Source organism: Marinobacter sp. (assembly GCF_048259445.1).
Taxonomy (GTDB): Bacteria; Pseudomonadota; Gammaproteobacteria; order Pseudomonadales; family Oleiphilaceae; genus Marinobacter.
In genome coordinates, this window is the sequence record NZ_JBLXHQ010000012.1 from 1 (window position 1) to 115,343 (window position 115,343).

At 54.3% G+C, this 115,343-nt stretch carries 80 protein-coding genes and 1 pseudogene (1 of these 81 running past the window's edge); 24 read left to right on the forward strand and 57 right to left on the reverse strand.

Annotated features, from left to right (window positions below; all coding sequences use genetic code 11):
- The 8 genes and pseudogenes from ACN0RL_RS10260 to ACN0RL_RS10295 form a co-directional block, all read right to left on the reverse strand.
- Positions 1 to 130 (reverse strand): annotated as a pseudogene (locus ACN0RL_RS10260) (chromosome partitioning protein ParB); the annotation flags it as partial.
- Positions 131 to 204: 74 nt separating this feature from the next.
- Positions 205 to 999 (reverse strand): ParA family protein, encoded by a 795-nt coding sequence (locus ACN0RL_RS10265; RefSeq protein ID WP_417516365.1) that lies wholly within the window; start codon positions 997 to 999, stop codon positions 205 to 207.
- A gap of 27 nt (positions 1,000 to 1,026) precedes the next feature.
- On the reverse strand, positions 1,027 to 1,665 hold the full coding sequence (gene rsmG / locus ACN0RL_RS10270; RefSeq protein WP_417516367.1) for a 16S rRNA (guanine(527)-N(7))-methyltransferase RsmG: 639 nt from the start codon (positions 1,663 to 1,665) through the stop codon (positions 1,027 to 1,029).
- An 8-nt stretch (positions 1,666 to 1,673) separates the two neighbouring features.
- Positions 1,674 to 3,560 (reverse strand): tRNA uridine-5-carboxymethylaminomethyl(34) synthesis enzyme MnmG, encoded by a 1,887-nt coding sequence (gene mnmG, locus ACN0RL_RS10275; RefSeq protein ID WP_417516369.1) that lies wholly within the window; start codon positions 3,558 to 3,560, stop codon positions 1,674 to 1,676.
- A gap of 339 nt (positions 3,561 to 3,899) precedes the next feature.
- Entirely contained in the window at positions 3,900 to 5,198 is a 1,299-nt protein-coding gene (locus tag ACN0RL_RS10280; RefSeq protein WP_417516371.1) for an MFS transporter, read from the reverse strand.
- Positions 5,199 to 5,236: 38 nt separating this feature from the next.
- The gene (locus ACN0RL_RS10285; RefSeq protein WP_417516373.1) at positions 5,237 to 8,350 is read right to left on the reverse strand and encodes an efflux RND transporter permease subunit; all 3,114 of its coding nucleotides are present in this window, start codon (positions 8,348 to 8,350) and stop codon (positions 5,237 to 5,239) included.
- A 2-nt stretch (positions 8,351 to 8,352) separates the two neighbouring features.
- Complete coding sequence (locus ACN0RL_RS10290; protein ID WP_417516375.1) at positions 8,353 to 9,447, reverse strand: efflux RND transporter periplasmic adaptor subunit; 1,095 nt, start codon at positions 9,445 to 9,447, stop codon at positions 8,353 to 8,355.
- A gap of 39 nt (positions 9,448 to 9,486) precedes the next feature.
- Positions 9,487 to 10,071: a DUF3833 domain-containing protein gene (locus tag ACN0RL_RS10295; protein ID WP_417516377.1), complete on the reverse strand. Its 585-nt coding sequence runs from the start codon at positions 10,069 to 10,071 to the stop codon at positions 9,487 to 9,489.
- 240 nt (positions 10,072 to 10,311) lie between these two features.
- Between ACN0RL_RS10295 and ACN0RL_RS10300 the strand changes: the two genes are divergently transcribed.
- Positions 10,312 to 12,132 carry an acyl-CoA dehydrogenase C-terminal domain-containing protein gene (locus ACN0RL_RS10300; protein WP_417516379.1) on the forward strand — a complete coding sequence of 607 codons (1,821 nt, stop codon included), beginning with the start codon at positions 10,312 to 10,314 and terminating at the stop codon, positions 12,130 to 12,132.
- Between the two features lie 70 nt (positions 12,133 to 12,202).
- Here ACN0RL_RS10300 and ACN0RL_RS10305 read toward each other — a convergent pair whose 3' ends face one another.
- The 9 genes from ACN0RL_RS10305 to clrA all read right to left on the reverse strand — a co-directional run bounded on the left by ACN0RL_RS10305 (position 12,203) and on the right by clrA (position 24,983).
- Complete coding sequence (locus ACN0RL_RS10305; RefSeq protein WP_417516381.1) at positions 12,203 to 12,949, reverse strand: substrate-binding periplasmic protein; 747 nt, start codon at positions 12,947 to 12,949, stop codon at positions 12,203 to 12,205.
- A gap of 242 nt (positions 12,950 to 13,191) precedes the next feature.
- Positions 13,192 to 14,247, reverse strand: coding sequence for a cytochrome-c peroxidase (locus tag ACN0RL_RS10310; RefSeq protein ID WP_417516383.1), 1,056 nt, complete (start codon positions 14,245 to 14,247; stop codon positions 13,192 to 13,194).
- A 153-nt stretch (positions 14,248 to 14,400) separates the two neighbouring features.
- Complete coding sequence (locus tag ACN0RL_RS10315; RefSeq protein WP_417516385.1) at positions 14,401 to 16,509, reverse strand: TonB-dependent receptor domain-containing protein; 2,109 nt, start codon at positions 16,507 to 16,509, stop codon at positions 14,401 to 14,403.
- A gap of 89 nt (positions 16,510 to 16,598) precedes the next feature.
- Positions 16,599 to 18,470 (reverse strand): WD40/YVTN/BNR-like repeat-containing protein, encoded by a 1,872-nt coding sequence (locus tag ACN0RL_RS10320; RefSeq protein ID WP_417516387.1) that lies wholly within the window; start codon positions 18,468 to 18,470, stop codon positions 16,599 to 16,601.
- 25 nt (positions 18,471 to 18,495) lie between these two features.
- Positions 18,496 to 19,587 (reverse strand): P-loop NTPase, encoded by a 1,092-nt coding sequence (locus tag ACN0RL_RS10325; protein WP_417516389.1) that lies wholly within the window; start codon positions 19,585 to 19,587, stop codon positions 18,496 to 18,498.
- A 10-nt stretch (positions 19,588 to 19,597) separates the two neighbouring features.
- The gene (locus ACN0RL_RS10330; protein ID WP_417516391.1) at positions 19,598 to 20,428 is read right to left on the reverse strand and encodes an ethylbenzene dehydrogenase-related protein; all 831 of its coding nucleotides are present in this window, start codon (positions 20,426 to 20,428) and stop codon (positions 19,598 to 19,600) included.
- Positions 20,429 to 20,458: 30 nt separating this feature from the next.
- Positions 20,459 to 21,202, reverse strand: coding sequence for a molecular chaperone TorD family protein (locus ACN0RL_RS10335; protein ID WP_417516393.1), 744 nt, complete (start codon positions 21,200 to 21,202; stop codon positions 20,459 to 20,461).
- 16 nt (positions 21,203 to 21,218) lie between these two features.
- Positions 21,219 to 22,199 (reverse strand): chlorate reductase subunit beta, encoded by a 981-nt coding sequence (gene clrB / locus ACN0RL_RS10340; RefSeq protein ID WP_417516395.1) that lies wholly within the window; start codon positions 22,197 to 22,199, stop codon positions 21,219 to 21,221.
- 12 nt (positions 22,200 to 22,211) lie between these two features.
- Positions 22,212 to 24,983 carry a chlorate reductase subunit alpha gene (gene clrA / locus ACN0RL_RS10345; RefSeq protein WP_417516397.1) on the reverse strand — a complete coding sequence of 924 codons (2,772 nt, stop codon included), beginning with the start codon at positions 24,981 to 24,983 and terminating at the stop codon, positions 22,212 to 22,214.
- Positions 24,984 to 25,346: 363 nt separating this feature from the next.
- On the opposite strand from clrA, the gene ACN0RL_RS10350 reads away from it, so the two are divergent.
- Complete coding sequence (locus ACN0RL_RS10350; RefSeq protein ID WP_417516399.1) at positions 25,347 to 25,664, forward strand: c-type cytochrome; 318 nt, start codon at positions 25,347 to 25,349, stop codon at positions 25,662 to 25,664.
- Between the two features lie 117 nt (positions 25,665 to 25,781).
- Here ACN0RL_RS10350 and ACN0RL_RS10355 read toward each other — a convergent pair whose 3' ends face one another.
- The gene (locus tag ACN0RL_RS10355; protein ID WP_417516401.1) at positions 25,782 to 25,985 is read right to left on the reverse strand and encodes a DUF2892 domain-containing protein; all 204 of its coding nucleotides are present in this window, start codon (positions 25,983 to 25,985) and stop codon (positions 25,782 to 25,784) included.
- Positions 25,986 to 26,042: 57 nt separating this feature from the next.
- Positions 26,043 to 26,720, reverse strand: a complete 678-nt coding sequence (locus ACN0RL_RS10360; protein WP_417516403.1) for a DUF2959 domain-containing protein — start codon at positions 26,718 to 26,720, stop codon at positions 26,043 to 26,045.
- A 78-nt stretch (positions 26,721 to 26,798) separates the two neighbouring features.
- On the opposite strand from ACN0RL_RS10360, the gene ACN0RL_RS10365 reads away from it, so the two are divergent.
- Positions 26,799 to 27,257, forward strand: a complete 459-nt coding sequence (locus tag ACN0RL_RS10365) for a YchJ family protein (RefSeq protein ID WP_417516405.1) — start codon at positions 26,799 to 26,801, stop codon at positions 27,255 to 27,257.
- Positions 27,258 to 27,290: 33 nt separating this feature from the next.
- On the opposite strand, the gene ACN0RL_RS10370 is transcribed toward ACN0RL_RS10365, so the two are convergent.
- The 7 genes from ACN0RL_RS10370 to rpmH form a co-directional block, all read right to left on the reverse strand.
- Positions 27,291 to 28,379 carry an NAD(P)-dependent alcohol dehydrogenase gene (locus tag ACN0RL_RS10370; protein ID WP_417516407.1) on the reverse strand — a complete coding sequence of 363 codons (1,089 nt, stop codon included), beginning with the start codon at positions 28,377 to 28,379 and terminating at the stop codon, positions 27,291 to 27,293.
- 77 nt (positions 28,380 to 28,456) lie between these two features.
- Complete coding sequence (locus tag ACN0RL_RS10375) at positions 28,457 to 29,923, reverse strand: aldehyde dehydrogenase family protein (protein WP_417516409.1); 1,467 nt, start codon at positions 29,921 to 29,923, stop codon at positions 28,457 to 28,459.
- A gap of 99 nt (positions 29,924 to 30,022) precedes the next feature.
- Positions 30,023 to 31,411, reverse strand: a complete 1,389-nt coding sequence (gene mnmE / locus ACN0RL_RS10380) for a tRNA uridine-5-carboxymethylaminomethyl(34) synthesis GTPase MnmE (RefSeq protein ID WP_417516411.1) — start codon at positions 31,409 to 31,411, stop codon at positions 30,023 to 30,025.
- 93 nt (positions 31,412 to 31,504) lie between these two features.
- The gene (gene yidC, locus ACN0RL_RS10385) at positions 31,505 to 33,232 is read right to left on the reverse strand and encodes a membrane protein insertase YidC (protein WP_417516413.1); all 1,728 of its coding nucleotides are present in this window, start codon (positions 33,230 to 33,232) and stop codon (positions 31,505 to 31,507) included.
- 4 nt (positions 33,233 to 33,236) lie between these two features.
- Positions 33,237 to 33,530 (reverse strand): membrane protein insertion efficiency factor YidD, encoded by a 294-nt coding sequence (gene yidD / locus ACN0RL_RS10390; RefSeq protein ID WP_417516415.1) that lies wholly within the window; start codon positions 33,528 to 33,530, stop codon positions 33,237 to 33,239.
- Positions 33,530 to 33,937: a ribonuclease P protein component gene (gene rnpA / locus ACN0RL_RS10395; protein WP_417516417.1), complete on the reverse strand. Its 408-nt coding sequence runs from the start codon at positions 33,935 to 33,937 to the stop codon at positions 33,530 to 33,532. Before rnpA ends, yidD begins: the two co-directional genes overlap by 1 nt.
- 15 nt (positions 33,938 to 33,952) lie before the next feature.
- The gene (gene rpmH, locus ACN0RL_RS10400; protein ID WP_008172542.1) at positions 33,953 to 34,087 is read right to left on the reverse strand and encodes a 50S ribosomal protein L34; all 135 of its coding nucleotides are present in this window, start codon (positions 34,085 to 34,087) and stop codon (positions 33,953 to 33,955) included.
- A gap of 676 nt (positions 34,088 to 34,763) precedes the next feature.
- On the opposite strand from rpmH, the gene dnaA reads away from it, so the two are divergent.
- From dnaA to gyrB, 5 genes are all read left to right on the forward strand, one after another.
- The gene (gene dnaA / locus ACN0RL_RS10405; protein WP_417516419.1) at positions 34,764 to 36,230 is read left to right on the forward strand and encodes a chromosomal replication initiator protein DnaA; all 1,467 of its coding nucleotides are present in this window, start codon (positions 34,764 to 34,766) and stop codon (positions 36,228 to 36,230) included.
- Positions 36,231 to 36,270: 40 nt separating this feature from the next.
- A complete protein-coding gene (dnaN, locus tag ACN0RL_RS10410; protein WP_417516421.1) occupies positions 36,271 to 37,374 on the forward strand; it encodes a DNA polymerase III subunit beta in 1,104 nt (367 codons plus the stop codon).
- Positions 37,375 to 37,384: 10 nt separating this feature from the next.
- Positions 37,385 to 38,656 (forward strand): ABC1 kinase family protein, encoded by a 1,272-nt coding sequence (locus ACN0RL_RS10415; protein WP_417516423.1) that lies wholly within the window; start codon positions 37,385 to 37,387, stop codon positions 38,654 to 38,656.
- 120 nt (positions 38,657 to 38,776) lie between these two features.
- Complete coding sequence (recF, locus tag ACN0RL_RS10420) at positions 38,777 to 39,910, forward strand: DNA replication/repair protein RecF (protein WP_417516425.1); 1,134 nt, start codon at positions 38,777 to 38,779, stop codon at positions 39,908 to 39,910.
- A 79-nt stretch (positions 39,911 to 39,989) separates the two neighbouring features.
- Positions 39,990 to 42,404 carry a DNA topoisomerase (ATP-hydrolyzing) subunit B gene (gene gyrB / locus ACN0RL_RS10425; protein ID WP_417516427.1) on the forward strand — a complete coding sequence of 805 codons (2,415 nt, stop codon included), beginning with the start codon at positions 39,990 to 39,992 and terminating at the stop codon, positions 42,402 to 42,404.
- 116 nt (positions 42,405 to 42,520) lie between these two features.
- On the opposite strand, the gene ACN0RL_RS10430 is transcribed toward gyrB, so the two are convergent.
- The 3 genes from ACN0RL_RS10430 to ACN0RL_RS10440 all read right to left on the reverse strand — a co-directional run bounded on the left by ACN0RL_RS10430 (position 42,521) and on the right by ACN0RL_RS10440 (position 46,456).
- A complete protein-coding gene (locus tag ACN0RL_RS10430) occupies positions 42,521 to 43,255 on the reverse strand; it encodes a VC0807 family protein (protein WP_417516429.1) in 735 nt (244 codons plus the stop codon).
- Positions 43,256 to 43,354: 99 nt separating this feature from the next.
- Entirely contained in the window at positions 43,355 to 44,632 is a 1,278-nt protein-coding gene (gene gabT / locus ACN0RL_RS10435; protein ID WP_417516431.1) for a 4-aminobutyrate--2-oxoglutarate transaminase, read from the reverse strand.
- A gap of 90 nt (positions 44,633 to 44,722) precedes the next feature.
- Complete coding sequence (locus ACN0RL_RS10440) at positions 44,723 to 46,456, reverse strand: ABC transporter transmembrane domain-containing protein (RefSeq protein WP_417516528.1); 1,734 nt, start codon at positions 46,454 to 46,456, stop codon at positions 44,723 to 44,725.
- A gap of 273 nt (positions 46,457 to 46,729) precedes the next feature.
- Between ACN0RL_RS10440 and ACN0RL_RS10445 the strand changes: the two genes are divergently transcribed.
- Together ACN0RL_RS10445 and ACN0RL_RS10450 are read left to right on the forward strand one after the other, a co-directional pair.
- Positions 46,730 to 48,535: an ABCB family ABC transporter ATP-binding protein/permease gene (locus ACN0RL_RS10445; RefSeq protein ID WP_417516433.1), complete on the forward strand. Its 1,806-nt coding sequence runs from the start codon at positions 46,730 to 46,732 to the stop codon at positions 48,533 to 48,535.
- Between the two features lie 81 nt (positions 48,536 to 48,616).
- The gene (locus ACN0RL_RS10450; RefSeq protein WP_417516435.1) at positions 48,617 to 49,831 is read left to right on the forward strand and encodes a phage tail sheath family protein; all 1,215 of its coding nucleotides are present in this window, start codon (positions 48,617 to 48,619) and stop codon (positions 49,829 to 49,831) included.
- On the opposite strand, the gene recD is transcribed toward ACN0RL_RS10450, so the two are convergent.
- The 3 genes from recD to recC are packed head-to-tail and all read right to left on the reverse strand — an operon-like array spanning position 49,734 to position 59,415.
- A complete protein-coding gene (gene recD / locus ACN0RL_RS10455; protein ID WP_417516437.1) occupies positions 49,734 to 52,070 on the reverse strand; it encodes an exodeoxyribonuclease V subunit alpha in 2,337 nt (778 codons plus the stop codon). The genes ACN0RL_RS10450 and recD overlap by 98 nt on opposite strands.
- Positions 52,067 to 55,795: an exodeoxyribonuclease V subunit beta gene (gene recB, locus ACN0RL_RS10460; RefSeq protein ID WP_417516439.1), complete on the reverse strand. Its 3,729-nt coding sequence runs from the start codon at positions 55,793 to 55,795 to the stop codon at positions 52,067 to 52,069. Before recB ends, recD begins: the two co-directional genes overlap by 4 nt.
- The gene (gene recC / locus ACN0RL_RS10465) at positions 55,792 to 59,415 is read right to left on the reverse strand and encodes an exodeoxyribonuclease V subunit gamma (protein ID WP_417516441.1); all 3,624 of its coding nucleotides are present in this window, start codon (positions 59,413 to 59,415) and stop codon (positions 55,792 to 55,794) included. The genes recB and recC overlap by 4 nt, the downstream gene beginning before the upstream one ends.
- A 161-nt stretch (positions 59,416 to 59,576) precedes the next feature.
- Between recC and ACN0RL_RS10470 the strand changes: the two genes are divergently transcribed.
- The gene (locus ACN0RL_RS10470; protein ID WP_417516443.1) at positions 59,577 to 60,023 is read left to right on the forward strand and encodes a DUF4864 domain-containing protein; all 447 of its coding nucleotides are present in this window, start codon (positions 59,577 to 59,579) and stop codon (positions 60,021 to 60,023) included.
- An 18-nt stretch (positions 60,024 to 60,041) separates the two neighbouring features.
- Here ACN0RL_RS10470 and folM read toward each other — a convergent pair whose 3' ends face one another.
- Positions 60,042 to 60,749, reverse strand: coding sequence for a dihydromonapterin reductase (gene folM / locus ACN0RL_RS10475; RefSeq protein WP_417516445.1), 708 nt, complete (start codon positions 60,747 to 60,749; stop codon positions 60,042 to 60,044).
- 145 nt (positions 60,750 to 60,894) lie between these two features.
- Here folM and ACN0RL_RS10480 point away from each other — a divergent pair, with 145 nt between their 5' ends.
- The 4 genes from ACN0RL_RS10480 (at position 60,895) to ACN0RL_RS10495 (ending at position 65,839) form a co-directional block, all read left to right on the forward strand.
- Positions 60,895 to 61,143 (forward strand): helix-turn-helix domain-containing protein, encoded by a 249-nt coding sequence (locus ACN0RL_RS10480; RefSeq protein ID WP_417516447.1) that lies wholly within the window; start codon positions 60,895 to 60,897, stop codon positions 61,141 to 61,143.
- Between the two features lie 94 nt (positions 61,144 to 61,237).
- Positions 61,238 to 61,921, forward strand: coding sequence for a HipA domain-containing protein (locus ACN0RL_RS10485; protein ID WP_417516530.1), 684 nt, complete (start codon positions 61,238 to 61,240; stop codon positions 61,919 to 61,921).
- A complete protein-coding gene (locus tag ACN0RL_RS10490; protein ID WP_417516532.1) occupies positions 61,875 to 63,578 on the forward strand; it encodes a VRR-NUC domain-containing protein in 1,704 nt (567 codons plus the stop codon). The genes ACN0RL_RS10485 and ACN0RL_RS10490 overlap by 47 nt, the downstream gene beginning before the upstream one ends.
- On the forward strand, positions 63,575 to 65,839 hold the full coding sequence (locus ACN0RL_RS10495) for a helicase C-terminal domain-containing protein (RefSeq protein WP_417516449.1): 2,265 nt from the start codon (positions 63,575 to 63,577) through the stop codon (positions 65,837 to 65,839). The genes ACN0RL_RS10490 and ACN0RL_RS10495 overlap by 4 nt, the downstream gene beginning before the upstream one ends.
- A gap of 28 nt (positions 65,840 to 65,867) precedes the next feature.
- On the opposite strand, the gene ACN0RL_RS10500 is transcribed toward ACN0RL_RS10495, so the two are convergent.
- From ACN0RL_RS10500 to ACN0RL_RS10510, 3 genes are all read right to left on the reverse strand, one after another.
- The gene (locus ACN0RL_RS10500) at positions 65,868 to 66,239 is read right to left on the reverse strand and encodes a VOC family protein (RefSeq protein ID WP_417516451.1); all 372 of its coding nucleotides are present in this window, start codon (positions 66,237 to 66,239) and stop codon (positions 65,868 to 65,870) included.
- Positions 66,240 to 66,295: 56 nt separating this feature from the next.
- Positions 66,296 to 68,656, reverse strand: coding sequence for an EAL domain-containing protein (locus ACN0RL_RS10505; RefSeq protein WP_417516453.1), 2,361 nt, complete (start codon positions 68,654 to 68,656; stop codon positions 66,296 to 66,298).
- Positions 68,657 to 68,881: 225 nt separating this feature from the next.
- Positions 68,882 to 70,144 (reverse strand): FAD-dependent oxidoreductase, encoded by a 1,263-nt coding sequence (locus tag ACN0RL_RS10510; protein WP_417516455.1) that lies wholly within the window; start codon positions 70,142 to 70,144, stop codon positions 68,882 to 68,884.
- 120 nt (positions 70,145 to 70,264) lie between these two features.
- On the opposite strand from ACN0RL_RS10510, the gene ACN0RL_RS10515 reads away from it, so the two are divergent.
- On the forward strand, positions 70,265 to 70,834 hold the full coding sequence (locus ACN0RL_RS10515; RefSeq protein ID WP_417516457.1) for a hypothetical protein: 570 nt from the start codon (positions 70,265 to 70,267) through the stop codon (positions 70,832 to 70,834).
- A gap of 85 nt (positions 70,835 to 70,919) precedes the next feature.
- Here ACN0RL_RS10515 and ACN0RL_RS10520 read toward each other — a convergent pair whose 3' ends face one another.
- From ACN0RL_RS10520 to ACN0RL_RS10530, 3 genes are read right to left on the reverse strand one after another with little or no spacing between them, the layout of a single operon-like run.
- Positions 70,920 to 71,531, reverse strand: coding sequence for a cytochrome b/b6 domain-containing protein (locus tag ACN0RL_RS10520; protein ID WP_417516459.1), 612 nt, complete (start codon positions 71,529 to 71,531; stop codon positions 70,920 to 70,922).
- Positions 71,528 to 73,138: a tetrathionate reductase family octaheme c-type cytochrome gene (locus ACN0RL_RS10525; protein WP_417516461.1), complete on the reverse strand. Its 1,611-nt coding sequence runs from the start codon at positions 73,136 to 73,138 to the stop codon at positions 71,528 to 71,530. Before ACN0RL_RS10525 ends, ACN0RL_RS10520 begins: the two co-directional genes overlap by 4 nt.
- A gap of 59 nt (positions 73,139 to 73,197) precedes the next feature.
- Complete coding sequence (locus tag ACN0RL_RS10530; protein ID WP_417516463.1) at positions 73,198 to 73,743, reverse strand: rhodanese-like domain-containing protein; 546 nt, start codon at positions 73,741 to 73,743, stop codon at positions 73,198 to 73,200.
- Between the two features lie 301 nt (positions 73,744 to 74,044).
- On the opposite strand from ACN0RL_RS10530, the gene ACN0RL_RS10535 reads away from it, so the two are divergent.
- The 4 genes from ACN0RL_RS10535 to ACN0RL_RS10550 all read left to right on the forward strand — a co-directional run bounded on the left by ACN0RL_RS10535 (position 74,045) and on the right by ACN0RL_RS10550 (position 80,468).
- Positions 74,045 to 75,478, forward strand: a complete 1,434-nt coding sequence (locus ACN0RL_RS10535) for a phospholipase D family protein (protein WP_417516465.1) — start codon at positions 74,045 to 74,047, stop codon at positions 75,476 to 75,478.
- Positions 75,479 to 75,614: 136 nt separating this feature from the next.
- Positions 75,615 to 76,586 carry an HlyD family secretion protein gene (locus tag ACN0RL_RS10540; RefSeq protein ID WP_417516467.1) on the forward strand — a complete coding sequence of 324 codons (972 nt, stop codon included), beginning with the start codon at positions 75,615 to 75,617 and terminating at the stop codon, positions 76,584 to 76,586.
- Positions 76,579 to 79,347, forward strand: a complete 2,769-nt coding sequence (gene rbbA, locus ACN0RL_RS10545; protein ID WP_417516469.1) for a ribosome-associated ATPase/putative transporter RbbA — start codon at positions 76,579 to 76,581, stop codon at positions 79,345 to 79,347. The genes ACN0RL_RS10540 and rbbA overlap by 8 nt, the downstream gene beginning before the upstream one ends.
- Before the next feature lie 2 nt (positions 79,348 to 79,349).
- Positions 79,350 to 80,468 (forward strand): ABC transporter permease, encoded by a 1,119-nt coding sequence (locus tag ACN0RL_RS10550; protein ID WP_417516534.1) that lies wholly within the window; start codon positions 79,350 to 79,352, stop codon positions 80,466 to 80,468.
- Here ACN0RL_RS10550 and ACN0RL_RS10555 read toward each other — a convergent pair.
- The 6 genes from ACN0RL_RS10555 to hsdR all read right to left on the reverse strand — a co-directional run bounded on the left by ACN0RL_RS10555 (position 80,465) and on the right by hsdR (position 89,479).
- The gene (locus ACN0RL_RS10555; RefSeq protein WP_417516471.1) at positions 80,465 to 80,812 is read right to left on the reverse strand and encodes a RidA family protein; all 348 of its coding nucleotides are present in this window, start codon (positions 80,810 to 80,812) and stop codon (positions 80,465 to 80,467) included. The two genes, ACN0RL_RS10550 and ACN0RL_RS10555, sit on opposite strands and share 4 nt — an antisense overlap.
- A gap of 114 nt (positions 80,813 to 80,926) precedes the next feature.
- The gene (locus tag ACN0RL_RS10560; protein ID WP_417516473.1) at positions 80,927 to 82,312 is read right to left on the reverse strand and encodes a restriction endonuclease subunit S; all 1,386 of its coding nucleotides are present in this window, start codon (positions 82,310 to 82,312) and stop codon (positions 80,927 to 80,929) included.
- Positions 82,309 to 83,970 (reverse strand): N-6 DNA methylase, encoded by a 1,662-nt coding sequence (locus tag ACN0RL_RS10565; RefSeq protein ID WP_417516475.1) that lies wholly within the window; start codon positions 83,968 to 83,970, stop codon positions 82,309 to 82,311. Before ACN0RL_RS10565 ends, ACN0RL_RS10560 begins: the two co-directional genes overlap by 4 nt.
- A gap of 191 nt (positions 83,971 to 84,161) precedes the next feature.
- A complete protein-coding gene (locus ACN0RL_RS10570) occupies positions 84,162 to 84,698 on the reverse strand; it encodes a hypothetical protein (protein WP_417516477.1) in 537 nt (178 codons plus the stop codon).
- Positions 84,699 to 84,704: 6 nt separating this feature from the next.
- Positions 84,705 to 85,889, reverse strand: a complete 1,185-nt coding sequence (locus ACN0RL_RS10575) for an AAA family ATPase (RefSeq protein ID WP_417516479.1) — start codon at positions 85,887 to 85,889, stop codon at positions 84,705 to 84,707.
- A 65-nt stretch (positions 85,890 to 85,954) separates the two neighbouring features.
- On the reverse strand, positions 85,955 to 89,479 hold the full coding sequence (gene hsdR, locus ACN0RL_RS10580; protein ID WP_417516481.1) for a type I restriction-modification system endonuclease: 3,525 nt from the start codon (positions 89,477 to 89,479) through the stop codon (positions 85,955 to 85,957).
- A 382-nt stretch (positions 89,480 to 89,861) separates the two neighbouring features.
- On the opposite strand from hsdR, the gene ACN0RL_RS10585 reads away from it, so the two are divergent.
- The 3 genes from ACN0RL_RS10585 to ACN0RL_RS10595 all read left to right on the forward strand — a co-directional run bounded on the left by ACN0RL_RS10585 (position 89,862) and on the right by ACN0RL_RS10595 (position 91,920).
- The gene (locus ACN0RL_RS10585; RefSeq protein ID WP_417516483.1) at positions 89,862 to 91,295 is read left to right on the forward strand and encodes a tyrosine-type recombinase/integrase; all 1,434 of its coding nucleotides are present in this window, start codon (positions 89,862 to 89,864) and stop codon (positions 91,293 to 91,295) included.
- 142 nt (positions 91,296 to 91,437) lie between these two features.
- Positions 91,438 to 91,689, forward strand: a complete 252-nt coding sequence (locus tag ACN0RL_RS10590; protein WP_417516485.1) for a hypothetical protein — start codon at positions 91,438 to 91,440, stop codon at positions 91,687 to 91,689.
- 81 nt (positions 91,690 to 91,770) lie between these two features.
- Complete coding sequence (locus ACN0RL_RS10595; protein ID WP_417516487.1) at positions 91,771 to 91,920, forward strand: hypothetical protein; 150 nt, start codon at positions 91,771 to 91,773, stop codon at positions 91,918 to 91,920.
- Positions 91,921 to 92,002: 82 nt separating this feature from the next.
- Here ACN0RL_RS10595 and ACN0RL_RS10600 read toward each other — a convergent pair whose 3' ends face one another.
- The 4 genes from ACN0RL_RS10600 to ACN0RL_RS10615 form a co-directional block, all read right to left on the reverse strand.
- On the reverse strand, positions 92,003 to 92,887 hold the full coding sequence (locus ACN0RL_RS10600) for a hypothetical protein (protein WP_417516489.1): 885 nt from the start codon (positions 92,885 to 92,887) through the stop codon (positions 92,003 to 92,005).
- Positions 92,888 to 93,053: 166 nt separating this feature from the next.
- Positions 93,054 to 93,794, reverse strand: coding sequence for an IS21-like element helper ATPase IstB (gene istB / locus ACN0RL_RS10605; protein ID WP_417516491.1), 741 nt, complete (start codon positions 93,792 to 93,794; stop codon positions 93,054 to 93,056).
- 11 nt (positions 93,795 to 93,805) lie between these two features.
- The gene (gene istA / locus ACN0RL_RS10610) at positions 93,806 to 95,347 is read right to left on the reverse strand and encodes an IS21 family transposase (RefSeq protein ID WP_417516493.1); all 1,542 of its coding nucleotides are present in this window, start codon (positions 95,345 to 95,347) and stop codon (positions 93,806 to 93,808) included.
- Between the two features lie 687 nt (positions 95,348 to 96,034).
- Positions 96,035 to 97,063 carry an integrase domain-containing protein gene (locus tag ACN0RL_RS10615; protein WP_417516495.1) on the reverse strand — a complete coding sequence of 343 codons (1,029 nt, stop codon included), beginning with the start codon at positions 97,061 to 97,063 and terminating at the stop codon, positions 96,035 to 96,037.
- A gap of 142 nt (positions 97,064 to 97,205) precedes the next feature.
- On the opposite strand from ACN0RL_RS10615, the gene ACN0RL_RS10620 reads away from it, so the two are divergent.
- Positions 97,206 to 97,382 (forward strand): hypothetical protein, encoded by a 177-nt coding sequence (locus ACN0RL_RS10620; RefSeq protein ID WP_417516497.1) that lies wholly within the window; start codon positions 97,206 to 97,208, stop codon positions 97,380 to 97,382.
- Positions 97,383 to 97,826: 444 nt separating this feature from the next.
- On the opposite strand, the gene brxL is transcribed toward ACN0RL_RS10620, so the two are convergent.
- The 8 genes from brxL to ACN0RL_RS10660 form a co-directional block, all read right to left on the reverse strand.
- The gene (brxL, locus tag ACN0RL_RS10625) at positions 97,827 to 99,869 is read right to left on the reverse strand and encodes a protease Lon-related BREX system protein BrxL (RefSeq protein ID WP_417516499.1); all 2,043 of its coding nucleotides are present in this window, start codon (positions 99,867 to 99,869) and stop codon (positions 97,827 to 97,829) included.
- Positions 99,869 to 102,214, reverse strand: coding sequence for a BREX-1 system phosphatase PglZ type B (pglZ, locus tag ACN0RL_RS10630; RefSeq protein WP_417516501.1), 2,346 nt, complete (start codon positions 102,212 to 102,214; stop codon positions 99,869 to 99,871). The genes brxL and pglZ overlap by 1 nt, the downstream gene beginning before the upstream one ends.
- Positions 102,207 to 103,457 carry an RNA-binding domain-containing protein gene (locus tag ACN0RL_RS10635; RefSeq protein ID WP_417516503.1) on the reverse strand — a complete coding sequence of 417 codons (1,251 nt, stop codon included), beginning with the start codon at positions 103,455 to 103,457 and terminating at the stop codon, positions 102,207 to 102,209. The genes pglZ and ACN0RL_RS10635 overlap by 8 nt, the downstream gene beginning before the upstream one ends.
- A gap of 6 nt (positions 103,458 to 103,463) precedes the next feature.
- Complete coding sequence (locus ACN0RL_RS10640) at positions 103,464 to 106,124, reverse strand: TrlF family AAA-like ATPase (protein WP_417516505.1); 2,661 nt, start codon at positions 106,122 to 106,124, stop codon at positions 103,464 to 103,466.
- Positions 106,121 to 109,552, reverse strand: a complete 3,432-nt coding sequence (locus tag ACN0RL_RS10645; protein WP_417516508.1) for an Eco57I restriction-modification methylase domain-containing protein — start codon at positions 109,550 to 109,552, stop codon at positions 106,121 to 106,123. Before ACN0RL_RS10645 ends, ACN0RL_RS10640 begins: the two co-directional genes overlap by 4 nt.
- Positions 109,553 to 109,662: 110 nt before the next feature.
- A complete protein-coding gene (locus tag ACN0RL_RS10650) occupies positions 109,663 to 111,372 on the reverse strand; it encodes an ATP-binding protein (RefSeq protein WP_417516510.1) in 1,710 nt (569 codons plus the stop codon).
- A gap of 29 nt (positions 111,373 to 111,401) precedes the next feature.
- Positions 111,402 to 114,839, reverse strand: a complete 3,438-nt coding sequence (gene brxC / locus ACN0RL_RS10655; protein ID WP_417516512.1) for a BREX system P-loop protein BrxC — start codon at positions 114,837 to 114,839, stop codon at positions 111,402 to 111,404.
- 14 nt (positions 114,840 to 114,853) lie between these two features.
- Positions 114,854 to 115,343 carry the 3' portion of a BREX protein BrxB domain-containing protein gene (locus ACN0RL_RS10660; protein ID WP_417516514.1) on the reverse strand. 59 nt of this gene lie beyond the right edge of the window, so the window shows 490 of its 549 coding nt (coding positions 60-549); the start codon falls outside the window, past its right edge; its stop codon occupies positions 114,854 to 114,856.

Sequence of the window (115,343 nt, forward strand, 5' to 3'; positions counted from 1 at the left end):
GGATCAGATCGATGGGAACCTGTCGCAACTCACCGTCGTGGTCTTTCAGTTCCTGATCCAGGTTAACCCTGGATCCGGCCAGCAGGGCTCCCAGCCCGCGCTCGCCCAATCCTCGTTTCTTCGCCGCCATGGTGTCAGTCATTCTTCCCGTTGATAGTCGTTGTGCATCTTTTAAGCATCTTTTAAAAGAGACAGGCCGCCATGTTACACCGCAACCTCGGCAGATGTCTTTTCTGCCCTGTGGCGGCGCACCATTTCTCCGGCCAGGGCCAGGTAAGCAATAGCACCCTTTGATGTCTTATCGTATTTCAGGGCCGGCATGCCGTAACTGGGCGCTTCAGCCAGACGCACGTTGCGGGGGATGACAGCGCGATAGACCTTATCCCCGAAATACTCGGTAAGCTGGCCGGACACATCCAGAGTAAGACTGTTTCGCGGGTCATACATGGTTCTGAGAATGCCTTCAATTTCCAGATCCGGATTGACCGTTTCCTTGATCTGCTCCACGGTATTCATCAGTGCCGCCAGGCCTTCCAGTGCATAGTACTCACACTGCATGGGGATAAGCACCGAGTCGGCCGCAGAAAGCGCATTCACGGTTAACAGGCTGAGTGAAGGCGGGCAGTCAATCAGAACGTAGTCGTAATTATCCCGGACGCTGTTAATGGCCAGCCTCAGCCGGTGCTCACGGCCAATTTCGTTCATCAGCGCCACTTCCGCCGCTGTCAGGTCGCCGTTCGAGGGCATGATATCGAAGCCGGAAGCTTCCGCATGGACGATGACTTCGGCCGCGGTCGCTCGTTTGGTGAGCAGGTCGTACCCTGATAGTTCGAGCCCGCTTTTATCCACACCACTGCCCATGGTGGCGTTGCCCTGGGGATCCATATCCACCAGCAGAACCCGACGCTTGGTGGCGGCCAGTGAGGCGGCAAGATTGACGCAAGTGGTGGTTTTGCCAACACCACCCTTCTGATTGGTCACTGCAATCACGCGCGCCATCTCTCGCCTCCTCATTATTGAATACAGTTACTGCTCTGCTCGGGTCACGACCAGCAGGTGTCTCTCACCGCCGGCGCCGGGAACTTCAAGGGAATGGCTGGATGATACCCGCCAGCCGGCAGGAAGGGCAGCTACCTCATCATCCGGATACTGGCCTTTCATGGCAAGGAAACTGCCATCATGTGCCAGCAGATCGCCACACCAGTCCACCAGGTTATCCAGCGCGGTAAACGCACGACTACTTATCCGGCTGAACGGTTGTTCTGGCTTGCAGTCTTCGGCCCTGCCATGGATTACATCCACGTTTTTCAGGCCCAGCTCCAGTACACACTGATTCAGAAAACGGGTTTTCTTGCCATTGCTGTCCAGCAGGGTGAAGCGCGTTTCCGGCATCACAATAGCCAGAGGGATACCCGGTAAGCCTCCGCCGGCGCCGACGTCGAGCAAATGCTCCGTGGTTACCCAAGGCAGAATGCTGAGGCTGTCGAGCAACTGTCGGGAGACCATCTCCCCCTCGTTGCGCACAGCCGTGAGGTTGTAAGCCTTGTTCCACTTGTTGAGCAAAGCCAGAAATGCGAGCAACCGGCATTGCTGCTCGTCGCTGAAGGGAAGCTGCATGTCCGCCAGCCCCTCCCGGAGCTGACGTTGCCAGAGTGTTTGGGTCATGGCGGTGTTCAGGCGCTCTGCTTACGCAGAAGCTCACGCTTTTTCAGATTCACCAGAATCTGCGAGATCGCGGCGGGTGTAACACCCTGAATTCGGGAAGCCTGAGCCACCGTTTCCGGGCGAACCTCTTTCAGCTTCTGTTTTATCTCATTGGACAGGCCGCCGATCACATCGTAATCCAGGTCTATGGGCAGCACGGTGTTCTCGTTCCGACGCAGGCGCTCAATTTCTTCCGTCTGGCGTGAAATGTAACCTTCGTACTTGATCTCGATTTCCACTTGCTCCGCCACAACAGGGTCATCCGCCTGAGCAGCACCAATCTCCGCAATATGGCTGTAAACCACCTCCGGGCGACGGAGCAGCTCTGCCAGAGTGTGATCCCGGGTCATCGGCTGCTTGAGAAAGCCATTGGCGCGCTCGCCCGCCTCGGTTGCAGGATGAACACGGGTGGTCTCCAGGCGTTTTCGCTCGGTTGCTATGGCCTCAAACTTGTCATTGAATTTCTGCCAGCGCTCATCGTCGACCAGGCCGAGTTTGCGGCCGGTTTCGGTCAATCGAAGATCGGCGTTGTCTTCGCGCAGAATCAGACGGTACTCGGCCCGGCTGGTAAACATGCGGTAAGGCTCGCTGGTGCCCATGGTGATCAGATCGTCCACCAGCACACCAAGATAAGCCTCGTCCCGGCGTGGATACCATTCACTCTTATCCTGTGAGCGCAGTGCCGCGTTAATGCCCGCGAGCAAGCCCTGGGCTCCGGCTTCTTCATAACCGGTAGTGCCATTGATCTGGCCGGCAAAGTACAGGCCCTGGATGAATTTGGTTTCCAGGGTGTGGCGCAGGTCCTGCGGGTTCAGGTAATCGTATTCGATGGCGTAGCCCGGCCGTGTGATATGGGCATTTTCAAAGCCCGGAATCGTACGGACTGCCGCAAGCTGGATATCAAACGGCAGGCTGGTAGAAATGCCATTGGGGTAGAGCTCATGGGTAGTCAGGCCTTCGGGCTCCACAAAAATCTGGTGCGAATCCTTGTCGGAAAAGCGGTTCACCTTGTCTTCTATTGACGGGCAGTAGCGCGGCCCCACACCTTCGATATTACCGCCGAACATGGGCGAACGATCAAAGCCACTGCGGATAATATCGTGGGTCTGCTCAGTGGTGCGGGTTACGTAACAGCATACCTGCTCTGGGTGCTGATCCCGGCTGCCAATAAAAGACATCACCGGCGTGGGACTGTCACCCCACTGCTCCTGCATCACGGAAAAATCGACACTGCGGGCATCAATGCGCGGCGGTGTACCGGTTTTCAGCCGGCCCACGTTAAAGGGCAGCTCCCGTAAACGCTGAGCCAGTGCATTGGCAGGCGCATCGCCGGCGCGACCACCGGCGTGGTGCTGCATACCAATGTGGATAACGCCACCCAGGAAGGTGCCGGTTGTCAGTACCACAGTTTTGGCATTGAACCGGATGCCGGTCTGGGAAACAACGCCGGTAACCTGATCGTTTTCAACAATCAGATCGTCTGCAGCCTGCTGGAACAACGTCAGGTTGGGCTGGTTTTCCAGAGTGTGGCGGATCGCTGCCTTGTAAAGAACCCGGTCCGCCTGGGCACGGGTGGCCCGCACTGCAGGACCTTTACGGCTATTGAGCACACGAAACTGGATACCGGCTTTATCGGTCGCCTGCGCCATGGCTCCACCAAGTGCGTCAATTTCCTTTACCAGATGGCTTTTGCCAATGCCCCCGATAGCAGGGTTGCAGGACATCTGGCCCAGAGTTTCGATGTTGTGAGTCAGCAGCAGGGTTTGCGAGCCCATGCGCGCCGCCGCGAGCGCGGCTTCGGTACCAGCATGGCCGCCACCAATGACAATTACATCGAAACGCGTTGGAAAATCCACAGTTCACCTCGGAATTCGGGGGATAAAAACAGGGCGGCGAGTATAACGTTTCACCCGTGAAAATGCAGTCTGGATGTGCAAATTTTAACCAGAAGTGCCTGCAGATAAAAGCTGCAAGGGAAGATGCCACCGTGAAACCTCCTCCTCCGTACAGATTTTTTCCGTGTGAAAATCGAATTTACCGGGTTTTCATGGGCTTGGCCGGCTCTTCTCATAAAAACTATTAATAAAGTTATCCACATGAAAAGGCACTTATCAGACCGACTCCATTGACCATTAACCACATGATTTAATTATCTTTTAAAAAAACTATTCAAAGCTTATACGCAGCTTATCCAACTAATTATCCACAGTTTTTGAGCCTGTTCCGGCCCTCAGACGCCACACGGCTATTAACACAAGCCCGTTGGCCAGAGACAGCAGCAGCAAGAACCCCGGAATGCTCACGCCAAGAGCCCCGAGTACAAGAATTCCCGCAAGTGCACTCACCACCATGAAAAGTGCATTGATAACATTCAGAGCCGCAATAATTCGCGCCCGTTTCTGTTGTGGGGTTTCATGCTGGATAAAAGCATAGAGGGGCACAATGAACAGACCGCCGCATACTCCGATGCCAGCCAGATCGATCAATACCCGGATGTAAACCGGATCTGTCACCAGCGTCCACCAGGTGGACGGCTCCGGGTTTGCAGGCACCGCAAAGAACAGATCCGCTCCCAGCAGAGTCAGACCTAGAGCCCCCCAAGGCACTGGCGCCAGAGTAATACGATGCCGGGTCAGGCGTTCACACATCATCGAGCCGATAGAGATGCCCACAATAAACATGGATAGCAGCAATGTGACCACGGTCTCATCGCCCTGAAGATTGCTGCGCGCAAAATTGGGAAACTGGGTGAGGTAGGCAGCGCCAAGAAACCAGAACCAGGAAATGGCAAGGATCGCCCAAAAAACCGGTTTGCGCTCGGCCGCTACGCCCATCAAGCGCCAGGTTTCCAGAACCGGCCGGAAGCGCACCGTCAACCCGGTGCTATCAGCGCCGGTTTCTGGCACCTGCCGGGCCGCCAGATAACCAAGAACAGACATCACAAGCACGCCTGTCGCCGTGAGTTTTGCTGATGCCTCCAGGCCCATCAACAAACCGGCCGCAATGGTGCCCAGCAAAATGGCCACAAAAGTGCCCATGCTGACCAGGCCATTGCCTCCCACCAGCTCATCATCGCCAAGAACCTGGGGCAAAATGGCGTACTTTACCGGCCCGAAGAAGGTGGACTGGGTGCCCATCAAAAATAGCAGCAGCAGTAGTCCCTCGTACCAGCCAAACCAGAGCGCCAAAGCCGCGATAGCCATAATGCCTATCTCTGCCAGCTTTACCTTGCGGATGATCGCTGCTTTCTCATAGCGGTCGGCCATCTGCCCGGCAATACCGGAGAACAGGAAAAACGGCAGGATAAACAGGAAGGCCGCCAGATTGACCACCGTGTTCACAGAGAGCCCGAGCAAGCCGGTAGTCTGATAGGTAATCAATAGCAGCAGAGCATTTTTATAGAGATTGTCGTTGAACGCACCGGAAAACTGGGTGAGATAAAACGGGAGAAAGCGCCGCTGCCCCAGTAAACGGAACTGACTGTGTGTGGCCATGGAAACATCCGGGTTGCTGGGTTGCGCCAGACCTTGCACTAATCCGGCGAGATGGCCTGAGGCAGAGCTGCCTGGCGTTCCAGTTCATGTTCAATCGCGCTGGCCGATTTGGCAAATCCGGCAAGCAGATTGTATAGCACCGGAATGATAAACAACGTAAGCGTCGTCGCAAAAATCAACCCGCCCAGAATCACCATACCAATCGCCGCCCTGCTTTCGGCACCCGCACCCGTTGCAATAACCAGAGGCACCGCACCGAAAACCGTGGATATGGTGGTCATCAGTACCGGCCGGAAACGCAAGGACGCGCCTTCCAGAATTGCGTCTTTTACCTCATAGCCTTTATCACGGAGCTGGTTGGCAAACTCCACGATCAATATGCCATTTTTAGACATCAGCCCCAGCAACATAATGATTCCTATCTGGCTGTAGATGTTGAGGCTGATACCGCTCCACCAGAGCGCCAGCAGTGCGCCGGTCACAGCCAGTGGCACCGGAAGCATGATGATAAGAGGGTGAATCCAGCTTTCAAACTGGGCCGCCAGCACCAGGAACACAATAATGAAGGCAAGCCCGAAAGTGACATAAATCGCAGCGGAAGAATCCTGGAATTCCCGGGACAACCCCCGGTAACTCACCCGTGCTTCCGGTGGCAGGTTATCCACAGACAGCTTGTTCAGGTAGGTCAGCGCCGAGCCAAGGTCATAACCATCCGCCAGAGAGGCACTGATGATCACTGCCGGCAGCCGATCAATACGCCGTAAGTCCGGATTTGCGCCTACTTCCTCAACGGATACAAGTGCCTGCAGGGGTATAAGCGCACCGCCTTCTCTCGGCCGCAGAAAAATTTGCCCCAGATCTGCGGGGGTGGCACGGTCAGCATCGGCCGCCTGCACAATCACATCGTATTCGCGGCCACGATCCAGATAGGTCGTCACCTGCCGTGAAGCAAGCATGGTTTGCAGGGTCAGACCCACGTCCTCGACGGTTATATCCAGGTCTGCGGCCCGCTCACGGTCGATTGTCAGTCGCAGTTCCGGACGGGTCAGTTCAAAGTCGGTTTCAAGGTTCAGCAAATCCGGATTGTCTTTCGCCCGCTCCACGATTTCCTCGCTCCAGGCCTGAACCGATTCGTAGTCCGGACCGGCAATGACAAACTCCACCGGCTGGCTGAACCCTCGCTGGCCCAGCCCCGGAGGGTTCACGGCTACGATCCGGATACCGGTAACCTCACTCAGCTTATCCCGCATCTCGCTGGTGATTTGCTGTTGCTTGATGTCCCGCTCTTCCCAGGGCACAAGGCCCATGATCATGAAGGCATTATCTTCTTCATCACGAAAACCGACGATCGAGAGCAAACGACTGGCTACGCCAGACTCGATGTAGGGCAACAGCTTTTCTTCTGCCTTGCGGACAAAATGATCCGTGAACTCGACGGTCGAACCCCGTGGAGCACTGGCAGGCATGATGATAACGCCGCGATCTTCAGTCGGCGCCAGTTCCTGGGGCAGTTTCGGATAAATCATAACCGCAACAATCAGCCCCACGATGCCCAGACCAATCAGTAAGCCGGGCTGATTCAGGGAGAAGCGCAACAGTCGCTCGTACCCCCGGGTCAGGCCATTCAGAACTTTTTCGCTCGCCGCCCATAAGCGATGCCCCTCAACTGTTTCCGGGCTGTGTTTCAGCCATTTTGAGCACAGCATGGGCGCGAGGGTGAGCGCAACCAGGCTGGACATAACCACGGCAGCTGCAAGGGTGAAGCCGAATTCCGCAAACAGGCGACCAATATTGCCCCCCATGAACGAAATGGGCACAAATACCGCCACCAGCGTCAGAGTCGTGGCAATAACGGCAAACGCTACTTGCTTGGCACCGCGATAGGAAGCCAGCAGCGGCGGCTCACCCGCGTCTATGCGGCGCTGGATGTTTTCCAGCATCACAATCGCATCGTCCACCACCAGGCCTATAGCCAGGATTACCGCCAACAGTGTCAGCACGTTGATGGAAAAACCCAGAAAGCCCAGACCGATAAAAGCACCGATGACGGCAACCGGAATAGTCACCGCCGGAATCAGCGTAGCCCGCCAGGACCTGAGGAAAAGGAAGATCACCAGAATCACCAGGGAGACAGCAATCGCGAGTGTAATGACCACTTCCTTGATGGAGGCACGAATAAAAATAGATTCGTCATAACTCTCAGCGATTGTTATTTCAGGCGGCAGGGTTTCCCGAATCTTTTTCAATTCCGCCTTGACCGCGTCAGACACAGCGACCGTATTGGCTTTGGACTGGCGAATAACTCCCATACCGATCGCTGTCTGGCCATTGGCACGAAGGCGACCAACGTCGGATTCCACTCCCATATAAACGTTTGCAACCTCGCCCAGACGCAGCAAATCGTTATTGTTTCTACGGATGACCAGTTCGCGGAATTCTTCCACAGTAGATAATCGGCCTTCGGCCCGAACGGTGAAGTTACGGGTGGACGAGTCGACCGAGCCTGCCGGCAACTCCACGTTGTTAGCGCGCAGTGCTCTTTCCACTTCCGCCACGGTGATGTTTCTGGCCGCCAACCTTTCTCTGTCCAGCCACACCCGAATGGCATACCGTCGTTCACCGCCGATGCGCACGTCTGCAACGCCATCCAGAACGGACAGACGGTCAGCCAGAGCGCGATCTGCAAAGTCACTTAACTCAGCACTGTCCCAGAGATCACTGCGTAGTGTTACCCACATCATCGGACGAGCATCAGAATCCGCCTTACGCACAACCGACGCGTCCGCCTCGTCGGGGAGCTGGTCAGCAACCCGCGAAACGGCATCACGAACGTCGTTGGCGGCGATATCCACATCCCGGGATGTGGAAAATTCTATACTGGTTCGTGATTCGCCCTGCTCAGTGGAAGATTCAATTGACCGGATACCTTCAATGCCGCTGATGGCACCTTCGATCACCTGAGTGATCTGTGTATCCACAACTTCTGCGGCAGCACCCGTATAGTTGGTGGAAATGGACACCACCGGAGGATCTATATCCGGGTACTCACGAACTGGCAGGCCAAGCAGGGCCGCCAGACCAAACACAACAATCAGAAGGCTGAGAACCGTTGCAAAAACGGGGCGTTTTATGGAGACATCAGAAAGGATCACAGTCAGGAATCCACTGACTTGGCGAAGCGGTTATCCGGTATGGCATTATCCTCATCCACCACCCGAATCCGGTTGCCGCTGCTCAGGCGATCCTGCCCGGTAACGATCACTTTATCCTCGAGGCTCAAACCCTCAGCCACTTCCACACGGCCGGGCGTTCTCGAACCGAGAACGACGGAGATACGCCGTGCAATGCCATCCTCGGCCACAAACACATATTTCTCGTCACCGCGCAGCATCACCGCCTGCTCAGGAATCAGAAGTGCCTGCCGCTCTCTCAGGGTCAGAGTTGCGGAGATGAACTGTCCGGGGCGCAGTTTGCCCTCGGGATTGTCAAGCAAAGCCCTTACAGGAAGCGTCCGGCTGAGCTCATTGATGCGGGAGCCCAGCTCGGTGAGTTCTCCGGAAAAACGGGTATCCAGAAAAGCGGGTGAGCTGCCAAATACCTGCTGGCCCAGACCAACCTGCCCCACGAACCGTTCCGGGACGGCAAAGTTGAGCTCCATCCTGTCTGTGTTATCGAGCGTCGTGACAGCCGTGCCGGCCGTAACGTAAGCCCCGATGCTGATATCGCTAAGCCCGACAACGCCCGCGAACGGCGCTTCGATACGATGGTTTTCCAGGCGCACCTTGACCGCCTGAAGCTGAGCTTCCGAAACGTCAACTGCGGTGCGAAGCTCATCCACCAGAGACTGGGAAATACTGTTATTGGAACGAAGACTGTTGGCACGTTCAAACTTTCGGCGGGCATCGGCCAGCTGGGCCTCAATAACCTTCAGATCCGCTCTCGCCTGGCGATCATCAAGCCGCAGAAGTACATCGCCCTGCTCCACCCGCCGGCCCGTTACCAGATTGAGCGATATCACGCGCCCACTGACTTCTGTGGTCAACTCAACCGCGTTCAGGGCCTTGAGGTTACCAACTGCCTTGACCACATCGCGCACCGTATCCAGCTCGGGTGAACGTGTGTTGACCACGCTGGCCGGCCGTTCGCTATCGCTTTGTGCCATCGCCTCGCTATCAAGCGACCGGTAAGTAAAGGCCGCACCTGCTGCGACTGCAACCAGTACCAGTCCGATCAGCCATTGCTTCAGCATAGAATTTCCAGTGTCCATCACATTTGGTACAGGTATTCGTTACAGTTTCTGAATAACCAGAACGATCTCTCCGACATCAATACCCCATTTACTCATGGTTGTCTGATTAATCAGAGTGTCGGGTGTCACCAGGAACATCCAGTCATCCATGCGCACATCCAGGGTTCCATCTCCGTAGGCAACCCGAAGCACATAATTCATGTGAATAGCATTGCCACTCCAGCGCATGGTGCCCGGCTCAACCACATCCCCCGCCTCCGCATGGTAACTGTCGGCGGCGTCTGATGGTGTCAACGTCCAGACCCGGGTTTGTACTTCACCGTCATCAAAGCGGAACACCTCATCCAGCGTACCCACTCCGGCATCGTCCCAGGATGCCGCAATATCCGCATCAAAGGTGCGGATCACTTCTCCGGAAATGTCCTTGACTACACCTCGAGCTGAAAGTTCACCCGTAAAGAACTGCTCCGGGATCAGCTTGGGGCCGCGCTCTGAATAATCAGTCAGCGCGGGCCCGGAGCAGCCACTCAACAATGCTAAAACCGCTATCAGCAAGAGTATAGAGCGCCGGCCGGCTTTGGGAATCACCAGACAGGGGTTTTGCATGTTTTTTACACTGAACATAGGGGTACTCCATCAGAAAGCATCATCAAGTTTCACGCGTAAACGCTGGTATCTGAATACGCCTGAAGCGTGCACTTCGATCAACGGGTGGCTCCGGCACACGGCCCTGACTGTCTTTTCTGACATGGATATAAGCGCTTTTCGTCAATGGAACCGGGCACAGAATACCGTAAAACAACGGACAACTTTGCGGTGAATAATTCCGCACGCGGGTTTCCGAATAAGTACAGAGGATTGATTATGCCGACATACAAGGCACCCTTGCGAGACATGAAGTTTTTACTCAACGATGTGTTTGATTACCCAAAGCACTATGCCTCGCTGGCCAGCGGGGAAAACGCAACGCCGGATATCGTAGATGCCATCCTTACCGAATGCGGCCGTTTCTGCGAAGAGCAGCTGAGCCCGCTCTACCAGTCCGGTGATGAAGAAGGCTGCTCGCTGAAAGACGGAGTGGTAACCACGCCGAAAGGCTATAAAGAAGCTTACGACCAATATGTGACGGGCGGCTGGCAGGGGCTTTCTGCGCCGGAAGAGTATGGCGGGCAGGGCCTGCCCGCTTCCATGGGCCTGCTGAAGCAGGAAATGATGGGCACGGCGAACTGGTCATTTTCCATGTACCCGGGCCTGTCCATCGGTGCCATGAACACCATCTTTTTACACGGTTCCAACGAACAGAAAGACACGTATCTGCGACCCATGACGGAAGGCCGTTGGGCCGGCACCATGTGCCTGACCGAGCCGCAGTGCGGCACCGACCTGGGCCAGATAAAAACCAAAGCTGAACCACAGGCTGACGGCAGCTACAAATTAACGGGCACCAAGATCTTTATCTCCTCCGGTGACCACGATCTTACCGAAAACATTATCCACATTGTTCTGGCCCGCCTGCCAGATGCACCAAAAGGCACCCGGGGCATCAGCCTGTTTATTGTTCCGAAGTTCATGCCCGGCGAAGGCGGTAGCGCAGGTGAACGCAACACAGTGGTGTGTGGCAGCCTGGAGAAGAAAATGGGCATCAAGGCTTCCGCCACCTGCGTTATGAACTTTGACGGCGCAACGGGTTTCTTGATTGGGCCTGAGAACGAAGGCCTCGAGTGCATGTTCACCTTTATGAACACGGCTCGTATCGGCACCGCCATTCAGGGTGTCGGGCCAGCGGAGCTTTCCTACCAGTGGGCTCTGGCATACGCCAAAGAGCGCCGTTCCATGCGCGCCCTTTCCGGCAAGAAGGAGCCGGATCAGGTGGCCGACAGCCTGATTCACCACGCCGATGTACGCCGCATGCTGCTGACCCAGAAAGCCATCTCAGAGGGTGGCCGCGCCATGCTATATGACGCCGCCCGCCTGGCTGACCATATGGTTGAAGGCCACGCAGCCGGAGATGATAAAAAAGCAGCCAGATACGATGACAAACTGGGTTTCCTGACGCCGATTCTGAAAGGGTTCCTTACTGAACTGGGAAATGAAGCCGCGAACCTTGGCATGCAGGTTTTTGGTGGCCACGGTTATATCCGTGAACACGGTATGGAACAGATAGCACGCGATACCCGGATAGCCACACTTTATGAAGGCACCACCGGTATCCAGGCGCTGGATCTGCTGGGCCGCAAGGTACTGCTGACCACCAAAGGTGGGGCGGTTCGTGACTTCACCGCCCGGGTTGCCAACTTTGCCCGTAAGCACCTGACCGACAGCCGTTTACGGCCGTTTGCACTGGATCTGCTCAAACTTACCGCACAGTGGAACCTGCTTACCGTGCGGATCATGCTTGCAGCCCGCAAGGATCGCGACATGGTCAGCTCCGCTTCTTACGATTTCCTGATGTACAGCGGCTACGTAACCATGGCTTACATATGGGCACGGCAGGCTGCTGTAGCGGCAGATCGTCTGGATAACGGGGGCGATGAGTCAGAGGCTTTCTACAAGGCCAAACTGGCCACCGCAGAATTTTATTACGAACGATTGCTTCCCAGGGCTCAGGCCCACGCCAGCAGTATGCTGAGCCCCAGCAAAAACCTGATGCAGCTGAGTGCGGAAGATATGGCCTTCACCGGATAAGGTACCCGGTGACTTTATATCCCGGGTAGCAGCGCCGTTACCCGGGATTTTTTAGCCTCAAACCGAACGATTACAGGCCGTATTTGGTGCCAATGGCGTCATAGGTGCCATTTTTTCTGGTGGCTTCGAGGGCTTTGTTGAGGTCTTCAATGACTTCGTCGGGGGTATCCGGGCTCATCGCCAGGTAGAGATCTACATCGTTGAACGAATACACCGGAACCAGTCCTTCAATATCCTGCTGGGATGCAAGGTATGGCCCGCCGAGACGTTCAGCAATCCACAAATCAATCTGGCCCAGCGCCAGGCGCTTCGGGTTGAGATCATCACTGTCGATCACGGACATCTTATAACCACGCTTCAGAAGGTATTCGCTCCTGACATCATTGCGATAACCACCAATGGTTTTGCCTTTCGCATCCTCCAGCTTTTCCATGGTAAAGGTGCTTCCCGGGGGTGCGAAAATGGTCCACAGATTCTGCGCCAGCGGGCCTACCCACTTGAACAGCGGAGCCCGCTCTTCAGTATAGGTAGTGCAAAAGATACCGTGATTGGCTTTGGACAGTGCGCGGTTATAGCCGTAGTTCCAGTTACGCAGCTTTATCCGGTAATCGTAGCCGGATTGATCCAGAACCGCTTTTGCTCTTTCGGTACAAATACCATCAATCTTGTCTGCACTGTGCTCAAACGCGCGACCGTTTGTGCTCATGTTGTAAGGCGGAAAATTCTCGGTGTACATGTACAGCCTTTCAGCCGCGAAAGCCTGCGATGTACTGAAAAGTGTCAGCGTTGCCAGAATGAAGAATGAAACTAACGGCATGGAAAAGTCTCCTTTAAAAGACGTTCCGGGGATAAAGCGCTTGAAGAAACTAAAAAAGTGTTAAATCGAAGTGTAGCGCAAGGTCAATGCAGTTATGCGTTTAAAGGTGTGTCGATATGTAAAACCGGAAACTGGAGGGGTGTGGCGGCTGAGCGCTGGCCTCTGACCCTGCATCCCGGGTGTGTCTGCCCGGGATACAGCGCTACAGATTGCAGATTAAGCTTTCACATGGCCTGTGCGTATTATTCAGGTAAAACCATCGATACCGGCCTTGGGGTATCGTCTGTGCTGGGTGGCAATTCCGGGTACCGGACTTCCGGGATTTTGCCTGTCAGCGTTTTCAAAAACGCGGTGATAGACTTCACTTCGCCATCTGTCAGCTCAGTACCCAACTGCGATGTACTCATAACCGCTACAGCTTCTTCCAGGCTCCAGACTACACCAGAGTGGAAATAAGGAGCCGTCAGCTCAATGTTACGTAAGGGTGCAGCCCGGAATACGTACTCATCGGTGGCGGTAGAAGTCACCTCAAAGCGGCCCTTGTCACCCACCGGCAGAACCTCTGCGCCAGGCTTCATTACCAAGCCAAATGGGTAATAGCCCTGACCACCCAGGTTGGTACCGGCATGGCAGGCCACACAGCCCTTGTCCATAAACAGCGCCAGGCCTTCTTTTTCCTGCTCATTCAGAGCCGCCGTATCACCACGCAGAAACTTGTCAAAATCAGCATCCGGCGTAATCAGTGTCGCTTCAAACGCCTCAATCGCGATCGCCATGTTGTCGAAAGTGACCGGGTCTTTCTGGCCCGGGAATGCATTGCCAAACTTTTCAACATAAAGCGGCATACTCTTCAGAGTCGCAACTACACGCTCCGGAGTGCTGCTCATTTCAACGCCCGCCTGAACCGGGCCCTTAGCCTGTTCGGCCAGGTCGGCAGCACGGCCATCCCAGAACTGGGCAGCGTTAAACACTGCGTTGAACACCGTTGGCGAGTTGCGCGGGCCTTTTTGCCAGCCGTGGCCAATAGAGACGGGAAGGTAATCGTGCCCGCCCATACCTACGTTGTGGCAGGTGTTGCAACTGATCAGATGGCTTGAGGACAAGCGCGGCTCAAAAAACAGCATCTTGCCAAGATCCAGTTTTGCTTCCGTGAGCTCATTACCGTCAATAACCGGTGGGTATTGCGGTACCGCCGAAAACATGGTCCCCGCCCGTTCCTGCAGGTCTGTAGCCATGACTGCTCCCGCAGAAATGCCCAAGCTTACAGCGATAGCCATCTTCAATGCTTGGTGTTTCATTTTTCTCTCCCTGTTCACTTCTGTCATTTACAGAACCTCTGAAATCAACCTAACAGAATGTCCATGTTTGTAAATAAACAGGGAGCTACCGGCATGATTACCGGTAGCAAAATTGACGACCGTCAAATTCCTGAATTCACCATCATAAAGGGATTAAAACGAGTAGGTTGCAGAAAGCCACAAACGCCGCCCTTCTTCCGAATTTGCGTACAGGTTTCCATACTCGGCGCCATTGTCGTACGAGCGGTACTCAACAAAGTCCTCATCCATCAGATTGTAGATGGTGGCACTGAACCCCAGGTTCTCTGAAGCCTGGTACTGGCCACCAAGGCTAACCAGAGTGACGGATTTGAAGTTTCCGAGATCGTCATAGGATGCGGCACCCCGAATACGGTCCCGCGCACGGTAGCGCTCGCTTTCGTATTGGGCTTTGACAAAGGCTGACCAGCGTGCAGAAGGAACCCAGCGCAGCGAGACGTTGGCCATGTGCTCAGGCGTATCAGTAAGAGGCTCACCTTCGTTCGGCCCGGTTTTCTGTTCGCTGTCGGTATAAGTGTAGTTCGCCGCCAGGCGCCAATCCTGAGCGAAGGGTACTGAACCATGCAACTCCACCCCCTGGGTGACCGCTTCATCAATATTCACATCCTGGCCGAATACGTCCGCCAGTGGCCAGTTGCCCCGATCAACACAACCCGGGCGGTTAGGATCCTGAGCATAGCTGCAGTTCAGCAGGTCTGGCCCTTCGGCAATCTTGTCTGTGAATTCGTTGTAAAAGACCGTTGCTCCCACGCTATAACCGGCGGGCTTTTCGTAGATCACTGCAAGCTCAGTGGAGGTTGATTTCTCGGGTTGCAGATCCGGATTGCCGAACAAGGGGATCGTACCCTGCCCCGTAAAACCGATAACACCGGGGGCGAGCTGCTCAAGCCCCGGCGTTTTATAGCCGCGACTCACACCGCCCTTGAAGGTCAGCTCCGGCGTGGAGTTCCACACAAGATAGGCCCGAGGGCTGAACTGGCCGCCGAAGGAGTCGTGATTGTCATATCGTCCACCAAGCGTAAGCGCAAGATCGTCAGCAAGGAACCACTCGTCTTCAACAAACAGCGCCTGAGTTGTTTGCTTGAACTCTTCCACGGCAACACCATCGGTCATCCGCGCATCAAACCACTGGCCACCCACAGTCACCACATGATTGGCGAGGGGCATAACCAGTTTGCTGTCGATCACACGGTTCTCGGTTTTCAGCTCCCGGTCAGATCCCGGCACTTTGCCGGGAACACCTTCCGGAATGACCCGGCCGGTGGTTTCGGTAAGGTTCCTCATGATACTGGTTTCGAGGTTACCAATTGAAAACCGGCCGTTGTGGCCAACAGCGAACTGATCACGATCAAATTCCTGCTCCGGGCCGTAACCACTCACTCCCAGAGTACCCAATTGGCCCTCAGAGTTATCGTAGTCCTGCCTGCTGCTTTCAATATCCAGCCATAAATCGTTCGACTCATTGGGCGTGACCGTAACGCGCCCACCAACGGTGTACTGTTCAGACTCCACCGGGCTGGGACCGCGGGTGCTTACTTCAATTGGATCGCCGTTCAGGTCGAGAAACTCCAGTTCGGACTCATCCCGTTCAAACCAGCGACCACGCAGCTGCAGACCGATCAGGTTATCCACCAGCGGGCCGCTAGTATAGGCGCTGTAGGCCCGGCTGTTACCAAAATCACTATCCTGATTGAGAGTAGTTTCTGCAGTGAGGGAGGATGCCCATTCAGGGCTGACTTTGCGGGTGATAATGTTGATAACACCGCCCATGGCATCGGATCCGTAAAGGGTCGACATGGGGCCGCGTACAACTTCAATGCGTTCAATAGCGGATGGCGGTGGCATGAAGCTGGTGGCGGTTTCGCCAAAACCATTTGGGGTTACGCTGCCAGCGGTGTTCTGCCGGCGACCGTCAATAAGAATCAGTGTGTATTCAGCCGGCATACCGCGCATACGTATATCAAAGCCGCCAGTTTTCCCCGCAGAGCCACCAACATCCACACCTTCCACATCATCCAGAATTTCCGTGAGACTGAACGCTTGTTTATTGCGGATCTCTTCACCGGAGATAACTGTGATACTGGCTGGCGCAGCAGTCTGGCTTTGCTCAAAACCAGAGGCGGTTACGACCAACTCACCCAGCTCCGTGGGCTGCGCCTGCGCAGACGAGTTGAACACTATCGCGCTGCAGGCCGCGCCCACCAATGTCCGGTAAAACAACATATCATCCTTCCTTTTTGATCGATGTCAGAAAGGTGCGAATGATATTACTTATCGTTTACAAATAGCAATACGTCTCGTTTATGGTGGAGTCAGGATTCCTTTGTGTTCCGTCGGCGCAACACCGTTCCTCTGTCACCCACGGCGTAAACCGCTCCACTACGGGTGGCGTAAACCGCGCGCAAGCCGGCATCACTGCCGCTGGGCTCAGTTACCCACTGGTCGCCATCAAGGCGCAGTACACAACCCCTGGTTCCCACAGCGAAGGCGCCGGCAGCATCGGAACCCGATATGGAAAGCAGATCTTCCCGCAGACGGGTGGCCATCTGCTGCCAGCGATGGCCATTGAAGTGGGCCAATGTGCCCGACAAGCCTACCGCGTATATATTGTTCAGACTCTCGCCCCAGATACCGTAAAGAAAGTTTTCGGTACCCACGTTGAAATCGCTCCATTCTTTGCCGTTGTATCTCAGCACCAGCCCGAAGTCGCCGGGCGCCAGCATGTGTTCGTCATCCATGGCCCAAAGGCTGTAAAGCGCCGACTGGGTTCCGCTGGGCATACGCTGCCAACGCAGGCCGTCAAAGTGCAGCACCAGACCCTCATCGCCCACCGCGTAAAGGGATTCAGGGCTACTGCCCCACATGGCAAGAATGGTGAGGTCCAGATTCAGATCGTAATGCCGCGCCCATTGCTGGCCATCAAAGCGGTAAATGCGCCCGAGTTGGCCTGCCGCAAACAGTCCGGCGCCGGTATCCCACAGGCAGTGCACCGACAGGTCACTGGGCGCCGGTAACAGTTCCCAACTTTCACCTTGCAGGCGCATCACCGTGCCGGATTCACCACAGGCATAGCAGGTCCCATCGGGGCCTTCGGTAAATCCCCAAAGCTGACCTTTGGTCGGCACAGCCATGGCTTCCCAGGGGCTGGCGGCAGCGGCCATAGGCAGCGGCGCCAGTGCCTGAGTGAAATCTTCTGCAGCCGTCATAATGGTGCCGAAATCGCCTACTGCCAGAGCTTCGCCAGTGGGTAGAACAATAATATCCATAAGGTCATGGCGGCTATTGCTCTCCAGCTTATCCAGCCGCAGATCCTTGAAATAGTACAAATGGCCCTGATCGCCAACAATCAGTACGCCATCTTTATAAGGCTTGAGAGCCCTCAGGCGTGGCATCGGATCGTCAAATTTGAGCGCCTGGAACTGGCCGTTCTGGTAGCGCACCAGTTCGCCCCGAAAGCCGCCCTGATCAACGAAGTACCGGCCACCACCCAACAGCAAAGAGCCATCCTCCATCACCAATAAGGAATGAAACCCGGAACCCAGCGGGCAATCCAGTTTTGTCCACAATCCTTCGCTGTCTCGTTGAAGCACCGTGCCTTCGCCGCCGGCGGCGTATACCGTGTTATCGGGCGCGCAGGCTACTGCCCGCAGGTTGACCTGGGTCGGGCTTTGTTCGCGCTGCCAGTTGGTGCCATCAAAGTACAAAATCATGCCGTCGTCACCGACCGCCCAGGCCTCGCCCTGGTCGTTACCATCAATAGCGAACAACGGCGTATTTTCTTCGCAGGCGGCAAAACGCCCGCCTTTATCGTCAATCACCCCACCCCGAAGCAATTGCCATTGCGCACCATCATAGTGCAGGAGCGCACCCATCCAGCCGACGGCAAAGAGGTTATCGGCAGCGGGCCCCCAGATACCGTGCAGTGGCAGGCGCGTTGGCATCGTCATAGGCTGCCACTGCGGCCCGCCAGCATCGCCGCTACCGGTATAACGCAGCACCATGCCTTCGTCACCTACAACAAACAGCTCGCCGTTTCCGGTCCAGCCCGACCACAATACATCACCGTCACCAGCTCCTACTTCCGGAACCCGGTGCCAGGGTGCACGGCCTGGCGCAGAGGCAGAATCCGTACCCAGCAGCTGGCGAAAAAAACGACGGCGGTCAGGCGCACGAGTGTCAGACATGGCAATAGTCTCGGATAAGAGTGTGTCAGGAAGGGTCGTTACTGTTACCCAGCAAAGATTCCAGCTGTTGACGCAGAGCCTCTCGTTGCTCTGGCGGGACGGCTCCCAGCGCCTGCTCAAGTTCGTCGCTCTGCAGTCCGGCCTGTGTGAGCCCGTGCAATGAATGAGTTGCTGCTTCAGCAAAACCAGCCCGGGCGTGGGCCACACAGGCAGCGACAGCAGAAGCAAAGGCTTGCGCCTCCGGTCCCTCTGGTTCAGACAGTACAACAGGAACACCGGTATCAGAACCACTGGACAGCGCCAACGATAACGGGATTTGCGCTACAGACTCCACTTCGGCTGCGGCCAGAGCTTCTGCCAGATGCGAGCGGGGAAATACATGGAAATGACCGCTGCAGTGGGGGCAGGTTACGCCCGCCATATTTTCCACCACGCCAATCAACGGCATGCCACGCTCCTGGCAAAAACGCACAGCTTTAAGGCTATCCATCAACGCCACTTCCTGCGGTGTGGTGGCCAGCAGTGCTGCCACGTCGTGGCCTTCGAGCATGTCCGCCAGGGTGATCAACTCGTTACCGGTTCCTGGCGGCATATCAATCACCAGAAAATCCAGCGGGCCCCAATCAAATGAACCGATCAGGTGATGCATGAAGTCGTGTTTGTAGGCATCACGCCAGACGATGGGCGTGTCGTCGCGCTCCATCATGAACGCCAAAGAGCCTACTTTTACCGGATGTTCGAGGCCAAAGAACTCAAAGTCTTTCGGTGGGAGGCCGTGTTTGCCCAAGCGCACCCTTTCGCCTACAAAACCAAAAAAGCGGCTCTGATTCGGGCCATGGATGTCGGCATCTGCCACGCCTACCCGATAACCCTGGGCCGCCAGTCCCGCCGCTACGTTGGCCGATACGGTGCTTTTACCCACCCCGCCCTTGTTGGCCATTACCATGATGATCTGGCCAATCTGTGCCAACCGCGATTCAATCAGGCGTTTTTCGTGCTGACCCTTGTCCAGCTTGCACGTTTCTTCGTGCGGACAAAACTGGCAGGCATGGCCCAGGCCACAGTCCTCTGGCACCAGAGCCAACGGATCACGGGGTGGGAAATGGGAAACCGACATAGCCGAGTCCTTACTTCGCTGCATCACTGTCCAGACTTGTGTCCAACAGGATCCAGGTGTGGGTTACACGTTTGTTGCCATCGCGTTCGTTATCACTACCCTGCCACACGGCAAAGCCCATGGGCACGGTTTCGCGATCAAGATTCACGTCGAACTCGCCGTCGGATTCAAACGGCCGCGACATCACAACGTGCCATTCCCTGTCGACAGGAACCTCATCGGTAAAATAATGGCTGGCACCTGTCACGTTCTGTTGCGGCAAACTGGTCGTGCTGCCATAACCGCCAGCCGCCAGGTTTTCGATCTGGTTTTTCCCGGCGCGCCAGTACCAGATGTTTACCGGATCGTCGTGGCCAGAACCCATCATGTATGACGTATCTGTGTCGTTCAGGGCAAACTGCACCGCCACGCCGTCACTGTATTCGTCTACCGTGGTTTTGTGATCTTCGCTGGCATCCTTCCAGCGCAAACGAATGTAGAAGCGTTCATCCGAACGGGCTACCTGAAAATACAGATGCTTGGTACGTGTGGAGCCTTCTTCAAAACGCAAGCCAACGGACTGGTGCACCGGTGGTGCCGGCAGCAGAGCCGTGCGGTATTCAGGTACGCGATCCCAGATCAGGTCGTCCGGGTCATCCTGAGTACGCAGATAGATGTCACCGGGGATACGCGACACCTTCACAGTGTCCCAGGGCTTCACCTCGGTCACATTCGGGTTTCTGTCGCTGTGATCGGCCAGCGCGGTGGCACTTGCCAGCATGCAAGCCGCCAGTGTAAGCGTTCCGGTTAGCCGGCCAATACGGTTTACCAGAAGGCCTTTTTTTGTGTTTTGCGATGTCATGGCATGGTTCCTCATGCTAATCGATTGGATTCAGTCCCACATGGGCTGGCTGGCGAGTTCGGGTCCGGCTTTTTTTGCACCTTCTTCAGGGCTCGGCCCTACCTGGCTTTCCAGCGCCAGTTGTTGCGTATGGGTCCAGTCCGGAAGCACCTGCACCAGATGGGCCAGATGGGCATCCAGACCGTGCTGATTCTCTTGGGCATATCCCGCGCGAACGGCCTGTAACAAGGGCCTCAGGTAACGCACCAAAAAATCCCTTTGGGCGCGCCGGTAGGGCGATGCGTCGCGGTTGTGTTGCAGAGCCTGAGCCTCCAGATGACACAACAGCGCACAGAATTCCAACATCGCTAACAGATGATCAGGCTGATCCTTGTGGCCTTCATCTTCTACCGCTGCGGTCAGGCCAAAGTGGGTATAGAACGCCTGCACATTCAGCATGTAGGCGCCAGGTGTCAGGCCACCAATAAGGCTGCCGTAGGCACTTGCAACCAGCGGCACCCTGGGTTTACCCAGCTTTCCGTGAATGAAAGTTGCCATATAGCCCACTTGCAGATCTTCAGAGCTGGAGCTTGCTGCCAGAGCCGGCCAAGGCTCACCACCCAGTGTTTGCCAGGCGTCGTTGAGCGCCGCTTGCAGGCGCCCATCGGCCAGAGCCTCCCAGGTTTCTTCCAGTGGATAACCCAGGGCTACAGCTGCAAGGCGATAAATTGCCCCGCGGGCTTCGGCACGCTCAAGTTCATGCTGCCGGACAGCGAGCGCTGTTAATTGCGTCATTGCGAGCCTCCCGGCTTCAGCTCAACTTGAACATTTCGGAATGTTTGTAGCCGATCAGAATGTCCATCAGTTCACTGCCTTTGCCATCAGCCTTAGCCTGACGGGCCGCAGCCAAAGTATCGAGAGCCTCGCCCGTGCGGGGGCCAAACAGGCTTTCAAGGTAAGACAGCGGTATTCGGGACTCGTCCAGCTGTTCACCGTTTTCGCCAAATTTTGGCGGTGACATGGGCGGCACATAGAACACGTTGGGCTGAGTACCCCACTCTGCATGCAGCGGCAGCGCTACTTTATATTTCTCTACCAGCTGGTGAATCGGTCCGTCTTCATCATCGCGGTAGCCTATCCAGCGAATACGCCCCACACATTGCTGGGCGCAGGCGGTGGGCAGGCCTTTTTCAATACGCGGGTAGCAGAAAATGCACTTCTCGGATTTGGAAATCTGCTCGTTGAAGTAGATTTTCTTGTACGGGCAGGCGTTTACGCAGTAACGGTAGCCACGGCAGCGTTCCTGATCCACCAGCACGATGCCGTCTTCCTGGCGCTTGTAAATCGCATTACGGGTACAGGCAGCCAGACACGCCGGGTTGGCGCAGTGGTTGCACAAGCGTGGCAGGTAAAAGTAGTAGCTGTTGGGGTAGTCGCCCTCGCCTTCGTCTTCGTCCCAGTTGGCGCCCCAGGTGGGCTTCACATTAGGACGCAGCCAGGGGTCGGTACCGGTCATCAGCGCTTCTTCGTAGTTGTACTCCCAGGGTACGCCATAGTCTTCCTGGCTCGGCTGACGCCCAAGGCGCAAAGCTCCGTCGGCATCAAAACCACCGCCCATGTTCTCGTAATCTCGCGGATAACCTTTGCCAGGCTGGGATTCCACGTTGTTCCAGTACATGAACTCACGGCCGTTTCGGTTGGTCCACATGAGTTTGCAGGCTGCAGTGCAGGTCTGGCAGCCGATGCATTTATTCAAATCCATGACCATGCTGAGTTGGCGTTTAACAGTCATGATAATCTCCTCTTAAACGGCTCGTGGGTCGGTGATGTCTTCAGGCTTTGCCAGCTCTATGTCGTAGCAGCTTTCATGTATGTGCTGGTTGGCGTTCCATCCGCAATACACGAACTTCAGATGGCCCCAACCGCCCGCCAATTCCAGCGGCTGCAGGAAGATCGCATTGGACACGTTCATGTTTCTGCGGTGAATGTACTGATGCGGCTCCCAGCCGTGTTCCATCATGATCGAGTTCACCGGAATGCTCGGATAGAACTTGGCCTGGGCGAAAAAGTCGCCGTTGGCGTTGAACAACCGAACCGTATCTCCGTCTTTAATACCGCGCTGCTCGGCCAGCTGCGGATTGATGTAGATGTTTGGCTCACCCCGCTGCAAACGCAGCAGATACTTGTTGCTGCGCCAGTTGGAGTGGATACCCCAGCGCGCGTGCGGTGAGTAGAACTCCAGGGGGTAGTTGGAGGCTTTCGGCCCTGCGTGCAGGCGCGCCGTGGGCACCACCGACTTGAGCTTCTCGAACCATGGGTGGTCACAATAAAACGTAATGCGACCGGTCAGGGTGTCGTAAGGCTTCTTGCCATCGGTTTGCGCGGTAAACGGGTCGTAGCCTCTGTCAGGCTCTAAAGGCTGGTTCAGGCCGGCGTGCTCGTTCATCACAATGAAGCCTTTTTCAGCGGCTTCTTCGATGGTGACACCGCCGAACTCGGGGGAATCTTCAATGATGTGTTTAAGCACATCGTAATCGGTGTTCAATGTACCCTGGCGGGTAAAGTCGTCGTGAATGGTGTGTAGGTCACGGGTTACGTCGCCATCCTGAATCGGGCCAATACCGCGGGCAATCGCACGTTCCTGGATTTTCCTGGTCAGCAACGCCATGATTTCCCAATCCGGCTTGGATTCACCTACCGGCTCTACCGAACGGGTAAAAATATTGGCGAAGCGGTGGTAACCCTGAGTACGGATATCCCAGGCTTCGTAATGGCTGGCGGCCGGCAGTACGTAGTCAGCCCACTCAGCGGTGGAGTCCATGCGCACGTTGATGTTCACATACAGCTCTTCAGCCTGGCGCAAGTGCTCTTCGCGATACTTCTTGCTCATCTTGTTGCGGCGGAAGGTGTTGTCTGCGATGGAAATCATGCCTTTGATTTCGCCGTAGTACGGCATCCAGCCTTTTTCCATGGACTCGTTCATCATCTCTTCCATCTCATCGAGATCGAAGCCGACGCGCTCTTTCAATTTCTTGTTGTCGAAGTGCTTGCGAGCGCCTTCCATCATGCCGCCGCGCAGGAACTCACCCAAACCACCGGCTTCCAGGCGGGCTGACTTCTTGCCTTCAAAGCCTGCCAGTTCCCACCAGCGCGGGTGATTCCACACAACCCAGGAGGTGTCCAGACCACCGGTACGGCCGCCGTGGCCGGTCAGCGCCAGCGTCAGCGCATAACCCCAGCCGGTGTACAGGCAGTTGGAGTAGCTGGAGGTAACATAACCCAACATGATGATGGCTTTTTTGGCCTTCGCCAGGTGGCGCGCTTCCTGACGCACGATGTCCGGATGAATACCGGTTTTTTCCTGGGTATTTTCCGGCGTGTATTTGGCCGCTTCTTTTTTCACATGCTCGAACGACGTGGTTACTTTAATACCGTTAACTTCGAAGGTGCCTTCCAGGGCCGGGTCAACGTCGCCCAAGGCCAGGGTCTTGTCGTCATCGCCCATCGAGCCTTTAACGCGTACCGCCTGATTGGTGTTCAAGTCCCAGTGATAGAACACTTCAATCGAGCCGCCCTCCACCAGGTCCGCTTCACGCAACAGTTTGGCGTTGTCGGCACGTACCAGCATAGGCAGATCGGTCTGCTCTTTCATGAACGCCGGCTTGTACAGTTTTTCCTCAATGATCACGTTAACCAGCGACATCGCCAGGAACGGGTCGGAACCCTGTTCGATGGGCACCCACAAGTCGGTGTGGATAGCGCTGGGGTTGTAGTCTGGTGAGGTGCTGACAATGCGTGCACCGTTGTACTTGGCTTCCCAGATATAATGGGCGTCCGGAATACGGGTAGCGTTCGGGTTGATCATGCCCAACATGATGTAATCGGCGTCGAACCAGGCGTCGGAAGAGAAGCTTTCCAGCGGGTTGCCGTACGCCAGATGAGCGCCGGTCATCAAGTCGCCAACTACGGTAAAGCCGTCAAGCTGAATGCCGCCAACCAGGGCCGCAAAACGTGCAGGGCCCGAATGGCGAACCATGGTCTGGTTACCGGAACCCTGGTGAGTTTTCAGCTTGCCGGGGCCGTGTTTGACAAAAATATCGATGATCTTGTCGGCTACTTCTTCAGTAGCCTGATCCCAGGAGATGCGCTGCCATTTGCCTTCGCCACGCTCGCCAGCACGTTTGAGCGGGTAACGCAGGCGGTCAGCTTCGTACATGGACGTGGAATGAATCGCGCCTTTCTGACAACCACGGGGGTTTGCGTCGGGAATATTCGTATGAATCTGGGGGTATTTGGCAATCTGTTCCTCGCGGATGACGATGCCGTCTTTAACATACACATCCCACGCGCAGTTACCCATGCAGTTAATGCAGTGCGCAGCGTGGCCTACGCTATCCCAGGTCCACTCATTTCGGTACAGGTCTTCCCAGTCACGGTAGGGATATTCTGTGGCCAGGGTGTCTTCGATCGGCTGCAGCCGGTTCAGTGCCCAAACATTGCCACTGAGCATCACCCCGGTGCCAGTTGCGCCCAGACCTTTGAGGAAATCGCGGCGCTTCATCTTCCACATTCCCATGACTTTCTCCTCATCAACAATCGCCTTTTGTCGCCGGTTGAAGCCGGCAAAGGCTGACATATGACCTTTTAGCCACACTCGAAATTAACGAGTTGTCCGATGGGAATAATTATCATATAAAAGCAAATATTATAATTTAACGTAAACGTTTTCTGCACCGGTCAACGCTTATAAAATTAGCATAGATTAAAAATTTTCAGCTGTCGTAAAATACCTATTGCCACGGGTTGCTGGCTAAATCTTGATGCACGTCAAGCTTCGCCCCTGACACATTTATTTCTTACTTGTAAAGAAGCACAATCCCGGCGCTTACTTTTATACTGTCAAAGGTTCTGAACGATCAGTCAGGTATGGGAGATGAAAATGAAAACCATAAATAAAAAACTAATATTGATTGCGGTTATTACCGGCGGTTTTGCACTGCCCGTTATGGCAGCTGATGCGGCGGCCGGCGCGGAAAAAATCGCGACCTGTGTCGCCTGCCACGGCGCCGATGGCCAATCCAGTGCCCCGATCTACCCCAATCTTGCCGGCCAATCAGCAGGGTATCTTGAATCGGCGCTTAAAGCCTATCGCGCTGGCGAGCGGCAAGGCGGCATGTCAGCGGTTATGACACCACAGGCCACAAAGCTGACAGACGAAGATATTGCAGATTTGTCTGCCTATTACAGTGCGCAATAAAAAACTTTTATTATCATAATATGAATTAAACGGCTATTAATGATGATTTATAAATACATGTTATATCCGGAAACTTTTGTTTTATCAGGAATCAAGATTTTTATTTACAAAATCTGTTCAGTTGAAAGCTGTTCCGGATTGTTTTCCCAAAGCTTTCAGGATTTTCGCCAAAGGGCAAAACCCGGTAAAAGCGGCCTGAAACAGGTTTGCACCTACAAATACGGTAAACCACAGCCAGTTAACGGAATGCAGTTGCGACAAGACAACACTGAGAACAATAAACGCTCCCGCAATGGCAAACACGAGACGCTCAATAGACATGGTAATCACCTATGAAAAGTTCAGGCAACAGGCCACAAGCCGAGGCTATTGCCAGAGTTAAACGGATCCTTCACGGAACCGCTGTATAAACGCCTCGGATTCTGCGATGGATACTTCCATATCGTGAACCAGGCTATCCACATCCTGACGAATCTGTCCTAACTCCTCTTCCAGAGAACCGATCGCCTGGGCATTGAGATTGTGTTTCAGGAAAAGCACCTGATCTTCAAATGCCTCCAGCACCGGATCCATGCGTTTTTCCACCTGATGCATGCGAGCAATCAGGCTGTTGTATAGCTCACGGGTTTCATCGAGCCTGCGCTTACTGGTTTTGCGTAGTGACGCACTTTCGTAGAGATCCAGTTCATCTTCCCACTCATCAAACAACGCGCCAGACACATCTTCAACCGCCTCGATGCGGTCCCGTACCTTGTTTGCAGACTTCAGGCTCTTATCGTAAGCATCACTGATAACGTCATATTTTTCCTGCAGCCCGGTTTCAGGCGTATCCACTACGCTCTGAAACCGCTCCAGCGACGAGCGGAAGGTTTCGCGGGCATCGCTTTGCGAATCCCGGGCATCCCCGACCCTGTCCACCAGAATGTCGCGCTTTTCAACGCCGAGCTTTTCCATGGTGCTGTAATACATCGAGCTGCAACCACTGAACACCAGCAACAGGCAGAACAGAGCACTTAGCCGGCTAACAGAAGAACCTGAGCAGGGTTGTTTTAACATGGTTTGAATCAATCCTTTTGTGTCTGAGTGCGGTTGTTATACTGCAGGCTTAAATCCCTGACGCACACACTACAGATAATGCCTGAGCAAACTACTATCCCATACTGCCCCTGCGGCAGCCAGACCTCTTACACAGACTGCTGCCAGCGCTATCACCATGGGGCCATAGCTGACACGCCCGAAACATTGATGCGCTCGCGCTTTACCGCATTTTTTCTGAAACTCGAAGACTACCTGCGCGCAAGCTGGCACGCCAGCACACGGCCGGCAGAGCTTGATCTGGATAATACTCCGGACTGGGCATCGCTGCGTATTCTGGAAAGCGGCCAGAACGGCGACAATGGCAATGTACACTTTCAAGCCATTTACCGGCTCAATCCGGGCTGGGGCTACCTGCAGGAACACTCGAAATTTTTACGGGAAAACGGGCGCTGGTATTACCTGGAAGGCCAGCCTCACGAAGGCGTCCTGAAGCCTGGACGCAATGAACCCTGCCCCTGTGGAAGCGGTAAGAAATTCAAAACCTGTTGTCTTTGAGGAGGCGAGAATTCGCCTCCTCATGGGTAATGGTCAACCCACTTTCAAAACCGGCTTGATAGTAACGCCGCTTGCTGAGTCTTCAAACGCCTGATTAATCTGATCAAACTCATAGAACTTGACCAGTTTATCAAACGGAAACTTGCCCGCTTTGTAGTACGCGATCAGCTGCGGAATAAACACCCGGGGGATGGAATCGCCCTCGATGACGCCGATCATGCTTTTACCTTCGGCCATCAGGTCGTTGTGGATATCAAGATTCACCTCAGGCGTAATGCCAACAATTGCAACGGTACCCAGTGGCCGCAAAGCATTCAGCGATTGTTTCACAACCTGAGGAACTCCCGTGGTTTCCACAGCATAATGGCTGCCACCGCCGGTGAGTTTATTGATTTCAGCCACAACATCTACATCTTTGCCATTGAAAGTGTGGGTCGCGCCGAGTTCTTTGGCCAAAGCAAGACGACTATCATGCACATCCAAAGCAATGATGTGCAGACAACCGGTAATCCTGGCAGCCATAATCGCACTCAGCCCCACAGCGCCTGCACCATAGACCACAATACTTGAACCAAATTCCGGCTTAAGGCGATTCAGCACAGTTCCAGCGCCTGTCTGGATGCCGCACCCCAAAGGCCCCAGCAGCGCCAGATCGACATCCGGATCAACTTTTACTGCATTCCTGGACTTGGCAATGGCATAGGTTGCAAATGACGACTGACCAAAAAAGGTCGCCAGTGACTGATTATCCTGGGCTAATCGTCGACTGCCATCGTCCATGGCACCGCCAAAGTTAAGATCGTTAAAGGTATCGCAAACGGTTGGGTGGCCGGTCAGGCAGTGTCCACAGTTGCCACAGTGAGCAAAGGACAGCACCACATGATCGCCGGCTTGCAGATCGGATACGCCTGCACCTACTTCATCTACAACGCCAGCCCCCTCATGGCCAAGCACGATCGGGAAAGGCGCTATCCCGAGATCCCGCGCAACAACGTCGGTATGGCAAACGCCTGCTGCCACAATCCGCACGCGTATTTCGTCAAATTCAGGCTTTGCCAATTGAACAGTTTCCAGCGTGAACGATTCACCCTGGCTATGGGTTACTGCGGCTTTTATGTCCATCAATATGACCTCTTCAATCCATTAAACCGGACATTTCTTTAAAGACTCCGGATCCTGTCAATTCACGAGCTTGATGATCAGAACGGATACTGTCTCGGAGTTTTTTGCACACTCACCCACTGCACGGACGAAAACTCTTCAATGGCCCAGTCGCCATTAAAACGCCCCAGCCCCGAATTTTTCTCGCCGCCAAAGGGCATGTGCGCTTCATCGTTCACCGGCATATCGTTCACATGAGCCATGCCTGCTCTTATTTTGCGGGCAAATTCCAGACCTCTGTAAAGATCGCCCGAAAACACGGCACTGGAGAGGCCAAACTCTGTGCCATTTGCCAGTTCCAGTGCGTGCTGTTCGTCCCGCGCTTTCTGGATGCCAACAATCGGCCCGAAAATTTCATCACTACTGATCTGCATATCAGCCGTTACGTCACCAAAAATGTGTGGTGGCACCAGCTGCCCTTCAATGTTGCCTTCAAGTAGCACTTTTGCACCCTGCTCTTTGACTTTGACAATTTTCTGTTGCAAGCCTTCAAGCTGGGACTTATTGATGATGGGACCGATGGCTGTTTCCATCGCAGAGGGATCGCCGACGTTCAGCTTGCTGACATGTGCGACAAATCCTTCTACAAAGCGGTCGTAAACCTTCGTATCGACAATAATTCGGTTGATTGCCATGCAAATCTGGCCCTGATGTAGAAACTTGCCAAATACCGCAGCTTTCACAGCCTGTTCGACGTCTGCATCATCAAGCACCACAAAGGGGCTGTTACCCCCCAGTTCCAGGGCGACCTTTTTCAGATAGCGACCACCGGTCGCAATTTTTCCGATGTTCTTTCCGACCGGCGTTGATCCGGTAAAAGAAATCAGGGAGGGTATGGAATGAGCGACGAAATCATCACCGATGGCCGATCCCGGGCCAATCACCACACTCAGCAAACCCGCTGGCAGACCCGCTTCTTCAAAGATACGGCCCAGTAGTAGACCTCCCGTTATCGGCGTATCGCTCGCGGGTTTAATCACCACCGCATTACCCAGGGCAAGAGCAGGTGCGACAGAACGTTGCGAGAGATGCAAAGGAAAGTTCCAGGGGCTGATAACGCCCACAACACCTAAAGGCCGGCGATAGACAAAGTTCTCTTTTCCCGGAATATCGCTGTCCATGGTGGCACCCTGAGCCCTGGCAGGCATACTTGCCGCTTCCAGAGTGATCCCCCGGGCACTGCCCCATTCGATGTTGGCTTTTAACCGTGTGCTGCCAGACTCACGAATCAACCAGTCGATGATTTCTTCTTTGCGCTCATCGAAGATTGACACTGCGCGAAGTAATAACGCTGAACGCTCCGCTGGTGGTGTTTCTGCCCAGGCGAGCTGAGCTTCTGCTGCTTTACGGTAAGTGGAATCCAGGTCGGCGGAGGTTGCTGATTGAATCGAGAGTAGAGTCTCGCCGGAGTAAGGATTTATGACGGGGCGAGAATGGTCACCGCTGCCTTCTCGCCATTCCCCTGCCAAAAGCTGTAAATGAAGATCCTGGTAGCACTCAGACATAAGCTCGACCTCGCTGTGTGTTCCGAATAAGTGAGATACCAGTGTATCTATTTTTCGAAACCCTGCGACCTGGCTAGTGGTATCTACTGCGGATGTTTCTCATTTACCAATACAGAAGGAACCAAATATCTTCCCTAAAAGCTCATCCGGTGTGATCTGCCCGGTGATCTCTCCCAGTGCATCCTGGGCAGCCCGCAAATCTTCAGCCAGCAATTCACCTGCACCATAACCTTCCAGCTGAGCCTGACCTTGCACAAGGAAATCCTGTGCCCGCTGCAGCGCATCCAGATGCCGGCGACGGGCCAGAAAACCACCCTCGGTGGTACTGGCAAAGCCCATGCATTGCTTCAGGTGATCACGCAGAACATCCAGACCATCCGTGGATTTTGCCGCAAGGCGTATTACCGGTGTCTGGTCTGTGGAAAACTCTGTGAGACCCACTGCTTCTCCGCTCAGGTCGACCTTGTTGCGAATCACCGTAACCGGTGCAGAGGCAGGTAGCTGGTCAATGAAATCCGGCCAGATTTCGTGGGGTGTGGTTTTATCCGTGGTTGTTGCATCCACCATAAGCAGGATACGGTCGGCCTGGCGAATTTCGTCCCAGGCGCGGGCAATACCAATCTGTTCCACTTCGTCCGGGCTATCGCGAAGGCCCGCGGTATCAATGATATGCAGCGGCATACCATCTATGTGGATATGCTCACGCAGGACATCCCGGGTAGTGCCTTCGATGGCGGTCACTATCGCTGCTTCGCGACCGGCCAGCGCGTTTAGCAGGCTGGATTTCCCCGCATTGGGGCGACCGGCAATCACTACTTTCATGCCATCCCGCAGAATTGTGCCCTGCTGAGCTTCCGCCAGAATACCCTGAAGCTGTTCCAGCAATGACTGCAGATCGGTCGCAACCTTGCCATCTGCCAGAAAATCGATTTCCTCTTCCGGAAAGTCGATGGCGGCTTCAACATAAATTCGCAAGTGAGTGACAGCGTCTACGAGGGTTTCAATACGCCGGGAAAACACCCCCTGCATTGACCGCACGGCGCAGCGGGCGGCCTGTTCAGAACTGCTTTCAATCAGGTCGGCAATGGCTTCGGCCTGAGCCAGATCCAGCTTGTCGTTAAGAAACGCCCGTTCCGAGAATTCGCCAGGACGAGCAAGTCTGGCGCCAAGTCGGCAGACTTCCCGCAACAGCAAATCCAGGATGATGGTGCCGCCATGGCCTTGAAGCTCAAAAACGTCTTCGCCGGTGAAAGAGTGAGGGTTGGGGAAAAACAGCCCGATGCCTTCATCAATCAGCGTTTTATCCTGATCCAGAAAAGCGCCGTAATGGGCGTGTCTGGGTTTCGGCGTATACCCCAGCAGAGTTGTGGCAATACTTTTTGCCAACGGGCCGGATACCCGAACAATGCCAACACCTGCCTGGCCAGGAGCTGTCGCTATGGCGGCAATGGTGTCGGGTGTATGGGTCGTTCCGGGGATCTGGTTCATGAATTGCACCTCTTGCACCGCCGTTTTTCGCGTTCCTGAAACAGTAAAGGCCCCTTTACGGAGCCTTTACTGGACAATCAATCGGCCACTGGGTCAGTGCTTCTTGGTGGCCATTTCTGCTTCGATCTTGCGGGTAATGTACCACTGCTGACTGATCGACAAAATGTTGTTCACGAGCCAGTAAAGTACCAGACCGGCAGGGAACCAAAGGAAGAAGATCGTGAATACAACAGGCATCAGCTTCATGATCTTGGCCTGCATCGGATCTGGCGGAGTCGGGTTGAGACTCATCTGCAACATCATGCTGGCACCCATAAGGATGGGCAGAATGAAGTAAGGGTCCATAACCGACAGATCGTGGATCCAGAGCATGAAGGGCGCATGGCGCAACTGCACGCTCTCGAACAGTACCCAGTACAGGGAAATGAACACGGGCATCTGCACCAGGATAGGCAGACAGCCACCCAGAGGATTGATTTTTTCCTTCTTGTACAGCGCCATCATTTCCTGGGACATACGCTGGCGATCATCGCCGTACAACTCTTTGAGCCGGGTAAGCTGAGGTGCAACAGCTCGCATGCGTCCCATGGAGCGATAGCTGGTGGCAGACAGTTTGAAAAATACCGCTTTCACAAGAACTGTCAGCAAAATAATGGATACGCCCCAGTTACCGACAAGGCTGTGGAACCATTCCATAATGATAAACAGTGGCAGTGATATAAAGAACAACCAGCCAAAGTCCACGGTGCGATCAAGGTTCGGTGCGACGGCTTCCAGGCGATCGATAATCTTCGGGCCCACGTAGGCACGGGCTCCAATCTCTGTGGTTTCTCCAGGCGCAACGGTTGTTGCCGGGTAAACAAATCCCATTACATGCAGGGGGCCACGGCGAGTCGTCTGGAATTGTGCAGGCTGATCGCGTTCTGGTACCCAGGCAGCAAGGAAGTAGTGCTGGAGAAACGCCATCCAGCCGTTGGTAACGGTCTGGTTGATTCGTGTTTCTTCCAGATCACCAAAATCAAACTTTTCATAAGGATCTTCGGGAGAGCTGGTTACCAGACCAAGAAATGCTTTGATACCCATACTGGGTCCGGAGGTTGGATCCGGTGCCTGATCACGAACAATTTTGCCAGTGAAATTGGCTTGCCAGTTTTCGCTGGATTGGTTGTCAATCAGATAACGAACGTCAATCTCATAGCTGTCACGTTCAAACTGATAGCGTTTAGTGATGCGAACGCCGTTTTCCATTGTATGAACAAGGTTTACGGTTAGCTCATTTTCGCCTTCGGTAAGTTCATAACTTGTAGCATCAGTATTGTAGACAGGTGCCTGTCCGTTTTTTGCGCTATCTGGCCCGTTCTGCCCTATAAGACCACTTTCCAACACATAAAACCGGTTTTCAGTGTTGTTCAGAAGGGTCAGAGACTCATTGCCGTTCAGTGTTTTGTCATAGGCGAGCAGCGAACTCTTGACAAGATTACCGCTTACACGATCGATAACGAGATCAAACACATCGGTTCTGACGGTGATGTATTGATCAGTCACGTTTGTGTTATTGCTCGCCATGCTGGAGACAGATTGTTCTCCTTCGGGCGTTGCGAACTCCTCATCTGCGCGGTTCGTAGCCGTTGACTGCTGAGCAGACTCCCCTGGAAGCACCATGGAATCAGAGCCGACAGAACTATTGTCTGCTTGTATACGTGAAGATTCAGCTACCTGCTCTGTGGGCACTGGCTGGTGATAATCTTCATTCCAGGCGAGCACCATCAGATAACTGACAACAGCCAGGCCGGCGAATAATACGATGCGTTGAATATCCATAGAGTTACTGTCTGGTCTGGGTTGTTATTGAGGAATGGTCAGCTTGCGAGCAGCACTTGATCACGTTTTCTGGTCTGGATTGCAAGGTTCCCGGGACCGGATCATAACCACCTTCTGCCCATGGATGGCATCTCAGCAGGCGTTTTACTGAAAGATACAGACCTTTCAGGGCACCGTGATGAGAAATTGCTTCTATAGCGTATTGCGAGCAGGTGGGGTAATGGCGGCAATGGCTAGCCATCATAGGGCTGAGAGCGTACTGATAGAAACGGATAGGAAGAAGCAGCAAATTACGCATTAATCTGTTCCCTCACCGGAGGATGGAGATCCTGCAGGCTGAGATGTGGGGAGCTGATGATACTTTTTCGTTAACCGTTGCCAGAGGCTATCCAGGGATCTGCGAACTGTCTGGTTATCAAGAGACGCAAGCCCCTGACGTCCAAGTACGATGATATCCATTCCGGGAAGTTCAGGCTGGTGTCGGAAAGTTTCACGCACCTGGCGCTTGATCCGGTTTCTTTGTACCGAAAGTTTCAGATTCCTTTTTGCAAAAACAAGACCGACCCTGGCATGTCCGAGATTATTCGGAGTTGCCAGGATCAGAAAATTCCTGTGCGGAACCTTCAACTGCACGTCGTTGAAGACTTTGCCGTAATCGGCTGGTCGTAAAAGACGATGCGATTTCGGGAAATTCAAAGCCTTCATAAGGCGAACGACAGATTACGCAGACAGACGGGCACGGCCTTTGGCACGACGACGGGAAATTACCTTGCGGCCATTGGCTGTTGCCATACGGGCACGGAAACCGTGAACGCGCTTACGCTTCAGGACGCTTGGTTGAAACGTTCTTTTCATGGTGACTATCTCACAATTCGTGTGTTGGACATTCGGGAGTTGGTTTAAAAATTAATAACCAAAACAGGAGCGGCATTCTATGCAAATTTTATCGTGGGTTCAATGTTTATTGGTACGCGCTTGTGCCGATGTGAGATGGCAGGACCCGGAAGGTCTCAAAAAGGCGGAGAAACACAGGTTGATCTCACGAATAACAGTAGTAACAGGTTTTTTAGAATTCTTTTAAAGATTCTATTATTACTGTTATTACGCAGGTTGATTTCTGTGGAAAACCCGGTTTCTGTCATATAAAGCAATAACCTGGATCATTGACAAAGTTGAGCAGAAGTACACCTGAGCCTTGTGTATAAGGGCATGATGAATTGTGGAGAAGTGGCGGTCATCGGAATCTGTTCAGTTATCCACCGAAACCCTCGTGATTGCGCACAGGTTTGGCGACCGGTTGTGCACACAGGTGTGTGGGTAACTCATAACTAAAGAATTTTCTGTACACAAGGTTGTGAGTAAGTTCCTACTATGTTGATAAAAAAGAATATATATTTCCACAGGCTGTTTATGGCGAGGCGTTTACTCTTTCACTGAGCAAGCCGTCAGGTTAGAATCCTTGGTCAACTTTCGGAACCGGACGACCCTTATCCGGTTTGAGAAATCTATGTGTTATCGGGAGCAGACTGTCGTGCCGAACAGTATGTGGCATCAATGTCTTGAAGTACTCCGGGATGAGTTTCCCGCACAGCAATTCAATACGTGGCTCAGACCCCTCCAGGCCGATCATCGAGACGGGCAACTGGTGCTGTTTGCGCCCAATCGATTTGTTATGGACTGGGTGAATGAGAAGTATCTCCGGCGCATAGAAGAAGTCCTCAAAGAACTGAATGGAGGCCAGGCTCCGAGAGTGGGCATAAAAGTTGGATCGGCGCCCCGGGAGAGCGAGCCGGTCATGCGCTCGGAACTGGCCCGGCAGACCGCTCCCGGAAAGGCTCAGGATGAAATCGTTGGCAGGGTTACTGAAGAAGAAAAAGGTATTGCGGCAACTTCGGGCGGCCATCGACAGGCGCATCTTAACGAGTACAGATCAAACGGAGGGCGCCGCTCGGTTCAGGTAGAGGGGGATATCAAACATCAGAGCTTTCTGAATGAAGGCTTTACGTTCGATACCTTTGTAGAGGGTAAATCTAACCAGTTAGCCCGGGCAGCCTCCATGCAGGTAGCGGAAAACCCGGGTGGCGCCTATAACCCGTTGTTTTTATATGGCGGGGTTGGCCTGGGTAAAACTCACCTGATGCATGCTATCGGAAACGACATTGTTCGGCGTAATCCCAACGCCAAGGTAGCTTACCTGCGTTCGGAACGCTTCGTTGCAGACATGGTCAAGGCGCTGCAATTGAACGCGATTAATGAATTCAAGCGCTACTATCGGTCTGTTGATGCATTGCTGATCGATGATATTCAGTTCTTCGCCCGTAAGGAGCGTTCACAAGAAGAGTTCTTTCACACGTTTAATGCGTTGCTGGAAGGCGGGCAACAGGTAATCGTAACCTGTGACAGGTTCCCTAAAGAAATTGTAGACATGGAAGAGCGCCTTAAATCGCGTTTTGGCTGGGGGCTTACCGTGATGGTAGAGCCACCTGAGCTGGAAACGCGGGTTGCGATCCTGATGAAAAAGGCGGATCAGGTTAACGTAAAACTCAGCAGCGAGGCGGCATTTTTTATCGCGCAAAAGATCCGTTCTAACGTAAGAGAGCTTGAGGGTGCGCTTCGCTTGGTGATAGCGAATGCTCACTTTACAGGATCTGAGATCACGCCTCCGTTTATCCGGGAGAGCCTTAAGGATCTGCTCGCCTTGCATGAAAAACAGGTGAGTATCGATAACATTCAGCGGACGGTAGCTGAGTACTATAAAATAAAGGTTGCGGATCTGCATTCCAAGAGACGAACCCGAGTGGTCACAAGGCCTCGGCAAGTGGCTATGTCGCTTTCCAAAGAGCTGACCAATCACAGCTTGCCTGAAATCGGAGACGCGTTCGGTGGGCGTGACCACACAACGGTCCTGCATGCGTGCAAAAAAATAGTTGAGCTGCAGGAAACGGACCCGGGTATCCGTGAGGACTATCAGAACTTTATGAGATTGCTGACCACATGAAGACCACATTCATCCTTCCAACAACAGAAAGCTGAGTGACATGAAACTGACGATCAGCCGTGAATCCCTGCTCACACCGTTGCAAAGCATTGCCGGTGTCGTTGAAAAAAAGCAGACCATGCCGGTACTGTCCAATGTGCTGCTGGTAGCCGAAGACAATACACTGATCCTGACCGGGACAAATATGGAAGTAGAGCTGGTAGGGCGGGTTACACCCGTTCATGTGGACCAGCCCGGGCGGATTACCGTTCCGGCCCGAAAACTTTCAGATATATGCCGGGCTCTGGGTGACCAGGCACCCATAGAACTCGTTCTTGAAGGTGATCGGTTGCATGTCCGTTGCGGAGCAAGCCATTTCACCCTTTCCACGCTTCCCGCGGAGCATTTTCCAAATGTGGAGGATGAACCCGAGAGCTTTCGGCTTGAACTGCCCCAGAAAGAGCTGAAACGCATGTTTGACGCCACTGCCTTCGCCATGGCGCAACAGGATGTTCGTTATTATCTGAACGGATTGTTGTTGGAAGTGGATAAAGGTCACGTGCGCACAGTGGCAACCGATGGGCACAGGCTGGCGATGGCTCACGTGGAGCTGGACACAGGTTGCGCTGATCCCCGTCAGGTAATCGTTCCCCGTAAAGGCGTGCTGGAACTTTCCCGACTCCTTGATGATGTGGAAACGCCGGTAACACTGGTTATAGGTGATAACCATCTGCGAGCAACCGTTGGATCCTACACGTTTACTTCCAAGCTGATTGAAGGAAAGTTCCCGGATTACAACCGGGTCATTCCGCGGGGTGGAGACAAGGTTGTTCTTGCAGACCGGGCTACCCTGAAGAACACCCTTCAGCGCGCAGGTATTCTTTCCCATGAAAATATCCGGGGCGTTCGCCTGAACCTGGCAACAAATGAACTCCAGGTGTTTGCGAACAACCCCGACCAGGAACAGGCTGAAGATGCGCTGCCGGTTGATTACCAGGGCGAATCCCTTCAGATCGGTTTTAACGTAGGCTATCTGATAGATGTAATGAATGCGCTGGAAGAGGATCAGGTCAAGCTAACGCTCTCTAATCCAAACAGCAGCGCACTGATCGAATCGCAACACGATAACCGCTGTCTCTATGTGGTTATGCCGATGAGGCTTTAGGAGAATATTGATGGGCACCGTAACGAACGGGATCAAAGGCGCATTCAGGATTGGACAAACGCTTTCTGTGCTGGGCCGGACAGGTGCTAAATGGATCGGGGGTAACCGTCCCCCTGCTCCACGCTTGCTGCGAGAGACGTTTGAGTCCCTGGGTGCAACCTACATCAAGCTGGGACAATTTATTGCCAGCTCTCCAACGTTCTTCCCGAAAGAATACGTTGAAGAGTTTCAGTATTGCCTGGACCGGACGCCGAACCTGCCGTTTGGGGTGATCAAACGAATCATTCGAGATGAGCTTGATCTGCCTATTGACCAGGTGTTCGCTGAGATTGACCCGGTGGCTCTTGCGTCTGCTTCGATCGCACAGGTTCACGCCGCACGGCTGGTAACCGGCGAAGACGTTGTTATCAAGGTTCAGAAGCCCGGTGTTGAAAACATTTTGCTGACAGATCTGAACTTCCTGTATCTCTCGGCACGAATTCTTGAAGTTCTGGCGCCAAAACTTTCCTGGACATCACTCTCAGGAATTGTGGAAGAAATTCAGCGCACCATGATGGAAGAATGCGATTTCATCAAAGAGGCAAATAACCTGAAGGTATTCCGTAACTTTCTTCACGATACGCATAATGAAGATGCTACGGTTCCGGTGGTTTACGAACATTGCAGTACCCGTCGTATTCTGACGATGGAGCGTTTCTACGGCGTACCCCTTACGGACCTTGAAAGCATTCGTGGTTACGCTAAAGATCCGGAACGGACGCTTATAACTGCAATGAATACCTGGTTTGCCAGCCTCACCCAGTGCGAGTTTTTCCATGCTGATGTGCACGCCGGTAACCTGATGGTATTAAAAGATGGCCGCGTAGGTTTTATTGATTTCGGTATCGTCGGCCGGATACGGCCGGATACCTGGCAAGCTGTCAGTGATTTTATTTCGTCGGTAATGGTCGGCAACTTCGACGGTATGGCAGAGGCCATGATACGTATAGGGATCACCAATCAGACTGTGAAGGCAGCGGATCTTGCAGCGGATCTGCGCAAGCTGTATCAGCAGATGGATAAAATGGTACCCGATCACGTGCCTTATCAGGCCGATCAGGCAGAAGACGATGTGAACAGCATTCTGATGGATATGGTGAAAGTTGGTGAAAGTCACGGTCTGCATTTCCCCCGGGAGTTTGCCCTGTTACTGAAGCAGTTCCTGTATTTCGATCGCTATGTACACATCCTTGCGCCAGAAATGGATGTATTTATGGATGAGCGGCTTAACATGCTCCACTGAGGCGGGTCGCCTTCAACTGCTTGGTTTTGTACACTAGGGCAGCATTTCACGAAACGGTGACATGCTGCCTTTTTCGTGGATACGTCCATTCCTCTTGATGCCGCGACGAGCTGTCTTTCTATGGCGCTGGTAAAACTTCATACTGAGTTTTTTCGCAATCTGTCGCCGGCTGAGCCCGTTTCGTTCTCACCATCGTTCAATCTACTTTATGGTGCCAACGGTAGTGGCAAGACCAGTGTACTGGAGGCTATCGGCTATCTGGGCCTTGGGCGTTCCTTTCGCGTAAATCGCCATCAGGCTGTTGTTCAGCATGGACAGGACAGGTTCACAGTCTTCGGCGGTCTGGACCATGGTTTTGATGATAAGCGTAATGAGGAATCATCTGGTGTGTTGGCTCACCGGCTAGGCATCTCTCGTGATGTTGCCCAGAAGGAAACAACGCTTCGCGTAGATGGTGAAGGCGTGCGCAGTTTGTCTTCGCTTGCAAAGCACTTACCGGTTTCTGTTATTGATCCTGGAGTTTTCGATATTGTTGCCGGCGGTCCGGGAAAGCGCAGGCAATTTCTTGATTGGGCAGTGTTCCACGTGGAACCTTCCTTCGCATCGAGCTGGCAACAGTGCCAGAGAGTCACTTCACAGCGGAATCAAACGCTGAGAAATGGTAGAATGGACGAATCCATGTTGCGCATCTGGGACACGCAGTACGCAGCGCTCAGTGAAAGAATAAGTGAAGCCCGTAAACGCGCCTTTGACCAATTCAAAAATGCGTTCGTTAGCCTGGTTCACGAAGTAGATGTGAGTTGGACTGAGGGGCTAAAGCTGGAGTTTTATCCCGGGTGGGATAACAGCCAGTCGCTGTTAGATGTATTGGTCCGCCACAGGGAGCAGGAAGCTCGCATGGGGCATACACTCTACGGGCCGAACCGAGCGGATATCAGAATCAGATTTCAGGGACGACCGGTAGCGGAAACTTTTTCTCGCGGCCAGCAGAAGACCCTTGTCATTCTGATGAAAATTGCCCAGAGCATGGTGTTGAATGATCTCGGAAAGCAGGTCAGTTTTCTGGTTGATGATATTAACGCCGAGCTGGATGAGGGCCACAGAACCATGTTGGCCCGCAAGTTACAGGAATTACGTTGCCAGGTATTTATAACGTCCATTGAACATCCCGATCTGGAGTCATTGTGGCAAGGTAACCAGATACCTGATTACCGAATGTTCCACGTGGAACATGGAAAATTAAAGGAAGAATAAACCGGCTTACCAAATCCTTTACCTGCATAGAAGCAGCTTTAAGGAGAGCGCCGGGCCCTTACGCTTCAGGAGTTTCCTAATGAGTGAATCGATCTACAATTCTACCAGTATCAAAGTTCTGAAAGGACTGGATGCGGTGCGAAAACGGCCTGGGATGTACATCGGTGATACGGACGACGGCACCGGCCTGCATCACATGGTCTTCGAGCTGGTGGATAACTCCATCGATGAAGCTCTGGCAGGGCACTGTTCCGAAATCGGGATCATCATTCATCCTGATGAGTCTGTCAGTGTTCAGGATAATGGCCGTGGCATTCCTGTGGATATGCATGAGGAAGAAGGTGTATCCGCCGCTGAAGTTATCATGACGGTACTGCATGCCGGGGGTAAGTTTGACGACAACTCCTACAAGGTTTCCGGTGGCCTTCACGGCGTGGGCGTCTCCGTTGTAAACGCCTTGTCCTCTACCCTGACCTTGACGATCCGTCGGGATGGCAAGGTATATGAGCAAGTTTATACTCACGGTGTGCCTAATGCGCCTCTCGCGCCGGTAGGTGACACAGATGCATCCGGGACCCGGGTTCACTTTATCCCGTCGCCCGAGACCTTTACGCACATTGAATTCCACTATGACATTCTTGCCAAACGCATACGGGAACTGGCGTTCCTGAACAGCGGTGTGCGTATACGCCTGACGGATGAGCGCAGTGGTAAAGAAGAGATCTTTCAGTACGACGGGGGTTTGAGGGCTTTTGTTGAGCACCTTAATGCCAATAAAACGCCTATCAACCGGGTCTTTCACTTCACTCGCGAGCGGGAAGACGGAATTTCGGTGGAAGTGTCCATGCAGTGGAACGATGCGTTCCAGGAGAATATCTACTGCTTTACCAACAACATTCCCCAGCGCGATGGTGGTACGCACCTGGCTGGCTTCCGTGCCGCCCTGACCCGTTCGCTGAACAATTATATTGAAAGCGAAGGCCTGGGCAAGAAAGCCAAGGTTAGCACCTCCGGTGATGATGCCCGGGAAGGCCTTACGGCAATCATCAGCGTCAAAGTGCCTGATCCAAAGTTCTCTTCACAGACCAAAGACAAGCTGGTTTCCTCAGAAGTGAAAACAGCGGTTGAGCAAGAGCTCTATCAAAGCTTTGCAGAATATCTGCAGGAACAGCCCAACGAAGCCCGGTTGATTGTAAATAAAATGATTGAGGCAGCACGGGCTCGTGAAGCCGCTCGTAAGGCGCGGGACATGACCCGTCGCAAAGGCGCGCTGGATATAGCTGGACTGCCAGGCAAGCTTGCGGACTGCCAGGAGAAAGACCCTGCTCTCTCCGAACTGTTCATAGTGGAGGGTGACTCGGCCGGCGGCAGCGCCAAACAGGGCCGGGACCGCAAAACCCAGGCAATCCTGCCACTGAAAGGTAAGATTCTGAACGTGGAGAAAGCACGTTTCGACAAGATGCTATCCTCTGCCGAAGTTGGAACTCTGATCACTGCGCTGGGCTGTGGTATTGGTCGGGAAGAGTTCAACGCGGATAAGCTCAGATACCACTCCATTGTTATCATGACGGATGCGGACGTGGATGGTTCTCACATTCGCACCCTGCTGCTGACTTTCCTGTTCCGTCAGATGCGCGAGATCATTGAGCGGGGCCATGTGTTTATAGCAATGCCGCCTCTGTACAAGGTAAAGCGTGGAAAACAGGAGCAGTACCTGAAAGATGAGAAAGCAAAAGAAGCCTACCTCACTCAGACTTCTCTGGAGGGTGCACAGCTCTACGTGAATCCGGAAGCGCCACCCATCAAGGATTCCGCCCTGGAGACAATGGTGAAGGACTACCAGGCCGTGATGGCGATGATCGAACGCCTGTCCCGCGCTTACCCGGCTAAAGTGCTGGAGCGTATGCTTCACAATGATACCCTGAAGCCTGAGGATCTGAAGGACGAGCAAACGGTTGCCTCATGGGCCACTCGCCTAGGCGACGGGCTGAATGTAGATACCCGTACCGGAACCAAATATACCTTCTCGGTTACGAAGGACTCAGAACGCGGCCTTTATCTGCCAAAAGTCACCATCTATGTGCACGGGATTCCCCACGAGCATATATTCAGCCACGACTTCTTTGATTCACCGTCCTATGGTGCGATAGCACGCCTCGGCGAGACTCTGAACGGGCTGATTGAAGAAGGTGCATACATCCAGCGTGGTGAGCGTAAACAGGTAATACTGTCGTTTGAAGGTGCACTGGACTGGCTGATGAAGGAGGCCCAGCGTGGTCTGAGCATCCAGCGCTATAAAGGCCTTGGTGAGATGAATCCGGATCAGCTATGGGAAACGACTATGGACCCGGAAAGCCGTCGTATGATGAAAGTGAAGATTGATGATGCCATTGCGGCAGACCAGATTTTCACAACCCTGATGGGTGACGATGTTGAGCCCCGTCGTGATTTTATTCAGACCCATGCTTTGGAAGTTCACAACCTCGATATCTGATAAAGCTCCAATTAAAAAAGGCCAGAGTAGCAATACTCTGGCCTTTTTTTGTCTATGAAAAGCTATGTTGTTGTAATTTCGATTTATTTTTCCTGAAGGAGGCGTAATTCTTACGGTCAGGCTTTGTCTTTCTCCGCCAGATGAGGCGCCATCACTTCTTCCAGGGTATAACCTGTAAGGCGACGTATAGTTCTCCACAAGTAATAGAAGATAAGCATCATCATTACCATGGAAGGTATCGCGATCATCGGGTAACTCACCAGGGTCATTCTGCCGAGCTCTTCGTTAAAGGCCTGAGTGCCAGAGGGACTGACGACAATCCAGCGGGCGAGGACATAGTTCATGATGGATGAAAACAGAAAGGTGCCGGCGAAGAAGTAGCTGGCCTTCAACAACCGCGCTTCAAACTGCCCTACACAATTCTTTTCTTCCAGTGCCCCGTGAATTTTTTCCACATCCAGCACGTTGGGGTTATATAGCAGCGTGCGCACCAAAGGGTATTTTGTGCGGGTGGATACGAGCACGGCCAGGCCAATAATGGCGGGTATAGCGGCTTCTTTTACGGCTAACCAACCAGCATCCAGCTCAAGCAAACCGATACCACCTGTTAGCCCTACACTCACCAGACCCAGCAACGCGATAAAGTTTTTCTTGTTGTAGCGAACCAGCTCGAACAGTCCCCAGCCAAGGGGAAACGCAAGCCCGAGAATCAGGGCGTTAACGCTGCCAAGATGCTCGTCGCCGCTGAATTTCATCAGAATAACGGATGGGATAATAATACTGACCAGTAGATCAACCCAGGGCCTGGGCTTATGGTCCGGCGTGGAAGTGGTGGTGTTCGGTGAGGTCATAGTCATGCCTGGTTGGTGAAACAACTGAAGGCAGTATACGACGAACGCCATAAAAAAACCGAACCCTGAGGTCCGGCTTTTTTACGAACAGGTGCTAAATCAGGCGCCTGCTTCTTTCAGGCTTTCCTCGAGAATCGTCAGCCCTTCTTCAAGGACATTATCCTCGATGGTGACGGGCATCAGGAAGCGCAGAGTATTGCCGTACATACCACAACTCAGAAGAATAAGGCCCTTTTCTTTGGCCTTTTTCGTGATTGCTGCAGCCAGTTCCGGCATGGGTTTGCGGCTTTCCTTGTTCTCGACGAGCTCGAACGCCGCCATGGAGCCGAGGCAGCGGACGTTATCCACATGGGTGAACTGCTCTTGCCACTTGGTGAAGCAAACTTCCAGCTTCTTACCGAGGCGCTGGCTCTGACCCAGAATATCCTCATCCCTGAACACATCAAATACAGCCAGTGCAGCAGCACACGCGGTTGGGCTACCGGTATAAGTACCACCCAGCGAATTCGGGCCAGAAGCATCCATGTGCTTGTCTGTTCCGACGATCGCCGAGATAGGCATGCCATCAGCCATACTCTTGGCCATGGTCATCATGTCCGGCTCAACACCACTGTGCTCGATGGCGAATAGCTTGCCGGTGCGACCAAAGCCACTCTGAACTTCGTCGACAATCAGCAGAATGCCGTTTTCATCACATATCTCGCGAAGTTTCTTGAGGAAACTCGCAGGTGCCGGATAAAAACCACCCTCACCCAGTACCGGCTCAATAACGATAGCGGCAGTCTGGTTTGCGGGTGAATCTGCCTTCATGGTCATCATCAGCCCACGCAGGGCTTCGTCTTCGCTTACGCCGTGGTACGGCACGGGGTAAGGCGCACGAAAGACAGTTCCTGGCATGGGGCCAAAATCCGTCTGGTAAGGCGCGGCTTTGCCGTTCATGGCCATAGTCATGAACGTACGACCATGATAGCCGCCGTCAAAGCAGATGATGTTTGTGCGGCCGGTAGCTGCACGAGCAATTTTTACGGCGTTTTCCAGAGCTTCAGCACCGGAGTTCGCAAGCATGACCTTGGCGTGACCCTTTACCGGTGCAACCTCGCTGAGCTTCTGGGCCAGACGCACGTATCCTTCATAGGACATAACGGTCTGGCAGGTATGCATCAGCTTATCAAGTTGGGCTTTTACCGCCTCAACGACTTTAGGATGCCGATGACCAATGTTAAGTACACCGATACCGCCGGCAAAGTCGATCATGCGCTTGCCGTCTGCGTCCCACAGTTCTGCATTGGTTGCGTGATCGGCAAATTGTTCATTAGGACTTGCCGCGCCCGCTGCAACATAGCGTTCTTTAAGTGCCTGCAATTCTTTATTGCTCACTTTGCCATTCTCCCTGTGTCTCTGATTTAACAATCTCACTTAACAGTGTAGGGAGTCGCGAGGCCTGACACAAATTGACAATGTGCAATATCATGCCGGCTGCTCCCGGAACTGCAGCGCAGCAAGGCGCCTGTAGAGCTCGTTTTCCCGTATTAACTCCTCGTGGGTGCCAACGGCTAAAAGCCGGCCCTGATCCAGAACGGCTATGCGGTCAGCATCCCGCACGGTCGCAAGCCGGTGGGCGATTACCAGAGTGGTTCTACCCGAGGTAAGCGCCGGCATAGCCTGTTGAATCAGGCTCTCGCTTTCCGCATCCAGAGCACTGGTGGCTTCGTCAAGCAGCAATATGGGCGCATCAGCAAGCAGGGCGCGGGCAATGGCTAGCCGTTGCTTCTGGCCGCCTGAAAGCCCCAGCCCGGCATCGCCCAGCCGAGTCAGATAGCCTTCTGGCAGCTTCTCAATAAATTCGTGGGCGTGAGCAATGCGGGCCGCCTTTTCAACATCGGTCTGGCTGGCGCCCGGCCGGGCGTAGCCTATGTTGTCTGCCACGGTCCCGTGGAACAGCGCAGGGTTCTGGGGCACCAGTGAAAAACAGTTACGCAGCGCCTCCAGAGAAACCGTAGCGCTGTCGGTACCGTCGATGTGAATTGTGCCACTGTCGGGCTGGTAAAAATGCAGCAGCAAATCAAATAGCGTCGATTTTCCGGCTCCCGAGGGGCCAACCAGGGCCAGAGTTTCCCCGGCACGGACATGCAGGCAGATATCGGCCAAGGCCGGGTGTTCGCGACGTCCAGGGTAACTGAAATTCAGACCCTCAATGGTGATTTCGCCAATGATCGGCTCTGGAAAGCCGCTTGCCACTCCTGCAGGCCGGTCAAACTCCGGTTCCGTCTGTAGCAATTCGAAAAGCCGAGCGGCGGAGCCGGCTGCCCGCTGCAACTCCCCGATCACTTCACTGATGGCGCCTGCGGCAACGCCTACCAGCAGGCTGTAAAACACAAATGCTGCCAGTTCGCCCGGGGTGATGCGACCGTGGATAACATCGAGACCGCCAATCCAGATCACAACGCCCACAGCGCCCATCACCAGGGAAATGGCTATGGTGGTTAGCCAGGCCCGCTGTTTGATACGGTCGCGGGCAATGTCGAAGGCGCGCTCAGAAACTTCCGCGAAAAAGCTCCGGTCGTGAGGCTGATGGTTAAAAGCCTGCACGGTTTTGATCTGGGTGAGATTTTCGCCCACGTAGCTGCCCACATCCGCCACCCTGTCCTGGCTGAGCCGTGAAAGCTGCCGCACTCGCCGCCCGAAAAATAGAATTGGCACAATAACCAGAGGGAAGCCCAGCAAAATGATACCGGCCAGTTTGGCATTGGTGATGAACAGCAATAGCAGCCCGCCCACCAGCATCAAGGTATTGCGCAAGGCGATGGAAACCGTTGAGCCGATTACCGATTGCAGCACCGTGGTATCGGCGGTGAAGCGCGATTGAATTTCCAGCGCGCGGTTTTCCTCGAAAAATCCCGGATGAAGGTCGATCAAGTGATTGAACACCTGCTTGCGGATATCCGCTACCACCCTTTCGCCGATCCAGGACACCAGGTAAAAGCGCGCGAAGGAGCCAAACGCCAACCCCAATATCAGAATGAAAAACAGCCCCATGGCGCGGGCCAGGTTGCCCGGAGATTCCGTCGCCAGGCCCTGATCCACAAGAATGCGCAGACCCTGCCCCAATCCGAGCGTAATACCTGCCGTGATAATCAACGCCACAAGAGCGCCTGCAACGGCTTTGCGATAGGGGCGTATAAACCCTATAACGAGTTTCAGGGCCTGCCGGTGACGAGTGCTGATGGTGTGCCTCCTGAGAGCTGTCTGCTGTAAACTTAGCCAGCTATACGGTTACGCTTGAAGTAAGGACTTATCATACAGCCAGACAAGAGCTTGTGGGCAGACACCTCCTGCCAGGACCGTCAAAAGCCACGGATGGCTTTTGCCGAGCGTACAAGGACGTATTTACAGCGTGTCCTGGCAGGAGGTGTCTGCCCACATGCTCGCTAAGACCGTACTTTCTGATAACTCCGCCATAAAAAAGGATCCCCCGTGCGAGCCTACGCCGACAGTGATTACCCGCAAAACCACAAACCGGACTGGAAGGTTATCGCCGGGCTATGGCCCTACCTGGCGGAATACCGGGGTCGCGTAGCGCTCTCTATCGCCTTTCTTATACTGGCAAAGCTGGCGACTGTCGCAACTCCTCTGGCCCTGAAATACATTGTCGACTATCTCGACCAGGGCCGTGAAGGCGAACTGTTGCTATGGATTCCTATCGTGCTGGTGGTTGCCTATGGCACCCTGAGGTTTGGCAGCACACTGTTCAGTGAGCTGCGGGACGCCGTGTTTGCAAGGGTTGCCGAGCGTGCCATGCGGCGGGTATCGCTGCGGGTGTTCCGCCATCTCCATGACCGCGAACTGGCGTTCCATCTGGACCGAAAAACCGGAGGTCTTGCCCGGGATATCGAGCGGGGAACCACCGGTATCAGCTTCCTGCTGCGCTTTACCCTGTTCAATATTGTGCCCACCCTGCTGGAAATCCTGATGGTGGCGGGCATCTTGTTCGTCGCGTTTAACGCCAGCTATGTGTTGGCCATTCTCGTTGCTGTGGTGGTGTATATCGTATTTTCCATCAAGGTTACCGAGTGGCGAACCAAGTTCGTGCGCGAGGCCAACGCCCGTGACAACCAGTCCAATTCCCGCGCGATAGACAGCCTGCTCAACTACGAAACCGTGAAGTACTTCAATAACGAAAAATTTGAAGCCGACCTTTACGACGAGAATCTGGAAGGCTGGGAGCAGGCCCGTCTGAAAAACCGCCTGTCTCTGGCGGCGCTTAATTCCGGCCAGGCTCTCATCATTGGTTTGGCCATGATAACCATGATGGTGATGGCCGTGAGGGAGGTGGCCAGTGGCGCCATTACTCTGGGTGACTTCACCATGATCAACGCCTACCTGCTGCAGTTGTTTATCCCTCTGAACGCACTGGGCTTCGTGTACCGTGAAATCCGCCAGGCGTTGGTGAACGTTGAGCGTCTGTTCGGATTGCTGGGTGAAGCACCGGCTGTTGAAGACGCGCCCGACGCTCCGGCACTGGTTGTGAATAAAGGCGAAGTCGGCTTTCATCACGTGCATTTTGCTTACCGTGCAGATCGACCGATTCTGCGGGATGTGAACTTCACAATACCCGCCGGGCACACAGTGGCGGTTGTGGGTGCCAGCGGAGCGGGCAAATCCACCCTGGCCCGCCTCCTGTTCCGCTTTTTTGACGTGGATAAAGGCGGTATTACCATTGATGGCCAGGATATCCGCTCGGTCAGCCAGGACAGCCTGCGGTCGGCGATTGGCGTGGTGCCGCAAGACACAGTGCTGTTCAACGATACCCTGTATCGCAACCTCGCCTACGGTCGCCCTGAGGCTACCGAAGCCGAGATACATCATGCCGCCAAACAGGCTCGCCTGGACGATTTCATCCGCAGCCTGCCAGAAGGTTACGACACCAAAGTAGGCGAGCGTGGACTGAAACTCTCCGGCGGGGAGAAACAGCGGGTGGCTATTGCCCGGGTTTTGTTAAAAAACCCGCCACTGCTGATTCTGGACGAAGCCACCTCCTCGCTGGATTCCATCTCCGAACAGGCAATTCTGGACGCCCTGAACGAAGTCAGCCGGCAGCGCACCACTCTTGTAATCGCCCACCGTCTGTCGACCGTGCGCGATGCCGATACGATTCTTGTCATGGATCACGGTCAAATCGTGGAAAGCGGCGGCCATAGCGAGTTGCTGGTGCAGAATGGCTACTACGCCAGATTGTGGCTGCAGCAACAGCACAGCGATGAAGAAGAGGAGAGTGTTTAAGGAAATACCGCTGTGTAGAGCTCCAAAATGTGGTCTATGGTGTGATTAAGCTGTTCGATGGATTGTTTGCAGGGAACCAATATGTCGCCACGCCTGAGATATCCCGGTGTTTATGTCGAGGAAATTGCTTCGGGAGTGAGGGCTATGGCGGGGGTGCCGACCTCGATCACGCTCTTCATTGGTATGGCCCGCCAAGGTGAGCTGAACCACCCGACCCATATTGACGGGTTTGGCGAGTTTGAACGGACCTTCGGCGGCGATATTTTTTATGGCGAGATGGCGCTGCAGGTTAAACAGTTCTTTCTTAATGGTGGCGCCAGAGCGGTCATCGTGCGCATTGAAGGCAATGACGGAGGAACTCCTGAACTGACCGATTACGAAAGTGCATTCGGGTCGGTCGCGTCCGACGTCGAATCATTCAACTTGCTGGTACTGCCTCGCGGGTTTGAACAGACAGATGACCAGCGGCAGCAACTATGGGGAACGGCCAGCGTATTCTGTCAGCACCAGCGAGCCTTCCTGATCGTTGACCCCCGGAGCGACTGGCAAACAGCAGCCGATGCCGCTGCCGGAGTAGCAGCGATGCGAACGGGCGCTGTTACCGATCATGCTGGCATCTACTGGCCCCGCATCATGGTGGCCTCTTCGATGTTACCCATTGATCCAGCTGGAAGCGTAGCCGGCATTATGTCGCGCACGGATGCTCAGCGCGGTGTCTGGAAGCCTCCTGCGGGTCGGGAGGCGTCTATTCTGGGTGTGACCGGGTTGGAGCATATGATTTCGAGAGCCGGGAATGGCGTAACGAACCCACAGGGGATCAACGCGCTGAGGCAATTACCCGGGGGTGTGGTGGTTTGGGGTGCGCGTACCATGGCTGGTTTCGAACACTCGGGCGAGAGCGACTATAAATATATCCCCGTCCGCCGCGCCGCGCTGTTTATCGAAGAAAGCCTGACCCGAGGGTTGGGTTTTGGCCTGATCGAGCAAAATGAGGAGGCCTTATGGGCGCAAATACGGTCAGTTGCAGGCGCGTTCATGCAGAAGCTGTTCCGACAGGGCGCATTTCTGGGAGACAAGGCATCCGACGCCTGGTTTGTGCGCTGCGATTCCAGCACTACGACGCAAAGTGATATCGACCGGGGCCGCGTTAATCTGATGGTAGGCTTCGCCCCGATGCGCCCTGCAGAATTTGTCGTTCTTAAGGTTCAGCAGAGCCTGAGTTCCCAGCCAACCCCGACGTCAGCACCGACGCCAACCCGGAAGCGCGTACCACCCTCTGGTCTACGCCGTCGCTGAATACGCTGGCGTTGCCGGTTATCAGGCTGAACCAGTTTTTTGCCCGGGTGATGCCTGTATACACCAGTTCCTTCGTGAGTACAGGGCTGAGACGGTCGGGTAGCACCAGGCAAGTGTGATTGAACTCAGAACCCTGGGATTTATGCACGGTCATGACGTACACGGTTTCCAGCTGTTGCAACCGGCTGGGTGATATCCAGCGGATGTCGCCGCTGCCGTCGCTGGCAGGAAAGGCAACGCGCAACACTGACTGCGGGCGATCGCTGCCATTTTGCGGGTCAGTGCCCGACGGCAGGCTGAAGGTAATACCTACATCGCCGTTCATCAGGCCCAGATTGTAATCGTTGCCGGTAATCAGCACCGGGCGTCCTGCGTACCAGCCGTCAGCCCGGGGAATGAGCTTTTGTTTCAGCAGATGGTGGGCGATCAGCTCGTTCAGCCCCTCTACACCCCAGGGGCCGCGGCGCAGGGCGCAGAGTATCTGAAAATCACTAAAGGCCTGCAATACCGATCTTGCCAGCTCGCCCCACTGCTCTGTTGTGCTGTTGCCGTCCAGACTGTGGCTTCGCATCAGCGATAAGTAGTGACGGTAGCCTACCGGTGGCGGCAAGGGCTGGTTGTTGCCATGGATTCGCCCTTCCCCGTTATTCTGGAAGGCTTCCGGGCTGCCACTGACCGCATGGCGGCAGATCAGCGCCTGAGCGTCTTCCAGAGAGGGTTTGTTGGTACCGCCATTCAGCCACATCACATCCTCGAAACCAGCGCTGCGGGCCTGCTGAAGCATGCTGTCGCTCAAGGTGTTGGTATTGACCGCTTCGGCCAGTTGCCGAATGCCACTGCCTTCGGCAAAGCGGTAGCTCTTGCGCAACATCGCCACCGCCTGATCCAGCGGCTGGCCTTCGGTGTCCTGCAAGCTTGTCGGGATGTCGGTGCCGGTTATGGCTTTTAGCCATTGCACAGTTTCTGGCAGATAGTGGCCGTCTGGCGCGCGCTGGCACAATTCACCCAACACGGCGCCGGCGTCTACTGAGGCCAGCTGATCCTTGTCGCCCAGCAGAATCAGTTGGGCGTTGGCGGGCAGGGCGTCAAACACCGACGCCATCAAGTCCAGGTCCACCATGGAAGCTTCGTCGATCACCAGAATATCCACCAGCAGCGGATTGTCGCGGTTATGGCGGAATTTGCGGGTGTCCGGGCGGCTGCCCAGAAGCCTGTGGAGCGTGGTTACTTTGGTGGGAATGTCTGCCAGAGATACCTGCCCCGGTAACAGCGCAAGAGGCAGACGGCTGACGGCACCGCCGATGGATTCGTTCAGCCGGGCTGCGGCTTTGCCTGTGGGTGCTGCGAGGCGAATACGGTATTTGCGCCCATCACGCTCTGTTGATTCACCTGCGACGGACTGCAGGGCCGCCAGCAGATTTACCACTGTAGTGGTTTTGCCGGTGCCGGGCCCGCCGGTAATCACGGCGAACCGGTTGCGGGCGGCCAGGGCACAGGCGAGCTTTTGGTAATCCACAAACGAGCCCACAGAATCTTGCGGTTTAAACAGTACGTCCAGAGATTTGCTCAGTGTTATGGCAGCTGCTGAAGCCGGCTCAGCGAGGGTAGACGGCTGCGCCAGACGCTGCAGAATTCCGGTGGCAATCTGCTGCTCGTAGCGCCAGAAGCGGCGCAGGTAAAGCCGGGTATCATTCAATACCAACGGCGTGGTATGTGAACCATCACTTACTGCCAAAGCATTGCCCAAAGCGGCCAGGCATTCCTGAATGGATACGAGAGCCAATAGTTCTCCCGGGCTATCAAGGCTCTCGTCAACGTTTTCCTGCGTCGCGAATGAGCCTGCCGGACTGTTCTTGTTTTGAGTGGAGAGAACGCCGTTTGGCTCCTCCGGTGGCAGCGAGAGAGAACTGTCAGCATCGGCCAACAGGTTGGCCAGATCAACGCACACGTGGCCCCGGCCAACCTGATGGGACGTAAGTGCAGCAAGCAGCAAAACCAGCGGTTTCGGCACTTCGCCCTGATCTTCCGACAAATCCTGAATCAGCCGTGCAAAGCGTACATCCAGCGGGCGAATCCAGCCTGCTTGCTGCCAGCTATCCAGAAGCTTCAGAACACTTTCGGTCTGATCCAAAGCAAGGCTGGTGTCTCGACGGGGAGAAGCTGAAGGTGTTTTATCCACACCAATGGTTCCATCCAGATCAAAGGCAAACTGGTTTTCGGTATTCCGTGTTTTGCTCATGCCGCTACCTCTCCGGCTGCCGTGCCGTCGAACATGGCATCCAGTTGTTCAATCAATTCTCTGGGTGGTTTGTCGGTAAACGCCCCTGCCCCGGGCGCATTCACGCCGCGCAAAAACAGATACACCGCGCCGCCTATGTGCTGGTCGTAGTCATAATCCGGCAGGCGGGCTTTCAGCAAGCGGTGCAGGGCCAGCAGATATAGGATGTACTGCAGGTCGTAGCGCTTATTGAGGATCGCCTCGCCCATGGCCTGATCTGTGTAGGCGCTGTCGCTGTCGCCGAGGTAGTTGGATTTGTAATCCAGCACGTAATATTGCCCGTTGTGTTCAAACACCAGATCGATAAAGCCCTTTAACATGCCATTGAAGCGTCCGGCATCCACTTGTGGCCGGTCTGCGCGGTTGAGGGTGTGTTGGTTCACCAACCGGTCCATGGCTTGGGTATTTACATTGCGGCTTTCAAACCAGAACTCGAGTTCCGGGCGCAATGTGCCAAGGCTCGCCAGGCTGACGCTTTCACCGCCGTGGCGGTTCAACGGCAGAGGTTGGCGGATGAGTGCAAGTATCCAGTGTTCAAGAGTGTCTACCCAATCACTCCAGCCCCGTGTGCTGCAACGACGTGTGAGCTGCTCGCGCAAGTGTTCAGGGTTATCCACAATGGTTTGCAGGCCCTGTTGTACACACCATTCCAGCAGATCGTGCAGAAAGGTTCCTGGGCCAGCGCCTTTGGGGAAATGATGCAGGTTGTGGCTGAGAGGAATGGTTGTGCCCTCATCCTCCGGGTTATGGGCGCCCTCTTCCAGCAGGTTCTGGGTTTCGGCGTCTTCCACTTCACCGGCGAACATTATGCCGGTGCCGGAAAGCCCGCTGTACTCCAGGGAGGAGTAACTGGCAATCCACCAGTCTTCCCGAGCTTCGCGGGTTGAAATCAGCGCTGGTCCCAGGGCCGCAGGAGCGGCTTCGGTGTAATGTTCTTCCGTCGCTTCCGGCAGTGCTTCGGTACTCAGTTCGCTGTGACCCTCTACCAGTTTCGTTAGCGCCTCACTGAGCGGCTGTTGCGCTGCAGGTTCACCGCCCAGAAGATACCCCAGACCGCTGAGATGCCAGTTATCAATCTCGGCAACGCCCACCCAAGTGGCGAAGCGGGCGCGGGTCAGGGCCACGTAGAGTTTGCGGATGTCCTCGCCGAGGCGTTCCTGATCTGCCCGGGCAACGTCTTCCGGCGTCGGATCAAACACGGTGATCAGCGTTGAGTCGTCGTCGTGATAACGCACGAACGACTGTTTTTCGCTTTGAGCGCGGAATGCGGTGCCAAAGGGCAGGAACACCAGAGGGTATTCCAGGCCTTTGGACTTGTGCACGGTGATGACTTTTACCAGGCCGGCATCGCTTTCCAGGCGCAGGGTGCGGTGTTCGTCTTCTTCGTCTGCCGCCCGCAGAATCTGGGTGTAGTGGTGCACAAGCGCGTGTTCGCCGTCCAGTTGCAGGCTGTCCTGTTGCAGCAACTCGGCAATGTGCAGAATGTCGGTTAGCCGGCGTTCGCCTTCCGGACGCTGCAGCAGGCGCCCGGGTACATCAAAGTCCATCAGGAAGCTGCGCAGCATGGGCAGTACGCCCTGGCTTTGCCACTGCTTCTGATAGCCCATAAAGCGATCAATCTCCCGCTCAAGTGCCATCTCGTCGGTCAGCAACTGGTCAAGATAACGCCAGGGCAAGCCTAGCGTGGGCGTGGCAAGTGCGGCGCGGGCGTAGGCCAGTTGCCGTGGCTCGGCAAAGGCTTTGAGCCAGCACAACACTTCTTTTGCCTCTTGCGAGGTGAGTACCGAATCCCGGTCAGACAGATACACGCTTTTGATGCGCCTTCGGCCCAGAGCTTCCCGAACAGCAGCCGCTTCGTTGCGGTTATTCACCAGAATGGCGATGTCTTTGGGTTCAACCGGCTCCAGATCGTCCTTGTTCGCTTCCAGAGCAAATCCTGCCAGCCCTTGCTGTCCAAGCGTCAGCAGGTGAGCAATTTCGCTGGCGCAGGTTTCTGCTGTATCCGTGGTGGCTGCACCTTTGGCCAGGCTCTTGCGGTTGCCGTTCTTGTCTTCCTCATCGCTTTCCAACGACCACAGGGTGAGGCTGGGCTGTACCTCGCCATTCACCGACCACAGGCGTTTGGTGCCATTGGCGTCTACCCCCTGAAATGGCAGGGGTGAACTATCGCCCTTGCCGAACAGGAAGGCTCCTTCCGGGCTATTCAGGTCGCCATTCTCAAACACCCGGTTGACTGCATTCACCATGGGTTTGGACGAACGGAAGTTGCGGCCCAGTGTCCAGGTGCGGTCGCGGGCGCCGGTGCGGGCGTCCAGATAGGTGTAGATATCGGCGCCGCGGAAGCCGTAAATGGCCTGTTTCGGATCGCCGATCATCAGCAGGCAGGTATCCGGATGATTCTCCGCAACCCGGTAAATGCGGTTGAAGATGCGGTATTGCACCGGATCTGTGTCCTGGAATTCATCGATCAGCGCCACCGGGAACTGGCGACGAATGGTGGCCGCCAGTTGATCTCCGCGAGGGCCATGCAGGGCATCGTCCAGCCGTGTGAGCAGGTCGTCAAAACCCATTTCCGAGCGCTTTTGTTTTTCCGATTCCAGCCTTTCTGCAATCCAGCGGCTGGCGTGCCGGAGAATGTCCGCCTCGGCGCTGGGCAGGCTCTGGCTGAATTTGATCAACTCTTCAATGGCATCAAAGGCGGGGTGATGGGGTGCATCGCCTTCACCTTTGAGTTTTGTCGGCAGTATGTCCGGTGTCTGGTTCTGGAAGCCGGCCTTGTCCAACCCCTCCGGGTAAAGCTCATCGGAAGCGGCCCAATCCAGCAGAGTGTCCCAGGCAGCAATCATCGGCTTCATGCTGCCACCGTGCAGACGTTTGCTCTTGTTGAGGGCAATCAGCATGTCGGTGACTTCAGGCTTCCAGTCTGCCCAGGGGTTGGCTTTCAGGGCCTGAGCCAGTTCCATACGTTTTTGCACAGTAGCTTCGATGGCCTGCTTAACATCGTCGGTAGCGACTTCAAAGGAGTCGGCATCGCCAAGCAGGTTATGCACAGCCGCACGCAGGTTATCCGGGGTTTTCCAGTGGCTCAACACTTCGTCCATCAGCACCGGCGACAACGGGTAGATAAAAGTGCGCCAGTAGTCTCGCGCGACTTCGTCGAGCAGTTCGCTCTGATCGGTTTCCAGTGACAGGCGGAACAGGCTGCCGCTGTCGAAGGCATGCTCGGTGAGCATGCGGTTACACCAGGCGTGAATGGTGGACACCGCGGCTTCGTCCATCCACTCGGCGGCCAGCAGGAGTTTTTTGCGGCAGTCCGGCCAGGTGGCCGGGTCTGGGTAGCTGTCGTCCCGCAGCTGATGGATCAGTGCGGTTTCAGGTGTGGGCTGGAGGTTTTCCCCGTTGCTTGAAAACACTTCGGCCGCTTGCGTGAGCCGCGTACGAATACGATCTCGCAGCTCCTTGGTCGCAGCATCGGTGAAGGTGACCACCAGCAGGTTGGGCGGCAGCATGCCGGCAGCCAGAGGGCTGCCCTCGGGTTGACCGTGGCCCAGCACGAAACGCACGTACAGAATGGCGATGGTGAAGGTTTTGCCGGTACCCGCACTGGCTTCAATCAGACTGCTGCCGTTCAGTGGCAGTACCAGTGGATCAAGGTTCGGGTTTTTCGTCACGGTTGTACCCGTCATAGCTTGCCCTCAATCTGACCAGCGGCGGATTTATCCTGTTCGGCTTCCCATAGAGGCACATAGAGTGCGTGCAACAAGGCTTCAAACTCGCCGCTTTCCATCAAGGCTTCAGCACTCTCAAAGGCACCTCGCAGATAGCCTGTGTCGCGCTCCAGAGCGGTCGCGTATGCCTGCTGGGCATCGCTGATGGCGCGCTCGTGATCGCCGAGGAATTTCTTGCTCTGGTAAAAGCTGTAAATCCAGGCAAATCCGGCCTCGCAGTGCAGCGGTAAAGCGCGGGTGCTGGCTTCTATCCAATTCGTCAGAATGTCGTCCAGATGCCTGGCGGCGTTTTCCTTTGGCAGAGGTGCAAAGCGAACTTTCCGGCCTTCCTCCTTGCCCAGAATCAGGGTTTCAAACGGTTGGGCGGTCAGTTGCCCGGCCAGATGGATCACCCAGTCCCGCATCAGGTTGGCGTAGCGGAGCTTCTTGCTGCTACCACTGCCGGTGAGCAAGCTTGAACCGGCGATTACCAACCGGCAGGTGTTACCCTCGTGGTTGCGGCGCAGGTTGTTGATCAAGTCCAGCACTTCAACAGAACCTGTGCTGTTCGCCAGCCTGTATTCAAAGGGAAGTGGCTCATTGATCGCCTCGGGCCATTCGGCCATGGCACTCTGATAACGCTGGAACAGATCCGGCAAGCGGCCGGCGAGATCGCCTCGCAACCGCTGTTCGGTAACGCCCATGCCCAGATCGCCGCGCCGGGCCATGCGATCCAGTGTGCTTTCCAGGCGTTCGTGCAGGTTTTCTTCGTTACTGGCTTTCAACAGGCCCTGCTCAATCAGTTCGGTGTCCAGACGCCAGCGGTCGAGACCGTTCAGGTCAAAGTTTTCGTTATCCGTGTCGTCGTCTTCCGCATCCTCGAAGCGCACCTGTAAGCGACGCTGATAAAAGGTATCCACAGGCTTTTTCAGCAAGCCTGCCAGATCGTTGAGGGCGATGGGTTCTTCGGGTTGTTGATGCGGCAGGGCGGTTTGCTGCTCACGCTGTTCTACCATTTCCTTGCCATGGGCACCGCGCCATTCGTGTTCGTAGGTGAACAGGCTGCGGGCGGCCAGCACTTCGGCTAGGGGCTTTGGCTGATTGCCGTCCCCTTCGCCCAGGCCATTGGCTTTCGGGAAATAATCCCGGCTGAACGGTTGCAGCGGGTGGCTGGTGGTCAGTGCGGCGGTTACGGAATCTTTTGGCTTTCCGGGCACCTGCCAAAGACTGTCGAGATGATCCTGCAACTGGCCAACCAGCACTGAGGGTGGTCTCGGCGAGTCGTCGCGGATGCTGCGCCCTACCCAGCTGATGTAAAGTTGTTCGCGGGCTGAGAGCATGGCTTCGAGAAACAGATAACGGTCGTCTTCCCGGCGGGAGCGGTCGCCCGGCCGATAATCCTGAGCCATCAGGTCAAAATCCACCGGTGGTCGTGAGCGTGGGTAGTCGCCGTCGTTCATGCCCAGCAGGCACACCTTGCGGAAGGGGATGGCACGCATGGGCATCAGCGTGGCAAAGTTCACCTTACCGGCGAGGAAGCGCTGGTTCAGACCGCCCTCATCCAGGCCTTCCAGTAATACATCTTTCACGATATTCAGCGGTAACGATTGCTCATCCAGCCCTGCGGCCATCGTGTCTTCCAGCCACTGCTCCAACTGCCGGCGGAAGCGGTTCAGCAGCATGAGATCATGCCCTTCTACCCTGTGGAAAAATTGCTCCAGCATGGCTGAGAAGAGCTCCTCCCATTGCTGGGGTGTGCGGCTTGCTTGCAGCTCCTGCCATAAGGTTTCCAGACGGTACACAAATTCACCAAGGCGCCCGGCCAGGCTGGCTTGCAGCCCGCCGATTTCAGCGTAGGGCTGAACACCGGCCCAAGGCTCATCGTCGCCCATGCCGTATCCCAGCAGCATTGAACGCAGGCCAGCCTGCCAGGTGTTACGCTCCAGTCCGGCAGGCAACTCCAGGCTTTCCCGGTGGGCACCGTGCAGACCCCAGCGAATATTGGCGCCTTCTACCCAGCGCCGGGCTAAGGGGATTTCCTCTTCGGCAATCTCGAAGCGATCACGAATACCGGGCACTTCCAGTAAGCTGATGATCTCACTCACCCCGAAACGGCTCCGGGGCAACGACATGAGCGTTTCCAGGGCAATCAGCACCGGCTCGTGGTGACGCTGGCCCTGATCGGAAATGGTGAAGGGTATGTGGCGCTTGAGGCCCGGCGTATAGCGGCCAAACACCGCCTGAATATGCGGTGCATAAACGTTGATATCCGGCACCATCACCATCACATCCCGGGGCCTTAGCGTGGCATCTGCGTTAAAGGCAGCCAGCAGCTGATCGTGCAGAATCTCCACTTCCCGTTGCGGGCTGTGGGCATCGTGGAAGGCTATGGAATGGTCGTGAGCCAGATCGAGTTCACGTTGTTCATCCCGGATTTCCTGAAGTGGCGTCAGGTTGTAAATATCATTCTGGAGCTGGTGCAGCAGGCAAGGCGCCTGCTCGGTTCCATGTTCAGAAAAGATGTCGATCTTCTGATCTGGGGTCTGGAAACTGGCGCGGTACTCATCGGGATTGTCGAATTCATCCAGCAGGCGAATGTAATCCCGGCCCTGTTTACCCCAGGCGGCCAGCAGAGGATTGGCGTGCTGGTGCAGCTGATCGGCATCCTCAATCTTCGACAGGGTATGGTGGACTTTGCCCCGCTTGCGCTCGGCTTTCAGCAGTTCGCGGTCGCTGACAATATCCGCCCAGTAAAACTGTGAAGGGTTGTGAACGCAAAGAACCACCTGGCTGAACCGGCTCAGTACGTAAAGGGCTTCCAGCGCCTGACGCGGCAGCGACGATACCCCGAACACCACAATGCGTTTGGGCAAGCGGCTCGGGTGAGCGGGTGCAGTTATACGCTGGCCTTCAGCCATAAACCGGGTATGAATCTGCGAACGGCTGGTGTGGGCTTCAGCGCCCGTGTCTTCCACCAGCTTGCGCCAGAGCATTGGCTGCCAAAGAGTGTCTTCCTCAACCGGCTTTTCTTCGCTGTGGGCAGTGATCACCACATCCCGGCCCTGCTCCCAGGCGGCCAGCCAATCGGCACGGAACACCTGATACTGGTCGAAAAGATCCGCTACCTTCTCCGCCAGCTGGAAGGCCCGTAAATCAGGGTCGCTTCCTTCCAGAAAGCGGGCCAGCGGGTTGAATACTTCGTCGGTATGAACCAGTTCCGGCAGCAGGCGGTACAGCCGCCATACCAGCCGGCGCTTATCAAAAGGGGATTGCTTCGGCACTTCGCCGTCCGGCAGTACGGCCCGATAGGCCTGCCAGATAAATCGCGCCGGGAACAAAAAGTCCATGCCGGCCGCAATGCCCAGCCCGCCTTCGCTGCCATCTGCCGCGCGCTTTTCCGCCAGTGCCAGCTTCAGCCACTGGGCAATACCGTTGCTCTGCACCAGAAAAGTCTCGCTCTGCAGCGGCGGCAGCGGGTTCTGCTGGCAGATAAACACCACCGCCCGGCGCAGGTCTTCCAGATGGTTGGCATGAACGGCGTGAAAGCCGGGGGTGATGGCGGCGTGTTCGGGCATGGTTTTCCCTGTTTTGTCTCTCATTCAATTCTGATCCGGTTCTGACGCTACAGGTTACCGCATGTGATCGGAGAAGCGGACCGTCTGAAACGTCTGACTATCGGAAAGCATTGTGCACAGCCGGAGGATCCGGAGACTTGCCTTAGCCGTATTGATTAAAAGATGTTCAATAAAGAGGTGTCGCCATGGGCCACCAACCTGTCAATTTCGGAAAGCGTATCATCCCGTTTCTACTTGTTGTTATGGCCGTTGTCAGTATCTGGACGTCCCGGTCCCTTGCCAGTAACACGGATAAAGACGCGGGGATTCAAGACACCATTCTTCGCCAGATCGAGGCGTTTGCCAACAACGACCCTGAGCAAGCCTGGGCGCTGGCGTCGGAGAGTATTCAGCGCCGTTTCGGGTCATCAGAGGTTTTTCTGGATATGGTGCGATTGGCGTATCCGGCGGTACACAATGCCACTGCGATCGAGTTCTCCGACCGGGTGCCCCACGACGGGTTTCAGATCCAGATGGTGAAACTCAAAGGGCCGGAGGGCGAGCGATGGGATGTCTACTACCGGATGGTGCTGACTGAAGACGTGTGGAAAATTGCCGGCGTTCGCCTGCAGCCGGCTGAACCCGGTATTTGAATTCGTTAAACGGCGCCATCAAATCAGGTGGCGCCCACCATCCAGAGGTATGGTTCTGCCGGTAATGTAGGGATTGTTCAGGATAAACTGCAGAGTTTGTACGGCTACTTCTACCCCCGGCTCGAGCCCCATCAATGACTTTTTCAGGGTTTTTTTCCGATAGGCGTCGCTATCACCCTCGTTAAACATGATCAGCGACGGCGCCAGGCTGTTGACCTTGACCCGGGGAGCCAGCAATCGTGAAAACGACAAGGTGAGGTTGGCGAGAGCGGCCTTACTGGCGGCATAAGCGATGTGTTTCGCACTGCCCTTTTCAACCACGTAGTCAGTCATGTGGATAATGTCGGTGGTTGAATCTCCATGCTCCAGCATTGCCCGGCAGGCGAGATTAATCCGGTAAGGGGCCATGGCATGAATCTGCATCATCGCACTCATTACATCGGCCGGATCAGAGTCGTCGCTTTCGGGTAGCCAGTCCGAAGCGTTGTGAATGATCGCCCGCAATCTGTCAGTCTTTGTTTTGAGGGTGTCTATAAACGCATCAATGCCCTCATTCGTGGCAAAATCCGCCTGGATACACAGCGCCCCGGCTTTTTGCAGTGCTTCGACCGCTGGCCGATGGGTGCGGTAGGTAACGATGATGGGCTGACCCTGTTCGAGACAGGCCTGGGCGAAAGCCAGTCCGATGCGCTGGCCTGCGCCGGTAATCAGTATGGGGGCGGTCATGAGCTTCTCCTGTAGATATGAGTGGTGATTACGTTGTTGCAGACGGCTTGGGTCAACCGATCAAGGCTTTATACCTTTTGGGGGTTAGTGTTGACTTTATTCCCTTTAGGGGATAAAAAGAATTAATCCTCTAATGGGTATAGGTATGAAAGTCACATCGCCCGAAGCACTCTCAACGGCCATAAAAAATGCCAGGCACCAGCAAAATCTCAGCCAGCAGGCTACAGCAGCCAAAGTCGGTGTGAAGCAGGCCACTGTTTCGAGTTTCGAGAACCATCCGGACAAAAGCCGAATCGAGACCCTGTTCAAGCTCCTCTCTGCTCTCGATCTTGAGTTGCGTGTGGTGGAGCGTGGTGCACCGGATTCGGTAAACGGCTGGAGCGAAGAGTGGTGAGTGTGCTATCGGCTTTCTCGACCATAGCAACATAGATCTTCGGGAAAGTGGCGAGAATGAATGGCTCTGCCTGCAACTCCTGAAAGCATTTGGGCTGCCGGCCGCTAACGCTGAGCTTGGCCAGTTCGGTCAACAAAAGGTTCTGATTGTCGAGCGCTTTGATCGGCGCTGGTCAAAGGATTCCGAATGGTTAATGCGATTGCCTCAGGAAGACCTTTGCCAGGCGCTCGGTGTGGCGCCTGCGATCAAATATGAGAGCGATGGTGGGCCGGGCATTCGTGATGGCATGAAGCTTCTTCTTGGCTCACAGGAAGCTAACAGGGATCGCGAAATCTTCTTCAAGGCACAGATAGTGTTTTGGCTGCTTGCGGCGATTGATGGTCATGCCAAAAATTTCAGCCTGTTCATTGAGCCTGGTTCAGCCTACCGCATGACACCTCTCTACGATGTGATCTCAGCTTATCCGCTCATGGCGCAAGGAAGCCTGGCACCGCAAAAAGCTAAAATGGCCATGTCTGTAAAAGGTCGCAATCGCCACTATCATTGGGATCGCATTGAGCCAAGGCATTTCATAACTACCGCTCAACAGGTTGGTTTTTCCAGCGAGAGGACGAGCGAACTGCTTGGCGAGATTGCAGGGCAGGTGCAAGCTGTTATCAGTAAAGTGGAGGCCTTGTTACCCTGCGATTTTCCATCGCGTATCAGTGAGCCCATTCTGGAGGGCGTTCAACATCAAGCCGAAAAGCTGGGACACTCGACCTGCCGCCGCGGATCTTGAAAATCCCTTGTACTACCTGGAAAACATGGAAACAGTGGTCGCGTGGGTGTCTAACCACCACTCGGATCTGCTGCTGGAGTCGGAACGGCAAAGGTTGAAGGCGTTTTTTGAGTTAAGCCGCCCCGCCCGAGCATTGCTAACCCGTATGATCATGCGCACCGGGGATGTGTTTCGCGCGGACAAGCTGAGTTACCCGGAACTGGGAAGCCCGGAAACCGTCGCACTGGATGAGCTGATTGCAGTTGGCTGGCTGGATGCGGACCCGCTGTTGACGTTGGATGAACTCTTCCGCCTGTTCACCCTGGCCGAACTGCGCCCCGCGTTTGCGCCGGTTCTTGCGCAGGTGGGATTAGCCAAAAACCTTCCCAAAGCCCGCATGTATGAAGCTTTGCAGGGCACCTTCATCGATGCTCACAACCTGGCGGACTGGTTTGATCAAGCGATGGCCCCGGTAGTAAGGGTCAATCAGATGGCGCTATTCGATCGCATTCGCCTGATGTTCTTCGGTAATCTGCGCCAGAGCTGGTCGGATTTTGTGCTGGTTGAGCTGGGTCACCATCGGTACGAACAAGTTGAGTTTACCCCTGAAGCACGGGCTTTTTCTCAGCGTAGCGAGGTGGATACCTATCTGGCCATGCATAACTGCCGCGAAAACCTCGATGGAGGAGTAACCGCCGCTGAAGTCTGGGCAGATATACCGGCAGCCACGGACAACCCCTGGCTGATCAGCCGCCGGGATCGCCTGTTGCTGGAGCTGGGGCGGCAGGCGGAACGTCAGGGTGAGCGTGAACTGGCATTGCAGGCGCTGGCAGCAAGCGGTCACAGAGAGGCGCGGCTGAAACAGCTGCGGCTGCTGGAACGGATGAAGCGCTTTGCAGAAGCCTGGGACATCGCCGCGCAATGGGAGGGTGAAGAGTTAAGTGATGCCGAAGCTCAGGGCCTGTCGCGCATCGTAAAACGACTGGCAAAAAAAGTGGACGAGCCAGTTCCGGCGGCACCGGAGAACCCGGAAATCCGCGAGTTCACGCTGACTCTGCCACAGACCGTTGGCTCAGTTGAGATGGTGGTTCGGGATCACCTCTCCACGCCCGGGGCACCGGTGCTCTATGTGGAAAACACGCTTATCAACGGTCTGTTCGGTTTGCTGTGCTGGCACGCCATTTTCAAAGCCATACCCGGTGCTTTTTTTCATCCTTTCCACACAGGCCCAGCGGATCTGGTGCGGGAAGATTTTGTCAGCCGCAGGAAAGCTGCGTTTGATCAGTGCTTTGCGGCGCTGGCGGATGGCAGCTACCGCAAGATAATTCTGGATACCTACGCCGCCAAACAGGGCATTACAAATCCTTTTGTAACCTGGCCAGCGCTGAGCGAAGAGCTTCTGATTCTGGCGCTGGACTGCATACCTGCTGCAGATCTTGGTGTTCTCTTTGAGCGGCTTCTATTGAATATTCGCGAACATCGCAGTGGTTTCCCTGATCTTATAAGATTTTACTCGGAGATCGCAGACAATAAGCCCCGTTACGAAATGATCGAAGTAAAAGGCCCGGGCGACCGGCTCCAGGATCATCAAATCCGTTGGCTGCACTTTTTTGCCCGCCGGGGCATTGCCGCCAGCGTGTGTTATCTGCGCTGGCAGGACAGCGGAGCCACATCGTGAAGGTTGCGGTCAGAACCCTTTGCGAGTTTGCTGCCCGGGAGGGCGATCTGGACTTTCGCTACACCCCTGCGCCCAGTGCGGAAGAAGGTATCGCCGGCCACCAGGCCATTCAGGGCAAGCGCGGATACGGCTATAAAAGCGAGTATTCACTTACCGGTGAATGCATGGGATTAGAGTTATATGGCCGGGCTGATATTTATAACCCCCACTCTGGCCTGTTGGAAGAAATCAAAACCCACCGTGGCGATGTCTCCCGAATCCGGCCGCATCAGCGGGCTTTGCACCGGGCCCAGCTAAGAGCCTATGGCGCCCTGCTTTGCAGACAGGAAAACCGCAAAACCCTGAAGCTGTCGCTGGTGTATTTCAATATTGGCAACAACCGGGAAACGCCGGTCACTGACACTGCGACCGCCGGTGAGTTATGGCAGGAACTGGAAGCCCTTTGCGGGCGTTACCGATTATGGGCAGAGCAGGAAGCCCACCATCGTGAACAGCGGGATATTCGTCTGGCAGGCCTGCGTTTTCCGTTTGCCCGGTTTCGGCCTCGCCAGCGCCAGCTTGCCGAAACCGTCTATAAAAACGCCGTTAAAGGTGGAACCTTGCTGCTGGAAGCACCCACGGGCCTGGGTAAAACTCTGGGCACCCTGTTCCCTGCACTTATGGCTATGCCAACTGCCAAACACGACCGGCTGGCCTATCTCACCTGCCGTAACACGGCCCGGCAACTCGCCATGGACGCGGTAGACCGTTTGCGGGCAGCGCAGGATGAGCCGCACATCTGGCCCCTCCGTACTCTGGAACTGGTGGCCAAATCAGATGCTTGTGAGCATCCGGACAAAGCCTGCCATGGCGATTCCTGTCCACTGGCAAAAGGATTCTTTGATCGGTTGCCAGACGCCCGCGCCGAAGCCGCCCAGGCGGGCGCAACGCTCACGCAGGAGATGCTGGCAAAGATCGCTCTCGGCCACGACATCTGCCCGTATTTTCTGGCCCAGGAAATGGCGCGTTGGTGCGACGTGATCATCGGCGATGTGAACCGGATGTTTGATCAATCTGCTCTGCTCCACGGTCTCACCCGACAGAACAGCTGGAAAACCGCCGTTCTCGTGGATGAAGCCCACAATCTGGTGGATCGCGGCCGGGGTATGTATTCGGTGCAGCTGGATCAGCAGCGATTGCTGAAAGTTCGCAAAACCGCACCCAAGACCTTGAAACCGCATCTGGATCGCACCGCCCGTGCCTGGCAGGGTGTTATCCGTGATCAATCTGAGACGGGTGACAAGCCGGTGTTTCTCGATAACCTGCCCGCTGCACTCACCGGCAGCCTGCAAGGACTGGTATCCGGCCTCTCGGATTACCTCGCAGACAATCCACCGGATCTGGCGCTGCAGGAGCTGCTGTTTGAATCCGTTGCCTTTATGAAGCTTGCAGACTCCTTTGGCGACCATTCCCTGTGCGAGTTTCGTCGTGAAGGCCGGGGCCGCGCCAGCCTGAGCATCCAGAACCTGGTGCCGGCGGATTTCCTGCGCGACCGCTTTCAGGCAGCTGCCTCGGTATTGCTGTTTTCCGCAACCCTGAGCCCTGGTGTGTATTACCGGGATTTGCTGGGCTTGCCGGAGGGCAGCCGGTTTATTTCGCTACCCAGCCCCTTCAGTGCCGACCAGTTACAGGTGCATTTCACACCAAAGATCAGCACCCGCCAAGCCCATCGCGAGGCGTCGGTATTGCCCATCGCTACGCTGGTTGCCAAGCAGTATCGGGAGCGCCCCGGGCACTATCTGGCGTTCTTCAGCAGCTTTAAATATCTGAATGAGGTTAGCGAAGCATTGTCTGGCCATGATCCTGATGTGCCTCAGCGATCCCAGCATCCGGGAATGAGCCCACAGCAGCGCAAGGAGTTTCTCGCGGGGTTCCGCGAAGAATCCGGTAGCGTGGCCTTTGCCGTTCTGGGTGGTGTGTTCAGTGAAGGAATTGATTTGCCGGGTGATCAGTTGATCGGTGCCTTTGTCGCCACTCTGGGCTTACCGCCTTTTGATGCCTGGCACGAGATTCTCAGACATCGCCTGCAGCGCCGCTTTGGTGCCGGCTATGACTACACCTACCTGATTCCGGGTTTGCAAAAAGTGGCCCAGGCCGCCGGGAGGGTGATTCGCACGCCGGATGACCGGGGGGTGATCTGGCTGATAGACGACCGCTTTATGCAGCCGCAGATTGGGGGATTGTTGCCGCGATGGTGGTTTGCAACCGGGGCCGCAGAGTAAAGCGGCCCCGATCAGAAACGGAGCAGAATTAACCGAAGTGGTAGAACGCCACTTTGTTGCCGTCCTGGTCTTTCACGTAGGCACCGTAGAACTGGTCAGGAATGCGTTGCCCAGGCTCGCCATCACAGGTCGCACCCAGCTCAAGCGCCTTTTTGTAGTAGGTATCAACTGCTTCTTTGGAGCCTGGCCAAAAAGCGAGCATATTGCCGTTGCCGGGATGGTTTGGCGAGCCGTCGAACGGTGTGCAAACTGCCAGCATCGGCCCCTTCATGCTTTCACCAATAAACGCAATGCGGCCCATGTCGAGCAGAAGCTTTGCGCCCATACCGCCCAGAAGCTCTGAGTAGAACTTCTTGGCTCTTTCCATATCGCTGACACCAATGGTGACGTATCCAATCATGCTCAATTCTCCTGTTTCGCGCAGTGTACCTGCGCGGTTTGTGTTATGACGTTGCCCTATTCTACCAACCGGTTGTCCCACCGGAAATTCGCTGCCCAGTGCAGGGCTTCCGGAAGTGGCACAGGCTTGCTGTAGAAAAAGCCCTGGCCTATATCACAGCCAAGCTCAATCAGCTTGCGCTCAACCTCTGCGCTTTCAATACCTTCAGCGACCAGCCGTCGTTTGAAACTTTTCGAGAGACTGACGATGGCACTGACAATCATACTGTCGTCCGCGTCTTCCAGCATATCCATTACGAACGAGCGGTCAATTTTGATCTCTTGAGCCGGCAGTCGCCGGAAATAATCCAGCGACGAGTACCCGGTTCCGAAGTCGTCCAGAGAAATATCTACACCGAGCTCGCGGCAGGCTCTGAGATTTTTCAGAACGGTTTCAGTATCGTCCATCGCTGTGGTTTCAAGAATTTCCAGAATAAGGTGTGCCCGCAATTCCCTGGGGCAGTTTTTCAGCGCCTCGGCTAAATCGTCTCCAAACTGCTGGCTCAGGAAGTGCGAAGGGCTCAGATTGACGCTCAGAGTGTAAGGCAGATCCTGTCGCGCAAATTCTATCAGTTGCTTTACGGCTTCCCGGATCACAAAGTTCCCCAGGGTGCGTGCATGCTCTGTGTATTCGATATGCTCCAGGAAATGTGCGGGCCCGAGAACGCCCTCGTCCGGGTGGTTCCAGCGTATCAGGGCTTCAAAACCGTTCACTGAACCATTACGAAAGCAGATTTTGGGCTGATAGTATAATTCAAGCTCTTCGTTGCGCAGAGCATTGCCAATCTGGTCCAGCACCCTGATCCGCTCCTTACGAGACGAATGCGACTGCAGGTCAAATACCTTGAAGCAGTTCTTGCCGACTTCCTTGGCGGCATACATGGCCTGATCTGCATGGCGAAGCAGCAAGTCAGTATCCGAGTCATCGTCCGGGTACACAGTGATACCCATGCTGCCAGAAATCTGAAGCACGTGATGCCGGAAGTTGATAGGTTGCCGGATGGCATCCAGCAAGCGTGCATATACCCGTTCATCGGCGACATCCCGCAGGATAGCAACAAACTCGTCACCGCCCAGGCGGGCCACTATGTCATGGGTGCGCACGGCAGCCTGGAGTTTTGCGGCCACGGACTTAAGAACCGCATCACCTACCGAATGTCCATGCTCGTCGTTGATGGCTTTGAAACCGTCCAGATCAATGAAGCATACAGACACCAGGCCCTTTCTCTGGCCGGCTTCGTAGAGCTCCTGTTCGAACAGTTCGGTGAGCCGATGGCGATTGGGCAGGCCGGTCAACGCATCGAAATTAGTGGCCAGCTCAAGATCCTGTTTATGGGACCTTTGCTCCTCATACAACCGCTTGCGCTCGATCAGGTTGCCGAGGGTTTGTGACAGCGGCGCCAGCTCGTCTGCAAGCTTCTGGGTGTAACCCTCAGCCCGGTTAGCCAGACCAATCAATCCCAGATGTGTATTGCCGGAAAATACAGGGATACCGATATAGGTATGAATAGGCGGGTGCCCTGCGGGCAAACCACCCCGTCGAGGGTCCTGGGACAGATTATTGGAGATCATGATTTCGCCGGTCACCATGGGTTGCCCCAGAATGTTGTCCAGGCGGTCGAAAATCATGCCTCGGCGCTCAACTTCCTGGTACAGAGCCTGGGTTTCCGGGCTCCATGCGATGTTGGTAATGGCGCCGACTCTCAGAAAAGGAGTGCCGTTACTCTCATGCAAAACTTCTCCGATAAACCCGAACTGGCTTCCCGTGAGGGCGAGCAGATCACTGAGCATTGGGCCAAATGCTGAACGTTCGTTGTCGCTGGTGAGAAAAACATTCTGGGCATGGTGAATGGCCCGGTTGAGGTGGGAAACCGGCACATACTCACTCTTGTCAGACTCGATGTATGAGCGCTCAAGCTCCTCTTCCACCATGGTGGCCAGGGTGCGAAGTACCTCCAGATCTTTTTCGCTGAACTGTCGCGGCTGGTCATCAATGATGCACAAGGTGCCGATTTTGAAGCCACCAGGTTCACGCACGGGCATGCCCGCGTAGAAACGGATATGCGGACTATCCATCACGAGAGGATTTTTGCGAAAACGCGGATCCTCGGTGGCGTCTTCCACTACAAAAATCTGATCCTGCCGTATGGCATGATCGCAGAATGCTATGGAGCGGGGTGTTTCGGCTATCTCAATTCCCTGACGCGACTTGAACCATTGGCGGTCATGATCCAGCACTGTGAACAAGGCAACTTTTACGTGATAGTGCTGCCGGGCTATGCGTGTAAGCCTTTCAAAACGTTCTTCAGGAGGCGTGTCGAGAAGACCCAGCCGGATCAGCGCCGCGAGTCGTCTTTTTTCGCTTTCCGTATCATTCATTCGGGATCCTTGATGAAACCAGCGAATGAAATGTTAACAGATCGGGATTTTTCAGGTTGTGACATTTAGTGAACCGCAAAAGCGTGAAGAACAGCAGACCTCTGAAGGCCATCAGCTATAAGAGGCTTGATATAAGATAATAGCAGCGGGAGGCCATAGCGCCAGAGCGCTATGGCCATTAATCGAAGAAAAAACTGATACCGAAGGGGCTCCGGCGTTGCGTTGTCAGATTGAGCGGCTCGCCGGCTTTGCAAGCCACTCATGGCCTTTGAGCATTACGTGCCAGTACAGCGCAGGAAGTTGCTTGGCTTTCAGAAACCAGGCGGCTTTGGTGGCTTTGGTACCATCGTTTATCCAGGATGGAAAAGTGGGCTGCAACGCTCCGCCATAGCCAAATTCCGCCAGCACAATACGACCGTTCTCCACGGTCAGCGGGCAGGATCCGTAGCCAAGGTAAGCCGCTGTCATCGGCTGGTTGCGCAGGCTTGCGATCAGGTTCTCGGCAACAACCGGTGCTTGTTTACGCACGGCTGCCGCGGTTTTTGCGTTGCCTGTGCCACTCACGTCCCCCAGGCCGAAGATGTTGGTGTGGCGCTTGTGGCAGAGAGTGTCGTCTTCAAGATCCAGCCAGCCACCTTCGTTGGCCAACGGGGATTTCCGGATAAATTCAGGGGCGCGCTGGGGCGGGACGGCATGCAGCATATCAAAGCCGATTTCCCGATCTTCGGTGTTGCCGTCCGCATCTGTTCGACGAAATATGGCCTTTCGACACGGGCCGTTCACTGATACCAGATTGCTCTGGTAGTTAAGACCGATGCCGTACTTCTCAATGTAGCTCTCCAGTGCCGGAACGTAATCGGGAACGCCAAAAAGTACAGCGCCGGCATTGTGAAACTGAATGTCCAGATTATTCAGGACATTGTTCCGGAGCCAATAATCCGAAGACAGATACATGGCCTTCTGAGGCGCCCCGGCGCACTTGATGGGCATGGGTGGCTGGCTAAACAGGGCCCGGCCGCTTTTGAGGTTCTGTACCGTTTCCCAGGTGTACCTGGCCATTCCTTCCTGGTAGTTGGATGTAACACCGTTTGAGCCCAGAGCTTCTTTCAGGCCATCAATACCGTTCCAGTTCAGTTCCAGCCCGGGTGCCAGTACCAGCGCCTGATAGCCGATGCTGGAGCCATCCGCCAGCGTGACACGGTTATTTTCCTCATCAACAGAAGACACAGATTGTTTGTACCAGGAGACGAACCCGGGCATAACCGAAGACATGGGCTTTGAGGTTATTTCCGGTTTGAATATGCCACCGCCGACCATTGTCCAGCCGGGCTGGTAATGGTGCTTTTGTGCTGGTTCGATAATTGCGATATCCAGCGAACTGTCTCTTTTATGAAGGCTGGAGGCAACGGAAATGCCTGCGGCCCCGCCTCCTACGATAACGACTGTGTGGTGTTTGTTTTTATCCTGCTCTGTTGCGCTGTTACTCATGCCTGAAACCTCTTGTCATTATTTGAAAGCGTGATCTTCTCTTGAGATACATCAAATCGTATCAAACAATGAGTTCTATCGTTATATAAATTAGTAATATAAAAGCCGCCGGTTCACTGCATGGCGGATCTGAAGACGATTTCACCGGTTTCAGATCTGACTGAAGGTGACTTTGTCACTGAACGTTGTGGGCGCCTGGCCTACTCTTGTTGCATACCAACGATTAACCGACACAAGGAGCACCTCACAATGATCAAATCACTCAAGGCACTTATCGCAGCGGCCATCGTTGCTGTTGCCCCCATCAGCGCTCAGGCAGGAGATCAGAAAATGGTTGAGGAAGTACTGGTGATTCTTTCAAGCGATTCCCTGCAAACTCAGGGTATGGCGATGGTTCTTTCGAATACCATGGCTCAGCAGGGTGCCAAAGTGAACGTACTGCTGTGTGACAAGGCAGGTGATCTGGCTTTGAAGAGCTATGAAGCACCGGCTCTGAAGCCGAAGGATGTGACCCCCGGCCAGATGCTGCGTGGCCTGATGAAGCAGGGCGGTGTGGCCAATGTGTGCGCGCTGTATCTACCTAACAGCGATTACAGCAAGAACGACCTGATTGACGGTGTGGGTGTGGCTACTCCTCCGGAAATGGCGGACCAGATGCTGAATCCGGCAATGCGTACCTTCACTTTCTGAGATTCTCTGATACAACTCTGAGATATGAAAAAGCCGGCTCCTTTTACAGGGCCGGCTTTTTTGTGTGTAGCACAAACTCGAATTATCAGGATTTTCTGGCAGGCTCGTCCAGATCCTCGTAGCCTGTCACCATGGGCTTGATCAGGCTGGTGATGGTATGGCCCATTGTCGCCATATACACATGAGCGATAATGAAAACCAGCATCGCAAAGGCCGCAGCTGTATGGACCAGTGCCACAGTTTCAAGGCTTAGCGCCCCGGCAATCACGGCAGGCCAGTCGTTGTAGAACAGATACAGCAAACCGCTCACCCAGATGATGGGTGAGACCACCAGTTTGAAAAACAGATAGGCCAGACGCTGCAGCGGGTTGTGTTTGGCCTTGGTGGTTTTGCGGTACGGGTGTTCGGCACCGGTAAAAGTGCCAATCAGATAATAGTGCATTACGGCAAACAGACCGTCCCGGGTTGGCACGTACTGACGCCACTCACCGGTGGTGATGTGCCAGAAAATAGCAAACAGCCAGAGCACGATCAGTGACCATGCTGCGATGGTATGCAGCCGCGTAGCGTCACCAAAGCCCAGCAGCGAATAACTGCCGTGAATTTCAAAGCCGGTAATCAGCAAGCTGAAAATCAGCAGAGCCTGAAACCAGTGCCAGAAGCGCTCAAAGCGTTTGTAGATCAGCACCTTGCTCATGATTGCTTCCTCCCTTTGACGACCACGCGAATTACCCCGTGAATAACCACTCCGATAAGTGTCAGCACCACGATTAGCCAGCCTATGCGGTCCAGCCAGGGGTTGGCGCTATGCCCGGGCATGTAGATGCCGCCGATACCCGCCAGGCGGCTTTCTGTGGCATGGCACGAGCCACAGCGCAAGGCCTGGTCTGCGGGCGGTACCATGTGGGTAATGGGCCAGTACATCTTGGTTTCGATAAAATCGAATTGACCACTGAACGGCATACCGGACTCTTCACTGGCAAACTTGAGTGCTTTAGGCCAGTCGTAGTTGCTCCACAGCGACGAATCATCAGCACCGAATACGTGAGTGGCCAACAGCGTTTTGCGTTCGGTATCGAAAGGCTGTTTGCCGCGCATCAGCTTGAACGGCCAGATGCGTGAGCCGGGGTCATTTGGCTCACCATCCAACCGGTTGATCTCCAACGGCGGGTTATCAATGTCGAACTGGTCATCCACCATAGTGTATTCCACGGTGCCATCAAACCAGGCGTAGTAGGGCACTACATTCTCACCGTGGCGGAAATCACCCTTCTCGCTCAGATAGCTCACATGGCCAGACTCATCATATTTGGTGATGGGCTTGCTGTTCTCGTCGAGCTTGCCGGCGGTAGACCAGTCCCACCACATCTTGGTGGGAACGCCGCCCCGGGCAAACGCCGGCACGTGGCAGGTCTGGCAAGCCAGTTTGTCTACATGGTCGTTCAGTTTTTCTTTTTCATGGGGCTCACCACCATGGCAGGATTCGCAGCTTGCGCGGCTGAGATCGGTGTGGCCGGGGATATCTATACCTAACGTATCTTTGGCGTTTACCTGATAGCGGCTACCGGAAACACTGTGGCCCCAGGTTGAATGACAGTCGGAACAGCTGAAATTACCGCCATCGGGCGACATGTGCACGTCGAGGGAACGGTCGGGCGACACCAGTGAGGAGTCGAGATCGCCGTGTTTAACACCGTCGCCACCGCCGCCGTAGAAGTGGCAGCTGCCGCAGTTAGCGCGGCCAGTAGCACCTACATTCTGGGCTATGTCGGGCAGATCCGGCGGCTGAACCATCTTGCCGCTGCCTTTGGGCCATTCCCGGGGCACATAGGTCGGGTCGCCTGCGAGGGTCGGGAACTTCCAGTAATCGCCGGTGGTATCGTGGCACACTAGGCAATCCACGGCCGAATCGGCTTCTGGCGGTGGCTGGTTCATGTCTTTCCAGCCGTAGCCTACGTGGCAGGAGGTACAACGGGGTTCATTGGTAACAGCCATACCGCAAAAGCTGTTGATAACTTTGTTTTTACCCAGCGTTTGCCCGGTCTCTTCATGTTGATAGAGCCAGGTCCAGTGGGTAGTAGCCTTGATTTGCCCCGCCGCTTCGGTGTGACATTCCAGGCAGGCTTCCGTCACCTGGCTGGCGGTTTCAAACGGACCTTTCAGGGATTTGAATTTGCTGTGATCCGCCGTGGCGGGGGCGCGCTCGACCGCCGCCATGCCGGGGTTACCTGCAAGCATCAGCAGGGCTGCCAGTAAACTCACCAAAAGGTATCGGCTTTGGTGAACTGTGATCAGCTTGGCCATGACGCCCTCCGTATTATTATCAGATTAAGGAAACGTCCGCGCCCTGCGTAAAGCGGTTGTCAGGGCTGGTATATTTTTTCCGGGTTAAGCTTCATGGACCAGGGAAGGCCATCGTTCTGCCAGCCGTTTACGATTCTCATGCCGGCTTTCTTGCCCTCTTTCGAGCCGCTGCCCTGGAAGCCGTGATCAATGTACTTCACGTTGGTGAAACCGTGCTCCAGCAGAAAATCGGCACTGGGCTTGCCACGGCTTGAGCCAGAGCGGCACATGGTGACAATCAGGGCATCCTTGTTAAGCCCTTTATCTTTCAGGGCCTGTTCAATACTGGCCGCGAAATCCGGATTGGGGGTCATGGCAAACCGGCCCTTGTCGGCAAGAAATTTATTGCGCTCAGCCAACATGAACGGGATATTCGTATCTACCGTGTCGGTGAAGCCGATAAACATGATCTCTACCGGATCCCGAACATCCACAAACAGCATTTGATCGCCCTGCTTTTGAACCAGATCGTAGGTTTCTTGCGGGGTAAGGGAGAGAGCTTCTTCCGCCGAAGCATGAAAGCTCAGCCCGAAGGTAACAAGAAGCATAGCCAGTACAAATCGCATCGCTTTTTCTCCTGAATTCATAATATAAAAGAGGCAGCTTTTACCATACCCTCGAAGGCGCATAAGCCTCAATGCCTGAAATAAGCTTATAATCTTTAGTTTGACTGGCGTCAAAATAGTGGCGAGATAGCTGCTAGACTTAATCTTTTGTTAACAGGGAGTCATTCAATTGTCGAACCGGCCCACTTGGCATTACCCAGGCTTGTTATTCGCAATCGCCGTATTGCTGACGACAAACGGGTGCGCACTGCCCCCAATAACCGACCGTATTGAGAGTGTGTCGGTGCCTGCCGGAGAAACTGTGGATACCCGCCTTGGAAGCGCGGTTACTCCGCTGATTGAATTGCATCCGGGCGAGAGTGGAGTTGTGATGCTTGAAAACGCCCACGATGCCTTCGCTGCCCGTGCGTTGTTAGCAGAAGGCGCTGACGCCACACTGGATGTCCAGTATTACATCTGGCAATACGACATCACCGGCACGATGCTGTTGAATGCACTCTACCGTGCGGCCGAGCGGGGTGTTCGGGTTCGCCTCCTGCTGGATGACAACGGTATCTCCGGGCTTGATGAAGCGCTGGCAGCACTGGACACCCACCCCGATATTGAAATCCGGTTGTTCAATCCGTTCGTTGTGCGCAACCCTAAGTGGATCGGCTATCTCACCGACTTCTCGCGGTTGAACCACCGCATGCACAACAAATCCTTCACAGCGGATAACCAGGCTGCAATTATTGGCGGGCGCAATGTTGCCGACGAATACTTCGGGGCTGGCCAGGGAGCGCTTTTTGCAGACCTTGATCTATTAGCGATTGGCCCTGTCGTGAATGAACTTTCCGACGACTTTGATGCTTACTGGTCAAGCGCCTCGGCATACCCTGCTGCGACCATCTTGCCGGACTCCGGCGAGGAAAATCTGGCCCGCGTTGTGAAGACCTCCAGAGAATGCAGCGCCACCTCGGAAGCCAGCAAATACGTTTGTGTAGTGGAAGATTCGGAGTTTCTGAAAAAGCTGCTGGAGGGCAACCTGGAGTTCACCTGGGCACCGGTTTACATGGTTAGCGACGACCCTGCCAAGGTACTGGGGGAAAACCCGGAGAAAGGGTTGCTAAGCCGACAGCTGGCAGAAGCCATTGGCAGCCCCAAACGCCTGGTAACCCTGGTTTCGCCCTACTTTATTCCCACCAAAACCGGCGTTGAGATGTTCCGTAATCTGCAAAGTAATGGTGTGCAGGTGCGGGTACTGACCAACTCACTCGAAGCTAACGACGTGGCCATGGTGCACGCCGGTTATGCGAAATACCGCAAACCGCTTCTGGAAGCGGGTGTGCAATTGTTTGAACTGCGAAAACTACCCGGCGGCGAGCCTGTAGAAAGCGATCTGCAGAGAAGCCTGATGGGCAGTTCGTCCTCCAGCCTGCACGCCAAAACCTTTGCCGTAGATGGCGAAAGTCTCTTTGTCGGTTCGTTCAATTTCGACCCCAGATCGGTTCACATCAATACAGAGTTGGGTTTTGTTATTGAGAGCCCGGAGCTGACTCAGATGATGGAAGCACGGTTTGAGGAGCAGGTGCGTATTACGGCTTACGAACTGGTTCTGGACGAGGACGGCGATTTACAGTGGATTGAGCGTAATGGCGAAGAAGTGATTCGGCACAGCCACGATCCTGGAACCGGGGTTATCAAGCGGATGCTGGTTTCTTTGTTCTCGTTTTTGCCTATTGAATCTTTGCTCTGAGTATTCTGCACGCCTTTGATACGTGTCAGTCATCGGAAAGCGGCCAGTAATATACTGATGTTCACTTCGAGATGGGTTCGCAAGCCCAAAACCGCACCGGGGAAGATGAATGTCCAGCTCAAACTCAAGACCCTATATGAAACTCATGGTCGCCTTGGCCATGATTGCACTGCTTGCGATCGTGGGCTGGCAGTTTCTTCCTGATGGCGATGAACTGCCTGAGCATGTTGTTTCAGGCAATGGTCGTATCGAGGCGACCCAGGTGGACGTTGCTACCCGGATTCCGGGTCGGTTGGAGAGCATTTTCGTGGCCGAAGGGGATCTGATTGAGGCAGGCACAGCGGTAGCCGCTATGGATACGGATGAACTGGACGCGACTCTGGCGGCTGCCCAGGCCAATCTGAGCCAGGCCATAGAAGGCAAGCGCCTGGCTGAAGCTGTTGTGAAGCAGCGGGAAAGCGAACGGCGTTTGGCTCGTGCAGAATTGAGTCGTTTCGAATCTCTGGTTGAAAAAGGCCATGTTTCCCGTGAGCAACTTGACCAGGCGAGCACCGCTGCAGAAACCGCCGAAGCGGCGTTGCAGGCTTCTAACGTTCAGGTTGCTTCGGCGCAGGCGGGTATTGCCGCTGCTCAGGCCAGTATCCGACAAATTGAAACCACTATTGATGACAGCCAACTTGAAAGCCCGATTGGTGGGCGTGTGCTCTATCGGCTTGCGGAGCCCGGTGAAGTACTGGCGGCCGGCGGCAAAGTTGCCACCATACTGGATGTTACCGACGTGTATATGACTGTGTTCCTGCCCACGGCTCAGGCCGGTAAAGTCAGGGTCGGGTCTGAAGCACGTATTATTCTGGATGCCCTGCCCGATTTCGTGGTGCCGGCGGAAGTGAGCTTTGTTGCTGCCGAAGCCCAGTTCACGCCCAAGGCGGTGGAAACCCGCAGTGAGCGGGAAAAACTCATGTTCAGAGTACGCATTCGCATCGATGCGGAACTGCTGAAAGCCTATCGCGACAGGGTAAAAACCGGTGTTCCGGGTGACGCCTATGTGCGCCTTGATGAAAGCAAGCCCTGGCCAGAAAAGCTGCAGGTGACCTTGCCCAATGGCTGAGATGCAGAACACGGGTATGGATGCTGAGGCGGGCGTAGCCAGGTTGGAGGCCCTCAGCCACGATTATGGCGCTCGTGTGGCTTTGCAAGACATCAACCTGAACGTTCCAGCCGGTTGCATGGTCGGATTGATTGGCCCGGATGGCGTGGGTAAGTCCACACTCCTGGGGCTGGTGGCCGGCGCCCGCAAACTGCAACAGGGCAAGTTGCAGGTGCTGGGTGGCGACATGGCCAGTTCCCGGTTTCGAAGAGAGGTGTCACCGCGCATTGCCTACATGCCCCAAGGCCTTGGAGGCAACCTTTACCATACCCTGACGGTCGACGAGAACATCGGTTTTTTTGCCGATCTGTTTGGCCTGACCGGTGCGGCCCGAACCGAACAGGTTGACCGTTTACTGGATGCCACCGGGCTGCTGGATTTCCGCAACCGGCCTGCGGGGAAGCTTTCCGGAGGCATGAAGCAGAAGCTGGGCCTGTGCTGTGCGCTTATCCACAACCCGGAGCTGCTGATTCTTGATGAGCCCACCACCGGGGTGGACCCGCTTTCACGCCAGCGCTTCTGGGATCTGATTGACACGATTCGCCGTCAGCAGCCATCCATGAGTGTGCTGGTGGCCACGGCCTATATGGAAGAAGCCGAGCGCTACGACTGGCTGGTTGCAATGGACGCAGGCGCCATTCTGGCGACGGGTTCCCCTGCTGCGTTGAAGCAGAAAACGGGCACAGAAACCCTGGATGATGCATTTATTGCCCTGTTGCCAGATGATCGCCAGGAGTTTGTATCCGGAGGTGAAGACTACGCCCCTTCGGCAAAAGGCGCGATTGCTCAGGGTGGTGATGCACCGGCCATAGAGGCTCACAATCTTACTCTGCGCTTTGGCGATTTTACGGCGGTGAAAAACGTCAGTTTTACCATCCCGAAGGGCGAGATCTTTGGCTTCCTGGGCTCCAACGGTTGCGGTAAGACCACAACCATGAAAATGCTCACAGGCCTGCTGACGCCTTCTGAAGGCGAGGTTTCCCTGTTCGGATCACCACTGGATGCCCGAGACCTGGCTACCCGCCAGCGCGTGGGTTATATGTCCCAGTCGTTCTCGCTCTATAGCGAGTTGACCGTGCGCCAGAACCTGGAGTTACACGCTCGCCTCTTTCACCTGCCGGCAGACACTATTGAAGCCAGGGTGACTGAGCTCACTGAGCAATTTGGCCTCGCCGAGGTGATGGAGCAGTTTGCCGGCGACCTGCCTCTGGGGGTACGCCAGCGTTTGTCCCTGGCCGTGGCGGTGGTGCATTCGCCGGAAGTGCTGATTCTTGATGAGCCCACCTCTGGCGTGGACCCTGGCGCTCGCAACCGCTTTTGGGCACTGTTGCTGAAATTGTCCAGGGAAGATGGCGTAACCATTTTTATCTCCACCCACTTCATGAACGAAGGTGAGCGTTGCGACCGGATTTCCCTGATGCATGCTGGCGAAGTCCTGGCCTGTGATACGCCAGCTGCTCTGGTTCGTGACGCTGGGGCTGACAGCCTTGAAACCGCATTCATGAAGACCCTCGAGGCTGTCGATAAAGAGCCGCAGAGCCGCGGTGATGGCAAGGTTCTGAGTGCGGATAGCTCACCGCCGCAGCGTGACAGAGCCTTCAGCCCGAGGCGACTTCTGGCCTATGCCCGCCGTGAGTCCCGGGAGCTGCTGCGCGACCCTATCCGAATGGCGTTTGCCTTTATTGGCTCAGCAATGCTCATGATGATTCTTGGCTACGGCATTACCCTGGACGTGGAAGACCTCTCTTTCGCGGTACTGGACCAGGACCAGAGCCCGGAGAGCCAGGATTACATCACGGCGGTTTCAGGCTCCCGGTATTTCGTGGAGCAACCTTCGATTGCAACCATGGAAGAGCTGGAACAACGCATGATATCCGGCGAACTCAGCCTGGCGCTCGCCTTCCCGCCTGGGTTTGGCAAGGATCTCAAACGTGGTCGGCCCACAGAGATAGCTGTCTGGATAGATGGCGCCATGCCGTTTCGTGGCGAGACCATTCTCGGATACATTCAGGGCCTGCATTTAAGCTATTTTGAGGACCTGATCCTGCGCACTTATGGCTCTGTGCCTACCCTGAGCCAGGTCTCCATAAAAACCCGCTACCGGTACAATCAGGAGTTCCGAAGCCTGGATGCCATGGTGCCCGCGGTTATCCCTATTCTGCTGATCTTTATTCCGGCGATTCTGATGGCTTTGGGCATTGTAAGGGAGAAAGAGTTGGGCTCCATCACCAACCTTTACGTAACCCCGGTAACCCGGCTGGAGTTCCTGCTGGGTAAACAGCTGCCCTACATCGGGTTCAGTATGGTGAGCTATGTGAGCCTCGTTTTGCTGGCAGTCTTCCTGTTTGATGTGCCTATCAAGGGCAGTGTGATGACACTGACACTGAGCGCGCTGCTCTTTGTTACTGTTACGACGGGCCTGGGCCAGGTGATCTCGGCCTTTGCATCTACCCAGATTGCTGCTTTGGCGGCTACCGCCATTATTACCATCTTGCCGACGGTTCAGTTCTCCGGTCTGACCGAACCCGTATCTGCTTTGGAAGGCGGTGCCGCGATTATTGGCCAGTTCTGGCCCGCCACCTGGTTTCTGGAGATTTCTCGGGGGGTGTTTACCAAGGGGCTGACCTTTGATGACCTGCAACATGCCTTCCTGATACTGGCGGCGTTCATTCCTGTACTCACGTTTTTGTCCGTGGCCTTACTCCGGAAACAGGGGCGCTGATGATGGAATCGCTCGGAACTATATGGAACCTGGGTGTTAAAGAGCTGCGCAGCGTTTGGCACGATAAGGTTCTGCTGGTCTTTGTGTTGATGGCTTTCACTTTGATTATCTATACCGCTGGCTCTGCCGGCTCCATGGAGCTGCATAATGCGCCTGTGGCGGTCGTGGATGAAGATCAGACGGCACTGTCTGGCCACGTTATAAACTCGCTGCAAGAGCCCTGGTTTCTGAAACCGGACCTCATTCGCTTTGATCAGATTGACGAACTTCTGGACCAGGGAACTCATACCTTCGCCCTGGTCATTCCGGAGGGCTTTGAGCGGGACGTACGCAGCGGAAAAGTCTCCAGCCTGCAGCTGGATATTGACGCCACACGAATGACACAGGCGTTTATCGGCGCCAGCTACATTGAGCAGATCATTACCACAGAAGTGGCGGAATACCTGGAGACAGGAAGCTCTGCAAGCTCGCTTCCGGTAGAACTGGTTACCCGGGTCAGCTTTAATCCAAATCTTGACGGCACCTGGTTTGGTGGTGTGATGGAGCTGATTACCCAGATTACCCTGATCAGCATTATCCTGACCGGTGCCGCGCTGATTCGGGAGCGCGAACATGGCACGGTGGAGCACCTGATGGTGATGCCAGTACGGCCCTTCGAGATTATGGCGGCCAAGGTGTGGGCAAATGGCCTGGTGGTCATGCTGGCGGCGACCCTTTCTATTACTCTCGTAATTCAGGGGTTCCTCGCAGTACCTGTACGGGGCTCAGTTTTGCTGTTCCTGACGGGTGCGCTGATTCACCTGTTTTCCACCACCGCGATCGGTATCCTGATTGGCACAGTGGCCCGCACCATGCCGCAGTTTGGCCTGCTGCTGATCCTCACCATTCTGCCGCTGCAATTGCTCTCTGGTGGCATTACGCCAAGAGAAAGCATGCCGGACCTGGTGCAGAATATTATGCTGGCGGCACCCACTACACATTTCGTGAGCATGGCTCAGGCTATTCTGTATCGGGGCGCAGGACTGGACGTGGTATGGCCGCAAATGCTGGCGCTGATAGGTATCGGCGTGGTGTTTTTCAGTGCGTCGCTGGCTTTGTTCCGCCGGCACCTGGCCGTTTAACAGGCCGCAACTACCGAGATTTCTACCAGCAACTCCGGAGACGCCATCTGGGCCTGCACACAGGCTCGTGCTGGCGCTTCCCCTTCGGGTACCCAGTTATCCCATACCTCATTTAAAGCTTTGAAGTCGGCCATATCTGCAAGGTAAATCGTCGCGGACAGAATCTTGCTCCGGCTGGAACCAATGCTCTCCAGAAGCTCATCCACTTTTTCCAGCATGCCGGTTACCTGAGTGCGAATGTCGCCGTCCCTGTCCTTGGCAACCTGTCCACACAGATAGGCCGTGCCATTGTGCTTTACGATTTTGCTCATGCGGCTGTTGGTTGAAATGCGCTCTATAGCCATGGGTGTTGCCTCAATGAAAGTGGAAGGAATTTGTCGTCAGTCGCAACGTATTAAACTGCAGAATACCGGGTTTGTACGCCGAACGTGAACCCCGCCAGAAACGAGTTGCGCTGCTCATGCCTTGCGCTTGCTGCGCTTCGGCTGTTGAACCGCTTCCCGCTCCGCCTTGATCTTTTCTAGTAACGCCTCCGCACTGTTCTCCCCGCTGATCAGCTCCGGGTTATCCTTGCGCCATTGCTCGGTGAGCTCGCCCCGGAACGCTTTGGCCAGGATGGACTGGGTTAGGTTGTTGACGCGGGCCAGAGCCTTGTTGACCTGTTGCTCGATGCGGTTGGCGTGGGCGAAGAGTTGGTCTACCTTGCCGACAACTCTCGCCTGCACTTGAAGTGGCGGTACAGGAAACTCTAACGATTTCAATATTTTTAAATTGACTCTGGGCCTGGTGACACCCTGTACGTGCTCTTTAATCTGAGCATAGGAAATTTGTGAAGTCAGCAGATACAAAACAAACTCAGGTAACGCTTTTTCCTGATCGATTCGTAAACAGAAGCAATCTGCTTTGTTTATGAAACGACGTGCCTCGAATGGAAAAAGACAGGCGCGAACTTCTTCGTCCACGAAGGAGGAGAACAGTATGTCATTCTTCTCAAGCTTATTTTTTATCAGCGTCAGGTATTTATCCTCGCTGATAAATGTCTCCTTTGATTGGTCAAATCTGAGGTGTCTGATGTTCTCAAGCCTTACGACACCGACACCTCCATCTGTGTAATCCGACGATTTCAATTTTGACCCAAAAGGCCCATCGAAAGCTGTGACGCATAGGTTGGCAAGCTTTGTTGGTAGCCAATTTCCATCGCCAACGTCTCCATCCTCCGTCAACCGCCTACTCACCGCCGCAGCCAGTACGGACTGGCGGAAGCGTTTGAGGATTTGCGGGATGCGTTCGAGGCGGGCTTTGGTGTTTTCCACCTGGGCCAGCAGGGTGTCGAGTTTGTTGGCGATGACTTTTTGTTCGGCGAGAGGGGGCAGCGGGATTATAAGCTCTTCTATGTCGCCCTTTCGTACCGAAGGCACTGTTGTTGACCGTGAAACATCGGAAAGATCGACTGTGCGCAGAAAATAATGTAGATATTTATTCGACTCGTTTAACAATGGGATAACGGCCATGACATTGTTGTCTGCGAGGCCTGGGCGCATGACGAAGGCTCGACGGTTTAACTTAACCGCTTCCCCAATTTTTGCGAACAGAGTTGATCCGGCGCGAAAAATCACCCCCTTCAGCGCTCCTGCCTCTTCCCTTGTTACGTAGTGATTGGCTGCGTTGAGCAGTCCTTGGCCTTGGGTCACGGCTCGCGAGACATCCCCCACTTTGTACACAGGATAATCACCGTAGCTTTGGCCCTGGTATTTTTTGGGAAAGCCCACACCACTTTTAACTTCACTCAGGTCACCCAGCGTAGTTGTGGCCCAAGGGGGCGTGGCAGATTCGAGTTCTTTCATGAACCCACCTCTCCTAGTACTTCTTTCAGCAAAACTCGAGCCCCTTCAGCCTCCTCCTCGGCCCCCAATTCCCGCATCAACGCATCCAACTCCCCCATCGCCTGCACGAGTTCTCCCATGGCTTCACCCGCCAACACACTCGGTTCCGGCAAGTTGGCCGCATCCACACTGTCGCTGTCCTTCAACCAGGCAATATCCAGTGAGTCGCCCTTATGTTCGGCAATCCATTGGCGGCTGAAGCTGCGCCAGCGGCTGTGGGCTAATCTTGGGTCTATGCCTTGGTTTTCTTCAGCTTCTTCCGGCAGTTCGATCTTGTCGGAGTGGAAGCTGTATTCGCCTTCGGTGCGGTTTGTGGGGTGGGAGTTGCCTGCTGCCCCCTCTCCCCGGCCCTCTCCCGCGAGGGGAGAGGGAGAAAAGACGGCTTCAAAGGGTTTCAGGTGCTGGTCGCCGAAAGGCGTGCGTTTGCCGAAGCTGGGCATGTTGGTTCGCAGGTCGTAGACCCAGACGTTTTCAGTGCAGTTTTCTTCCTGATGCTTGTCCGTGGCGCTGCCCTTGGTAAAGAAGAGTACGTTGGTTTTTACGCCCTGAGCGTAAAAGATGCCAGTAGGCAGGCGCAGGATGGTGTGCAGGTTGCACTTGTTCATCAAGTCCCGGCGCACATCGGTGCCAACGCCGGCTTCAAACAGCACGTTGTCTGGCAGTACCACCGCCGCACGGCCACCGGGTTTCAGGTTGCGGTAGATATGCTGAAGGAACGCCAGCTGTTTGTTGCTGGTTTTGTAGGTGAGGTCGTCGCGGGTGATGCTGGCATCGCCGCCTTTGCTGGTGCCGAAGGGCGGGTTGGCGAGGATTACATCGGCCTTTTCCAGGCTTGCGCCGGTCTGGCCCAGGGCGTTACCCAGCTGAACGACACCTTCGCTACCCCCTTCCATGCCATGCAGCAGGCAGTTCATCAGGGCCAGGCGGCGGGTGCCGGGCACCAGTTCTATGCCTGTGTAGGCCTGAGTGGTCTGGAAGGTTTTGTCTTTGTCGCTTAATTCGTACAGGTCATCGGTCTGGCTTTTGATGTATTCGTGGGCGGCAATCAGAAAGCCCGCCGTGCCGGCGGATGGGTCCTGTATACGCTCGCCGGGTTGTGGTTGCAGGCAGTGCACCATGGTGTTGATCAGCGCACGGGGTGTGAAGTACTGGCCGGCGCCGGATTTGGTTTCGTTGGCGTTCTTCTCCAGCAGGCCTTCGTATAAATCCCCCAGGCCGTCTTTCTGGGCGCTGAACCAGTCAATCTGGTCCAGAGTTTTGATCATCTGCTCCAGGTGACGCGGCTCGCGCAGGCGGGTCTGGGCATCGGCGTAGATGGCGCTGATCAGCGGATCGTCGTGTACCAGCGTGCCATCGCCGTCTTTGCCGGTGGAGAGGCTGAGCAGAATGCGTTTGTAGTCGTTCAGCAGGTTGATGCCAGATTTGCCGTTCAGATCGGTCCAACGGCAGCCCTCCGGCAGCGGATGCTTTTTCAAGGTGCCGGCTTCGGTGTTCTCGTGCACCATTTTTATGAACAGCAGCAATACCAGTTCGGTTACATAATCCGAGTAGTTGATGCCGTCGTCCCGCAGAACGTCGCAGAGGTTCCAGAGTTTCTGGACGATGTCGTTGTTGGTCATGGGTGATCCTTCGATGGGCGCGTCGTTTCTATGAGCGCCACTTATATAGAAAATGGCGAAATTTTTGTGCTTTGCCATTCATATGTATAGAAAACCCTGTTTTCTATACATATGAATGGGGCTATGTCGAAAAAACGTGGAAAAATCGACATAGATTCAATCTGTGTCGATGCCATAAAGATAACGCTGGCTCAGGAAGGTTCCTGTACGAGAGCTTTTCTTACGGCGACTACTGATTCATTGGTAGCTTTTTCGATAACGACTCTGGGGAAGCAGTTTCCATAGGCTTTGCTATCGGTATGGTGGCCGTTCAAAAGCGGGTGAAGCCGCTTTTTCAATAATTCCGCAGCGTCCCCTTCGTGAACTTTTTCACCTAGTACATCCAGCAATGCGCCCTCCAGGCACACTGGCGCCCACAAAAGGATGCGGTAGCCATGCCTTCTGGCTCGGTCGCGTTCCTGTTGGGTGATTGGAATATCAGAATCAAGAACAATATATCGCTGGTCGAATGGCAGATGCCCATACTTTCTGATGGCATTGGTAATGATATTGCCCGGCGAACCGCCGGATTGCTTTTCGATGAATGGTTTAACGCCGGTGTTGTCAGCTTGATACTGTTGATGCATATGCTTGATAAAAGCCTGATCGTCAGGGCCTTCACCTACGATCAGCAGAGTTGTTTTACTGGCTTGCCGATTTGCGCTCCGGCGTGTGCGTTTCCTTGCCATGATGAATTACAGCTCCGGGGTGGCGCCAAGGGCTCCGGCCATGTATTTGGCATACAGGTTGTCGTCGGCCCGCAGGCCGGTCATGTCGTCAAGACGCCAGGCTTCGCTGTTCTGATCACGCTTTTCAACGAGATACACCTGATGTTTTTGCAGCAGGTTCAGCACCTCCGGTGTGTGGCAGGTAAAGATCAGTTGCGCCTGATGAGGGTTGCTATGGTCAAACTCAAACCATTCGAGCAGGTGTGGAACCAGATGCGGGTGAAGGTCGTTGTCGAGTTCATCGATAACGGCAATGCCGCCTTTTTGAAGAGTGTTCAGTATCGGGCCAAGCAATACAAAGGCCGACTGGGTGCCGCTGGACTCCTCGAAAAACGGCAACTCAAAGCGTTGTCCATCGCTGGTGCTGTGCATTCCGAAGGGGACAAATATCTGCTCTTCCTTACCTGTGTCGTCGTGGCCTACCAGCTTGCGTATCTCGACGCTGTTCAGGCCGAGATCGAATTGACTCATGGCATCGGACATTTTCTCTAGCAAAGCAGGTGCTTGCTGAAATTTTTCAGCGACGTCTATGACCGCGCCTTGCTGAAAATGACGCCGCCCGGAACTGACTATATTGGATTCAATGCGGTTGAAAAACTCAATAAAAGGCTGCGCTTCGGCTACGTCATAGCTATGTGCTGCAGCCAGGAGGGAGGCGTTGCTACGCAGTTTTTCAGCCTGAACTTTGGAAAATGGAAAGCCTTTTTGCTTGAAGCTGTAGCCCTTTGCTGTTTTCTCTCGCTTAAACAGATAACTGAACTGGGAGCTGGTCTTTTCGTACAGAGCCTCGGACACGACTGCTTCGGTAGTCAGTTCCAGCTGGTAACGGTAATCAACACCCTTGAGCATGAATTCCAGCTCAAAAAAACTGCTTTCATAGCCTTTCAGCTGGTGCGGGAAGAAAGGAATTGCCTGATCTGGAGCTGATCCAAGAAAGGAATCGCAAGCGAACCAGCGCAAAAACGCCAGTGGTTTAAGAAACTGGGTTTTGCCCGAGCCGTTCGCCCCAACCACAGCAATGGCTTTGTTATAGCGTTCGCCCTCTATTTCAATGTCATAACCGGAGGGGGTGGGCTTTTTGCCCAAGCCAAAATCGATAACAGTTTCGTCGGCGAAGCTGTAGAAATTTTTGAAGCTCAGGTTTTTTATCATATATTGCTCAGTTCAACGTTATTTTGTTGATTCTGCTCGTTTGGCGGCGGCATATCAAGTGCGTACTATCCAACATTTGGCCACATCGCCTCATTCAGCCCCTCCAGCACCGTATCCAACTGCTCCCCCAGAACTTTATCCATCTGCTTAGCACCGCCATCGTCGGCAAAGCGGTGGTTCACAAACTGCCGGTCGATGATGACTTCGTGCACCAGCTGTTTGGCCAGGCGTTCCAGCCATTTGCGCTGGTTTGGGGTCCATGGGTGCTGGGTGTAGATGCTGTCCATGGCTTTGGCTACGCGCTCTTCAAAGGGAATCAGCGCTTCACCTAAAGCGGCGCGGCGGATATAGCCGATGATGCTGGCGGCTATGTCTTTGTTGGTCTGGTTGCGCACGGCGCTTTGCAGGCTGGCTTCCGAGTAGCCGTGGTTGTCTAACAGAAGCTTCACCTCCCGTAGCTGATCCCTGGTGAGATCGCGGGGTTTGTTGACCACTACCGCCAGGGCTGCAGACTGGTTGAGTTGCTGTTTGATGAATTCGTTGAAGCTGTCCAGGTAGTCTTCGGGTTTGGCGTGTACGCCGTAGCTTTGGGTGCGGTCGCGGATCTCGTCTTCGTGCTCGGAAATCAGTGGCATGTACTCGCTGCCCACCAGGGATTTCACTTCCGCCAACTGGTTCAACAGGCCGCTGTGCTGTTTGATGAACTCCGAGGCCTGGCGCGGGCCAAGTTTGTGCAGGTGTTGATGCAGGGATTTGGGTTCCACGCCCCAGCTCTGGTGCAGCTCGTCCAGCTTTTGCTTCAGGGCCGGGCGATTTTCGGCTTTGTTGTCGGCCTTGCGCAGTACCCGCATGAGTTTCTGGCTGAGTTGGCTGAGCACTGCATCGGCCTGGCTTTCGCTCGGCAGCTCGCCGGGGCTGTTGAGGGCCTTTTCCAGTTTCTCGTCGTTGGTGAGTTCATCCACCAGTTGCTCCAGGGTGATGTTGGGGTCTTTCACCAGAGGCTTCATGGTGTTCACGTCTTGCAGGGCGGCGTATATATCCACCGGGTCATAAATGCGGAACACGGTCTTGCCAATTTCATCGCACCGGCGGGTAGCGCGGCCGATCATCTGTTCGTAAAGGATGCGCGATCGAATCCGGCGCATGAAGACGAGGTTACAGATAGGGGGAACGTCGATGCCGGTAGTAAGCAGGTCTACGGTAATGGCGATGTTGGGGTAGCGTTCGTTCTTGTAGCGGCGAATAAGCTGAGCCACTTTGTCGCTCTGGCCGGTGATCTTGGCGACGGCGGCCTCGTTGTACTGGCCGTTGTAGAGGTCTTTGAAGGCATCATCCAGCAGCCGTTTAACCATATCTGCGTGCAGGTCGGTGGCGCAGAAGATCATGGTCTTTTCGTCGCCAAACGGGTCCAGTTCCTGCACCAGCTGTTCGCAGATCACGTGGTTGAAGTTCTCGTTGATCACCCGGCGGTTGAAGGCATCCACTTCAAAGTTAAGCTCGTCTTCCAGTTCGGTGGTGTCCACTTCCCCGGTCTGGGTGTTGATGGCTTCTACCGGTTTGCCCTTCTCGAAGGTAATGCCGTTCCGGGTGAGCAGGGTTTCATAACGGATGGGCGGTTCGTGGTCGATCAGCCAGTCGTCTGCCACCGCTTCCCGGTAAGAGTAGGTGTAAACGGGTTTGCCAAAAATCTCGCTGGTGTGTTTGGCCGGGGTGGCGGTGAGGCCGATTTTCACGGCGTCGAAGTAATCCAGTACCCGGCGGTAGCTGGAGAGGTACTGGCTGGTGTCTCGAATGGCCAGCTCACCTTCGGTCATTTCCTGGTCCAGGGTATAGCCCCGGTGGGCTTCGTCGATGATGATGCAGTCAAACTGGTCAATGGGCGGCTTGTTGTCGCTCATGAAAATGCGTTTGACCATGGCCTGCACGGTAGCGACCTGAATGCGGGTTTCCGCTTCGGCGGCCATGTCGCCCAGCTCGGCCAGGTTGTAGATCTTGCTGAGGGTGTGGTTCTGCTCCAGCGGTGCTTCGTTGAAAGCATCAATGGCCTGCTGGCCCAGTGCGGTGCGGTCCACCAGGAACAGAATGCGGTGGAAGCGCTCGGCTTTCAGAAACCGGTACATCAACCCGATGATGGTGCGGGTTTTACCTGTGCCGGTCGCCATGGCCAACAATGCGGTGCGCACACCCTGCGCCAGTGCGTGTTCAGTGGCGATGATGGCGTTCTGTTGATAGTCGCGAAGTTTCAGGTAGCCAAAGGGCTCTTCTTTTAATAGTTTCTCGGCGTTTTCTTTATCCCTTTCCAGCAGATCCAACAGGCCGCCGGGGGTATGGAACTGCGGCAGTGCCCGGCGGATATTGCTGGGCTCACGTACATCCCGGAACCAGGTGCCGGATTGTTCCGCCAGCTGCGGTACGTAAGGGCGACCGTTACAGGAGTAGACGAAGGGCACAAGGTAATGGCCGTTTTCATCCGCTGGCCAGGCGATGGTTCTGCCGGTAAGTTCCCAGGCGCCGACCAATGGGGCATCTACTTTGAAACCTTTGCTGTAGCGTTCGGCTTGGCGGATTTTGCCGGCTACGTTGGTGTTTTCTTTTTTCGCTTCCACCACTGCGATGGGTGTGAGCCCCACAAACAGAACGTAATCTGCCCGGCCCTTTTCACCGTTCTGGCTAGTGGGCCATTCTGCAATAGCGCGGTAGCTGCCTTTCTCAGGGCGGGCGCCTTTCTGGTAGGTTATTTCCTGGCTGTCGGCTTCCCAGCCGGCTTCGATCAACTGTTGGTCGATCAGAATGCGGGTGAGCTCTTCGCTCAGTACCAGAGTCTCTGTGGCGGCTTTGGTTTGCCTGGCTACTTTCTGGCGCTGCTGGTTAAGGTTTTGCTCGCCCTGCTCGGTTAGCTGTTTTTGCAGGGCTTTGATCTTGCTCTCGTAAGCCAGTTGTTGCTGCACCAGTGCCTGTTCGTGCTGGCTGGCTTGTTTGGCCAGAGTGCGGGATTCTTCATCCATAGCCAGCGCCAGAGCTTCGTACTCGGCCTTCTCTTTTTCGATCAGCTGGCTGAGCTGCTGGCTGCTGTCGAGCTCCATGCTGGCGTGCTGCAAGTCGTGGCGGAGTTTTTCAATGTCGCTTTGGAGCTGCCGTAGTTGGGCACTGGGATCAGCTGGCGGGACAAAAGGGCCAGGTTTGAAGCTGGCACCGGTTTTACCAAAAGATCGGTGAAACCAGATGGTCAGAGCCCTTGCTACTTTCAGCCCGTCCATCGCTTCTTTATGTTGGGTGCGGAACTGGTGGGTAGCTTTGTTGCCTTCAATGCGCAGGATGTGGAACAGCTCTTTGATCTGTGGTTCCAGGCGCAATTCGCGGTTCAGGCGGTACAGCAGTTCAGACTGGCTGGTTTGTTCGTCAAACCCGATACCGGAAAGTACAGCCAGGTGCTGGGCCAGGGCTTCGCCGAGTTGGCGGAGTTTGATCAGGGTGGTGTTGGGGTCGCTGGCAAAGGCACGCTCGGCGGATTCGGCCAGCTCCACGAATACGTCATCGTGTTCCGACAGAAACGAAAAATTGCCGGATTTGAACTCCGTGGTTTTGTTCACTGTATCCCTCCGCAATCGTCTTACGCAGGAACATTAGCAGACTTACTAAAAATACAGAAATCGAGGTGTTACATAGGGTTGTGTACTGTGGGGCAAGACTAGAAAAGCGGGAAAATGGTCGGCGTGGCAGGATTCGAACCTGCGACCCCTTCGTCCCGAATAAAATATTTTAGTCGTTCATTTCAGTTCATTTACGTCCATTACCGTTCCGTTTATTCCCATTAACTATATGTTTTTAATGAAATTTTATAGGATATCTGAGTGCTGAGCAAGCGCAGGCTATGACATAGCGGTTTACATGTACCCAGCATGTACCCAGACCAAAACCTGTCCCCAGCATGTACCCAGAGTTCTCTAAAACTAACGATTGCGGAGTTTGGAAATGGCGGTAAGAAACAAAGAAGTGCTTCCTCGAAGCGCTGATTCAGCAGATAAGTACATTCGGAAAGTGACCCCCGGCCAGAAGGATATTTACATTCAGGACTCAACGGTCACTGGTCTGACGTTGCGCGTAACCCCCGGTGGCAAAAAGGTCTGGCACCTGAGGTATACCGTGCAGGTGGGGTCAGGTCAGTGGGTCGGGCGGAAAAACTCCTTAGGCGCCTTTTGCGATGGGTTGAAAACCCGCGCAGCCCGAGAACTAGCGGAAGCCTGGCGAGTCCGCATTCGACAAGGAGAAGACCCCCAGGAAGAAAAGAAGAAGCTGGCAGAACAGCGCAAGGCCGAACACCTGCGTGAAATTGCCGAGCGGCAAGCGTTGAGAACCATCAATGATGTCGCTGCTGTTTATGCGACCAAGCTGGCAAATGAGGTGAGTGGACACAAAGATGGTGGCATCCACGCCATGACGATCTTACAGAATCACTTGCTTGATCGTTTCGGGGAAATTCCAATAAAAGAATTCACCCGCCAACACTTTTTTGCGGCCGTTGACCCTATTCTCGACGCGGGTCACAACTCAATGGCCAACACGGTGCTGTCATATACGAAGGCCATGTTTCGGCTTGGCGTCAAACGGGAATTCATTGCGTACTCTGTTTTAGATTGCATCGAGAAAGCTGATGTTGGCGGGAAAGACAGAATAAGAAGCAGAGTCCTGTGTGCGACAAGGACAAAAGGGGACGAGCTGGAAGAGCTCTACGATTTATTGCCAGAATCCGGCTTATCGCTGAACCTGCAATGCTCTGTTCATATCCTTCTCGGAACGGGGTGCCGGGGTATTGAATTGTTCAAAGGTCGGTGGAGCCACCTGAATTTCGAGAATAGTACCTGGTTTATCCCCGGTGAAAACTCAAAGAATGAAGACCCGATCATCATCCATTTGTCAGAATATTCAAAAAAATGGTTTGCCGAGCTCTATAAGCTTACTGGCCACACTGATTGGATGATGCCCGGGAAATCGAAAAAACGGCCTCATATGATCCCAAAAGTGCTGAGCAAGGCTGTTTGTGAAAGGCAGCGTGATTTCAACGCATCACCTAAAAAGGGCCGGACTAAAAACCACTCGACTTTGATTTTGCCGGATGGCCACTGGACGGTTCACGATCTGAGGCGTACGGCCGCAACTGAAATGCAAATGCTTGGTGTGGCACCGGATATTATTGATGCATGCCAAAATCACCGGCCAATGGGAGTTAGGCGCCGATATCAACATGGCGAGAGCATGGGCCAAATGCGTATTGCATGGGATCTGCTTGGAGATTCATTGATGTCCCTGAGTGAAGCGACTCATTCGGGCGATCGTCTTAAATCGACGGAGAGAATCCCAATGGCATTTAATGAAATGCATCGGGAAATGGGTCGGCAGTATTTGTAATTACCAGATAGTACGACACGTTAAAAGGTGGTGCTCATATTCACCTTTTAACGTGTTTTTTATTGATTAGGTAGAAAAGCGAATTCGTGTATCTTGGAACTAGACCGGTCGAAACTTAAGCCTCTTGTTCTACAGGATTGTTATGACTAACGAAAATATCTATATCAGTGAACATCTTCGGGATGCTCTCGTCATCGCGTGGACGATCGACGGTTTTAAAAAAGCACGGGTTACACTTGAGGTTATTTGTTCGGATGATGAAAAGGCAGTTATCACTGAAAACTTGGAAATTTTTAGCGACGACACGATGTTTTTCGGATCTTCGTCTAAACCAAAACCGGCCAAGTCGGTTGTAGATCAATTGGGTGGCATTAAAACTAATGTTTGGTTTTAACATAGGAGCTGGACCACGGAATTTGTTAATCACCTCGAACACCTGGCAACTGAGCTCACCCGCCAATTTGGCTGTGAGGAAATGAACCTCACCGTACAGATGCGCCGCGGCGACGACTGGATTACTGCTGATATTTACTGCAACGCAGGAAATCCAGACCGCTTCTACGCCACCATGGACTTCGATACGGGCGGACACGTCATGTTGGAAGCTGCCCAAACGATCCACTGACTGAGGCGCTGCCCATCCGCGATCCAACACCGAGGGTGGGCGCAAGTCATTCAGGGCGTTGCTCTAGCCAACTTATTTTCCGTCAATAATCACCTGATTGTTCATCTTCTTTGATTTTGACAAACAAAAGCTGCTTTCCCTGATCCAGAATATATGGAGGCCTCACGCCGCGTTCACCGAGATTTGCTGGCGGCTTATACATGAACACTGTTGGTGGCAGCTTTTCACTTACCAATGCCTGAAACTTCTGATTCAGCTCAGAAACGCCCTTACCAAAGCAAGCTGCAAACCCAGCGGGATAACGTCGATCGTCACCCGCATAGACTTTGTATCCATAACCTGAAACAGGTAGAAATGCCGGCAGAGGCATACGCTCAGAGACGCTGCCCTCTTTTACTCTAAAATAGCCCTTACACTCAATGCCACTTGCCGTTAAGCCTTTGATTTCAGTAAGGTAATCTGAAAACATGAACGGCAGGCCGAAATCCCGATGTTGGTTTTTAACTTCGTGCTCTATATTCAATTCGTCCATCGCATCAATAGTTGCCGAAGCCAGCGAATCAGATAGCCATCGTAGAACCCGACCTTCTGCTGTCCCCTGCCCGGTGTCTGGCACCTTTGCCTCTGGAACCCACGCAATAATCGAATCACGCTTTATCTGAGCTTTTGGCTCTGCCATAGACATGAGCAAACCCGCCCCCAAAGCAGGGCCGAAATTTAGGTTCAGGCCACTCGGGCTCATGAATGAGGCAGTGTCCAGTCCCAGGGTGACAGCGCCGCCTATTCCATCTGACAGCTGGTTTTTTGAGACTACGGTATCGTCTAACTCATCTAAACCAACTGAGTGAGCCAGGTTCAAGGCCCGGCTTTGATCCGGGTCATAGGAGTAGGGCTGGTCGATTGCAGATGTGCTTGCGCAGCCAGAGAGTAGAAGAAGCACTAGCGTTGAACAAAAGGCAACCCGCATAGATAAGTTCCTTGGTTATAGGCAAGCTGATTTTTATCGCACTATAAAGGAAAAAAGCGGCATTAAGTGCGTATTCCGGCGAACGTGAACACTCATTCCGGCTGAACGTGAACACCTTTTCTCTTAACGCATTACCCACCGGGGTTTGTACCCCGGGTGTTCACGTTCAGTCAATTTCCTGAAGTCGTTTTCTCATGGATTCTCCATTCAGAACCCAGCGATGGGCGTTATGCATCAGCCGATCCAGAATGGCATCGGCCAAGGTGTTGTCACCGATGGCGGCGTACCACTGATCGGTGGGCAATTGGCTGATGATCATGGTCGACTGAGTGCCATGCCGGTCATCCATGATCTCCATCAGGTCGTTTCGGTGCGCCGGGCTCAGGGCTTCCAGCCCCCAGTCGTCCAGGATCAACAGGTTTATTTTGCTCAACTGGTTCAGGGTTTTCTGGTAAGTGCCATCGGCTTTAGCTTGTGTCAGTGCCAGCATTAGCCGGGAGATTCGGTAGTACCGGGCGCTGAGACCGTTCAGACAGGCTTGATGACCGATGGCACAGCCCAGATACGTCTTGCCGCTGCCGCAGGGGCCGGTGATCAGCAGGTTCTGTCCTCGCTCCAGCCAGTCGGTCTGGGCCAACTGCGCCACTTGGGCCTTTTTGAGGTTACGCCGGTGCTGGTAATCGATGTCCTGAACCGAAGCCCGGAGCTTGAAGCGGGCCTGACGAACCAGGCGATCCTGTTTCCGGTGCTCCCGGGTCTGGCACTCCCGATCGAGTAACAGCTCCAGCCGTTCAGTGAACGACAGCTCGTCATAGGTGCCCGGCTGGTTTTGTTGATGTTCCAGGGCGGCAGCCATGCCGCCCAGTTTCAAGTCTCTTAGTTGTGTCAGGGTTTTGATCGTACTCATGGTGGTGTCTCCTAGTGGAAGCTCTTCGGACCACGGATGTTCTCGTGGTGCTGGGGCAGCTCTGTGTGCAGGGGCAGTTGTTCCGGCAGCTTGTCGCGGTTGCTCTGGAGAATGGCTTTGATGTGTTTCAGGCGGTTCAGGCCTTCGCGGTTGGCGATACGGCAACTGGCGTTCAGGCGTGAACCGGGGTAGGCCTTACTCAGATTGAGCAGCCCGAGACAGACCCGGTAGGCCTGTTCCGGATGCTCCCGTTCATCCAACCGGTCACTGACCCAGATTAGGGTGTCTGGCCCGATGTCACGGGCCCAGTTCTTGAGGCGTCCGGGCGTCCACTGTTGTTGCTTTCGGTGGCGGGTGGGCATGTGCCCTGGCTCGGTGGTGATACCGAACTGATGGCTGCGAGGGTGGCTGGCGATCTGCCGTTGGCGGAAGTAGATCTGCACCAGACGTTCACTCGCATGGATCTCCACTCGCTCACCCACATACTGGTGCGGTACCGAGTAATGGTGTTGGCTGAACTCGATGTGGTAATCGATATTAACTCGGCAGCGCCGGATGTCGATGTACTCATAGGGGTGTTCCGGTAACGCTCTCAGGGCGGGCTGATCCAGCGTCTTGAAGGCGTCCTGACGGTTACCCGGCAGACGCTTGAACGGTCGGCTGTTCAGGTCTTCCAACAGTGATCGGATGCACTGATTCAGATCCGCCAGAGTGAAGAAGGTGTGGTGACGCAACCGGGCCAGTATCCAGCGCTCAACGATCTGCACGCCCACTTCCGCCTTGGATTTGTCTTTGGGCTTGTAGGGCCTTGCTGGCATCACTGCGACCTGATAGTGCGCCGCCAGTTGCTGGTAACTGGGGTTCAGGTCCGGATCGTACCGACAGGCTTTGTTGACACCGCTGCGAAGATTGTCCGGTACCACCATCTCCGGAACACCGCCAAAAAACTCAAACGTGCGCACGTGACTCAACAGCCAGTTCTGCAACTCCTGAGTCCAGGTGGCTTCTGCATAGGTGTAATTGGAGGCACCCAGTACGGCGACAAACACCTGAGCCGTGCGGATCTCGCCGGTTTGCGGGTTGATGATGGGGACCGTGGGGCCACAGTAATCAATGAAGCATTTTTCACCGGCCTTGTGAGTCTGACGCATGGAGCGCTTTTGCTGCTTCAGCCAGTGGCGGTAGCGATCGCAGTATTGTGAGTAGCTGTAACACTGGTTGGGGTACCGGGCAGTGTACTCCTCCCACAGCAACTGCTTGGTGACAGTTTTACGCTTGAGTTCCTGATAAACCGTTGTCCAGTCAGGCACTTGATAACGTGATGATGAGGTGGGATCTGAGCCCGGATAGAACATGGCCGCCAAGCGGCCATCGTCCAGATCCTCCGGCAACGGCCAAGTAATCTCTAAGGCGTTAGCCTGAGAAAGGAGCTTCTGTATGGCTCCGACACTGGTCTTAGTGCCGGCGCTGATCTGCCGGATCGAAAGCCCGGCTTCCAGCCTCAGGCGAAGGACTTCTCTGATTTTGCGCATTGGCATTCTCTTTGCTGCCATGACTCTGGACCCCAAAAAAAGGAACCAGAGTAGCAAACGGTTGAATAAACAATGCGTTAAGAAAGATTCCGGTTTAACGTGAACACCGGTTCCGGGAATGTGAACACCGATTCCGGAAAACCACCGAAAAGTGTTCATCTTCAGCCGGAATGACTGTTCACGTTAAACCAGAATAGGTGTTCACGTTGATCCGGAATGGGTGTTCATGATGGGCCGGAATATGCACATTAAGGCCAAAGCTACATTTTCTTACTAGGCTTACCACCACTGTAACAATTCCCAAGCTTTTAATAGCAACCAGACACTCACTGTTATCTGGGCAAAACTGCACCGGCCAATCACCTGTAGTAGTTTCTAGACTTTCGAATCTTGATCTGTGTTGGCCTCCCACCCGTCGATGAAGGATTCTTGAGCCCTAGTTTCCCTAGCCAACTTTCGTTCCGTCCAAGTGCCCTCACAAGCAACCCCAAAGCGCGCATGTGCTCACCCTGCGTGCGCTCTGATGATGAATAGGCTGGCAACCAGATATTCCGATAGTACTGGGCGTGTTTGAGTTGAATCTGCTCTGGCCGCCGCACATGAGGAAAGCGCTCCTCGATGACGGCTGAAATGCCATCGATACGATTAATGTATCGAGTGCGCTCCGTCGGCCTCAGTTTGCCAAAATCGATCCGAGCCAAAATATGATCAAGCTGCATTTCGCACCCCTCCCACATAAGCCCCGGCAACAGCGCGACGACCATGGCCAAGCTGGCGGGCCACCTCGTCACGAGCGATCCTATCCATGATCTTGTCGCGGATTGGTTGCTTCAGAGGGCTGGGCCCCTGAAGAATTTCCTCGTAGATATCCTGAGCAAAACCGGCCCGCAGTTCGTGGAATGTCGGCACACCAGAGTCCTTCAACAGTGGCCTGCACGGGTTTAGCTCTCGCAGCAGAAACCGCTTTACTGTGTCGGTTTCAGACAGCAGGTTCTTTGAACCCTGAGGTCGAACTTCGATGGCATAACCCAGAGCCGCTTGTCGAAACTCGTTAATTTTGATTGTGCGATTCTTGCACTTGCGGCCGCCTTTGCACCCTTCGAGGATGGCGGCTTCACCTGTAGCGAGAATTTCGCGCTGCATTCGGTCAAGATCCTGCAAAATTGCTTCTCGTACCCGCATGCCCCAGGCGCGGGCTAGCATCATCACAGCGGCACCTCGTTCAAACCCTGCCGCGATAGCAAGGTTTGCCGCATGTTGCATGTCAACAACATCCGCTTGGACTTCACGCGTCCGAAGCCCTTTTCTGCAAACACCCAACACTTCTTGTCCGGAAATTTTCAGCTGGTCATCACCGCGAAAAGCTCGCATCAGGATGTTTACAGTGCTGATCAGGTTGTGGGCGTAAGCGATGCTGACGGGCTTATCAACGCTCCCATCCGGCCACTTGTGTTCGCGTTCGAGCCGACCTTTGACATAGATACCGAACTGCAACACAAATGGTTTGTCGATGTTCCGAACATCACGCATTTTTTGTTGCTTGCAGTATTTTGCAAACGTTTTGACTCGCTGCTTGTGAGTCGCGCGTGTGCTGAAATGGCTCGCTCGGGTATAGAAGTCGTCGAGGGCAACATTGGCCGCGTAGCCCACGCTATCGCCCTTGCCATAGTTTTTCTGACACTTGGGATTCATTTTCGGGGAAGATCTCCGCCCCTTTCCTACCTGTTTGTTACTCACAATAATCTCCTGGTGGTTAAAGAAATGTACAGAGGTGCGCGGCGAGCCATGTGGCATCAGGGCAAAAAGCAGACCCCCGCGCTGATACTCCGCCCCGTAAGCCACATTAAGTGTGAAAAGCCAGGCATTGGGAGCCTGACTGGTGGGAGCATCCATCGTGCTGCTGTACACAGCACTATTTCTTCACCATCGCGAAACCGTGAACCGGCCCCAGTCGAGAATCGACCAGGCGGACGAGGAGCGGCGTCAACGAAATCAGCGTGACAACGCAAGGTGGGAAGTGCCCGAAGGCGGTGGGGTAACCAGAAAAGGTGAGTAACCGACGATGATTGGCGTCGAAAGCAGATCCTTGCTGCTCGGTTGCGGAGTTAACGTAGGACTTTTCCGCAGATTCTGGTCATTGCTTAGGGTATGTAACCATCTGATAACAAATAGTTTTCATTCCCTCTTTAAATTACCATCTCATTAGGTAACCACAGCATATTGCTGGTAAAAGATGAGCATGGCACTTCAGTGCGGTGCCAGTAAATACTGGCGGTTGGATATGGGCGGAGACTGAATCTACCGCTGTAGTGGGGTGATCGGAACGATCTTTTAACGGTCCTGCAAAGATGCAGGTTAACAATGCTGTTTGTTTGCGTAGCCAGCTACCACGTACTACTGAAATTAAAGTCTACCCCAACTCAACTCAATAGCGAGCGGGGTAAACCCCCATTTTCTGGGTAAACTCAAAGATCGCTTACTTTTCAAAGTTTTTCCCGCTTTATTCCACCATCGCCTTGATCAAAGCATCTCGGGCATCGGAGTAAAACTGGATATCAATTTTCGTTGCCATATCATCGGAAAGATCAAACAGCTGTCGTCGACACGCGACCGGCATCAATAGAGCCGATGCACCTTTCTCCACGGCTATTTCTGCAATGGTCACTGGGTTATGCACAGGCTCTACTGAGCCACCCAAATTGATTTCACCCACAATAATCAAGCCACCACGAACGCTCTTTTTAACCAGTGCAGTGCTCAACGCCAGCAGTGAAGCCATACCAAGTTTGGCGCCGGATTTTGAGGCATCAAACGCCCGTAGCTGAACGGTGAACTCATGCTGGCGGGGATCTTTATCACCCACCAACTGAAGCGCTCGGGCATAGAGATTCTGTTCGGCGTAGCCAACACTTTCTTTGAATGCTGGCGGCACGGGCTTATTTAGAACTTTCACACCAGAGCCGGGGCCTTCATTGACTTCGATCCGGTAAAGGCCTGGGTGCTCGTCACCGGTGCCAGGCGAGATGGTCCATACTTGCCCAGGCTCTAGCGGATCGTCACCGATGCTGTTTTCGCTGTGCAGCTCGGGGGTGGCGACAAATTTCTCCACACCGTCCTCACCCATCACATAGCTGAAGTGAGTGTTGCGAAACTCTGCAGCGCCAATACGTTTTTGTTGCTCTTTTACCCGACGCCGGGCTTCCATGGCGATCCGCACCGCCCATTCAATATCTTCGTCGGGAACCTGGCCTTCACCGGGATACAAGAGTTTCAGCAGCCCACTGACGGTCTTGTTAACGGCATTGGTATCTCGTCCGGACAAAGCGCCACCAAAAAACACCCGATTCTGAATCACGCTGAGGCGGCTCTGGTTGCGGAGTTGGCTCCAGCATTCGGAAAGGAAATCACTCACCAGGCCGAAATGATTGGTCAGCAGTTCTTTACTGACTTTAGGCACATCCCAGCCCGGCAGAAAGGCATGAATACGGTCCATGAAGGCGGTATCGTCCTTCATTTCTGGTGGCATGGGGCCAAACAAATGGCCGATGCGTTGCTGATGCTCTACATCCACTTCGAAGTTACCGACCAGCACGATGCTGCCGTCTGCGCGGATGCTTTCCTTGCCGCGGCTGAATTCGCCCGACTCCATGTACCCCTTCATGATGTTCACGCCATCTTTCTGGTCGAAGGAAATGCCGGAAACCTCGTCAAAACAAACAACATCGTACTGACAGACCAAACCGCGCTGACCGTTTGAGTTGTTCACAAACATCTTGGCGACCGTCGCCTTACCGCCGGAAATCAAGTGTGCGTAGGGTGAAACCTGCTGGAAAAGGTGGCTTTTACCCGTGCCTCGTGGGCCAAGCTCCACCAGGTTATAGTTGCGCTCTACAAAAGGCACCATGCGCAACAGCATGGCATCCACCTGTCGATTGGATAGCCCTTCGATTTCGATACCGGTGGAACGCAGCAGGAAGGTTTTCCACTCATCGGTGGTGAAGCCTTGACGGGCGTCAGCTAAGGTATCCAGCACATCTCGTTTGGAGAGCTGAATCTCCCGCAAAGACTCTAGTCCAAAAGGCCGGCCCTTGTTTTCCTGGGCAATAGCGGCATCGTAATTGAGAGTTATTTCAGCGTAGAAACCGCCAGTCAGCATGCGCTCATGCTTATTCACCAGCTCTGATGAAATGCGAACATCCGTCAGGCGCAGACTTGGCAGCGTCGCAATATAACTGTCGGTTTTGGTATCCAGGCGAGCGGTGATCAGATCGATGATCTTAACTTCACCATTCTCTCTGGCCCGGGCTTTAAATAGCTCTTCCTCACCGGCACGCACTGTGCGTGATGAGAGTTGCCGCTGAACAATTTCCAGGCCTTCATCGATCTCTTCCTGGTCTGTACTCGCGCAGTAACGGCCCAGCAGAAACTCCACCACGTAGGTTGGCACCGGAAACTGTCGGCTAAACGTGCGCACCAGGTCTTTGCGCACTAAATAACCATCAAGAGCGGCTACCGCTTTGTTGTCGATATCATCCAATTCCATCACACACCTCCTCCACCAATCCTTGTGTCGGTTTGAGCTACCAGAGCCCCGCTATCATCCAATAACACCACCACGGCGTTTTTACCCTCTAGATCTTCATTTTCCACCACAACCGATGCGCTGCCGCTTTCCTTCAAGGTTTTTGCACTCAGCACCACGCTGCTGGCGGCCTCCCCGGCACGGGTACGCACATCCAGTTTCAGTCCTTTGAACTGGCCTTCCACGGCCACGGTGCAGCGAAGGCCTTTCCACACCACATCGGTAAATTCAATGGCCGCTTGGGATGCTGCGCCGCCGGTCACAACCAGCTGTAAGGTCAGGCACTCCTGCAGGCTCAGGCCTCCATGGGCGTATTCCTCACCCTTCTTATAACAACTCACACCATCAGCAAGGGCGAAATAATGGCTTGGGTTCCAGTACCAGGGAAACAAACGCTCCTGTGTCTCAGCGCCCGACTTAAGGGCGGCACAGCGGCCCCATTTGCTGTCGGCAAGCACGCTGGGTAATTCTGTTTTTGGTAAGCCCCCGGGCAACAACAACCAGCCATGGTCTGTTACCACCCGAACTCGCTTCCACCCTGCGGCCAGTAACTCGGTAATTCGGGTTTGAACTTCCTGAAGTAAATTGTCCAAGTGTTTAGCCAGCTTCCAGCCACGGTCGTGGCCTTCATGGTCGATATCGCCGAACTCACACCACGCGAAGCCCTCACCATCGCCATGGACCGTTCGGTTCAGTAGTTGCCAGCCGGCGTCTTTAAGGAGCTTCTTGTGGTGGTAGCCCCCCTTCAGAGACTGCCCTGTAGCGGCCACAGCCGGCTCGAAATCCGCACTGCTATCGTCGCCTTTGATTTTGTCTCGCACTGGCGAAACGGCCACTTTGCCGGTTGCAGTTACGCTTGGCAGCGCTATCCAAACCGCAGTTTCCTCCACCTCCAGGCCAGCCACGCTCAATCGTTCGGCCAGGCGCTTGCCGGTATCGAATCGCAAGCCATCCACAAAGAGTACGCAATCACCCTGGGATGCTGGAAACGGTGGCGCACTCTTGCAAGAGCCTCCAGGGTAGCTGGCACCATCTACATGTTTTTGTAGGTAACGCGCCGAGTCCTCCATCCAAGGCAGATAAACAGACCGAATTGCTGTGGTTACTGCTGTGAAATCCTCTGAGCTATTCACATTAGCCAGCGCACGCATCACGCTGTCATCAACTTTCCAGCCGGTGCTCGCATAGCCATTCGCAAGGTCTGTCAAAGTACCGGCTGCCAGCGCTGTTTGAGCATGGTCTGCCATTGAGGCCAAATGCTCTAACGCTAACGTCAGTGGTGCTTCGCCCAGTTCTGCCCATACCAGCGATCGACGGCCGCCATGTACTTGCTCCAACTCCTTCAGCTGCGCTCTGGCCTTGTGTGCTGGCACGCTGTTCAGTGCCAGTAAATCCCGCCGCAGTTGCTCTTCCTGGCTCTGATTCCACTGGGGCCAGCCTCCGGCTACCGCCTCGTTGGCGAACAAATCGAACGAGGGCGGCTGACACTTGCGAATCTGGTCGGGTATGTGAGGGTAACGGTTTGGCGCTTCACGGAAACGATCCCACACCGCCTGCCAAGGCCCTTCATGGTTCGCCAATTTGGCGCAGCCAGTCAGAGCGCCGTCTTGCTGGGGGTTAAACGCCAACTGCGACTGACACACCGAAACAAAGGCCTGCCATTCGTTTTCACCACGGGAAGCCTGAAAGGCTTCACCTTGGTCTAGCCACAGCAACAGATCCCGGATTGGATCGCCACCGGTCAGCAGAGTATTGAAATAGTCTTTATCCAGACGCTTACCTTCGAGCAGCGCCACTTCCTCATCCAGCAAGCGATACAACGCCAGTTGCATAGCGTGGCGGCTTTCGTTGTCTTGGGCTACATCCAGGCCCAGACCACCCTGGTCTGATTTTAGATAGGCCAGAATCGTCCAGTCCTTGGCGTTTATCTGAGACCAGATAACACCCTGGTACTGCAGTTCAGCCAAGGGCTTCAGTTCATCCGGGCAGTTTTCCACCGCTCGAAGGTCCTGCCGGCTGACACCCGGCAGATACAGAATCGGTGCCTTACCTTCCGGCAAATCAATGTCTTCCGCAAACCCAGAAATGGCATAACGCAGCCAGATGGCGGGGCCTGTGCGTTTTTCCGGTGCGTAGTCACCCAGCACCATCAATTCGGGCATTTCAGCCTGTAAAATGGGAATGGCCGCTTCCCACTGGTGGTCGCGGTCTGGCCAGAGAATGCAGGCGGGGGCTACTTGGATGTCTGGGTTGTAAACCCCTGAAGATCGAACCGCTTCGATAAGACATTCAGCGAGCTTATACATCGGGTTTCGATCTCTTGTATAAAATGGTCTTCAAATAATCGTCTGTTGCTTCGAAAACGGGCTCAGTATCATTGACCTCACGCATCAGCGGGATTATTTTCTTGCGAACCCCCATGCCCCGAGAGTCCACGTACCCATAGTCTCTCAGGATGTCCATAATCATAGGGTTGCGCGGTGAGCGCTGCCCATCGACCATCTTTTTCACTGTCATGGAGTTGTGGAGCTTCCCGGGACTGATTACTTCTAGCCTGTCCGAATAGGCAGTCACCTCAATATCAACAGACTTCGTCCAGTCGCGATGTGCTAGTGCGTTTAACACGACTTCTCGGATCGCCTCTTTAGGGTAATGCTGCCGCTTACCTCTTCGCAGTCCCTCATCGATGTCGTCGTCTTCTTGACTGATAAACGGGTCAATTTGCCGAGCAAAAATCTCTATCAACCCCTCATCTATCATTTCCCATTCGCCCGAATCGGCAGCTCTCCATCTAGCAACGAGAGGACCATCGAGTGACGTATCTATTTTTGCACGGTACTCCTTATCGCTACCCTCAAAAGCAGCAAGCCTAATACCGGCTTGGCGGAGGTAACGACGTGGATTTATACCGAAACAAATTAACCCGCCGACAGAACACACCTTTCTTCCACTGGCATCTTCCGCCATCAATCCCAAGCCGACCAAACGATCAATCCACTGATCTGTTGCATCATTCAAAGGAATGTCGGGGTCTTCTATAACGTCTTGAAGGTAAAACCTGATTCGCTCCAAATCGAGATTCGAAAAGCTACTGCCAGGAACAGGCATTACCTCGACATGTAGAAGCCCACCGCTTTCAAAGAGGCGTGCCTGCTGTTCCCGGCTGGCGATTTCCGATCGATCGCCCATGCGAATATAGGTATCCTCTCGATTGCTATGCCGCACCACATAAGGCTTTGAGATCCCTCTGCCTATTGTTACAACTGCAACGCGAACACCCGGGTCCACTTCAATTTCTTCATAATATGGAATGATTTGCGGGTGAACCTTGTCCCGAAAAACATTCAGGATCCACTCTTGTGTGGCCTCTCTCTGCAAGCCGGAAATTGTCCTGTCATCTTCTACGCCCAGCAAGATGCGCCCACCTTCGAAGTTAGCAAAAGCGACAATTTCCTTTGCCATTTGCTCGGGGCGCACGTCATCGCGTTTGAACTCAACCCCTGAGTTTTCTCCGTTGGATATAATTTCAAGCAGCTCTGATTTCAACATGATTGGTTAGAACCCGTACTTATACTTGCGTTGATTAAAAGCATCCCGTCCGCCTTCAAGAATTACTGCGGCCTTTTCCTTGATGCTTTCAACATCGATCGCCCCTTGGTACTCAGGTGGCATTGTTGCTTGATCATCGGCAGCCTCTAAAACTCCAATCCACTCCGCATCCCCAAATACTGGGATATTGGCGTTATGAGTCGCGAATATGAATTGGCGGGAAATCTTGGCTGAGCGTAATTCAGTAACGATACGGTCTGCGATAAAAGCGTTATCTAAGTTGTCTTCCGGTTGATCCATTACCAGCGGGTCTTTGTTCTGCAATAGAAGAAGGTGAAGTATAGCCGTGCATTGCTGCCCCGTTGATAACCTATCGAGAGCACGGTAATTCTCAGCTCCTTCATGTGCAGTGTTTAGCTCTATAGACACACGGTCAGGCAGCTCAATTTCTTCCAGGAGGAGTAATTTTTCCTGAGACAGTCGAGTCATAGTCTCGGCGACACTTTGGGTTATCCCCCAGCCTGCGCCTTGCAATGCTTCAGCACCTTCCCGGATACGTTGAGCCAGCCTAACTGGTGAGAAGTCCTCTGCGTCCAAAATCCATTTGAGGCGGCCCACCCCAACATTTTCCATGCTGCAAGCCAGTAGAAAATCAACCACAGGCTGTCGATCCGCTTCCGGATCTACAGTGAGTCTCATTTTTCCTCGAAGATCTCGACTTAGTTTCTTCAAGGCACGCTCAAGGCGGGCTGCGCGTTCCGAGCGAATCTCCGAAAGGTCGTTCAGTATCGATTGGCGTTGCTTTGAAAGCTCCCCAAGGAGTTTTTCACTGGTTTCGATCAAGGCTTTTTTGGGTCGGATACGTTCAACATCTTTGAGTAAAGTCTGAAATTCGATTCCAACCTGCCTGCCAGTCTTTCCTTCCGTCGCCGGGAGCTCTCTAAAAATCTTTTCGAGATTTGCATCCTCTTTAGCTATAGCTTCCCGGACACTGCCCACCAAGCCTGACATTGCTTGGCGCTCCACCTCATAGAACGCATCCCATTGCTTGAGCAGCTCTTTAGCCCTTTCTTTAAACTCCCCGAGCTTCTGACGAATAGATGTAAGGTCGGCCTTGTGCGGTAACGCTTCTATTGCGTTGTCGCCTAAGAATACCAAGTCGGGGAGGTTGTCGTTAATCGACTTAAAAGCCTGGTTTAAATTTGAAAATTCTTCCTCCTCTACGCGTTGTAGTAGCCGTTTTTCGGTTTCCAAAAGAGGAACTATTTTTAGCTTTTCTTCAATTCCAATGCTTTTGAATTGATTTATTCTTTCTTCCAGCTTGGGAATGCGAGCTACTTCATCCTCCAGATCTGCAACCGAGCTTTGGGCTTCGAGTAACTTTTCTCGGTTTTCTTTGAGCCTGTTTATAGCCCTTTCAATTTTTCTCTCATCATCTTTTTCGCTACTACCGAGGAAACGCGTAAGCAACAGACTCTGGCTCGCAGGGTCTTGGGCTATTTCATAAATTTCGTTCTGCCCATACAGTTCTATTCCTGGCAAAAGCTCTTTCGGCGTAAAGCTGGATGGATTTCCTTCTTCATCAACTACGACGGGATCTTCACCATACCGCCGAGCCACTTTAAATCGACGTCCATTCATTTGAGATGAACGGATAACAATTTCCACCCTGGCTTTCGACCGGCCAAGATTCTCTTTTACTATCTCGGTATGTTGCTTTTTAGCCGTCTTTCCAATGGGGGTTATGTCCAGAACAAACCTCAGGCTTTCCAGCAGCGTTGTCTTGCCTGTGCCTCTGCCACCAATAATCGCATTTAAATGCTCTGAAAAATCGATTTCAATGCCATCCAGATAACCCCCGGTTATCTTTAGCTTTTCAATTCGAGAAAAGTATTTCTCGGAACGATCACTATTCAATCGCACCCGCGAGTCAGGGTCTTGAAACGCCAGCTTAAAAGACTCGAACGAGGGGCGGGTCATCTTGATTAGACATGAAGCCCGTGGATTAGCCAAGTCACTCGGGCGCGCAACGTCTTTAGCATTGATAATTGCGACAGGCACTTCACGCCGATAGTTTCGATCCTTATTCAGAAGAATCTGACGGTAGCCATGATTTTGGTCATTCTTCAGATCTTCTAGCACGCCTGGAATCTGGGCGGCTTTTAAGAGAGGGTCTTGCCATACATGCACAAGGTTCTGGCGAAGTACTCCGCTCGCATCAGTGCAGTGAGCTGCATAGGCGAAACCGTTCAGCTCTTCAACTCGCTTAAGAATCTCCTGTCCGCCATAGCGGGACGGGCGGACACCATTCGATGGATCGGACAAGCCCAACTCTCCAAGAAAGCGATTGAGCTGTATGGTTGTTGTCTCTTCTGGAAATAAGCAGACGAAATGGGCTTTCTCGGTAGAAGCAATCTCGAATCCGGGAAAGACTAAAACTCCATGCTCATTCATTAAGCTGCGAATTGAATCAACAGCGTCAACATTGCCGTGATCGGCGATCCCAATGACCTTTATGTCGTTTTCCAGCGCGATATCTAGCAGTTTTCGGTTGTACTCATCCTCCGACATCTCGTGTTCGGCACCGCGATATTGAATATATCCCGCAGGATTTACTTGTAGCGCACACTTCCAAAACTGGGCTTTGGTGAAGGTTTCGGTGGTCATTGGGAGCACTCCTGTCTTGCTGCCTCTTTCTCTGAGAGTGTCAAATGGTGATCATTAATCCGCTCACCCCCAAATGTGTGATACCAAGGTGCGGATTCCACATCCTTGCCGCGGTCTTTGGTCCATTTGATGTTGGGTTTGTCGCGCAGGATGCCGGCGTCTTTCCTTCTTACGTCGTCCACGGTCATGAAGGGGCGGATATTCAGGCGGACCCCGTCGTTGAGGTCTGGTTCCCAGCCGATGGGTTGTTGTTCGATGGGTTTCCAACGCACGAAGATGTCGTAGGGGGCTTCGCCTTCGAGAATCTGTTCCAGTTGTTTCTTCAGAGCTTCTGCGGCGGCGAGGCGTTCTTCGGCGCCGTCGATGCTGTTGTTCATATCCTGCTTTTGGCGGCTGGTCCAGTCACCCAGGTAGGTGTAGATCAGAGTTTCCAGGTTCTTGCGATCCAGCTTGTGGTAGTTGACCAAAGCCGAAAAGCCGTCTGGCAGGCCGTCCCAGATTTGCCAAATGAAAGGGCGGTGTTGGAAGAGTTTGCAGTGCTGAGTGAAGAACTTGTCTCGCAGCCAAGTTTCCAGGGTTTTGCCGGCGTGGTCGCCCTGTTTGAGGAGTTCGGTCAAAACATCGGTGGACCATGCCTCGCCGTAGGCGACAGCCAACAGGTTGAGCAGACGATCTGCGGCAGAGGCTTCGCCACGCACCGGAGGAATGCAGACAATGCCGTCGTCATCGGCGAACGGAAGCAGAGCCTCGCAACGCTTCACCCATTCCCGCTGTTCGTCTGCCAGTTCCATGTCTTCGTCCAGTTCGGCGGGCCAGCTGTAGCCGAGTAGGCGGCCAACGGCAACTTGTAGAACTGTGGCATCGATGCGGAGCGGACCTTTGGCTGTCCACTTTTGGTCTTCGTCCCACACGACTGAACCGCAGGGGTGGCCGTGAAAAATCCATTGAAATGGGTCGTCAGTAGCGGGTTTAGGTAAACAAGTCTCCAGTGAATCCGAAGCTCCGATTTGGAACGGAACACGTAGCAATGCACCTCGCACCTTGTTCGACTGATCAACCTCCCGAACGAGGCCATTATATTCATGCGATGAACATAGCGCCCAGACAGCCGGAAGATGAGCCTCATCATCTGGAATGATGACAACGGTGTTATCATCAAATATTTCTCCATTGAATATGGTCGCCTTCACTTCCCCCATAGCGCTGATTGCAACGCCTTTTTTGTTTCGGCACGAGGTTCCTCTGATCCAAGATCCAGCTTTACCTTCTCCTAGCTTTTCTTCAATGAAATGAACAAGCTCTCCTTTTCCCCAGAATAGGCAGCGTTCTCTTCCACCATACAAGGTTGCCTCATCTACTGTGGATAATTGAGGTTCCCATTCAGTTGAAATCTCGGGGATTTCCCAGAAAAACTTTCCAAACCTGGGATAGTCGCCTGTCTGTATTCCATTGGAAAAGGTGGCATAGTCCTCTAAAAGAGAGTTATTTTTAGCATTATTCTCATAGGTGAGAATATGTTTTTTGCTTATCAGACATTCGTTTTGCTTTAAGCAGGATAGACTCTCTTTTTGCAGTACATTTTTTTTACTTTCCGAATCACCATTAGTTGCATCGATCTGGAAAATACAATTTTCCTTTGAGGGAGCTTTGTTCTCTGCTATTGAGAGAATCACTTTAACTTCTTCTCCAGAAATTTCTTCAAATGCGCGGGCGCCTAGCCTTGATAAGACTGAAAACCTTTTCTCTGAAAAAATATGCTTACGATACTTTGAGTAGTAATCTTTATATATAAATCCTTGAGGCATTACTAAGGAAACGATTCCAGAAGGTTTTAAGAAGTCAAAAATTCGTTGATGAAAGACTGTCGCTATATCTGATTTTGATAGAGCATAATTTTTTTTAAAAAAATCACTTATTTTTTCTTCAAAATCATCGGATTGCCGAAATGGTACATTGGTAAAAACCAGATCATAGTCGCCATGAAGGATGTCAGCTGCTTTTGCTAGGCCATTTGCAACCACCGCCATTTCAGAGCGTTCGAAATTGACGCCTTTTGATAATGCCGCGTTAAGGACTGGTTCCACCTCCGACCAACTCAACTCAAGCAACGATCCTTGATTTAAGTTAGCTCTAGGGTTGATCAGGCTCCCTAATAGTGGAGCGTCTTTGAACTGCTTATAAAGCTCGTCCAAAGCCAAGTGTAAGTCAGCTTTTTCTTCTGCAAGCGCAAGCCAATCACTCTTTTTAGAGCTGATGGATAGACCTGAGCAAGCTAAATGCAGTTGTGGTAGAGCTCGATATCCACCCGAAGCAGGGTATTTCCAGGCGGCCAGGGCCAACGCGAAAGCGGCCAGCTCTACACAACGCTGGTCCAGCTCCAAACCATGAATGTTCTCTCGCAACACCGCATCCACGGCGTCCCGAGCGGACAAACTATCGCGGTCCATGCGCATGGGCACCAACATCAGGAAGGCGGCTACCAGGAAGTGGCCGGAGCCGCAGCAGGGGTCCAGGGTTTTCAGTTCGGCCAGGTTTTTTGGCCAGGCGTCGAAGGTGCCAGAGGCCGGGATCCAGATCTCATTAGACCCCTCTCCCGCCGGGGGAGAGGGGACTTTAACGAACCGCAAATATTCTAGCGGTACGCCGGGGATGGCGGCTTTTTGGCGAAGCTCTTCTTCGCTTTGGGCGTTTTTCAGGTCATTTTCGGTGAGCGTTCGGGCGGCCCACCAGGCACCTAGGGAGTTGTCTAGGAGAAAGCTGACCATGTAAGGCTCGGTGAACAACTGGGTCACAGCGGGTAGTTCCCGGGCGCCGATTTTCACTTCGGATTTGTTGATACGCTCTTTGTTGTTGGCCTGCCAGAATTGGTATACCCAGCCCAAGCTATCGGAGGCGGTGAAGGTTTCCTGAGGCAAGCCAGAGACCAACCGCTCCAGGGCTTGTTGGTGCTCTGGCGGCAGGGTGAGCTGGAACACCGGTGAGTCCAGCCGGAAGATTTGCGGTAGCATTTGGGCCGCATAGCGGGCGGCCAGCTCCCAGCCGTTGGCAGCACCTTCGTCGGTGGCCAGGTCTTCGCATTCTTCCAGGGTAATGGCGACCGGCTCGTCTGGGTCTGGGTACATAAGCAGGTTGTTTTCGGCCAGGAAGCGGGCGAACAACATGCGGTGCCAATGCTCGTAGGCCACCTCTTCCACCAACCGATCCATGCTTTGGACTTTGCCCCCATTGAGGGAATCACCCAACTGGCGGCCATGGGCACGCAGACGACGGCGCAGTTCCCGGTCAGCATCGCTCAGGTGGGTGGCCGGTGTGGGGTCGGCTACCCCCAACTGGCCCAGCGCTGCGTGGGCACCTTTTTCGGCGGTGTCGCGGGCGTTTTTAACGGCGCGTTCTAGTTGGTGCCTGAGGGTTTTGTCCAGTGGCTGCATACTTTTTCCATCCCTTCGTTCTTTAACGCTCGCTTCATTGCTCACTTTGCAATAATTCGAGCATTAAAGAAATCTAATGCTGCTTTTAACGCTCAAATGCAATTATTGCATCATTGCTTGAATTCGTGTCGTGCGTATTTGCCCTTGCCCGGTGGTTGCAGGCTGGGGTTTTCCTGTCGAAGTTCAGTCATCAATCGATACACCTGGTTGCGGTCAAAGCGTGTGATCTGCCGAATTTCCTTGTTGCTCAGCCCGGGCTCACCTCGTTTTGCCCGTTCCATCAGGATGCTGAGCACGCGCGTTTTCGCAGCGTCCCAGCCGATGCGTCGGCGGGCGTCACTCTGGCCGTCTTCGGCCAGGCGGTTGTAGAACTCAGGCTGAATGCACCAGTAAGCCCCTCGCCCGGTACCGCCATGCTCGATGTATCCAGCCGATTCCATTGTGGATAGCTTTTCACGCATTTCAGTTTCCCCGCGCTGGCAAAGTGCCGCCGCGGTGTGGGTGTCTACCTCCGGATGCTGAAGCAGGTATTGCAGCAGCATCAGTTCGTCCACCCCAAGGTTGCGACCTTGCTCGCTTTCTTCTGCCACAAATAGGCGAAAGGTGGCGTTCAACTCGCGTTTGGGAAAGCTCACCTGCACAGAATCCCCCACTTCTCGGATCTGGGGCGGCTCTTTGCCTTCCATCAATAGGGCGGAAAACATGCGGTTAATACCCAGATTGCTACGGTTAACCAGGCGTAGGCGAGTAAGTGCCTCAACCAGTAAAGGATTTCTGGCTGCAGGTTGGTGGTGCAGGATGTTGTTGGGGGTAATGCCAGCAATAAACCCGCCGTTGTTGCTGATTTCCAGGCGATCGGCATACAGCTTGACCATGATCGGCCCGGCAATACGCAGATCGGCATGGCAGAAGGCGTTCATCAGGGCTTCACGCACGGCGATTTCCGGCCAGGTGCGGTATTCGTAGTGGAACATGCCCTGCTTATAGGTGGTGATGGGGTTGAAGGGCACCAGCAGTTCTTCAATTCGCTGAACGGATAGGGGCAAAGCGCTGGCGCGATCTTCCCGGATACCGTAGTCGGTATCAGACGTCATTTGCAGAAAGGTCCAGTTGTGGCCAGGCAGGTATTCACGAATCGCCGCTTCAGTACCTGCCAGCAGAATAGCTGCACGGGTCAGCTTGCCCTGTTTGATCAGTCCTAATGTAGACAGCAGTTCAGCATCCGACAGCCTCAGCAGGTCATCTGGCGCACGCTCTCTACTGGCTTGATTGCGCAGGGCTTCCAGTGCGGTGGCAGACAGGAGGGCGCTATCTACCGGCGCAACGGCCTCTGCTGTGTAATCGGTTTCGCCGGTTTCTACGCCAATCTTGCGGCGAACGGTGCCAGTTAAGGGCACGCAGTCTTTACTGACACGAATCGTGCCTCGGCCTGCGGTATCGGTATAGGGTGGCATGCCAGGGTGAACCTGCATCAGCAAAACGCGGCCAGTGCCTTCGGGTACGGTTAGTTCCTCAAACACTGGCATTATTTTCGGGTCGGTCTGGTCGTATACCGCTTTTTTCAACATGTTGGCGTCGATTTCCGGCGGTACTCCCAGAATGGCGTTTTTGCGTCCTTGTATGCGATCTGCCACACCAAACACCACGGTGCCCCCGCCGCCATTGGCCATGCACACGGCCATCTGGATAACAATTTTCACTGCTTTATCGCGGCTTTTGATGTCCCACTGTTTGAAGTCGAGATCCTGGTCTTCCAGCTCGTCGGCTATGCAGTGGTTCAGCTCGGGCAGCAGTTCCTCAATATTGGTGAGGGTTCGCATGGCGTTGGCAGTCCTTTTTTGAGTGGCCGTTATTTAACCGAGATCGGGCCTTTTACCAGTGCGTTTTTAAGCTGGTCTTTCACCTCTTCCGCCCAGGTATCAATGTCTGCCTCGGTTTTTAAGGTGCGTCGCGGTACGGAGACAAACTGGATTTCTGGTTCGCACAATTCAGCGGCGGATACCGCCACGTTATCAAAGCGGCTGGGCAGGGCAGCTACCCGGTCGGCGAACATGGCCAGTGAATAGTGGTTCAGCGTTTTCAGTACCTCACCGGTAGACTGAACCACTACTTCAGGTTGGTCGGCCAGAGTCAGCTTCTGTCTGGAGAGCAACTGATTGCGCTGTTCTGGTTCTAGCTGCTTCCAGTTACCATCCGCATCCAGGCGCTTCATGCCCTGTTCGTGCCGGGATTGATAATCCTGATTCCAAGCGTTCAGGGCATTCCGCAGGCTTTGGGTCAGGTTGGCAATCAGCGGGGCGATTGGGTCTGGGTCTTCCAGCAGCTGTCGTTGCTGTTCGATAGTGTCTACCTGGGCACGGTAGACATCGGCATCACTCAGGCCGCTGGTGTGGTTTACCAGGGACTTGAGGGTAACCCAGCTTGGCCAGCGCTGCTGGATTCGCTCGGTAAGGCTTTCCCAACTCTCAATGTTCTGTGCCAGTTCTTCCCGACGGTTATAGAGCGCCAACAGTTGTTCGTTGCCTGTGGTCAGCCGAATATCATCCAGGAACCGAGTGTCTGGGCGCTCCGGTTTGGGCGCTTCGCCACCAGCCTTGTCGGCCAGGTCAGACACTTTTTGTAGAAACAACGGCACATGTGCTAGCTCTTCACTCTGTTTGGCCGATACGCCGACCTTCTGTAACAGTTTGCGAATCTGAATGCGCTGCGGTGTCGTGACATTGGCAGATTCAACTTTGAAAAAGGTCTTGCCGATGCTCCTACGTTCCAGGGCTGAGGGTTCAATCGGCTGCCCGCGATCATCCTGAGCGCGAATTACCCCCGCTACCAACAGGACTTGAAGGCCGCCATCTACGGCATCGCGCGACCACCCATAACCCTCGCCTTCAAAGTTATCGCGAATCTCTGTGCCTTTTTTTCCGCCAGCGATAAGGCCCAGAATAGCCTTACACACCGGGTTTTTTGCCGGATCGCCGTCATCACCCACCGCTTTGAGGGCATCTGGCGCGCCTTTCTGGGCTTTCTCGTAGGCCTTTTGCCAGCCGCTGTGGTCGGCAATATGGAAATTAGGGTACAGGCGCTGCAGGGCATTGTTCGCAGCTTCCAGCACCATTTCCTGCAAGTTGTTGCCGAGGATTTCATTACCTCCGCCCTGGAATACACGAGCTCCAGAGAAGGCTTCGCTGAGCAGCTCGCGGATTTTGCTCTCGGCTGTCTGTTTAGTGGTTTCCATAGCAGCTTTGGCTTCGGTGCCTTCCGGAGTATTAGGAGAGCCCCGTTTATCCAGAGTGGCACTGGACGCTTTGAAGTCGATCAGATGATGGCGCAGGTCGTCTGCGGACCGCTTGGGAACAAATACAAAAATGGTGGGTGACTGATTGCCGGCCTGCCTGGCGTCGGCCCGGACGGAGTTTTCATCACCACTCCAGCCATCCCTTACCCACACGCAGATGCGCTTGCTGGCATCATTCGGCAGTTGGGCATCAAACACCGGGTAAATGTCCCGGGTCACTTTGGCTTCGCCTTGCATCAGTGACAGCTTCCGAGCCACATCGCCGAACATGCGGCGGATTCGGTCATCGCGTTCCGCATGAATGCGGTGGGCTTCGTTAGAGAGTGCTGATCGTTGGCTGAGGAATTCGTCGGTCCATGCGGCACTTTCTTCAGTTTGGATGCGGTATTCCTCACCCACTTTCATCAATAGCTCGCAAGTATCCAACAGCCCGGGCAGCTTGCTGCGCAAGCTGCTGCTGCCACTGGACAAGTCTCTCACCAGCAGGTCTGCCAAGGAGTCCACGTTAGCCCGAATGCCGATTTCGTTATTTTGCCCGCCCAATTTATTGATCAGGAAAACCAGGCCACAGGCACGGGCCATTAGGCGCTGGTCTTCCGAGCCCTTTATCCAGCTCATGGTTTTTTCATGCACTTTGCGGGGCAGGATGCGAGACTGAAGCAGTTTGTCGGCGGAATCGAAGTAGAGGTAATCCGCTGGCACCACATGACCGAGAGGGTCATCCAGGTTCGTTTGAATAACTTTGTGGATCATGCTCAGCTGGTTGCGCAACTGACTGTCGGTGCCCGTTTGGTCCAGGATTCTCAGGGTGTTTTCCCAGAAGCGCCGACGCACCGGTAGAATTGGGTAGTCTTGGGGAAAATACGGCAAATCATCCTGGCGATGGCCGATGGTGGTACCATCCAGGTGCCGGGAAATTTCCCCCAGATTGGTTTGCAGCACTTGTTCGATAGGTGCTTTGGCCTCTGGCTTCTTGGCCAGGATAACCTGTCGGATAACAGCATCGACGTCGGCATCAGACAGCTCAACGCGGATGGTAAAACGGCCTTCGAGTTTCTTCAGGTTACTGGTGCCGGTGACGGCTGTTTGCCCGGTGCCGATGAAGAGCAACTTGCCGCCGAAATTTTTGCAGCATGCCTCTACAGCTTCCTGTACGGCGATGGAACGCTGGCTATCTTCGCCAATAAACTGCTGAACTTCGTCCAGAACGATCAATGTCAGTGGGAATTTGTCGTCTTTGGTCAGTGTCTGGCGAATGGCCTTGAGCATGTCGTCGCTGGAGATGTCCTGAACGAACGGATAGAGGTTATTCAGGGTTTCCACACAGGATGCGGGCGACGAAAACAGCGCTGGCTTGGCCTGAACCAACGCCTCGTGCAGGCCTTCAGCCACATAGAAGTTGTCCAGCTCTTCCTGCCATTCGTAACCTTGAGATTTAACGCTTTGGCGCACCTGGTCGTAAATGCTCTCGTGCTTCAGCCACATTACAAAGCGGGCAACCGGGTACTGCTCAGGCAGCCCTGCAGACTTGAACAAAATACGCAGTAGCGCCAAGCGCACGCTGCCGCTGGCGCCAGAGCCCAAGGTTCCAGATGCTGCGTGCAAGCCGCCATGGCGTTTGGCTTGAGTGCTCAGTTCTTGCAAATGGTCGCGGACGCCTTGAGGCAGGTTTGCGATGCCCCGGGCGGTAGCGCCATCTTCAAACGGGCTATCGACCCACAGGGCCCGTAGCATTTTAATCAGATGAGATTTACCAGAACCGTAGAATCCACTTACCCATACTGCAGGCTGCTGGGCCTGGTCGATGTTTTTGAGGTAGGTTTCCAGAATGTGGGACATGCCCTTTTCGTACTGACCATCGCAGACAAAGGTTTCCAGCTCATAACGAAGCACCGCCAGAGCCTGGCTGGTGGTATCATCGTTAACATTGGCCACGCCTTCGTTGACCAGTTTGCTGTTGGTCGGATCTTTCTGATAAATCTCACGATTCTTCATGAACAGCCTCTTCCTTAATCCTTGTCTGCGGTTATTGGCACAGCGAGATAGTTCCAGCCGTCGTAACCATCCAGTAACCGGTAGTTGTTGTTTTCATAACTGCCGGGAAATAGAACTAGCAACCGCCCCTGTACCAAAGGCGCTAGCTTATCCACAACGTCTTTGACCTTGAGAAATCCGAAGAGGGAACCAACACCCTGAACCGCCACCACAGTATTTTCGTCTGCATTTTTCTCTTTCAGAACACGCTCTAAATCGCTGACGATGTAGTCGAGGTATTTGGGCAGAACGGTAGCCAATAGGTGCGGTTTCTGGAAATAGCTCTTGGCGTACCGTTGGGTGCTGAGCCAGCCGGCGAAGCTGTTGGTTAGGTCGAACAACGCCCAGTCGTGTCCCGACTGACGGGTGACTATTTCAAACTCGTCTACCCTGGCCCTGAGCCATCGCTCTTCGGTTTCGTTGTAGACACAAAAAATAACCCGTTGAGCGGCTGCGGCATCATCC

Excerpts from the sequence above, each read along its gene's own strand:
- ACN0RL_RS10565 (WP_417516475.1), bottom strand. The coding sequence starts at position 83,970 with ATGACCAACAACGACATCGTCCAGAAACTCTGGAACCTCTGCGACGTT.
- ACN0RL_RS10320 (WP_417516387.1), bottom strand. The coding sequence starts at position 18,470 with ATGTCTGACACTCGTGCGCCTGACCGCCGTCGTTTTTTTCGCCAGCTG.
- gyrB (WP_417516427.1), top strand. The coding sequence starts at position 39,990 with ATGAGTGAATCGATCTACAATTCTACCAGTATCAAAGTTCTGAAAGGA.
- recB (WP_417516439.1), bottom strand. The coding sequence starts at position 55,795 with ATGACGGGTACAACCGTGACGAAAAACCCGAACCTTGATCCACTGGTA.
- ACN0RL_RS10550 (WP_417516534.1), top strand. The coding sequence starts at position 79,350 with ATGGAATCGCTCGGAACTATATGGAACCTGGGTGTTAAAGAGCTGCGC.
- ACN0RL_RS10450 (WP_417516435.1), top strand. The coding sequence starts at position 48,617 with ATGTCGCCACGCCTGAGATATCCCGGTGTTTATGTCGAGGAAATTGCT.
- ACN0RL_RS10570 (WP_417516477.1), bottom strand. The coding sequence starts at position 84,698 with ATGGCAAGGAAACGCACACGCCGGAGCGCAAATCGGCAAGCCAGTAAA.
- ACN0RL_RS10375 (WP_417516409.1), bottom strand. The coding sequence starts at position 29,923 with ATGTCTGAGTGCTACCAGGATCTTCATTTACAGCTTTTGGCAGGGGAA.
- rpmH (WP_008172542.1), bottom strand. The coding sequence starts at position 34,087 with ATGAAAAGAACGTTTCAACCAAGCGTCCTGAAGCGTAAGCGCGTTCAC.
- ACN0RL_RS10600 (WP_417516489.1), bottom strand. The coding sequence starts at position 92,887 with ATGCGGGTTGCCTTTTGTTCAACGCTAGTGCTTCTTCTACTCTCTGGC.
- ACN0RL_RS10415 (WP_417516423.1), top strand. The coding sequence starts at position 37,385 with ATGGGCACCGTAACGAACGGGATCAAAGGCGCATTCAGGATTGGACAA.
- ACN0RL_RS10575 (WP_417516479.1), bottom strand. The coding sequence starts at position 85,889 with ATGATAAAAAACCTGAGCTTCAAAAATTTCTACAGCTTCGCCGACGAA.
- ACN0RL_RS10365 (WP_417516405.1), top strand. The coding sequence starts at position 26,799 with ATGCCTGAGCAAACTACTATCCCATACTGCCCCTGCGGCAGCCAGACC.
- mnmE (WP_417516411.1), bottom strand. The coding sequence starts at position 31,411 with ATGAACCAGATCCCCGGAACGACCCATACACCCGACACCATTGCCGCC.
- ACN0RL_RS10315 (WP_417516385.1), bottom strand. The coding sequence starts at position 16,509 with ATGTTGTTTTACCGGACATTGGTGGGCGCGGCCTGCAGCGCGATAGTG.
- yidD (WP_417516415.1), bottom strand. The coding sequence starts at position 33,530 with ATGCGTAATTTGCTGCTTCTTCCTATCCGTTTCTATCAGTACGCTCTC.
- ACN0RL_RS10510 (WP_417516455.1), bottom strand. The coding sequence starts at position 70,144 with ATGAGTAACAGCGCAACAGAGCAGGATAAAAACAAACACCACACAGTC.
- ACN0RL_RS10515 (WP_417516457.1), top strand. The coding sequence starts at position 70,265 with ATGGCGGATCTGAAGACGATTTCACCGGTTTCAGATCTGACTGAAGGT.
- ACN0RL_RS10650 (WP_417516510.1), bottom strand. The coding sequence starts at position 111,372 with ATGCGAACCCTCACCAATATTGAGGAACTGCTGCCCGAGCTGAACCAC.
- clrB (WP_417516395.1), bottom strand. The coding sequence starts at position 22,199 with ATGACTGTTAAACGCCAACTCAGCATGGTCATGGATTTGAATAAATGC.
- pglZ (WP_417516501.1), bottom strand. The coding sequence starts at position 102,214 with ATGTATAAGCTCGCTGAATGTCTTATCGAAGCGGTTCGATCTTCAGGG.
- dnaN (WP_417516421.1), top strand. The coding sequence starts at position 36,271 with ATGAAACTGACGATCAGCCGTGAATCCCTGCTCACACCGTTGCAAAGC.
- ACN0RL_RS10350 (WP_417516399.1), top strand. The coding sequence starts at position 25,347 with ATGAAAACCATAAATAAAAAACTAATATTGATTGCGGTTATTACCGGC.
- recF (WP_417516425.1), top strand. The coding sequence starts at position 38,777 with ATGGCGCTGGTAAAACTTCATACTGAGTTTTTTCGCAATCTGTCGCCG.
- brxC (WP_417516512.1), bottom strand. The coding sequence starts at position 114,839 with ATGAAGAATCGTGAGATTTATCAGAAAGATCCGACCAACAGCAAACTG.
- ACN0RL_RS10325 (WP_417516389.1), bottom strand. The coding sequence starts at position 19,587 with ATGTCGGTTTCCCATTTCCCACCCCGTGATCCGTTGGCTCTGGTGCCA.
- recD (WP_417516437.1), bottom strand. The coding sequence starts at position 52,070 with ATGAGCAAAACACGGAATACCGAAAACCAGTTTGCCTTTGATCTGGAT.
- ACN0RL_RS10525 (WP_417516461.1), bottom strand. The coding sequence starts at position 73,138 with ATGGCCAAGCTGATCACAGTTCACCAAAGCCGATACCTTTTGGTGAGT.
- ACN0RL_RS10330 (WP_417516391.1), bottom strand. The coding sequence starts at position 20,428 with ATGACATCGCAAAACACAAAAAAAGGCCTTCTGGTAAACCGTATTGGC.
- ACN0RL_RS10590 (WP_417516485.1), top strand. The coding sequence starts at position 91,438 with ATGACTAACGAAAATATCTATATCAGTGAACATCTTCGGGATGCTCTC.
- ACN0RL_RS10585 (WP_417516483.1), top strand. The coding sequence starts at position 89,862 with ATGGCGGTAAGAAACAAAGAAGTGCTTCCTCGAAGCGCTGATTCAGCA.
- ACN0RL_RS10360 (WP_417516403.1), bottom strand. The coding sequence starts at position 26,720 with ATGTTAAAACAACCCTGCTCAGGTTCTTCTGTTAGCCGGCTAAGTGCT.
- ACN0RL_RS10335 (WP_417516393.1), bottom strand. The coding sequence starts at position 21,202 with ATGACGCAATTAACAGCGCTCGCTGTCCGGCAGCATGAACTTGAGCGT.
- ACN0RL_RS10595 (WP_417516487.1), top strand. The coding sequence starts at position 91,771 with ATGAACCTCACCGTACAGATGCGCCGCGGCGACGACTGGATTACTGCT.
- clrA (WP_417516397.1), bottom strand. The coding sequence starts at position 24,983 with ATGGGAATGTGGAAGATGAAGCGCCGCGATTTCCTCAAAGGTCTGGGC.
- brxL (WP_417516499.1), bottom strand. The coding sequence starts at position 99,869 with ATGGAATTGGATGATATCGACAACAAAGCGGTAGCCGCTCTTGATGGT.
- ACN0RL_RS10470 (WP_417516443.1), top strand. The coding sequence starts at position 59,577 with ATGGGCCACCAACCTGTCAATTTCGGAAAGCGTATCATCCCGTTTCTA.
- ACN0RL_RS10555 (WP_417516471.1), bottom strand. The coding sequence starts at position 80,812 with ATGGCTATAGAGCGCATTTCAACCAACAGCCGCATGAGCAAAATCGTA.
- ACN0RL_RS10640 (WP_417516505.1), bottom strand. The coding sequence starts at position 106,124 with ATGACCACCGAAACCTTCACCAAAGCCCAGTTTTGGAAGTGTGCGCTA.
- ACN0RL_RS10520 (WP_417516459.1), bottom strand. The coding sequence starts at position 71,531 with ATGAGCAAGGTGCTGATCTACAAACGCTTTGAGCGCTTCTGGCACTGG.
- ACN0RL_RS10305 (WP_417516381.1), bottom strand. The coding sequence starts at position 12,949 with ATGCCGTTAGTTTCATTCTTCATTCTGGCAACGCTGACACTTTTCAGT.
- ACN0RL_RS10370 (WP_417516407.1), bottom strand. The coding sequence starts at position 28,379 with ATGGACATAAAAGCCGCAGTAACCCATAGCCAGGGTGAATCGTTCACG.
- ACN0RL_RS10540 (WP_417516467.1), top strand. The coding sequence starts at position 75,615 with ATGAAACTCATGGTCGCCTTGGCCATGATTGCACTGCTTGCGATCGTG.
- ACN0RL_RS10290 (WP_417516375.1), bottom strand. The coding sequence starts at position 9,447 with ATGCTGAAGCAATGGCTGATCGGACTGGTACTGGTTGCAGTCGCAGCA.
- ACN0RL_RS10355 (WP_417516401.1), bottom strand. The coding sequence starts at position 25,985 with ATGTCTATTGAGCGTCTCGTGTTTGCCATTGCGGGAGCGTTTATTGTT.
- ACN0RL_RS10480 (WP_417516447.1), top strand. The coding sequence starts at position 60,895 with ATGAAAGTCACATCGCCCGAAGCACTCTCAACGGCCATAAAAAATGCC.
- rnpA (WP_417516417.1), bottom strand. The coding sequence starts at position 33,937 with ATGAAGGCTTTGAATTTCCCGAAATCGCATCGTCTTTTACGACCAGCC.
- ACN0RL_RS10645 (WP_417516508.1), bottom strand. The coding sequence starts at position 109,552 with ATGCAGCCACTGGACAAAACCCTCAGGCACCAACTAGAACGCGCCGTT.
- ACN0RL_RS10635 (WP_417516503.1), bottom strand. The coding sequence starts at position 103,457 with ATGTTGAAATCAGAGCTGCTTGAAATTATATCCAACGGAGAAAACTCA.
- yidC (WP_417516413.1), bottom strand. The coding sequence starts at position 33,232 with ATGGATATTCAACGCATCGTATTATTCGCCGGCCTGGCTGTTGTCAGT.
- ACN0RL_RS10295 (WP_417516377.1), bottom strand. The coding sequence starts at position 10,071 with ATGTTCAGTGTAAAAAACATGCAAAACCCCTGTCTGGTGATTCCCAAA.
- rsmG (WP_417516367.1), bottom strand. The coding sequence starts at position 1,665 with ATGACCCAAACACTCTGGCAACGTCAGCTCCGGGAGGGGCTGGCGGAC.
- ACN0RL_RS10530 (WP_417516463.1), bottom strand. The coding sequence starts at position 73,743 with ATGCGATTTGTACTGGCTATGCTTCTTGTTACCTTCGGGCTGAGCTTT.
- ACN0RL_RS10560 (WP_417516473.1), bottom strand. The coding sequence starts at position 82,312 with ATGAAAGAACTCGAATCTGCCACGCCCCCTTGGGCCACAACTACGCTG.
- folM (WP_417516445.1), bottom strand. The coding sequence starts at position 60,749 with ATGACCGCCCCCATACTGATTACCGGCGCAGGCCAGCGCATCGGACTG.
- istA (WP_417516493.1), bottom strand. The coding sequence starts at position 95,347 with ATGGCAGCAAAGAGAATGCCAATGCGCAAAATCAGAGAAGTCCTTCGC.
- ACN0RL_RS10500 (WP_417516451.1), bottom strand. The coding sequence starts at position 66,239 with ATGATTGGATACGTCACCATTGGTGTCAGCGATATGGAAAGAGCCAAG.
- istB (WP_417516491.1), bottom strand. The coding sequence starts at position 93,794 with ATGAGTACGATCAAAACCCTGACACAACTAAGAGACTTGAAACTGGGC.
- rbbA (WP_417516469.1), top strand. The coding sequence starts at position 76,579 with ATGGCTGAGATGCAGAACACGGGTATGGATGCTGAGGCGGGCGTAGCC.
- ACN0RL_RS10280 (WP_417516371.1), bottom strand. The coding sequence starts at position 5,198 with ATGGCCACACACAGTCAGTTCCGTTTACTGGGGCAGCGGCGCTTTCTC.
- ACN0RL_RS10505 (WP_417516453.1), bottom strand. The coding sequence starts at position 68,656 with ATGAATGATACGGAAAGCGAAAAAAGACGACTCGCGGCGCTGATCCGG.
- recC (WP_417516441.1), bottom strand. The coding sequence starts at position 59,415 with ATGAGAGACAAAACAGGGAAAACCATGCCCGAACACGCCGCCATCACC.
- ACN0RL_RS10310 (WP_417516383.1), bottom strand. The coding sequence starts at position 14,247 with ATGAAACACCAAGCATTGAAGATGGCTATCGCTGTAAGCTTGGGCATT.
- ACN0RL_RS10430 (WP_417516429.1), bottom strand. The coding sequence starts at position 43,255 with ATGACCTCACCGAACACCACCACTTCCACGCCGGACCATAAGCCCAGG.
- ACN0RL_RS10265 (WP_417516365.1), bottom strand. The coding sequence starts at position 999 with ATGGCGCGCGTGATTGCAGTGACCAATCAGAAGGGTGGTGTTGGCAAA.
- ACN0RL_RS10300 (WP_417516379.1), top strand. The coding sequence starts at position 10,312 with ATGCCGACATACAAGGCACCCTTGCGAGACATGAAGTTTTTACTCAAC.